The sequence below is a fragment of the Streptomyces sp. NPDC047081 genome (assembly GCF_040643775.1).
In the GTDB taxonomy this organism is placed as follows: Bacteria; Actinomycetota; Actinomycetes; order Streptomycetales; family Streptomycetaceae; genus Streptomyces.
The window spans coordinates 57,672-172,381 of the sequence record NZ_JBEYUY010000015.1; the positions used below are offsets into that span (position 1 = coordinate 57,672).

The 114,710-nt window shown below is 71.7% G+C and carries 96 protein-coding genes and 2 pseudogenes (2 of these 98 cut by a window edge); 58 read left to right on the forward strand and 40 right to left on the reverse strand.

Annotated features, from left to right (window positions below; genetic code table 11):
• Positions 1–248, reverse strand: the start of a protein-coding gene (locus ABZ848_RS27025; RefSeq protein WP_360835964.1) for a rhamnogalacturonan lyase B N-terminal domain-containing protein. 1,432 nt of this gene lie to the left of the window's left edge; the window shows 248 of its 1,680 coding nt (coding positions 1–248); its start codon is at positions 246–248; its stop codon lies off the left edge, out of view.
• A 189-nt stretch (positions 249–437) separates the two neighbouring features.
• On the opposite strand from ABZ848_RS27025, the gene ABZ848_RS27030 reads away from it, so the two are divergent.
• The 5 genes from ABZ848_RS27030 to ABZ848_RS27050 all read left to right on the forward strand — a co-directional run bounded on the left by ABZ848_RS27030 (position 438) and on the right by ABZ848_RS27050 (position 11,801).
• Positions 438–1,499, forward strand: coding sequence for a rhamnogalacturonan acetylesterase (locus ABZ848_RS27030; RefSeq protein ID WP_360835966.1), 1,062 nt, complete (start codon positions 438–440; stop codon positions 1,497–1,499).
• 85 nt (positions 1,500–1,584) lie between these two features.
• Positions 1,585–3,273: a DUF2264 domain-containing protein gene (locus tag ABZ848_RS27035; RefSeq protein WP_360835968.1), complete on the forward strand. Its 1,689-nt coding sequence runs from the start codon at positions 1,585–1,587 to the stop codon at positions 3,271–3,273.
• A gap of 98 nt (positions 3,274–3,371) precedes the next feature.
• A complete protein-coding gene (locus tag ABZ848_RS27040; protein ID WP_360835970.1) occupies positions 3,372–8,621 on the forward strand; it encodes a caspase family protein in 5,250 nt (1,749 codons plus the stop codon).
• On the forward strand, positions 8,618–9,481 hold the full coding sequence (locus tag ABZ848_RS27045) for a hypothetical protein (RefSeq protein WP_360835971.1): 864 nt from the start codon (positions 8,618–8,620) through the stop codon (positions 9,479–9,481). The genes ABZ848_RS27040 and ABZ848_RS27045 overlap by 4 nt, the downstream gene beginning before the upstream one ends.
• Before the next feature lie 85 nt (positions 9,482–9,566).
• Positions 9,567–11,801 carry a hypothetical protein gene (locus ABZ848_RS27050; RefSeq protein ID WP_360835973.1) on the forward strand — a complete coding sequence of 745 codons (2,235 nt, stop codon included), beginning with the start codon at positions 9,567–9,569 and terminating at the stop codon, positions 11,799–11,801.
• Between the two features lie 269 nt (positions 11,802–12,070).
• Here the strand turns inward: ABZ848_RS27050 and ABZ848_RS27055 are convergent, their stop codons facing one another.
• The gene (locus ABZ848_RS27055) at positions 12,071–13,459 is read right to left on the reverse strand and encodes a hypothetical protein (RefSeq protein WP_360835974.1); all 1,389 of its coding nucleotides are present in this window, start codon (positions 13,457–13,459) and stop codon (positions 12,071–12,073) included.
• Between the two features lie 174 nt (positions 13,460–13,633).
• Between ABZ848_RS27055 and ABZ848_RS27060 the strand changes: the two genes are divergently transcribed.
• Positions 13,634–14,053: an NUDIX hydrolase gene (locus ABZ848_RS27060; protein ID WP_360836239.1), complete on the forward strand. Its 420-nt coding sequence runs from the start codon at positions 13,634–13,636 to the stop codon at positions 14,051–14,053.
• Here the strand turns inward: ABZ848_RS27060 and ABZ848_RS27065 are convergent.
• From ABZ848_RS27065 to ABZ848_RS27080, 4 genes are all read right to left on the reverse strand, one after another.
• Complete coding sequence (locus ABZ848_RS27065) at positions 14,040–14,771, reverse strand: hypothetical protein (RefSeq protein WP_360835975.1); 732 nt, start codon at positions 14,769–14,771, stop codon at positions 14,040–14,042. The two genes, ABZ848_RS27060 and ABZ848_RS27065, sit on opposite strands and share 14 nt — an antisense overlap.
• Before the next feature lie 37 nt (positions 14,772–14,808).
• Positions 14,809–16,179: a hypothetical protein gene (locus ABZ848_RS27070; protein WP_360835976.1), complete on the reverse strand. Its 1,371-nt coding sequence runs from the start codon at positions 16,177–16,179 to the stop codon at positions 14,809–14,811.
• A gap of 80 nt (positions 16,180–16,259) precedes the next feature.
• Positions 16,260–17,081 (reverse strand): alpha/beta fold hydrolase, encoded by an 822-nt coding sequence (locus ABZ848_RS27075; protein ID WP_360835978.1) that lies wholly within the window; start codon positions 17,079–17,081, stop codon positions 16,260–16,262.
• Complete coding sequence (locus ABZ848_RS27080; protein ID WP_360835979.1) at positions 17,068–17,661, reverse strand: TetR-like C-terminal domain-containing protein; 594 nt, start codon at positions 17,659–17,661, stop codon at positions 17,068–17,070. Before ABZ848_RS27080 ends, ABZ848_RS27075 begins: the two co-directional genes overlap by 14 nt.
• A gap of 95 nt (positions 17,662–17,756) precedes the next feature.
• Between ABZ848_RS27080 and ABZ848_RS27085 the strand changes: the two genes are divergently transcribed.
• The gene (locus ABZ848_RS27085; protein WP_360835981.1) at positions 17,757–18,287 is read left to right on the forward strand and encodes an AAA family ATPase; all 531 of its coding nucleotides are present in this window, start codon (positions 17,757–17,759) and stop codon (positions 18,285–18,287) included.
• Between the two features lies 1 nt (position 18,288).
• Here ABZ848_RS27085 and ABZ848_RS27090 read toward each other — a convergent pair whose 3' ends face one another.
• Positions 18,289–18,735 carry a hypothetical protein gene (locus ABZ848_RS27090; RefSeq protein WP_360835983.1) on the reverse strand — a complete coding sequence of 149 codons (447 nt, stop codon included), beginning with the start codon at positions 18,733–18,735 and terminating at the stop codon, positions 18,289–18,291.
• A gap of 124 nt (positions 18,736–18,859) precedes the next feature.
• Here ABZ848_RS27090 and ABZ848_RS27095 point away from each other — a divergent pair, with 124 nt between their 5' ends.
• The 6 genes from ABZ848_RS27095 (at position 18,860) to ABZ848_RS27120 (ending at position 23,969) form a co-directional block, all read left to right on the forward strand.
• The gene (locus ABZ848_RS27095) at positions 18,860–19,504 is read left to right on the forward strand and encodes a helix-turn-helix domain-containing protein (protein WP_360835985.1); all 645 of its coding nucleotides are present in this window, start codon (positions 18,860–18,862) and stop codon (positions 19,502–19,504) included.
• On the forward strand, positions 19,501–20,775 hold the full coding sequence (locus ABZ848_RS27100) for an MFS transporter (protein WP_360835987.1): 1,275 nt from the start codon (positions 19,501–19,503) through the stop codon (positions 20,773–20,775). Before ABZ848_RS27095 ends, ABZ848_RS27100 begins: the two co-directional genes overlap by 4 nt.
• 190 nt (positions 20,776–20,965) lie before the next feature.
• On the forward strand, positions 20,966–21,163 hold the full coding sequence (locus ABZ848_RS27105) for a hypothetical protein (protein ID WP_360835989.1): 198 nt from the start codon (positions 20,966–20,968) through the stop codon (positions 21,161–21,163).
• A complete protein-coding gene (locus tag ABZ848_RS27110; RefSeq protein WP_360835991.1) occupies positions 21,160–21,885 on the forward strand; it encodes a sigma-70 family RNA polymerase sigma factor in 726 nt (241 codons plus the stop codon). Before ABZ848_RS27105 ends, ABZ848_RS27110 begins: the two co-directional genes overlap by 4 nt.
• 7 nt (positions 21,886–21,892) lie before the next feature.
• Entirely contained in the window at positions 21,893–22,606 is a 714-nt protein-coding gene (locus tag ABZ848_RS27115) for a hypothetical protein (protein ID WP_360835992.1), read from the forward strand.
• A 73-nt stretch (positions 22,607–22,679) separates the two neighbouring features.
• Positions 22,680–23,969 carry an MFS transporter gene (locus ABZ848_RS27120; protein ID WP_360835994.1) on the forward strand — a complete coding sequence of 430 codons (1,290 nt, stop codon included), beginning with the start codon at positions 22,680–22,682 and terminating at the stop codon, positions 23,967–23,969.
• 56 nt (positions 23,970–24,025) lie between these two features.
• On the opposite strand, the gene ABZ848_RS27125 is transcribed toward ABZ848_RS27120, so the two are convergent.
• From ABZ848_RS27125 to ABZ848_RS27180, 12 genes are all read right to left on the reverse strand, one after another.
• Complete coding sequence (locus ABZ848_RS27125; RefSeq protein ID WP_360835996.1) at positions 24,026–25,189, reverse strand: MFS transporter; 1,164 nt, start codon at positions 25,187–25,189, stop codon at positions 24,026–24,028.
• Entirely contained in the window at positions 25,186–25,986 is an 801-nt protein-coding gene (locus tag ABZ848_RS27130) for an ABC-2 family transporter protein (protein WP_360835998.1), read from the reverse strand. The genes ABZ848_RS27125 and ABZ848_RS27130 overlap by 4 nt, the downstream gene beginning before the upstream one ends.
• A 5-nt stretch (positions 25,987–25,991) precedes the next feature.
• Positions 25,992–26,795 carry an ABC-2 family transporter protein gene (locus ABZ848_RS27135; protein ID WP_360836000.1) on the reverse strand — a complete coding sequence of 268 codons (804 nt, stop codon included), beginning with the start codon at positions 26,793–26,795 and terminating at the stop codon, positions 25,992–25,994.
• A gap of 1 nt (position 26,796) precedes the next feature.
• Positions 26,797–27,807 (reverse strand): ATP-binding cassette domain-containing protein, encoded by a 1,011-nt coding sequence (locus ABZ848_RS27140; RefSeq protein ID WP_360836001.1) that lies wholly within the window; start codon positions 27,805–27,807, stop codon positions 26,797–26,799.
• Between the two features lie 5 nt (positions 27,808–27,812).
• Entirely contained in the window at positions 27,813–28,973 is a 1,161-nt protein-coding gene (locus ABZ848_RS27145) for an MFS transporter (protein ID WP_360836003.1), read from the reverse strand.
• The gene (locus ABZ848_RS27150) at positions 28,970–31,843 is read right to left on the reverse strand and encodes a glycoside hydrolase family 2 TIM barrel-domain containing protein (RefSeq protein WP_360836005.1); all 2,874 of its coding nucleotides are present in this window, start codon (positions 31,841–31,843) and stop codon (positions 28,970–28,972) included. The genes ABZ848_RS27145 and ABZ848_RS27150 overlap by 4 nt, the downstream gene beginning before the upstream one ends.
• Before the next feature lie 40 nt (positions 31,844–31,883).
• Complete coding sequence (locus ABZ848_RS27155; RefSeq protein ID WP_360836007.1) at positions 31,884–32,750, reverse strand: carbohydrate ABC transporter permease; 867 nt, start codon at positions 32,748–32,750, stop codon at positions 31,884–31,886.
• Positions 32,747–33,718, reverse strand: coding sequence for a sugar ABC transporter permease (locus tag ABZ848_RS27160; RefSeq protein ID WP_360836009.1), 972 nt, complete (start codon positions 33,716–33,718; stop codon positions 32,747–32,749). Before ABZ848_RS27160 ends, ABZ848_RS27155 begins: the two co-directional genes overlap by 4 nt.
• A 20-nt stretch (positions 33,719–33,738) precedes the next feature.
• Complete coding sequence (locus ABZ848_RS27165) at positions 33,739–35,004, reverse strand: sugar ABC transporter substrate-binding protein (RefSeq protein WP_360836011.1); 1,266 nt, start codon at positions 35,002–35,004, stop codon at positions 33,739–33,741.
• Positions 35,005–35,263: 259 nt separating this feature from the next.
• A complete protein-coding gene (locus ABZ848_RS27170) occupies positions 35,264–37,108 on the reverse strand; it encodes a glycoside hydrolase (protein WP_360836013.1) in 1,845 nt (614 codons plus the stop codon).
• Between the two features lie 37 nt (positions 37,109–37,145).
• On the reverse strand, positions 37,146–38,390 hold the full coding sequence (locus ABZ848_RS27175; RefSeq protein ID WP_360836014.1) for an ROK family transcriptional regulator: 1,245 nt from the start codon (positions 38,388–38,390) through the stop codon (positions 37,146–37,148).
• 109 nt (positions 38,391–38,499) lie between these two features.
• Positions 38,500–39,753, reverse strand: coding sequence for an FAD-binding protein (locus ABZ848_RS27180; RefSeq protein ID WP_360836016.1), 1,254 nt, complete (start codon positions 39,751–39,753; stop codon positions 38,500–38,502).
• Between the two features lie 71 nt (positions 39,754–39,824).
• Between ABZ848_RS27180 and ABZ848_RS27185 the strand changes: the two genes are divergently transcribed.
• The 7 genes from ABZ848_RS27185 to ABZ848_RS27215 all read left to right on the forward strand — a co-directional run bounded on the left by ABZ848_RS27185 (position 39,825) and on the right by ABZ848_RS27215 (position 48,641).
• A complete protein-coding gene (locus ABZ848_RS27185; protein WP_360836018.1) occupies positions 39,825–40,832 on the forward strand; it encodes a hydroxyacid dehydrogenase in 1,008 nt (335 codons plus the stop codon).
• 43 nt (positions 40,833–40,875) lie between these two features.
• Complete coding sequence (locus ABZ848_RS27190) at positions 40,876–41,550, forward strand: pyridoxamine 5'-phosphate oxidase family protein (RefSeq protein WP_360836020.1); 675 nt, start codon at positions 40,876–40,878, stop codon at positions 41,548–41,550.
• A gap of 59 nt (positions 41,551–41,609) precedes the next feature.
• Complete coding sequence (locus ABZ848_RS27195) at positions 41,610–42,947, forward strand: radical SAM protein (RefSeq protein ID WP_360836022.1); 1,338 nt, start codon at positions 41,610–41,612, stop codon at positions 42,945–42,947.
• Positions 42,948–43,883: 936 nt separating this feature from the next.
• A complete protein-coding gene (locus ABZ848_RS27200) occupies positions 43,884–45,362 on the forward strand; it encodes a cellulose-binding domain-containing protein (protein ID WP_360836024.1) in 1,479 nt (492 codons plus the stop codon).
• A 216-nt stretch (positions 45,363–45,578) separates the two neighbouring features.
• Complete coding sequence (rsgA, locus tag ABZ848_RS27205; RefSeq protein ID WP_360836026.1) at positions 45,579–46,682, forward strand: ribosome small subunit-dependent GTPase A; 1,104 nt, start codon at positions 45,579–45,581, stop codon at positions 46,680–46,682.
• Positions 46,683–46,745: 63 nt separating this feature from the next.
• Complete coding sequence (locus ABZ848_RS27210; protein ID WP_360836027.1) at positions 46,746–48,143, forward strand: AlkA N-terminal domain-containing protein; 1,398 nt, start codon at positions 46,746–46,748, stop codon at positions 48,141–48,143.
• 6 nt (positions 48,144–48,149) lie between these two features.
• Positions 48,150–48,641: a methylated-DNA--[protein]-cysteine S-methyltransferase gene (locus ABZ848_RS27215; RefSeq protein ID WP_360836029.1), complete on the forward strand. Its 492-nt coding sequence runs from the start codon at positions 48,150–48,152 to the stop codon at positions 48,639–48,641.
• Between the two features lies 1 nt (position 48,642).
• On the opposite strand, the gene ABZ848_RS27220 is transcribed toward ABZ848_RS27215, so the two are convergent.
• The 3 genes from ABZ848_RS27220 to ABZ848_RS27230 all read right to left on the reverse strand — a co-directional run bounded on the left by ABZ848_RS27220 (position 48,643) and on the right by ABZ848_RS27230 (position 50,597).
• Positions 48,643–49,014 carry a PPOX class F420-dependent oxidoreductase gene (locus tag ABZ848_RS27220; protein ID WP_360836030.1) on the reverse strand — a complete coding sequence of 124 codons (372 nt, stop codon included), beginning with the start codon at positions 49,012–49,014 and terminating at the stop codon, positions 48,643–48,645.
• Positions 49,015–49,081: 67 nt separating this feature from the next.
• Positions 49,082–49,564: a DUF456 domain-containing protein gene (locus ABZ848_RS27225; RefSeq protein WP_360836031.1), complete on the reverse strand. Its 483-nt coding sequence runs from the start codon at positions 49,562–49,564 to the stop codon at positions 49,082–49,084.
• Positions 49,565–49,607: 43 nt separating this feature from the next.
• Complete coding sequence (locus tag ABZ848_RS27230) at positions 49,608–50,597, reverse strand: helix-turn-helix domain-containing protein (RefSeq protein WP_360836033.1); 990 nt, start codon at positions 50,595–50,597, stop codon at positions 49,608–49,610.
• Positions 50,598–51,190: 593 nt separating this feature from the next.
• On the opposite strand from ABZ848_RS27230, the gene ABZ848_RS27235 reads away from it, so the two are divergent.
• Together ABZ848_RS27235 and ABZ848_RS27240 are read left to right on the forward strand one after the other, a co-directional pair.
• Positions 51,191–52,570: a protein phosphatase 2C domain-containing protein gene (locus tag ABZ848_RS27235; protein WP_360836035.1), complete on the forward strand. Its 1,380-nt coding sequence runs from the start codon at positions 51,191–51,193 to the stop codon at positions 52,568–52,570.
• Between the two features lie 64 nt (positions 52,571–52,634).
• A complete protein-coding gene (locus ABZ848_RS27240; RefSeq protein ID WP_360836037.1) occupies positions 52,635–54,377 on the forward strand; it encodes a pyruvate dehydrogenase in 1,743 nt (580 codons plus the stop codon).
• Here the strand turns inward: ABZ848_RS27240 and ABZ848_RS27245 are convergent.
• A complete protein-coding gene (locus tag ABZ848_RS27245; RefSeq protein WP_360836039.1) occupies positions 54,374–55,648 on the reverse strand; it encodes a helix-turn-helix transcriptional regulator in 1,275 nt (424 codons plus the stop codon). The two genes, ABZ848_RS27240 and ABZ848_RS27245, sit on opposite strands and share 4 nt — an antisense overlap.
• A gap of 236 nt (positions 55,649–55,884) precedes the next feature.
• Here ABZ848_RS27245 and ABZ848_RS27250 point away from each other — a divergent pair, with 236 nt between their 5' ends.
• Both ABZ848_RS27250 and ABZ848_RS27255 read left to right on the forward strand, forming a co-directional pair.
• On the forward strand, positions 55,885–56,496 hold the full coding sequence (locus tag ABZ848_RS27250) for a hypothetical protein (protein WP_360836040.1): 612 nt from the start codon (positions 55,885–55,887) through the stop codon (positions 56,494–56,496).
• A gap of 102 nt (positions 56,497–56,598) precedes the next feature.
• The gene (locus tag ABZ848_RS27255) at positions 56,599–57,060 is read left to right on the forward strand and encodes a hypothetical protein (RefSeq protein ID WP_360836041.1); all 462 of its coding nucleotides are present in this window, start codon (positions 56,599–56,601) and stop codon (positions 57,058–57,060) included.
• Here ABZ848_RS27255 and ABZ848_RS27260 read toward each other — a convergent pair whose 3' ends face one another.
• On the reverse strand, positions 57,061–60,069 hold the full coding sequence (locus tag ABZ848_RS27260; RefSeq protein WP_360836043.1) for a glycoside hydrolase family 38 C-terminal domain-containing protein: 3,009 nt from the start codon (positions 60,067–60,069) through the stop codon (positions 57,061–57,063).
• A gap of 187 nt (positions 60,070–60,256) precedes the next feature.
• Here ABZ848_RS27260 and ABZ848_RS27265 point away from each other — a divergent pair, with 187 nt between their 5' ends.
• Positions 60,257–60,739: an ATP-binding protein gene (locus tag ABZ848_RS27265; protein ID WP_360836045.1), complete on the forward strand. Its 483-nt coding sequence runs from the start codon at positions 60,257–60,259 to the stop codon at positions 60,737–60,739.
• Between the two features lie 89 nt (positions 60,740–60,828).
• Here the strand turns inward: ABZ848_RS27265 and ABZ848_RS27270 are convergent, their stop codons facing one another.
• Both ABZ848_RS27270 and ABZ848_RS27275 read right to left on the reverse strand, forming a co-directional pair.
• Positions 60,829–61,866, reverse strand: a complete 1,038-nt coding sequence (locus ABZ848_RS27270) for a DUF2637 domain-containing protein (protein ID WP_360836046.1) — start codon at positions 61,864–61,866, stop codon at positions 60,829–60,831.
• Between the two features lie 304 nt (positions 61,867–62,170).
• A complete protein-coding gene (locus tag ABZ848_RS27275; RefSeq protein ID WP_360836241.1) occupies positions 62,171–63,019 on the reverse strand; it encodes a (2Fe-2S)-binding protein in 849 nt (282 codons plus the stop codon).
• 179 nt (positions 63,020–63,198) lie between these two features.
• On the opposite strand from ABZ848_RS27275, the gene ABZ848_RS27280 reads away from it, so the two are divergent.
• Both ABZ848_RS27280 and ABZ848_RS27285 read left to right on the forward strand, forming a co-directional pair.
• Positions 63,199–64,002, forward strand: a complete 804-nt coding sequence (locus tag ABZ848_RS27280; RefSeq protein ID WP_360836047.1) for a GntR family transcriptional regulator — start codon at positions 63,199–63,201, stop codon at positions 64,000–64,002.
• Between the two features lie 162 nt (positions 64,003–64,164).
• Entirely contained in the window at positions 64,165–64,461 is a 297-nt protein-coding gene (locus tag ABZ848_RS27285; RefSeq protein WP_360836049.1) for a hypothetical protein, read from the forward strand.
• 19 nt (positions 64,462–64,480) lie between these two features.
• Here ABZ848_RS27285 and ABZ848_RS27290 read toward each other — a convergent pair whose 3' ends face one another.
• From ABZ848_RS27290 to ABZ848_RS27300, 3 genes are all read right to left on the reverse strand, one after another.
• Complete coding sequence (locus tag ABZ848_RS27290) at positions 64,481–64,981, reverse strand: DUF2231 domain-containing protein (protein ID WP_360836050.1); 501 nt, start codon at positions 64,979–64,981, stop codon at positions 64,481–64,483.
• A 91-nt stretch (positions 64,982–65,072) separates the two neighbouring features.
• Positions 65,073–65,855 carry a hypothetical protein gene (locus ABZ848_RS27295; RefSeq protein WP_360836051.1) on the reverse strand — a complete coding sequence of 261 codons (783 nt, stop codon included), beginning with the start codon at positions 65,853–65,855 and terminating at the stop codon, positions 65,073–65,075.
• Positions 65,856–66,007: 152 nt separating this feature from the next.
• Positions 66,008–67,681 (reverse strand): PucR family transcriptional regulator ligand-binding domain-containing protein, encoded by a 1,674-nt coding sequence (locus ABZ848_RS27300; RefSeq protein WP_360836053.1) that lies wholly within the window; start codon positions 67,679–67,681, stop codon positions 66,008–66,010.
• A 262-nt stretch (positions 67,682–67,943) separates the two neighbouring features.
• On the opposite strand from ABZ848_RS27300, the gene ABZ848_RS27305 reads away from it, so the two are divergent.
• The 5 genes from ABZ848_RS27305 to ABZ848_RS27325 all read left to right on the forward strand — a co-directional run bounded on the left by ABZ848_RS27305 (position 67,944) and on the right by ABZ848_RS27325 (position 74,651).
• Positions 67,944–68,837, forward strand: coding sequence for a xanthine dehydrogenase family protein subunit M (locus tag ABZ848_RS27305; protein ID WP_360836054.1), 894 nt, complete (start codon positions 67,944–67,946; stop codon positions 68,835–68,837).
• Complete coding sequence (locus ABZ848_RS27310) at positions 68,837–69,373, forward strand: (2Fe-2S)-binding protein (protein WP_360836055.1); 537 nt, start codon at positions 68,837–68,839, stop codon at positions 69,371–69,373. Before ABZ848_RS27305 ends, ABZ848_RS27310 begins: the two co-directional genes overlap by 1 nt.
• A gap of 47 nt (positions 69,374–69,420) precedes the next feature.
• A complete protein-coding gene (locus ABZ848_RS27315) occupies positions 69,421–71,808 on the forward strand; it encodes a molybdopterin cofactor-binding domain-containing protein (protein ID WP_360836243.1) in 2,388 nt (795 codons plus the stop codon).
• 172 nt (positions 71,809–71,980) lie between these two features.
• Positions 71,981–73,438, forward strand: a complete 1,458-nt coding sequence (locus tag ABZ848_RS27320; RefSeq protein WP_360836057.1) for an NCS2 family permease — start codon at positions 71,981–71,983, stop codon at positions 73,436–73,438.
• A gap of 49 nt (positions 73,439–73,487) precedes the next feature.
• Complete coding sequence (locus ABZ848_RS27325) at positions 73,488–74,651, forward strand: XdhC/CoxI family protein (RefSeq protein WP_360836059.1); 1,164 nt, start codon at positions 73,488–73,490, stop codon at positions 74,649–74,651.
• Between the two features lie 52 nt (positions 74,652–74,703).
• Here ABZ848_RS27325 and ABZ848_RS27330 read toward each other — a convergent pair whose 3' ends face one another.
• The gene (locus ABZ848_RS27330) at positions 74,704–75,774 is read right to left on the reverse strand and encodes a saccharopine dehydrogenase NADP-binding domain-containing protein (protein WP_360836060.1); all 1,071 of its coding nucleotides are present in this window, start codon (positions 75,772–75,774) and stop codon (positions 74,704–74,706) included.
• 90 nt (positions 75,775–75,864) lie between these two features.
• Between ABZ848_RS27330 and ABZ848_RS27335 the strand changes: the two genes are divergently transcribed.
• A complete protein-coding gene (locus tag ABZ848_RS27335; RefSeq protein WP_360836062.1) occupies positions 75,865–76,452 on the forward strand; it encodes a TetR/AcrR family transcriptional regulator in 588 nt (195 codons plus the stop codon).
• 58 nt (positions 76,453–76,510) lie between these two features.
• Here ABZ848_RS27335 and ABZ848_RS27340 read toward each other — a convergent pair whose 3' ends face one another.
• The gene (locus ABZ848_RS27340; protein WP_360836063.1) at positions 76,511–76,951 is read right to left on the reverse strand and encodes an SRPBCC family protein; all 441 of its coding nucleotides are present in this window, start codon (positions 76,949–76,951) and stop codon (positions 76,511–76,513) included.
• A 203-nt stretch (positions 76,952–77,154) separates the two neighbouring features.
• On the opposite strand from ABZ848_RS27340, the gene ABZ848_RS27345 reads away from it, so the two are divergent.
• Together ABZ848_RS27345 and ABZ848_RS27350 are read left to right on the forward strand one after the other, a co-directional pair.
• A complete protein-coding gene (locus ABZ848_RS27345; protein ID WP_360836244.1) occupies positions 77,155–78,168 on the forward strand; it encodes a DUF2278 family protein in 1,014 nt (337 codons plus the stop codon).
• 84 nt (positions 78,169–78,252) lie between these two features.
• Positions 78,253–79,473, forward strand: coding sequence for a cytochrome P450 (locus ABZ848_RS27350; protein ID WP_360836065.1), 1,221 nt, complete (start codon positions 78,253–78,255; stop codon positions 79,471–79,473).
• On the opposite strand, the gene ABZ848_RS27355 is transcribed toward ABZ848_RS27350, so the two are convergent.
• Entirely contained in the window at positions 79,415–82,141 is a 2,727-nt protein-coding gene (locus tag ABZ848_RS27355) for a SpoIIE family protein phosphatase (protein ID WP_360836066.1), read from the reverse strand. The two genes, ABZ848_RS27350 and ABZ848_RS27355, sit on opposite strands and share 59 nt — an antisense overlap.
• Positions 82,142–82,322: 181 nt before the next feature.
• Between ABZ848_RS27355 and ABZ848_RS27360 the strand changes: the two genes are divergently transcribed.
• Together ABZ848_RS27360 and ABZ848_RS27365 are read left to right on the forward strand one after the other, a co-directional pair.
• Entirely contained in the window at positions 82,323–82,454 is a 132-nt protein-coding gene (locus tag ABZ848_RS27360) for a hypothetical protein (RefSeq protein WP_360836068.1), read from the forward strand.
• A gap of 28 nt (positions 82,455–82,482) precedes the next feature.
• Positions 82,483–83,601 (forward strand): substrate-binding domain-containing protein, encoded by a 1,119-nt coding sequence (locus ABZ848_RS27365; protein WP_360836069.1) that lies wholly within the window; start codon positions 82,483–82,485, stop codon positions 83,599–83,601.
• Here the strand turns inward: ABZ848_RS27365 and ABZ848_RS27370 are convergent.
• The gene (locus ABZ848_RS27370) at positions 83,558–84,028 is read right to left on the reverse strand and encodes a MarR family transcriptional regulator (RefSeq protein WP_360836070.1); all 471 of its coding nucleotides are present in this window, start codon (positions 84,026–84,028) and stop codon (positions 83,558–83,560) included. The genes ABZ848_RS27365 and ABZ848_RS27370 overlap by 44 nt on opposite strands.
• Positions 84,029–84,279: 251 nt before the next feature.
• Between ABZ848_RS27370 and urtA the strand changes: the two genes are divergently transcribed.
• The 5 genes and pseudogenes from urtA (at position 84,280) to urtE (ending at position 89,032) form a co-directional block, all read left to right on the forward strand.
• Entirely contained in the window at positions 84,280–85,533 is a 1,254-nt protein-coding gene (urtA, locus tag ABZ848_RS27375) for an urea ABC transporter substrate-binding protein (protein WP_360836072.1), read from the forward strand.
• Positions 85,534–85,584: 51 nt separating this feature from the next.
• Positions 85,585–86,469: an urea ABC transporter permease subunit UrtB gene (gene urtB / locus ABZ848_RS27380; RefSeq protein ID WP_242764039.1), complete on the forward strand. Its 885-nt coding sequence runs from the start codon at positions 85,585–85,587 to the stop codon at positions 86,467–86,469.
• The gene (gene urtC / locus ABZ848_RS27385; RefSeq protein WP_360836074.1) at positions 86,466–87,563 is read left to right on the forward strand and encodes an urea ABC transporter permease subunit UrtC; all 1,098 of its coding nucleotides are present in this window, start codon (positions 86,466–86,468) and stop codon (positions 87,561–87,563) included. Before urtB ends, urtC begins: the two co-directional genes overlap by 4 nt.
• Positions 87,560–88,334: pseudogene (urtD, locus tag ABZ848_RS27390) on the forward strand (urea ABC transporter ATP-binding protein UrtD). The gene urtC and the pseudogene urtD overlap by 4 nt, the downstream one beginning before the upstream one ends.
• Positions 88,335–88,339: 5 nt before the next feature.
• A complete protein-coding gene (gene urtE / locus ABZ848_RS27395) occupies positions 88,340–89,032 on the forward strand; it encodes an urea ABC transporter ATP-binding subunit UrtE (RefSeq protein ID WP_360836075.1) in 693 nt (230 codons plus the stop codon).
• On the opposite strand, the gene ABZ848_RS27400 is transcribed toward urtE, so the two are convergent.
• Positions 89,022–89,495 (reverse strand): Lrp/AsnC family transcriptional regulator, encoded by a 474-nt coding sequence (locus ABZ848_RS27400; protein ID WP_360836076.1) that lies wholly within the window; start codon positions 89,493–89,495, stop codon positions 89,022–89,024. The genes urtE and ABZ848_RS27400 overlap by 11 nt on opposite strands.
• A gap of 78 nt (positions 89,496–89,573) precedes the next feature.
• Between ABZ848_RS27400 and ABZ848_RS27405 the strand changes: the two genes are divergently transcribed.
• Positions 89,574–90,626 carry a Glu/Leu/Phe/Val dehydrogenase dimerization domain-containing protein gene (locus tag ABZ848_RS27405; RefSeq protein WP_360836078.1) on the forward strand — a complete coding sequence of 351 codons (1,053 nt, stop codon included), beginning with the start codon at positions 89,574–89,576 and terminating at the stop codon, positions 90,624–90,626.
• 37 nt (positions 90,627–90,663) lie between these two features.
• On the forward strand, positions 90,664–91,518 hold the full coding sequence (locus tag ABZ848_RS27410; protein ID WP_360836080.1) for a DUF2071 domain-containing protein: 855 nt from the start codon (positions 90,664–90,666) through the stop codon (positions 91,516–91,518).
• On the opposite strand, the pseudogene ABZ848_RS27415 reads toward ABZ848_RS27410, so the two are convergent.
• A pseudogene (locus ABZ848_RS27415) lies at positions 91,418–92,011 on the reverse strand (nucleotidyltransferase family protein); the annotation flags it as partial. The gene ABZ848_RS27410 and the pseudogene ABZ848_RS27415 sit on opposite strands and share 101 nt — an antisense overlap.
• 279 nt (positions 92,012–92,290) lie before the next feature.
• On the opposite strand from ABZ848_RS27415, the gene ABZ848_RS27420 reads away from it, so the two are divergent.
• The 9 genes from ABZ848_RS27420 to ABZ848_RS27460 all read left to right on the forward strand — a co-directional run bounded on the left by ABZ848_RS27420 (position 92,291) and on the right by ABZ848_RS27460 (position 102,278).
• Positions 92,291–93,352, forward strand: a complete 1,062-nt coding sequence (locus tag ABZ848_RS27420) for an ABC transporter substrate-binding protein (RefSeq protein WP_360836082.1) — start codon at positions 92,291–92,293, stop codon at positions 93,350–93,352.
• 40 nt (positions 93,353–93,392) lie between these two features.
• On the forward strand, positions 93,393–94,976 hold the full coding sequence (locus tag ABZ848_RS27425) for a sugar ABC transporter ATP-binding protein (protein WP_360836083.1): 1,584 nt from the start codon (positions 93,393–93,395) through the stop codon (positions 94,974–94,976).
• A complete protein-coding gene (locus tag ABZ848_RS27430) occupies positions 94,969–95,922 on the forward strand; it encodes an ABC transporter permease (protein WP_360836085.1) in 954 nt (317 codons plus the stop codon). Before ABZ848_RS27425 ends, ABZ848_RS27430 begins: the two co-directional genes overlap by 8 nt.
• Positions 95,919–96,857 carry an ABC transporter permease gene (locus ABZ848_RS27435; RefSeq protein ID WP_360836087.1) on the forward strand — a complete coding sequence of 313 codons (939 nt, stop codon included), beginning with the start codon at positions 95,919–95,921 and terminating at the stop codon, positions 96,855–96,857. Before ABZ848_RS27430 ends, ABZ848_RS27435 begins: the two co-directional genes overlap by 4 nt.
• Positions 96,854–98,011 carry a M20 family metallopeptidase gene (locus ABZ848_RS27440; protein ID WP_360836089.1) on the forward strand — a complete coding sequence of 386 codons (1,158 nt, stop codon included), beginning with the start codon at positions 96,854–96,856 and terminating at the stop codon, positions 98,009–98,011. The genes ABZ848_RS27435 and ABZ848_RS27440 overlap by 4 nt, the downstream gene beginning before the upstream one ends.
• Positions 98,002–98,730, forward strand: a complete 729-nt coding sequence (locus ABZ848_RS27445) for an MBL fold metallo-hydrolase (protein ID WP_360836091.1) — start codon at positions 98,002–98,004, stop codon at positions 98,728–98,730. Before ABZ848_RS27440 ends, ABZ848_RS27445 begins: the two co-directional genes overlap by 10 nt.
• Positions 98,727–99,521: an IclR family transcriptional regulator gene (locus ABZ848_RS27450; protein WP_360836093.1), complete on the forward strand. Its 795-nt coding sequence runs from the start codon at positions 98,727–98,729 to the stop codon at positions 99,519–99,521. The genes ABZ848_RS27445 and ABZ848_RS27450 overlap by 4 nt, the downstream gene beginning before the upstream one ends.
• Before the next feature lie 40 nt (positions 99,522–99,561).
• Entirely contained in the window at positions 99,562–100,767 is a 1,206-nt protein-coding gene (locus tag ABZ848_RS27455; RefSeq protein ID WP_360836094.1) for a hypothetical protein, read from the forward strand.
• Between the two features lie 368 nt (positions 100,768–101,135).
• Positions 101,136–102,278, forward strand: a complete 1,143-nt coding sequence (locus tag ABZ848_RS27460) for a hypothetical protein (protein WP_360836096.1) — start codon at positions 101,136–101,138, stop codon at positions 102,276–102,278.
• 89 nt (positions 102,279–102,367) lie between these two features.
• Here the strand turns inward: ABZ848_RS27460 and ABZ848_RS27465 are convergent, their stop codons facing one another.
• Complete coding sequence (locus ABZ848_RS27465) at positions 102,368–103,528, reverse strand: magnesium and cobalt transport protein CorA (RefSeq protein WP_360836098.1); 1,161 nt, start codon at positions 103,526–103,528, stop codon at positions 102,368–102,370.
• Between the two features lie 144 nt (positions 103,529–103,672).
• On the opposite strand from ABZ848_RS27465, the gene ABZ848_RS27470 reads away from it, so the two are divergent.
• Positions 103,673–104,782, forward strand: a complete 1,110-nt coding sequence (locus tag ABZ848_RS27470; protein WP_360836100.1) for a winged helix DNA-binding domain-containing protein — start codon at positions 103,673–103,675, stop codon at positions 104,780–104,782.
• Between the two features lie 3 nt (positions 104,783–104,785).
• Here the strand turns inward: ABZ848_RS27470 and ABZ848_RS27475 are convergent, their stop codons facing one another.
• Positions 104,786–105,433, reverse strand: coding sequence for a LysE family translocator (locus tag ABZ848_RS27475; RefSeq protein ID WP_360836101.1), 648 nt, complete (start codon positions 105,431–105,433; stop codon positions 104,786–104,788).
• A 67-nt stretch (positions 105,434–105,500) separates the two neighbouring features.
• Between ABZ848_RS27475 and ABZ848_RS27480 the strand changes: the two genes are divergently transcribed.
• A complete protein-coding gene (locus tag ABZ848_RS27480; protein WP_360836103.1) occupies positions 105,501–106,367 on the forward strand; it encodes a LysR family transcriptional regulator in 867 nt (288 codons plus the stop codon).
• A 92-nt stretch (positions 106,368–106,459) separates the two neighbouring features.
• Positions 106,460–106,642 (forward strand): 4-oxalocrotonate tautomerase DmpI, encoded by a 183-nt coding sequence (dmpI, locus tag ABZ848_RS27485; RefSeq protein WP_351467188.1) that lies wholly within the window; start codon positions 106,460–106,462, stop codon positions 106,640–106,642.
• Positions 106,643–106,735: 93 nt separating this feature from the next.
• Here the strand turns inward: dmpI and ABZ848_RS27490 are convergent, their stop codons facing one another.
• The 3 genes from ABZ848_RS27490 to ABZ848_RS27500 all read right to left on the reverse strand — a co-directional run bounded on the left by ABZ848_RS27490 (position 106,736) and on the right by ABZ848_RS27500 (position 111,562).
• Positions 106,736–107,527 carry a serine protease gene (locus tag ABZ848_RS27490; RefSeq protein WP_360836106.1) on the reverse strand — a complete coding sequence of 264 codons (792 nt, stop codon included), beginning with the start codon at positions 107,525–107,527 and terminating at the stop codon, positions 106,736–106,738.
• Positions 107,528–107,731: 204 nt separating this feature from the next.
• Positions 107,732–110,554, reverse strand: coding sequence for an AAA family ATPase (locus ABZ848_RS27495; protein ID WP_360836108.1), 2,823 nt, complete (start codon positions 110,552–110,554; stop codon positions 107,732–107,734).
• A 156-nt stretch (positions 110,555–110,710) separates the two neighbouring features.
• The gene (locus ABZ848_RS27500) at positions 110,711–111,562 is read right to left on the reverse strand and encodes a helix-turn-helix transcriptional regulator (RefSeq protein ID WP_360836110.1); all 852 of its coding nucleotides are present in this window, start codon (positions 111,560–111,562) and stop codon (positions 110,711–110,713) included.
• A gap of 117 nt (positions 111,563–111,679) precedes the next feature.
• Here ABZ848_RS27500 and ABZ848_RS27505 point away from each other — a divergent pair, with 117 nt between their 5' ends.
• On the forward strand, positions 111,680–113,350 hold the full coding sequence (locus tag ABZ848_RS27505; RefSeq protein ID WP_360836112.1) for an AMP-binding protein: 1,671 nt from the start codon (positions 111,680–111,682) through the stop codon (positions 113,348–113,350).
• A protein-coding gene (locus ABZ848_RS27510) for an AMP-binding protein (protein ID WP_360836113.1) crosses the window boundary here: on the forward strand, positions 113,347–114,710 show its 5' portion. Its footprint extends 229 nt past the window's final position; only the first 1,364 of its 1,593 coding nucleotides appear in the window; it begins with the start codon at positions 113,347–113,349; its stop codon lies beyond the right edge, outside the window. Before ABZ848_RS27505 ends, ABZ848_RS27510 begins: the two co-directional genes overlap by 4 nt.

Sequence of the window (114,710 nt, forward strand, 5' to 3'; positions counted from 1 at the left end):
CCGCCGTAGCCCTGGTACTCCGTGCCTTTGTAGACGAGCGAGGTCAGGTCGCCGTTGGTCTTGCTGACCTTGAAGACGAGGCTCGCGCCGGTGTCGACGACGTAGTTGGAGCCGTCGTCGCTCCAGCCGAAGCCTGCCGCCGAGGCGGTGCCGGCCAGCGGACCGGCGAGGGCGGCGGTGCCGGCGGCGGCCGCGGTGCCGAGGACGAAGGTGCGGCGGCCGACCGGTCTGTTCGCGGATTCGGACATGGGGGTGCCTCCTTCTGAAGCCGTGGGGGTGCGAGTGGTTGTGAGAGTGACAGTTGAATCGATTTCGCGAAAGGCCTTTCGCCTTCATGGAGTTGGCATTCTTGTGAAACCGGTCAAGAGACTAGAAAGCGCTTGCCGATGGCTGTACGGTCCCCGCCAGGCCATGTCGCCACGACGGAGGAGTCCCGAGTGAGACGTTTCAACGCAGGTCCTGTCGCCGCACTGGCGGCGGTCGTCCTCGGCACGTGCCTGACCGCCGCCCCCGCCGCCCAGGCCCACGACCGGCAACCGCCGCTCGGCATCGAGAACTGCACGGCCACCGCCTGCCACTTCGACGTGCCGCCCGGCACGTACGACGTGCGGGTCGTGCTCGGCGGCGAGGCCGGCTCCAGCACGAGCATCACCGGCGAGACCAGACGCTCGCTGCTGCCCGAGACGTCCGTCGCGGCCGGTGAGCGGGCCGTCCGCGGCTTCACGGTGAACGTCCGCACGCCGGAGGGCGAACCGACCGGCCCGGACGGAACTCCCGGCCTGGACCTGGCACTTGGCGGCACGGCCCCCGCACTGGCGGACATCCGCGTCGCCCCGGCCGCCGCACGCCATGTCCGCCAGATCTTCCTGGTCGGCGACTCCACGGTCTGCGACCAGCCCGGCGACCCGTACTCCGGCTGGGGCCAGCAGCTGCCGCAGTACCTCCGCAAAGGTGTGTCGGTGGCCAACTACGCGGATTCCGGAGAGAGTACGGTGACGTATCTGCAGAATCCGCAGCTCTGGGCCACCGTTCAGCCGCTGATCCGCCCCGGTGATCTGGTGCTGATCCAGCTCGCCCACAATGACAAGACCACCGACGAGGCGACGTATCGCGGCAATTTGGAGACACTGGTGGCAGGTGTACGGGAGAAAGGCGGACGTCCGGTGCTGGTGACCCCCATCGTGCGGCGCTGGTTCAACTCCGACGGCACCCTGAACAACAACACCGCGCTGCTGGTCAACGGCCTCGGCGTGGACCACCCCGCGGTGATCCGCTCGGTCGCCGCGGCCGAGGACGTACCGCTGATCGACCTCACGGCGAGGACCAAGGCGTTGGTGGAGTCCCTGGGGGTCGAGGGCTCCAAGGCGATCTACCTCTACAACGAGAAGAAGGACAACACCCACACCTCCGTCCACGGAGCGACTGTGTACGCGGGTCTTGTCCGCGACGAACTTCTCGCCCAGCATCTGGTACCCAGGAGCCAGGTGCGGGCGGGATGAGCCCCTGGGGCGTCTCGACCGGAACCGGGGCGCCCCAGGTCCCGCCCTCTGTCTGTTCACCGCCGTACGTCCTGAAAGAGCAGCGATGCACCTGCCGCCCCCCGACCGCGCCCTCAGCCCGTACACCGGCTACACCCGAGCCCACTGGGAGGCGGCGGCCGACGCCCTGATCGCCGCGGTGGAGCCGTACGCGGCGGAGGGAGGCGCTCTCTACCACTTTCCGGGCGACCGCGAGAGCTGGTCCGGCCGCCTGTCGGACGGCCTGGAGGGCTACGCCCGTACGCTCCTCCTGGCGGCCTTCCGCCGCGACGAGACCGCCCTCCAGCGCTACGCCGACGGCCTCGCGGCCGGCGTCTCGGGCATCTGGCCGCGCATCGAGGACCGCGGCCAGCCCCTGGTCGAGGCGGCGTCCATCGCCCTCGCCCTGCGCGTAACCCGCCCCCTCCTCTGGGACCGGCTGGACGACGGCGTACGACAGCGCGCGGCGACCTGGCTCGGCGACGCGCTGACCGCCGAGGCCTGGCCCTGCAACTGGGAGCTGTTTCCGGTCACGGTCGGCGGATTCCTCGAAGAAATCGGTTACGAGACGGAGGCGTCCCGCAAGGCGATCGAGCGCGGCCTCGATCGCATCGAGGACTGGTACGTCGGCGAGGGCTGGTACACGGACGGCGACGGCCGGAAGTTCGACTACTACAACGGCTGGGCGATGCACCTGTACCCGGTGCTGCACGCGTGGCTGGCCGACGACGACCGCCTCCTGGACCTGTACGGCGGCCGCCTCTCGCGCCACCTGGAGGACTACGCCCGCCTGTTCGGCGCCGACGGCGCGCCGATGCACCAGGGCCGCTCCCTGACGTACCGCTTCGCTACGACGGCCCCCCTGTGGCTGGGCGCCCTCACCGACCGCACGCCGCTGCCGCCGGGGGAGACGCGACGGCTGGCGTCCGGCGCCCTGAAGTACTTCCTGGACCGAGGCGCGGTCAACGCCGAAGGCCTCCTCACCCTGGGTTGGCACGGCCCCAACTCGGCCGTGCTGCAAGGCTATTCGGGCCCGGCGTCCCCGTACTGGGCCAGCAAGGCATTCCTGGGCCTGCTCCTGCCACCGGACCACCCGGTGTGGACGTCGCCGGAGCAGCCGGGCCCGGCCGAGCGCGCGGACGCGGTGACGTCCCTCGCCCCACCCAACTGGCTCTTGCAGTCGACGAGTTCGGACGGTGTGGTGCGCCTCCACAACCACGGGAGCGAGGACGTCCGTTACGACCCGTACTACACGCGGCTGGCGTATTCGACGGTCACGGGGCCCTCGTCGTCGTACGACAACAGCGTGATCGTGGGCGAAGATCCGAGCCGGACGGGAATCGAACCGCTGGGGGTCGGGGACGGGTGGGTCGCTTCGCGGCATACGGCCGGCGGGGGTGCGCGGGTGACGAGTGTGGTGCTGGCGCGGGGGGCCGTGGAGGTGCGGGCGCATCTGGTGGTCGGGGCTGCGCCGGGGACGGTGGTGCGGGTGACGGGGTGGTCCGTGGCGGACGATGCCGTGGGGGCCGAGTTGGTGCCGGTGGTGGGGTTGTCGGACGCGCTCACGGGGGTGACCGGGGAGGGGGACACGCTGTTCGTTGCGGTGGCGCGGCTTACGGGGGAGGCGGATCCGGTGCCGTTGGCGGAAGCGGTGACCGTCGAGAGCGTCGGCTCCGAGGCACTGCTGGTCCGTTGGACGGACGGCCCCGTACGGCGGGTGCGGCTGGCCGCCGGAGGTGTTGCGGTCGACGGCTGAACAGGGCCGGGCGGCAAGGGCGTTGGGCATTTTCCAAGGGTGGTCCCGGAGCGTGACCGTCCCGCTACAGTGGACGGGAGTGCTGCGGGGGGCGAACGATGGCGCTGCGGATCGGTCGGCGATTTTTCCTCGCGCTGGGCGTGGGCCGCTACTGCCACCTCCCGGCGCACGAACAGCTGGGGCAGGTACCTGCCGACGTCCGTGCGGTGCGCGGGTTGTTCACCGGTCTCGGGTATCAGTCCGTCCTGCCCGGCCTGGGCGAGTACGACACCGCAGAGCAGATCCGTCAGAAGCTGCGGCACTGGTCCACCGACGCCGCCCTCACCGGCGACGACGTGGTCGTGCTCTACTTCGCCGGACACGGTCTGGTCCAGGACCGCGACCGGCACTACCTACTGTGCTGGGACTCCCCCGCCGACGAGGACGCCGCGACCACGGCCCTGGCCACCGAAGACCTCGTGCGCATCCTGTGCCGGGGAGAACTGCGCCATCTGCTGCTCGTACTGGACACCTGCGCCGGTGGGGCGGGCGGGGCCGAGGCCGCTGCGCTCGCCTTGCAGTCGATCGCCTACCGGCACGTGGGCGCCGGTTCGGCCACCGGGCTGTGGTTCCTGGCCTCAGCCCGCCGCAAGGACATCGCCGAGGACGGGCGGTTCGCCGCCGCGCTGCGCTCCGCCGTGAAGATCGCCACCGAGCGGACCGGGCAGCGGCAGCAGTACCTCGATCTGGCCGAACTCGTGAAGGCCGTCAACGAGCGGTTCGAGGCGGACGGCCTCGGACAGCGCGCGGAACTCGCCAGCGGGCTGGTGACGGGCCTGGCTCCGTTCCTGCCCAACTCCGGCTACCGGGAGGCGCTTCCGCCCATCGGCACAGATCTGGAGGTCCAGCGCCGGGTGGCCGGACAGGACCTCGCCGAGCACTTCGGGCCGCGCTCCCGAGGCGTGGAGTTCGAGTCGGAGCACGGCCTGTACTTCAGCGGTCGGGCTCGCGTCCTGACCGAACTCACCACGTGGCTGACCGGTACGGAGGGCGACGGCCGGGGCCGGGTCGTCACCGGTCCGCCGGGCTGCGGCAAGTCGGCCGTCCTGGGCCGGGTCGTCGCCCTGTCCGACCCCGGTTACCGTCTTCGCTTCGGCCTCGGCGCGCTCGACCCTGCCACGGTCGTCCCCGAAGGCTGCGTGACATCCGCGGTGCACGCCCGCCACAAACGGCTCGACGAGATCGTCGAACGCATCGCGGACAACCTGGGCGTCACTGTCGACGGTTCCGCCGCCCTGCTTCAGGAACTCACCCGGCGCGGTCGCAAGGGCCCGCCGGTCGTGATCGTCGTCGACGCGGTCGACGAGGCGGGCTCCGACACTGCCGCCGATGCCGGCGGCCACGGCGAACCCCGGCGGATCACCCGCGAGTTGCTACGTCCCATGTCGGAGATCCCGGGCGTACGGCTGCTGGTGGGCACCCGCCACGAACTGGTCACCCCACTCGGCCCCACCTTCCACTGCATCGACCTCGACCGCCCCGGCTACCGGGCGGAGCGGGACGACGTCGCCGGATACGTCACGAAGATGCTCCTCGCCACGGAGGAACCCGAGGTCCACAGCCCCTACCGTGACCGTCCCGAGCTCGCCGGCGCCGTTGCCGCAGGCGTCGCCGACCGGGCCGCCGGGGTGTACCTCTACGCCCGGACCACCGCCCGTACCCTGCGCTCGGACCGCGTCGCCGTCGACACCGACCGACCTGGCTGGGCGGACGAGCTGCCCAGCGAGATCGGCGAGGCCTTCGACGACTACCTCGCCCGTTTCGGCCCCGACGAGCCGCGGGTCCGCCGCATGCTGCTCGCCCTTGCATTCTCCGAGGGCACCGGCCTGCCCCGCGGACGCGTCTGGACCAGACTCAGCAGCGTCATCTCGGGCGTCGAGTGCACGGAGGCGGACGTCTCCTGGGCTCTCGATGTGGCCGAGGCGTATGTGGCAGAGGTGGTCGACGACGACCGGCGGTCGGTGTACCGGCTTTACCACAAGGCTCTGGCGGAGCACTTGCGCCGGACGGCGGGGCGGGCGACGGCCGAGATCCAGCGAGCCGTCGTCGAGGCCCTGGTGTCGGTCGTGCCCGCCGTCGAAGACGGTAGAAGGGACTGGCTGGCCGCGGCGCCCTATGTCCGCCAGCACCTGGCCACGCACGCAGCGGCGGCCGGTGGGCTCGCCGGGCTCATCGAGGATCCGGGCTTCCTGCTCGCCTGCGAACCGTTGGGTCTGCTGCGCGCGTTGGCGACGGTCGACGGCGACGCCTCGCGCCGCATCCGCACCGCCTACGAGCAGGTGGCGCATCGCCTTGCCCCTGAACGTGCGCTTGGCGCCCGCGCCGCGGACCTCCAACTGTCGGCGAGGCGATGCGAGGCCGACAGCCTGGCGGACCAGGTCGAGCACCTGGGTGTGGCCCTGCCTTGGACCGCGCGTTGGGCCTGGTGGTCGGCGAGCGGAGCCCATCGGCTGCTCAGCGGCCATACCAGGAGCGTCAGTTGTGTGTCGGTGGGCCACCTCGACGAGCGCCCCGTCACCGTGACCGGCAGCAGGGACGGCACGGTCCGGGTGTGGGACCTCACCACTCAGCGGCAGATCGGCGAACCGCTGGAGATGGGGGTCGCCGTAAGCGCGGTCGCCATCGGCGAACTCGGCGACTACACCGTGGCTCTGGCCGGCGGTGTCGACGGCGCGGTCCGGGTCTGGGACCTGTCGGCCGGCCAGCCCTACGGACCGCCGCTGACCGGACACACGAACATGATCCGGGCCATCCGCGTCTGCACCCTCGCCGGTCGGGCGGTGGTACTGACCGCCGGCGGGGACGGAACGGCGCGCCTCTGGGACCTTGCCGAGCGCAGGCAACTGGGAGCGCCGTTGTCCGGTCACCGGCGCACCGTGTGGGACGCGGTCCTGGCGAACGTGGGCGGACGCGCGCTGGCCGTCACCGGCGGGGACGACAAGGCCGTACGGATCTGGGACCTCGGTGATGTCCCGGACGGAGGCGACGCGCGGATCGACGGCACACCCCTGATCGGGCCCGCGGACGGGGTCAGGGCCTTGAGTACGGGGGAGGTGGACGGCCGGACGGTCCTGCTGGTCGGAGACGTGACCGGCATGCTCGGCCTGTGGGATCTCGCCGAACGCAGGCAGATCGGCGAACCGGTCGTCGCGCACCGTTATTTCGAGCGCAGCGGAGTCCTGTCCGCCGCCATGGGGCGGTTCGGCGGCCGAACCGTGGCGCTGACCTGCGGTCGAGAGGAGACGAGGCTGTGGGACCTGCCGAGCCTGCGTCAGCTCGTTCCCCCGCTGCGCGGCCACATGGACGACATCTGCGCGGCGGCCCTGACCAGTCGGGGGGACACATCCCTGGCGGTCACCGTCAGCTCGGACCGAACAGCGCGGGTCTGGGACCTGTCCGCCGACCAGCCGAACGAGGGTCACAGCGGACAGGTGGATGCCGTTGCCTTCCGAGAGGTTCAGGGACGCCCGCTGGCACTCACCGGCGGGGTCGACGGGACCGCCCGACTGTGGGATCTGCGGACTCGGGAACAGATCGGCCGCACGATGGAGGGACACCATGGACGCGTGCTTGCCGTGGCCCTGGGCACCGTGTGCGGCCGGCCGATCGCCGTCACGGGAGGTGAGGACACCCAGGTCAGGTGCTGGGATCCGTTCACCGGCCGGGTCTCGGGTCCTCCGCTGGCCGGCCACACCAACGTGGTGCGCTGTGTCGCGATCGGCGCACTGGACGGCTCGGACGTCCTGGTGAGCGGCAGCGAGGATGGCACGGTCAGGATCTGGGAGCAGGCCACCGGCCGCCTCGTGATGCCGCCTCTGGACACACACATCGGCGGTATCGAGTACCTCGCCGTCCGCAGTGTCGGCCGTGCGCTCCAGATCGCGGTCGCGACTGCTCTCGACCACGCCTACGTCTGGCACGTCCACCCACGCGGGACGCGAACCCTGGAGGCCCATCTCGACCTGGAGGAGCTCTCGCTGTACGCGCGCGCTCTGGGGGTGTCCTTCCTCGGGGACCGGCCCGTGGTGCTGTCCACGCGGGAGGGGAACGGCGTGTACGTACACGACATCGTGACGCGCGCGTCGGCGGGTGAGCCCCTGGTCGGACACACGAACGGCGTGCTGCGCGCCACCCTGGCCCGGATCGGCGGCCGCACTCTGGTCGCCTCCCTCTCCTACGACGACACCGTTCGCGTGTGGGATCTGAGCACGGCCTCGTCCCCGGAACCACACCTGGAAGGCCTGACGAGGGTGAGTGACGTGGTGCGCCCGTACCCGTCGCCTGTGCTGGGCACCGTCGACGGGGCACCCATCGTGGTGACCGCCTTCGCCCGCGAGGTACGGGTCTGGGACGTGGGCACGATGAGCCCGCTCGGGGAGCCGTTGTGCGGAGCGGACCGCAGCCTGTTGTCGGCGGACGTCGTCCCTGGACCCGACGGCGGATCGATGGTCGTGACCGGGAGCGTGTACGGAGGTGTCCGCTTCCACGACCTCGACAGCGGAGCGCAGGTCGCACCGCACATCACCTCCAGCAGCTACCAGCTCTTTCATGCCTCCAGCGCCCGCCTGAACGACGAAACGCTGGTGGTCACGAGCAGTTGGACGGAAGTGGACGCCTGGACCATGGTGCCGCGCCGACGTCTCGGCAAACGGTTCGGCACCTCCTGGCGGGCCTCTCTGCATGCCGTCGGCGGCAGGGCTTTCGTGGTGTCCGTCGCGGGCGACTTCACCCTGCACGCGTGGGACCCGCGTACCCAGGCTCCCGTCTGCCCGCCGATGCCCGGCCACACTGCCCAGGTCATGGACCTGCGCGCTGTCCGAGCCGGGGAGGACCACCTGTTGGCCAGTGCCTCACTGGACGGGACGGTACGGCTGTGGGATCTGCGTACCGGCGAACCCGTCTCCGAGCCGTTGACGGGGCATGAACGGGGCGCCTTCAGCGTGGATTTCGTGCGTCAGAGGAGCGACTTGCTTGTCGTGGGCTGTGGTGACGGTCGACTTGTCTTCCGTGACCTGGCCACCAGGGATGTCGTGGGGACCGAGCTGGAGCCGTTCCCGTCCCGCGCCAGGGCTCTCAGCGCAGCGGACATCCAAGGCGTACCCCTGCTGATCGCGGGTGACGACTTCGGCCTGGTTCGTGTATGGGACACCCGCCACTCCGGCTGGACCGCCGAACTGGAGGTGGGGGGCGGTATCAACGCCGTGGCCGCTGCGCCCTCCGGGCACGTCTGTCTGGCGACCGACATGGGGATGGTGGTGCTCGGCCTCAACGTAGGCGACGCTTCGGAGCCCTGGGGAGAAGCCCGGTGACCCGCCTGGTCCTCCTCCATGGCATCGGCCAGCAGGTGAAAGGTCCCCAGACCCTCCTCGCCGACTGGTATCCGGCACTCGCCGACGGTGTCACCCTCGCGGGCGGCACATTGGAGCGCCAGGAGGTCGCGATGGGCTTCTACGGCGACCTGTTCCGCCCCGTGAGGCACCGCGGCCTCGGCGAGCCGGACCTGGACGCCTCCGACATCGAGGACGGCCTCGAACGAGACCTGCTGCTGGCCTGGTGGGAGGCAGCGGCCCAGGAGGAGAGTCAGGTGCCCGGACCTGACGCCGCCGCGCGGATCCGCACGCCGTATCTGATCCAGCGAGCCCTCGACGCTCTCAGCCACTCCGCGTTCTTTGCCGGCCTGGGCGAGCGGCTGCTGATTTCCGACGCCGGTCAAGTGCGGCGCTACTTCACCGAACCGGACCTGCGCGCGGCGATCCGTACCCGCTTCCTGCACGCACTGACAGACCGGACCGAGGTGATCGTGGCTCACTCCCTCGGAACGGTCGTCGCATACGAGGCGCTGTGTGCCCACCCCGAGTTGCCGGATCTGACACTGATTACCCTGGGCTCGCCACTTGCCGTGCGTGGTCTCATCCTCGACCGCCTTGTCCCGGCGCCCCACGGCGGACTCGGTCGCTGGCCGGCCCCTGTGAAGCGGTGGACCAACCTCGCGGACCAGGGCGACGTCGTGGCTCTGGCCAAGGAACTGGCTCCTGTTTTCGGCGCCCGTGTCACTGATGTTCTGGTCCACAACGGAGCCAAGGCACACGATGTCCGTCCCTACCTAACCGCCCGGGAAACGGGACACGCGATAGCCGTGGCACTGGGCGGTACCGCAGGTCGGCACTGAGGAAGACTGGAACGTACGCCCGGGTGCAGGCGGATCCCAGGCACAGATCATCGTCCCGGACCCCCGTCCGGCAGGATGTCGCCTCATGGCGTGGGGGAGAGACAAGTACGCGGAGTTGTTGGGGCGGGCCGGGCTGGAGGTCGTGGGGGAGTGGCGGGTCGAGTACGTGTTGCCGCCCCGGTTGGCCTGGCGTGCGACGGAGGGCGAGGAGCCCGTGGTGACCGTGTCCGGTGGGGCCCTCGGTGAGGTGAACGCGGAGTGGCATCGGCTGGCCGGCCAGGCCGGGTTCTTCTTCGGTGACGGGGTGTTCCTCATTGATGTGCCCGGTGACTGGACCTGGCCGGGGCGGTTGTGGACGCGGGTGCGGCTGGGTGGCGAGTGGGATCTTGCCGGGGTGCTGGGGACGCGGTTCGTGACCTTGTCGGCCGATGGAGACGCGCTGGTCGGTGTTGCGGGCGGTGAGGACGGCACGGTGGGCGCGACGGACGCGGAGGGTGCCGTACGGCTGGTCACCGTCGACCCGATCTCGGAGCGGCGGGAGGAAGCCGTGCTGGCGGCGGTTAGGGAGACGGCCGAGGAGCGGGCCGAGGCGTGGGCGGCGCTGGTGCGGGGTGCGGAGCCTGGTGGGGATGGCGCTGAGGCGCTGTACCGTCCGCTGTCTGACCTGCCGGAGGCTGACTGTCCGCTGTCGGATCGGCCGAAGCTCAACCGTCTGCTGCCTGCCCGTCCGCCGTCCGACCGCCCGAAGCCCAACCGCCCGCTGCCTGACCCGCCAGAGGCTGCCCGTCCGCCGTCCGACCGGCCGAAGATCGACCGTCCGCTGCCTGGCCGTCCGCTGTCCAGCCAGCTGGAATTCGACCGGCCGAAGCCCGCCCGCCCTCTGCCCGACGCCGCGCTGCTCAAGGAGTGGGCGGATGGGCTGGTCGGTAATCCGCGTGCCCCGGAGGACGTGCGCTTCGGGCTCCTGGGCAAGTCGCGTCGGCTTCTTCAGAACCCCCTCCCGCCGGCCCTCCTGGAAGCGGCCATCGTTCACCCGGACTGGGAAGTCCGCGAGACCGTCGCCGAGTTCCAGCCCCTCACGCCCGAGCAGTGGGCCCGGCTGATCCTGGGCGGGCAGGGTGAGCGGCAGCGTTGGATCCTCACGATGGTGGCCTGTCACCGGCGTGACGAGGTCGCCGAGGACGCCTGCCGGGAACTCGCCGCCGACCCGTCCATCAGGATCCGCGCCGAGGCCGCTCGCCTGCGGGGGCTGCCCGCGGACGCGGCCGTCGAGCTCGCCGCCGATCCCGAGTCGACGGTCCGGACGGCCGCCTGCCCGGTGGCCTGGCCCCACCTGGACCCCGCCCGCCGCCAGGCGCTCCTCGCCGACGGCGAGCGCGAGGTACGGCTCGCGGCCCTGCGGGAGCACCACAAGGCGCACCCGCTACCCCTGGAGACCTTCACGGCCGAGGCTCTCGGCACCGGCCCGCTCGCCACGTACCCCCTGGAGCGCGAGCTCGCGGAGCACCTCGCCCGCAACGGGGACCGGCACGAGCGCGGAGCCCTCGGTGGCAACCCGCACCTGCCCCCGGACCTGGTCGCCCTCCTCGCCGAGGACCCCGAGCCGGGAGTGCGCTGGGCGGTGTCGGTCCGGGCCGACCTCACCGAGGAACAACGCGCCGCCGTTTCCGTCGAGTTCGACGAGAGCGTCCATCATCGCGAGCTCGACTGGGTCGTCGCCCTGCACGACGACCCCGAGGCCATGCGCCGACTGGCCGCCTCCTCGCACCCGGTTGTGCGGCGAAGCGTCGCCCGGGCCCCTCGGCTCCCTTCCGACGTCGTCGAGCGACTCGCCCGCGACGAGGACCGGATCGTCCACCTCTTCCTCGCCGAGTCATGCGACGACGCGCCCGCCGACATGCTGTTGAGCGTGTGGCAGTGGTGGACCGGCAGCTTCTCCTTCCCCGACCGTCCGCGCGGACACCCCGACTTCCCCCGCGAGGGCCTACTCCGGTACGCCGACGACCCGAACCCGCGCATGCGTCAACTCGCCCTGGACGACCCGGAGTCGACTCTCGAACTGGTGGAGCGGATGAGCCGGGATCCGGACGTCGACGTGCGGTACCGCGCCGCGCAGGATCCGCGCCTGACGGTCGTCGACGCCGTACGGCTGGTCGACGACCCCGTGGATCACATCCGGCACGCGGCCGCCCGGCACCCGGACCTGCCGGGCCGCGTCCTCGCCGGCCTGCTCTTCGACCCCGAACTGGCCCGAACGGCCGCCGGACATCCGGCACTTCCTGAAGACGTCGTGCGCTGGATGGCCGGGCAGGTGAGCTGAGTCCCGCATCGAGGCCACAGTGCCGCGGGGCCGGTGCGTGCTCGCGGAGGAGGGGGGCCGTGCCCCGTCGGCGCCGCTCCTCCGCGCTCGCTCTCGCTCGCGCGGCGGCCTCATCGCGGCGCCGCCGTGACAGCGGCCGACGGCAGCCTCCTCCGCCTCGTGGCGGCACGCACCGGACCCCGCTCGGCTCGGTCATGACGCGCCGCGCCTCATGACCGGCCTGATCGGGAGGGACGCCCCTAGGGGGCTGACCTCCTAGGGGGCTGACCTCACGGAGTCAGGCGTGCGATCCGCAGCGTCTTCGACGTCGGTGAAGCGCCGTTGAGCGCGGTCGCGTACGACGGTGTCACCGGGACGTACGCCCAGGTCAGCGTCCCGTTGGCGGACACCGCGATGTCGCCCGTGATGCGCGCCTGGACCACCTTGTCCGCACTCTGGAACTTGCCGTTCCAGTCGATGAGCCGCAGATGCGTGCCCGTGAAGGTGCCGGTGCAGGTGCCCGCCTTGCACTTGGCGTTCTTCAGGGACTCCCAGGACAGCAGCAGCCGGTTCTTCCCGTACGGGGCGAGGTGGACGTTGACGTGCTCCGTGCCCTTGGCGGAGGAGAGGTAGATCGCCTTGCCGGGGCCGGAGCTGCGGTTCTTCATGAAGGCGACCGCCACCTGGTGGGTGCTGGTCTTCGGGGTGACCGTCCAGCCGCGGCCGGAGGAGTCGTCGGGGTTCTTCTTGGCCGAGGCCGCGCCCCGGGAGGCGAACGCGGTCGCGTAGCGGCCGGTGGCGGACCTGATCAGGTCGCCGGTACGGCCGGGGAACGTGCCCCCGCAGTAGCCCGCCCAGCACTGCTCGCGCTGCACCACCGGCGCGTTGTCCGGCGCGGCTATGCCCGTCGACACGAACAGGCCCGAACGCCAGTCGTCGAAGCAGACGGAGGCGAAGGCGCCGGTCTTCTCGGCGTGCAGCGCGATGCCCTCGTTGTGGCTGCAGCCCCAGCTCCAACCGCCGCTCAGCTTCGCGCCCTTGGCGCTGATGTACGACAACTTGTCGCCGTAGTGCCCGTCGGCGAAGCCGCCCGCGCCGTGTACGACGAAGTACGCGCCGTACTTGCTGCCGTTCCAGGTGAGTTGGCCGTCCAGGACCGGGGAGGTGTCGTGGGTGGCGGTGCTCGTCAGCTTCGTGCGGAAGGTCTGCTTGCCGTTCGTGTAGCGGATGATCGCGGCCGCCGTGTCATGCCACTTGTTGGTGTCGGCGACCCGGGTCAGCAGCGCGAAGCCGTTGTTGTGCGCGACCAGACCGCCGACCTCCTTGGCGCCCTTGACGACGGTGTCCGCGCCCGAGCGCTTCCCGGCGGCGGTCAGCGGGGTGACGTGGATGCCGTCGGAGGCCGGCCAGGCCACGCGCAGGGAGCCGTTCGGGGCGACCGCGGTGGAGGTCCGGGTCCACTCGCGCTCGTTGTTGTAACCGGCGGACAGGTAAGGGAACTTGGCCGACAGGCTCACCGAGGTGGTCGTGACCGTGAGGGGCGCGGCGGTGCTCGTCGCGGCGCCCGCCGTGGCGTACCAGGCGCCGACGAGCGCGGCGGTCGCGGCGAGTCCGGCGATGACGGGCTTACGGGCGACCCGGACCCGGCGGTGAGTCGTCGTGCGTCTTGCTGATGTCATGCCCCCTGGTCGCCGCCGGTCGGGCGAAGGTTGCCGGGCGCTCGAAACCAATGGGGGCGACGCGGGTCACAGCGCGGTACGGCAGGTCCTTGGTAGGCTGGACCCTTTCGTGGGTATCAGACCCTTTGGACTCTTCTCCGGCGAGCGACCGAGGGACCGTACATGGACACCGACATGGACTTCCCCGGCGACCGGCGACTGGCCGCCGCCGTCGTGATGGACGGCGAGGGCCGGGTGCTGTTGGTCCGCCGCAGTGAGAGCGAGAAGTTCCTGCCCCGGGTCTGGGGCGTTCCCTGCGGCAAGCTCGAAGGCGACGAGAGCGGCCCGGACGGCGCGTTGCGCGAGCTGAAGGAAGAGACCGGACTGCTCGGTGAGATCGTCCGCAAGGTCGGCGAGTCGTCCTTCCTCAGCGAGTACCGCGGCCACGAGATCAAGAACTGGCAGGAGAACTTCCTGGTCAGGCCGCTCGGCGGCCGGATCGTCCTGCCCAGGCCCGACCAGGCCTACGCCTGGCTCGGGCGTTCCGAGCTGACCACGGTCGAGATCGACGAGTACAACCTCGACATCGTCGAGCAGGCCTTCACGAGCTTCTGAGCAGCTCCGCAAGGGAGTTGAGCGCGCCCAGGTACTCGTCCACCGTCAGCGCCACCTTCGCCACCGCCCCCGGATGCGGGCCCGCCGCCGTGAACACGTCGGTGTGCGGCCGCCGTTCGCTGCCCGTCTCCAGGAACAGCGTGACCGTCGGCTCGACCGTCTCGCACCAGGCGCGGTGCAGTGTGTGCGCCGGAAGCGCGTAGGCGCTGCCCGCCGCGTACTGGCCGACATGCGTCAGCCGCAGCCGGGCCGGACCGGCCGGTTCGAGCAGCCAGTCCGCCGAGCCCACCTCCAGGGACTCCTCGTAACGCGCCGCCGCGACGGTGCCGTCACCGCCGCCCGAGACGTCGTACAACTCCATCGCGAGCCGCCCGCGGACCACGTAAGAGGCGAGCGGGGAGCGGTGGTTGTGGATGTCCTCCTTGCCGATCGCCCCGGCGCCGGGGTGCCAGAGGTGGGCGCGGAGCATGTGTCGCGGTCCGCCGTCGATCAGCAGCAGCTTGTCGAAGCCGAGGACATGGCGGTACGACAGCCGGGCGCATCCTTCGGGGTCGCCCTCGCCGGAGGCGAGTTCGGCGATCAGCTCCAACAAGCGGTCGGGGGAACCCAGTTCGGCGACGACGGAGCGGGCCGCGGCGACCAGTTCATGCTCGGGCGGGGCGCCGTCCAGCCTCCCGGTCAGCAGCTGCCGTGCCGCGAGAACCTGCCGACCACCCATGCACTCATCCTCCAACGCCGCTTCCCGGCACCCGCGTTCACTGACCTGGCCGATACATCCATACGGCATGGGCGCGCAGCGCCGAAAGACCTTGATAGGTCATCCACATGGGATATCGCAGCTCACTGCTGTCGGCACTCCACCAGGACCACACGCCGTCCGTCTGCCCGGCCCACACCGCGGCCGCCGCCCCGTCCAGCCGCTCCCGCCACGCCTCGGCCGAACCGTCCTGCGCCACGACCGCCTGAGCGGTCGGCGACATCAGGGCGCGGACCACCCAGGAGGCGGTGAAGTGCCGTACGTTCAGCACCTCGTGGCGCGAGGAGTCGTCCGTGCGCGGGCGGCGCACCTCTTCGCGCAGGTTGCGCAGGTCCGGGCATCGGTGGTGGAGCGTGGCCGGACAGGCCAGCAGCCAGCGGACCCCGTCCTCCCGGGCGGTGCGCACCTCCTCGGGCTCCGGCTCGTCCAGCACCCGCGCGCACCGGTCGAGGGCCACCACGGCCTGCGCGGTGTGCAGCGCGGAGGGCAGGCCGTGCGGCGACTCGAGGCGGTAGCCCCAGCAGTGCAGACGGTCCCGCCCCCGGTCGTTGATCGCGCCCTCCACCAACGCCTCGCGCAGCAGCGGCAATACGTCGTGGTCGGGCGCGGCGCGCAGCAGGCCCCGCATCACCGTCGTCACGACGTGCGTCGACTCCCGACCGGCGAGGTCGAGTCGGGGCGTGAAGCCGGTCGCGCAGCGGTCCACGTCCTGCGCCAGCCGGTCCCGGGGCACCCCCGCGCGGGTCAGCGCGCCCAGCACCAGCGCCGTGACCTCGGGCCGTGCCTCCGAGCCCTGCGAACGGGCCGACCAGCCCCCGGTCGGCAGCCGCAGCCGCCACAGGGTGTCCACCAGGTCGCCGGTGCGCACACGGCCGTCGGGCATGCCGAAGTCGAGCATGATGTGCAGGCCGTAGGCGGTGCCGACGGAGGTGGGGCGGGTCGGAGCGCTCTCGCCGAGCGCGTGCGGCCAGCCGGTGAGCAGGCCTCGGTTGGGATCGTCGACCACCGTCAGCGCCGCGAGGAGGGTGTCGTACGCGTCCGACAGGACCCGGGGGAGCGGGCCGGGCGCGGGCTGCTCCACGACGACGGGCGTGGTCGTGCCGCTCGTGGGCGCCCCGGCCGTCGCCGCTGCCCGGGCGCGGACCAGCGCCGCCGCCAGCCAGGCCGCGACGCCCGTCCCGATCCCGCTCAGGCCCGAGATCAGATACCTGGCCGCCGAGCCGCCGAGGGAGTCGGGCAGCACCCCGAACAGGAACTGGAAGACGGCGTATCCGGCCGCCGCGCAGCCGAGGCTCCCCAGCCAGCCGACGAACCGCGCGGTCTCGCTCGGCCGGGCGGGCACGGGCGTGCCGCCGTCGCCGGTTCTCAAGGGACCGCGTCCCAGCTGCTGTTGAGACAAGACGCGCTCCCTCCCCCTGGGCGGCACGTGACCTACGCGAAGATTCCAGTCTAAGTGGTCGACGGGGCGGGTGGGCCGGTGACCGGAACCACCGTCTCCGCGAGCCGTTCGGCGAACGCCACGGGTTGTTCGAGAGCACCGATGTGCCCGCCGGGGAGCTCCGTGAAACTGCATCCGGTGCGTTCGGCGAGGAACTCGGCCGTGCGGCGGAGAAGTTGACCGCGGGAGTCGGCACCAGCGGCGAGGGTGAGCCGGGCGGAGGAACCGCTCAGCGCCTTCAGGTCCGGGACGTACGAGGTGAACGGACGCAGGACGTGGGCCAGGAAGATGGCCATGGGGTTGGTCAACTCCTCCTCACGGGCGAGGGGTTGGCCGTCCAGCGGACCCGTCGCCTCCCGCTCCGCGAGCCCGGCGGCCATGCGCGCGCCGGCCGCCTGGGGACCGGCGGCGCGATAAGTGTCGTACACGCCAAGGAACATGGCCCGCTGCCGCTCACCGTCCGGCAGCACCCCCACGCACGGCGGCTCGTGCACGACGACGTGCCGGAGCCGTTCCGGATGCCGGGCGAGCAGATCGAGTACGGCGATGCCGCTGGAGCTGGTGCCGAGGACGTACGCCGACTCCCCGTCGGGCAGCACCTCTTCGAGCACGCGCCGCATCCCGTCGCTCCACGCCTCGACCCGCTGGTCCTCCACCGGCTCGCCCAGCCGCCCGTGGGCGAGGCCGAGGGGGTCGTAGATCACGACGGTGAACCGGTCGGCCAGGGCGTCGGTCATCGGGTCCAGCCCCATGGGGTGCCCGGCACCGCCCGGCGTGATCAGGAGTACGGGCCCGCCGCCCCGTACGTCGTAATGGAGTTCAGTCGAGCTCATGGTCCTGCTGTCCTTCCCGTGGCCAGTTCCGGAGCGTGATGTGCAGGGCGTCGACCGCCTTGTCCCAGGACCGCCGCACATCGCGCGGGGCGCCGAAGCCGCCGCTCGCCTCCAGGGCGCAGTAGCCGTGGAAGGTACTGCGCAACAGCCGTACGGCGTCGGTGAGATCGGGTTCTTCGAGGCCGTAGGCGCGGAGCATGCCGTAGGTGATCTCGGCGGTGCGGCGCAGGGCGGGGGAGGCGGCGACGAGGGACTGGTCGACCCGGATCTGGGTGGCCGCGTACCGGCCCGGCCGCTCCAGCGCGAACTCCCGGTAGGCGCCCGCGAACGCGGCCAGCGCGTCCTTGCCGGCCCGGCCCGCGACCGCGGCCGCGATCCGGTCGATCATCTCGCCGCCGGCCAGGAACGCCATCCGGGTCCGCAGGTCCTGGAGATTCCTGATGTGCGAGTACAGACTCGCGTCCTTGACGCCGAAGTGGCGGGCCAGCGCGGAGAGCGTGACGTTCTCGAACCCGACCTCGTCGGCGAGATCGGCGGCGGCAGCGGTGAGCCGCTCGGCCGTGAGCCCGGCTCTGACCATGACGACGACCTCGGCTTTCTCCCGCTTCCTAGGATCCCTAGGAAAAAAGCTATCCCACCTAGGTTGTCGGAGGCGACCGATATTTTGGTGGGGTGATGGTGGGTACCGAAGAGACCAGGCTGATCGTTCTGCGCGGCAACAGCGCCTCGGGCAAGTCGTCGGTCGCGGCGGGTATACGGGAGCGGTTCGGCAGGGGGCTCGCGCTGGTCGGGCAGGACAATCTGCGCCGGGTCGTGCTGCGGGAACGCGACCGCCCGGGCGCGGCGAACATCGGTCTGATCGACACGGTCGCCCGATACGCGCTGGACGCCGGCTATCACGTGGTGATCGAGGGTCTCCTGTACGCCGATCGCTACGGCGAGATGCTCGCGCGCCTCCGTGCCGAGCACCGCGGACCGTCGTACCACTACTACCTGGACGTCCCCTTCGAGGAGACCCTCGCCCGCCATGCGACCAAGCCCATCGCGAAGGAGGTCGGGGAGGCCGAACTGCGGGACTGGTACCGGCCGTTGGATCTGCTGCCCGATGGGGTGGAGAGCGTGATCGGTGCGGAGAGCGCGCTGAGCGAGACCGTCGAGCGGATCATGCAGGGGACGGGGCTGGCGGAGTTGCCCGCCTTGGAGTGAGCTAGATTCCGTCGAGTTCGCCGACCGCCGCGCGCACGTGCTCGGCGTCCGGTGCCTTCCCTGCGCAGAGCCACGCCGGGCGGCCGTCATCCGTGCTGCTCAGGTGCATGCCGAGGTTGTGCAGCGTGCAGACCGGCCAGGCCTGCCACAGACGTTCACTGACGGTGTCCTGGGCCGCCTCGGCGACGGCGCCGAGGGGGTCGCGGCCCCAACTGCCGTCCTCGGCCTGCCAGATCGGGTTGCCCCACCATTCGCCGTTGGCCCGCGTGACGTACACGTGCTCCGGTTCGTCGTCCTCCCAGGGCGGCATGGCCATCAGCCGGAGCGGGCGCTCCTCGGGCAGGGTCGCGGCCACGTCACGGTTCACCAGGGCCAGCGCCTCGTCCAGGGCGGGGTACTCGCCGGGCTCCACCGAGCGCGGCCCGGGGCGGTCGAAGGGTGTGTGCATGCGGGCCATCCTGCATCAAGGAGACCCGCCTGACCTCGCTATTTTCCGCGTGCGGAGATCGCCATTTTCCCCGTGCGGATATGAGAGTTGACTCTCATACTTTGTGAGAGGACACTCTCACAACATGGATTCCGGCGACTCCACCCCTCGTAACCGCCATGACCGCGGAAACCGTCTCGGCGACGTCGAGATCACCGACCCGAAGGCCATGCGCGCCCTCGCCCACCCTGTGCGGCTCGCCATCCTGGAGCGCCTGCAGCGGTACGGCCCCGCCACCGCGACCCAGCTCTCCCCGCACGTCGGCGCCACCCCGTCCGTCGCCAGCTGGCATCTGCGGCACCTCGCGGGCTTCGGCCTGGTCCGGGACGCCGAGGGATCGGCCGACCGGCGGGAGCGGCGGTGGGAGGCGGTGGGGCGGGGGTTCCGGTTCGAGATGCCGGAGGACGAGGACGGGGTGTCGGCCGCGCGGGCGCTGTTCTGGGAGATGTTCGCCCAGGTCGCGGAGGTGCCCGAGCGGTGGGCGACCGAGGTCGAGCCGCGCCTCGAGCCGCGGTGGCGCCGGGTCGCCATGCTGGCCAACACCCGGATCGTGGTCTCGGCCGACGAACTCGCCCGGATCGAGGACGCCATGGAGGCCGTACTCGCGCCGTACGTCATGCGGGCGGCCGAGCAACGGCCGGATGGTGCGCGGGATGTACGGGTGCTGCGGTATCTGCTGCCCGAGGGTGCGGACGAGCCGGGCCCCGACGCGGCGGGTGCCGACGCGTGAAGCGGCCTGGAAGGTCGCCGGCGTCGCTGTGGCGCGATCCCCGTTTCGTCCGCTGCTGGGCCGGCAGCGCCATCTCGCAGTTCGGGGACCGGGTCTCCGAAGTGGCCGTGCCGTTGGTGGCCGTCGGGGTGCTGCACGCCTCGGCCGGGCAGGTGGCCTGGCTGACCGCGCTGGCCTGGGCGCCGAACCTGCTCGCGACCCTGCTGGGCGTCTGGGTCGACCAACGCCCCGGCAAGCGGCGGCTGTTGATCGCCACGGATGTCGTCCGCGCGGCCGTGCTACTGACCGTCCCCGTCGCGTACCTCTGCGGCACGCTCACACTCGGCCAGTTGTACGTCGTGACACTCGCTGTCGGGTTCGCGGGCGTGCTGGCCGGGTGTGCCTGGTCGCCCTTCTTCACGCGGCTGGTGCCGAGTTCGGCTTACGTCGAGGCCAACAGCAGGTTCGGGGCGGCCCGTTCGGCGTCGTTCGTGGCCGGTCCCGCGCTGGGCGGCGGGTTGGTGCAGGTCCTGACGGCGCCGGTCGCGGTCGTCGCGGATGCGGTGTCCTTCCTGGCCTCCGCGCTGTTGCTGCGCGGGGTCGGACTGGACGCACCGCCTCCTGTCGCCCAACACGCCCCTGGCAAAGGGTCGTTGCTGCGCGGCGCCCGCGAGGGCCTCGCCTTCGTCCTGCGTGAACCGGTGCTGCGCGCGGGCCTCGCCTGCGCGACGACCCTCAACTTCTTCACGCTCCTCACGGGCACCGGCCTGGTGGTGCTGTTCGCCGACCGGATCCTCCAACTTCCGCCCGGGATAATCGGTTTGACGCTCGGCGTGGGCGCCACCGGCTCCCTCGTCGGCGCACTCACCGCCCCCTGGCTCGCCCGGCGCATCGGCTCGGGGCACTGTGTCGTGATCGGCGCCGTGCTGTTCCCGGCGCCCTTCGCCGCCGCGGCCCTGGCCGACGGCCCGGTCTGGGCACGCGTCGGCGTCCTGGGCGGGGCCCAGTTCCTCATCGGGCTCGGTGTCATGCTCTTCGACGTCAACCTCAACTCCCTGCAGACCGCGGTCACTCCGGACGCCTTGCGCGCCCGCGTCACCGGCGCCTACAGCACGGTCAACTACGGCATCCGCCCGCTCGGCGCGGTGATCGGCGGGGTACTCGCGGAAACCGTCGGCCTCAGAACGACCTTCGTCATCGCGGGAGTCGGCGGCGCGCTCTCGGTGCTGTGGCTGCTGCCGTCCTCGATACCCCGCATACGGACGGCGGCCGAACTGCTCGTGGACGCGTGAATCCGACTCTGGCCAAAAGTAGGCGCAGAGCTACCCTCCGTAAAAAAAATCCTCCCGCGGGACTGCACGTTTCCTGGGTCCCGTCCGCTTACCTGAGTCCCAGAGCAACGCGGCTCTAGGTGTCTGGCCCGTCCAGTGCGGGGGACCGGGCGGTCACGGCGCCGTTTGGAAGAGAAGGATCAAAGCCACTGTGAACTACGACGTAGTCAGCCTCGTGCTGGCCTTCGCCGCCGTGGCGCGCTCCTACGCGCCCGACGTGTGGTTCCTGGTGCGGCGCCTGCTCGGCGCCGGTGTCCGCATTGGGGCCCTCGCCCTCAGCGAACAGCAGCCGCACGCCGCCTCGACGTCCCCCGCACCCGCCTCCCGCACCGAGGGAGGCCACCGATGACCAGCCCGCACCCCGACCCCGCAGGACCCACCACGCACAGCCTCGGCCCCGTGGCGCCGCCCGAGTTCTGGGACTTCCACGCTCGTTACGACCGGGCCTGCTTCGAGTACAGCCGTATCCACCTCGGCGGCGACGCCGTGGCGGCCCGGCGGCTCGTCAGCCGTACCTTCCTCCAACTGGCCTCCGTCTGGCCCAGGTTGGCTGCCATGGAGAACCCCGGCGCGTATGCCTGGGCGTTGTTCAAGAGCTGCGTCCACGGCGAACTCGCCGCCGAGGGCCGCAGTCCGGCCACGACCGAGACGCTGGCGTTCGAGCGGGCCATCCGTGCCGCCAGCGCGCCGCTGCTCGGTGCCTTCCGCAGCGCCTTCCAGGCCGAGTACTGCGACGAGATCGACGAACTGGAGGAAGGGCTGGGGCTGTTCGGGCAGATGGCCCGGCTGAGTGAGCGTCAGTTCGACGTGCTCCTGCTGCGCGATCTGCTGGAGTTCGACACCAAGGAGACGGCGCTGATCATGGGCATCCGTGAAGCCACCGTCCGCTCCACCCGCCGCACCGCGATACACCGGCTCGCGGCCGCGATGGGGTACGGGGTCGAGAGCGCCCCCGAGGCGGTCCCCGCCGACACCGACACCGCCGACGCCACTTCCGGCACCGCTTCCGAAACGGCCGTCGACACCGCTTCCCGCGCCGTTTCCGATACCGCCTCCGACGACAAGGAGTGACCCACCCGTGAACCGCACCCCGCGCAGCGTCGAGGAGGCATTGCGCCGTTCCCGCGTCTTCCGCGGCGAGTACACCCGCGCCGACCTGGAGGACGCCCGGCACGACCTCGCGCGCGAACTGCACGAGCTGCGCCGGGTGCGGTTCCCCCACACGGCAGCGCAGTGCGGCCATCTCGCGCCGGCCCACCCGGCCGCCCCGCACGAACGGGCCGCGTACGACCTGCTGTTGCTGTGCCGCGGCACCGTCCACCACGACAGCGCCGCCCGCCATGTCTCGGCCTTCGACACCGACCGCGACCCCGACGGCGCCCTGACCTTCGCCTGTCTGCTGTACCTGGCCGACGAGGAGGAGGGCGCCCAGTTCTGGTGGCGCTACACCGCCGGCGCCGGCAGCGTCACCGCCGGCCTGTGCCTGTACCTGCTCCACCTGCGCCGCGGCGACCTGCGCGACGCCCGGCACTGGGCGGGCCAGATCAGCCGCCTCGACTCCCTGGCCTGGAGCACCTACACACCCGTACCGCACCAAGCGCGGACGGACACCGACGCTTCCGGTTTCCCCGGCGTCCGCTACAGTCTCCCGGCGCCGGCGCCCGCCGTCTCCGAACGGGCGGTCAGGGACGCGGTCGACGACCTGGAGACCCCGTCGGCGGCAGGCCTGGGCCCCGTCCCGCAGCCCATCCCCGAACTCGCCGCGAGCTGGGAGGAGTTGACAACCGCGTGACCGAAGCCTCGTAACGAACCATCCAGGTGGAACAGCACCGGCAGCACCGGCAGCAGAGGAAACGGGGGAACAGGTGACGCGCGAGGCGCGGCAGCAGGGTGAGCCAGGAGGACACACCGGCGAGCCCGCGTCCGTACCCCCACCGCCGCCCCAACCCCTCTGGCGGCAAAGGCACTTCGGCGTCTTCTGGGCCGCCCAGACCCTCTCCGTCCTCGGTGACTCCTTCGCCCTGATCGCCCTGCCGCTGCTCGTCCTCCAGGCCATCGGCTCGCTCGCCCGCATGGGCCTGCTGACCGCGGTCGGCGGGGCGGCCTCCGTGCTGGCCGCGGTCTTCGCCGGCGCCGTCGTCGACCGGGTCGACCGCCGCCGCCTCCTCATCGTCTGCGACCTCGTCCGCATGGTGCTCTACGGCGTGATCCCGCTGGTGTGGCTGTTCGGGCCGCGGATCTGGCTGCTGTACGTCGTGCTGCCGCTCTGCGAGGCCGTCGGCATGCTCTTCGCGGTCGGCTATGTCACCGTCGTCCGCGGCCTGGTCGGCACCGAGCAGCTGACCGAGGCCAACGGGCGGCTGAACGCGACCGCAGCGGCGGCCGGTGTATTCGGCCCGGTGTGCGCCGGCTTGATGGCCGCGGCGGCGGGCCCGGCCACGGCCGTCGGCGTGGACGCGGCCAGCTTCGGCGTCTCCGCGGCCTGCCTGCTCCTCGTCCGCTTCCGCGCCCGCCCCGCCGCCGACGCGGACGGACCGGCCCGGCGCACGACCCTCCGGCAGGACCTCCGCACGGGCGTCTCCTTTCTCTGCGCCCACCCGGTCCTGCGCTCCCTCACCGCGCTCCTCTTCGTCTTCAGCTTCCTCACCCTCGGCCTGACCGACCTGGTCATCTACCACCTCAAGCACGACCTCGGCCACGACGACGGCACGGTCGGCACGGTCATGGCATGCGGCGCGCTGGGTACGATCGCCGGCTCGCTCCTGGTCGCCCGCATCCGCCGCCGCCTCGGCTTCGGCCGCACCTGGCCCGCGGCGGTCGCGCTGAGCGGACTGGCCTTCGCAGGCCTCGGCCGGACCCACGACGTCCCTGTCGTAGCCGTCCTGAGCGCGACCTTCCTGGCCTGCGTGGCCATCGCGGGCACCTGCTCCATGTCCCTGCGCCAGGAAGTAACCCCCGAGCCCCTCCTAGGCCGAGTCACCTCCGCCTTCTGGACCCTCCAGTACGCGGCGGCCCCCATCGGCGCGGCAACCCTGACCTGGGCAGCGGAACAGCAGGGCACGGCCCCGGTGGGACTGGTAGCGGGCGGCTGCTGCGTACTGATCGCGGTCGTCGCGCTCTTCACGCCGATACGGCGATCCGGCCGCACCCCCTGAGCGGGGTGCCGCCGGTCAGTGGCGCTGTAAATCCTGCCCAGTCGCCGCCACCCCGCTCAGCTGCCGCCCGGCACCACCACCCACCGAGCCAGCCCAGCACCCCCGACCCCCGCCACCACCAGCGCAGCGAGCGCCACCCGCAGGCTCGTAGCCCCCGCCAGCACCCCCACCGCCGGCCCCGCCAGCAGGAAGCCCGGCCACTGGCCGATCGTGATGACCGAGACGGCCTCGCCGGGTGGGATCGTCGGCTGGCGGCCGGCCAGGGCTATGGCTGCCGGGAGGACGCAGGCGATGCCCAGGCCCGTGATCACGAAACCGGCCAAGGCCGAGTAGAGGGTGGGGTGTACGACCGTCACGGTGACGCCCGTCGCGACGGTGAGCAGGGAGACGCGCAGGAAGCCCCGGCGGCCCAGGCGGGCCACGAAGCGGTCGCCCAGGAGGCGGCAGGCTAGGATCGCCACCGAGAAGCTCGTGTAGGTCGCCGCGCCGAGTGCCGCGCCCTCGTCCAGGTAGTCGGCGACGTACACCGAACTCCACTGGGACGCGGCCCCTTCGGCGAAGGCGCCCAGGAAGGCGATGCCGCCCAGCAGGACCAGCTGGGGTGTGAACCGGTGCCGTACCGGCCGCCGTTGCTCCTTGGCGGCCGGGGCCTCCTCCGGCAGCCCGGAGCCCAGGAACAGGAGCAGTGCTCCGAGGACACCGCTGCTCGCCGCCATCTGGATCCCCGGCCGTACGCCCGTCGCCGCCGCCAGCGTGCCCAGCGTGCCGCCCGCCAGGACGCCCACGCTGTAGCAGGCGTGGAAGCCGGACATCAGGGGGCGGCCCTGGGCGCGCTCCGCCGCCACCGCGAGCGCGTTGACGGGTGTGGCGAGGAAGGTCGCCCCGACTCCCCACATCGTCAGGCCCAGCACCAGCGTCGGGACGGAGCCGGCCCCGGCCAGGACCGGCGCGTTGAGAAGGACGACTGCGGAGCCCGCGAGGGCCAGCCGGCGGCTGCTGACCCGGCCGATGAGGACCGTGATCAGGACGATCGCCACGACGTCCCCGGCCGCCGAGGAACTGCTCAGCAGTCCCCAGCGGGCCGTGTCCACCCCGACCTGGTCCCGGATCGCCGGGATCCGGGCCATCCAGCCGCCCTGGGTGCCGCCGAGGACGACGAACACCAGACGGACCGCGAGGCGGGTGCGTAAGTCGGCGGATGCGGCCGTACGGGCCGTCATCCGTTCACCCCCGTGTAGTGGTCGAGGCTCCACCGCCACAGCAGCCTGGCCGCGACATAGCCGAGCAGCCCGATCAGCGGGGAGGCCGCCGCCAGCCAGTACGGGACGCCCGTGTCGTGGCCGTGGCCGGTGAGGACCGCCGCCGGGAAGTAGGCGACGAACGCGAGGGGGAGGCCGAAGGTGAGGAAGCCGCCCACCGCCTTGGGCAGGACGTTGAGCGGGTAGCTGCCGAAGGTGCCGAGCAGCTCCTCCAGCCAGCGGCCCCAGTAGTCGGCCGCCGGGAAGCGGAGCGAGGCGCAGGCGACGATCGTGAACAGGGCCGCCTCCAGCAGCATGCCGCCGAGGAGGCAGGCGATGAGGTACGTGATCCGCCCTGCGTTCCAGTCGAGTTGGCTGCGGCTCAGCGCACCCGCCATCAGTCCCGCGGCCACCGTGAGGTCACCGATCGCGTTGGTGGGGAAGTACTGCAGCTGCACCTGGCGGTGGACCGGCAGGGGCCGCACCAGATAGATGTCGATGACGCCTTCCTGGATGAACCGGCCCACCCCGTGCAGCCGGCCCAGGAACAGCACGAACAGCCCGTGCGCCAGCATGCGCGTCGCCGGGATCAGCAGCACGTCGGAGCTGTCCCAGCCGCCCATCCCGGTGAACCGGGCCAGCAGCACGGTCGCGAACACGATCACCGACACCTGCCAGATCGCGCCGATCGCGATGTTCAGCAGGAACTCGACCCGGTACTCCATCTGGGCACGGATGTTGAGACGCGTGATGCGCCAGGCGATCCGGACGGCGTTCACAGGCCTCAGCCTCCCTGGGAGACGACACGGCGGGCGGCCCGCCGCCACAGGAACCGGGTGAAGAGGAAGAGCACGACGACCCACCCCGCCTGGATCGCCAACTGCCCGCCCGCGTCGGCCAGTCGGATCCGGCCGATGTAGAGCGACAGCGGCACGCTGAGCGTCGCCTGGAAGGGCAGGAAGCCGCTCATCGCGCGGAACCAGTCGGGGAAGAACCACAGCGGCGCGTACACCCCGGACAGCAGGTTCTGCGCGAAGATCAGGATCAGCACGGCGGAGGTGTTGCGCAGCATCCAGAAACACCACTGGTCGATCAGCAGCATGACGAAGTAGAGGATCAGCTGGCCGAGCAGCAGGCTGACCACGAACACCCCTGCCACCGCAGCCGACTTGGGCGGTTCGACGACCCCGGCCGCGAGGCACACCACGTATCCGGCGAGTGCCCACGCGGCCCCGTACACCTGCTCGCCGAGCGCGCGCAGCGCGTGGTAGCGGGCGGGCGGCAGCGGGCGCAGGTACCAGTACACGATGGTGCCGAAGTGCATGTGCTGCAGCACGGTGTCCCGGCCCGCGTACTGGTCCAACTCCCGCAGCCGGGAGGCGAGTACGGCCAGCACCGCGTAGGTGATCGCCTGCTCGCGGCTCAGCCCGGCCGTCGGCCCGGAGTGCGCGTACAGACCGCTCCACAGGGACGCGACCAGCACCACCTGGACGACCAGCCGGATCAGGACGGCCGTCATCCGCGGCGGGGCGTGCAGCTCGCCGAGCGGGGTGACGCGGGCGGCGCGCCAGGCGTGCGGGACCGCCATCTCAGACCCCTTCGGCGACCGGACCGGCGTGGACGTAGGCGGCCCGCATCACGTCCTCCAGGTCGGCCTCGTCGATGGCGACGCCCGTCACCTCGTACCGCTCGATGACCGCCTTCAGCGCCTGGTGGACGGTAGGTGCCTCGGGCCCGTCCGGCCCGAACACGACCTGCGGTCCGTCCTGCCGCAGCAGCGCGATCCCCGGCGGTGGCGGTACGACGTCGGCGTGCGCGTCGGCGAGTGTCGCGCGCACCTGCCAGGTCGAGCCGTACGTGCGGCGGATCTCGTCGAGCGTGCCGTCGAGCACCAGCCGCCCGTGGTTGATGAGCACGACCCGCTCGGCGAGCCGCTCGACCTCGGTCATGTCGTGGGTGGTCAACAGGACGGTACGGCCCCGCTGTTCCACCTGGTGCCTCAGGAACTCCCGCACCTGTTCCTTGACCACGACATCCATGCCGATGGTCGGCTCGTCGAGGAAGACGACCGGCGGGTCGTGCAGCAGCGCGGCGGCCAGGTCGCAGCGCACCCGCTGGCCGAGCGAGAGATGGCGGACGCGGGTGTCCCAGAACGCGGACAGTTCGAGGATGCCGTCGAACTCCCGCAGCCTGGCCGCGTGTTCGGCCTTGGGCACCTCGTAGATGTCCCGCAGGATCGCGAACGACTCACGCACCGGCAGATCCCACCACAGCTGGGTGCGCTGCCCGAACACCGCGCCGATGTTACGTGCGTTGCGCTCCCGGTCCTCGTACGGCACCACGCCGGCGACCCGGGCCTCGCCCGAGGTCGGTGTGAGGATGCCGGTGAGCATCTTGATGGTGGTGGACTTGCCGGCGCCGTTCGGGCCGAGCAGGGCGAGGAGTTCACCCGAGGCCACGTCGAAGCTGATGTCGGAGACGGCGTGCTTGACCGTCCGCTCCGGGTTGACCAGGGAACGCAGCGCGCCGGTGAAACCGGGACGGCGGACCGTGGTGTGAAAGGTGCGCGACAGACCGCGGACCTCGATGCTGCCGATCAACCGTCCTACCTCCGGGTGAGTCGTATCAACCAGACGGTCGCCGCGAGCGAGGCGGCGGAGAGCGCGGTGAGCAGCCAGGGGACCGCGTGGATGCCCGAGGCCTCGATGCCCACCCCCAGCAGCGGGGGAGCCGCCACTCCGCCGACCATCGACGCGGCGATGACCCAGGCACCGGCGCGCCTCGCCTGGGGAAGCGCCCTGTTCAGCCAGGGCAGTCCGGTCGGGAAGACCGGCGCGATGAACAACCCAACACCGGCGTACGCCACCGGCGCCACTCCTTTTACACGTGCCAGCAGCAGGCAGACGGTCATGCCGGCCGCGCAGATGGTGAGGATGCGCTCGGGGGAGTACTTGAGGGTGATCGGTACGACGAGGAAACGCCCCGCCGTCATCATCAGCCAGTAAACGGAGGTCGCCGAGGCGGCCACGGTCGCGGTGTAGCCGACGGTCTCCAGATGGGTGGGCTCCCAGCCGCCGACACCGGCCTCGACGCCGACGTTCAGGATGTAGAGGACGAGGAAGCCGACGAGGATGCGGGGGAGACCCAACGAGCCTGCCGCCTTCTCCGCCGACTGCTCAACAGGCTTGGTCCGTACGCCGCTTGAGCCCAGGACCACCAGCACCGCCGCCAGCGCCGCACACGCCCCGAAGGCGTACGCGTACTCGTCCGGGCCGAGCCAGGCCACCACCGCCGGTCCGAGCACCGCACCGATGCCGAAGTGGGCGTTGAGGACGTTCAGCATGGCTGTGGAGCGGTCGCCGAAGCCCGCCGCGAACAGCTGGTTGAGGCCGTAGTCGATGCCGCCGAAGCCGAGCCCGGCGAGGAAGGCGGCCGCAAGGGCGAGGGGCCAGTTCGGGGCGAGTGCGAAGCCCGCGCCGCCGAGCGCCATCAGCGCGTAACTCGCCGCCAGCAGCGCCCTGTTGCTTATTCGGGAGTGGATGGCGTTGAAGGCGAGCACGCCCGCGACACCACCCGTGAAGTGCAGGCTCAGGCCGAGGCCCGCGCCCGACGGGGAGAGGCCGAACTCCGCGCGCAGGCCCGGCACCGCGGGGCCGTACAGCGCCTGGAGCATGCCGATGAGGACGAAGCCGACGCAGGACGCGACCGCGGCCGACCGGCTGAAGAGCCGGTCGGCCGCGGGGGTCCTCAGGACCGTGTCGTTCAACTGACGTCCGGGATTTCCGAGAACACGAAGGAGAACTCCACCGGTTCGGCGTGCAGTTGGTACTGCGGCAGTACACCTGGGCCGCAGGACCCGGTGCCGATGCCGTGCAGCGCGTGGTCGAGGTTCACCCACACCGTCTCGCCCGGCGTCAGGTCGGTGAGGTGGGTGGCCGCGTCCAGCTGCTCGGTCGTCCAGCGCCGGGCGGTCAGGAAGAACTCCGGGTCGCCCTCGACGCGCAGTCCGCCGAGCTCGGCCCAACGGACATCGGCGCGGGCGCCGTTCTCCTGCGGACGGAGGTACGGCGTCTGCAGCCCGTCCACCGTGGACTCCCAACGGCCCACCCTGGAGGCCGCCTTGGTGTCCGGGTAGCCCTCGCCGGGGCCGCCGCCGTACCACGTCACGGCATCGGCGCGGGTGAGCCCGAAGCGCACGCCGAGGCGCGGCAGCGCCACCGGCCACTCGCCCTCCGGACCCACCGAGACGGTCAGCTTGAGGCGGCTGCCGTCCGAGGTCCAGCGGTACACGGCGGCGAGGCCGAACTCCCAGGCGGCCGGGGCGACCCGAGAGCGCACGGTCAGCGCGTCGTCGTCGAGCTCCACCGCAGCCAGCCGGTGCCGCATGCGGTGCAGCCCGTACTTGCGCCACTGATCGGAGGTACGTACGCCGGTCAGCCACTCGGCGCCGTCGTCGTTGTCGGTCGTGGCCCGCCACACGTCCAGGCGCAGCCCGCTCACCTCGATGCCGCCGATCGTCCTGAGCGCACCGGTACGGGCGTCGAAGGAGGCGGGACCGAGCGTGATCACGCCGTCGCCGGCCACCGGTCCGTTGGTCGCGGCGACGGACGGCAGGGTCCGTGCGGTGACCGGGACTTGGCCCCACGCCACCTCGTGGCCCTTCGGCCCCCAGGCGGTGTCGGCGGCCAGCAGCGCCCGTACCGTCCACTGCGTCTCGCCGTCGCCGTGGTCGGCGGGCGGCTCGGGCAGCTTCACGTCCGCCGACTCGCCCGGAGCGAGCGCGGGCACCGGCAGAGAGCCCGACTCGACGCTCTCGCCGTCCACTTGGTAGGACCACTCGAAGGCGAATGCGGACAGATCGGCGAAGTCCTGCTTGTTGGTGACCCGCACGGCACCGTCGGTGCCCTCGATGGAGACCGGCTCGATGACCTTCTTGAACTCCAGGAGCCCGGGCGAGGGTTGACGGTCCGGGAAGATCAGGCCGTCGCAGACGAAGTTCCCGTCGTGCAGCTCCTCGCCGAAGTCACCGCCGTAGGCGAAGCCCAGCTCGGGGTGGGTGACACCGTGGTCGATCCACTCCCAGATGAAGCCGCCCTGCAGCCGCTCGTACTTCTCGAACAGCTCCTGGTAGTCGGCGATGCCACCCGGGCCGTTGCCCATGGCGTGCCCGTACTCGCAGAGGATGAAGGGGAGTTCGCGCCGCTTGTGCGTGCCCCCGTCCAGCTCCTGGCCGATCTGCTCGACCTCGGCGTGGTTCGCGTACATCCGCGAATAGACGTCCGTGTCACGGCAGTTCCAGTCGCCCTCGTAGTGCACGAGGCGCGAGGAGTCGCGGCCGTGGATCCACTCGGCCATCGCGGTCAGCCCGCGGCCGGTGCCGGCCTCGTTGCCCAGCGACCAGATGACCACCGACGGGTGGTTCTTGTCGCGCTCGACCATGCGCTCGGCGCGGTCGAGGAGGGCCGGGGTCCAGCGGTCGTCGTCGACGGGGTTGTCCCGCCAGGCCTGTTCGGTGAAGCCGTGGGTCTCCAGGTCGCACTCGTCGATCACCCACAGCCCGTACTCGTCGCACAGGTCGAGGAAGGCCGGGTGCGGCGGGTAGTGCGAGGTGCGCACGGCGTTGAGGTTGTGCCGCTTCATCAGCAGCACGTCCTCGCGCATGGTCTCCAGATCGAGGGCGCGGCCCTTCTCCGGATGCCATTCATGGCGGTTGACGCCCTTGAAGAGGATCGCCTTTCCATTGACTTTGATGAGCCCGTCGACGAGCTCCACGGTCCGGAAACCGATGCGCAACGGCACCCGCTCGCCCGCGGTGACCAGGACACCGTCGTACAGCTTCGGCGTCTCGGCGGTCCACGGCTCGACGCGTACCGTAACCGTTTCCCCGGTCTCGACATCGATGTCCAGGGCGGGCACGGACACCCGCCCGTCGACGTCGGAGTCGACGCGCAGGGTGCCCTCGCCCGTGACGTGGTCGTAGGAGGCGTGCACGAAGAAGTCGAGCGCGCTGCCGGCCGGGCGGTGCAGCAGGGTCACGTCCCGGAAGATGCCCGGGAGCCACCACTGGTCCTGGTCCTCCAGGTACGAGCCGGCCGACCACTGGTGCACCCGGACGGCGAGGACGTTGCCGCTGGGCTTGAGCAGATGCCCGACCGCGAACTCGTGCGGCAGCCGGGAGCCCTTGAACTCGCCGATGTCCGTGCCGTTGAGCCAGACGCGGGCGCAGGACTCGACGCCGTCGAAGCGGATGACGGCGCCGCCGTCCGAGGGCCAGTCCTCGGGCAGGTCGAAGACGCGGATGTGGTCGCCGGTCGGGTTCTCCGTCGGGACGTGCGGCGGGTCGACCGGGAAGGGGTAGAGGTGGTTGGTGTAGATGGGCAGGCCGAACGCGCCCTCGCCCTGGAGGACCCAGTGGCCGGGGACCGTGACCTCGGCCCAGCCGGTGGCGTCGTACCCCTCCGCGGCGAAGGAGTCGTCCTCGGCGTCGGCGGTCGGCGAGACACGGAGCCGCCAACTGCCGTTGAGTGAGAAGGACTTGGCGTCGGAGGCCGCGTACCAGGCGCGGGGCGGAAGGGCCCCGCTGCCGGGCGCGACGTCCTCGACGTAGTCGATGGCCGTGGCCGTGCGGAAAGACATCGGTCTCCAGGTCGTGAGTGCAGGCCTTCAGGGGAGGGCGTCAGCCCTTGATGCCAGTCTGCGCGATTCCCTGCACCAGCCAGCGCTGGAGGAACAGGAACACGAAGATCAGGGGCAGGATCGAGACGGCGGTGGCCATGAAGATCAGGTGGAAGTTGACGGTCTGGTTGGTCATGAAGGACGAGAGCGCGATCTGCACGGTCCAGGAGCTCGGGTCCTGGCCGATGACCAGCGGCCACAGGAAGGAGTTCCAGGCGCTGATGAACGTGATCACGGCGATCGCCGCGAAGAAGTTCAGCGAGTTGGGTACGACGATCCGCCAGTACGCGCCCCAGTAGCCGAGCCCGTCCACGCGTGCCGCCTCCTCCAGCTCCTTCGGGAATCCCAGGAAGTACTGCCGGAAAAGGAAGCAGGTGAAACCACTGAACAGGCCCGGGATGATCAGACCGCGGTAGGTGTCCACCCAGCCGAGGGAGGACACCAGCACGAAGCTGGGCACGAAGGTGACGGCCGTCGGGACCATCAGGGTCGCGAGTACGGCGTAGAAGACCTTGTTGGCGTGCTTGTACGGGATGCGGGCGAGGCCGTAGCCGGCCAGGGAGCAGACCAGGAGGGTGCCGAGAGTGGTCGACACGGCGACGACCAGCGAGTTCACCATGGAGCGGCCGAACTCGACCGTGGGGTCGTCGAACAGTTCGGAGATGTTGCTCCACTGGAAGGAGGGCAGCAGCTTCCAGTTCTCGCCCGTGATCTCCGGGTCCGTGGAGAGGGCGTTGCGGACGATCAGGTAGAACGGGACCAGGAAGAGCAGGGCCGCGACGCCGACGGAGACGTACAGTCCCGTGTTGCCGAGGATGCCCCGGGCCCTCTTGCGCTGCTTGCCCACGTGAGGTGCGGTGGTGGTCACTTGGACTCGTCCCCCCTTCCGAAGCCCATGAACTTGCCCTGGACCAGGGTGACGAGGCAGATGAGCAGCGACAGGATGACCGCGCCCGCGCTGCCGGCTCCGTAGTCCTGGTTGGTGCCGAGGGCCGCCTTGTAGAGCTCCATGAGCGGTGTCTGTGCCCAGGTCGCCTTGGTTCCGATGATGTTGAAGAACTCGTCGAACGCCTGGTACGCGGCGATGAGCAGCAGCAGGATCACCGCGGTCGAGGTGGCCCGCAGCTGCGGCAGCGTGATGTACCGGAAGGTCTGCCAGCCCTTCTTGGCGCCGTCGATCGCGGCGGCCTCGTACAGCTCGGCCGGGATGTTCTGCAGCGCCGCCAGGAACAGGATCATGTAGAACCCGGACTGGATCCACAGCCGCAGGGTCACGATGACCAGCCAGTACCAGGGCGGGGTCGGGTCGGCGAGATAGGCGATGTTGTCGACGCCGAACCAGCCGAGGACGGTGTTCATCAGACCGAAGCGGACGCCGCTGAAGATGGACATCTTCCAGATCAGCGCGGCGGCGACGTAGGACACGGCGGTCGGCAGGAAGAACACCGACCGGAAGAAGGCCCGCATGAACCGCAGCCGGTTCACCAGCAGCGCCAGCCCCAGGGACAGCGCCCAGGTGGTCGGCACGATGAACGCGGCGAACACGCTGAACGTCCACAGCGAATCGGGGAAGTTGCTGTTGGTCAGGATCTGCTTGTAGTTGTCGAAGCCGATGAAGTTGCTCGGCGTGACGGTGTACCGCGCGTCGAAGAAGCTGAGCCAGATGCTCCAGCCGATCGGCACGAAGACGAAGATCACCAGGCCGATCAGGAAGGGCCCGGTGAAGAGCCAGAAGTTGAAGGTCGGGTTGCCCCGCAGGCCCCGCCGCGGCCGGGCCTTGGAGGCCTTGGCCGGGGCGGGGGACTGGGCGACCCCGAGCTTGGTGGTGGTCGACATGTCGTGGTCTTCCCGGCGGCCTATCCGAACAGCTTCTTGAGCTCGACGTCGACCTTCTTGTCGCACGCGTCGAGCGCCTTCTCCGGGTCGCCGTTCTTGCGGACGGAGGACGCGATCACGTCGTTGAACGCGGTGATCATCACCTGGTCGAAGCCGATGTTGTCGAAGTGGCCGTAGTCGGTGAAGAGCTTGACGGCCTCGGCGGGCAGACCCGACTTGAGCTTGGTGGCGGACTGGGCTATCGAGGTGCGCGGCGGGATGTGGAAGCCGTAGGACAGCGCCCAGTCCTCCTGGTACATCTTCTGGTCGATCCACAGCCACTTGACGTATTCCTTGGCCGCGTCGACGTTCTTGCCCTTGGCGTTGACGTAGATCGACCAGCCGCCGTTGTAGACCGACAGCTTGCCGGCGCTGCCGATCTTCGGGAACGGGAAGATGCCGAGGTCGTCGCCGAGCGCCTTCTGCATGGCGGGCATGGACCACATGCCGCCCCACTGGATGGCGCACAGGCCCTGGTCGAGCGAGGACGGGTCCCAGAAGTCGGTCGGGGCGTCCAGCAGCACATGACCGCTGGTGAACAGGGTCCGCAGCTTCTTCAGGCCCTCGACGACGCCGTCGGTGTGGTAGCCGATCTTGTTGTTCGCGTCGAGGGTCTCGGCGCCGGCCGAGAAGATCAGGTTGTTCTGGATCGCGGTGAAGTCGTTGCCGAGGAAGACGCCCTTGACCTTGTCGGTGGTGAGCTTGGCGGCGGCCTCCAGCAGCTCGTCCAGCGTGGTCGGGACCTCGACCTTCGCCTTCTCCAGCATCGACTTGCGGTAGTAGAAGAACTGCGGGTCGTCGATCATCCGGATGCCGTAGATCTTGCCGTCGACCGTGTGCGACTTGATGTCGGCCGGATTGAAGTCGTCCTTGACCGGGTCGATGAGGTCGCTCAGGTCGGCCACCTGACCGCTCTTGACCAGCTGCAGCTGCGGGTGGAACTCGAAGACGTCCGGGGCCTGCTTGGTGAGCAGCGCCGAGAAGAGCTTGGCCTCGAAGTTGTTGCCCGTGATCCAGTTGGTGGTCACGTTGGCGTCCTTGTACGCGGCCGCGTAGCGCTTGATGGCCTGCTCGGTCCCGGCCTCGCCGTAGGCGTGGAAGTACTGGACGAGCTGCTTGCCCGAACCGGACCCGCCCCCGCGCCCGTTGTTGCTCCCGCACGCCGCCAGCGTGCCCGCGGCGGCCATGCCCGCGGCCGCCCGGAAGAGCGATCGGCGGGAGAAGTTGCTGTTGCTCAATGCCGACATGCTGACGTCCTTGTCTCGATATGCGGCTGCGGCTCCACGGCTTCAGCGCTACGTGGCTCGAATTGCTCTGCGGTGCGGGACGTTAACCTTCGGCTAAGGCTTCGGCAAGGGGTTGGACGAAGTCTGTTCGAAGCGTTAAATCCGGTTCGGAATGACGAACAGGGCGGTGGGGCAAGGGGGTTGAGGGCCGCCGGGTCAGGGGTGCCGGCGGCCCTCGGTCCGAGGGTTCCTCGGAGCTCTCTACGGTTCTCCTACGGGGTCACTGCCTGGCCCACGCCTCGTTGGCCCCGCCGTTGCAGCTGTACAGGATCACCTTGCTGCCGTCGGCGGTCGCCTGGCCGCTGACGTCCAGGCACTTGCCGAACGCCTCGCTGAGGATCTGCCCGTTGGCGTTCAGCAGCCACCGCTGGCTCGCGTCGCCGGTGAAGTCGGAGGATGTGGTCAGCCCCGAACTCCCGGCCGTCAGATAGCCGTTCACGCCCTTCAGGGCACCCTCGGCGTCGTACGACCACGACTGCTCGGCGCCGCCGGTGCAGGTGCTGATCGCGGCCCCGGAAGTGCTCGCGGTGAGGCACTTGCCGGACTGCTTCCCGGCCAGCGCGCCCGTGACCGCCGTACTCCCGTGGCCCTTCTGGTCGAGGACGTACGTCGTGACGGAGCGGGCGGCGAGGGTCGCCGTGGCCGTCCCGCCGCTCACCGACGGCTTCGCGACGCGCGCCCAGTCCTCGGTGGCCGAGGTCCGCACGGCCTGCGTGGCCCGTACCGGCGACTTGCTGTTGAAGTGCAGACTCAGCGGTGTGTCCGTGGAGTTGTGGTTGTTGACCACGACCACCCACTTGCCGTCCTTGTCGTACGAGGACACCTCGACGCCGTCCGGCGCGCCCGTCACGTTGTGCGCCACCGAGCCCGGCCTGACGAACTTGCTGTACTGGCCCAGCGCGTAGTACCGCTTCGTGAAGTACAGCGTCTGGTTGCCGTTCGTCGCGTAGTCCGGGTCGTAGTAGACCAGGCCGTCGTTCCAGCCGACCTCGTTCTTCGCGTACGGGTCGGTCCCGTAGCCGCTCGCGAGCGCCACCCACCACTGGAAGGCCGAGTCGTGGGCGCTCGCGAAGTCCTTGTAGATGATCCTCGACATCAGCAGGGCGTTGTCGATGGTCGGGTCGTACTCCTGGTTCCAGCCGGTCGAGCCCTTGCCGAAGCAGCAGATCTCGGTGGCCCAGGACTTCTGGCCGACGGTCCTCGACGTCTCGTAGACATTGGCGAGTTGGCCGTCGTTCGGATTGTTGTACGTGTGGTGCGCCAGGGCCGAGACGTACTGCTGGGTGTCCGGCTGCGAGATCCACTGCGGGAGTTCGGAGACGAACTGGGTGGTCTGGCTAGACTCGTCGGCGATGATCGACGTCTTCTGCTTCCGGGCCCGCTGCTCGGCGCCCAACGCCCTGACGATGTCGTCGCGTTGGTCGACCGTGACCTTCATGCCCTCCTGGCCGCACGAACCGAAGTCGTTGTCCGGCTCGTTGAAGGGGCTGATGTAGTCCAGCTGCACGCCCTGGCGGGCGAAGTGGTCGGTGACGTCGGCGACGTATTTGGCGTAGTCGCCCTCGTTCTCCGGCTTCAACTGGCCGCCGCAGGACTGCCCGTTGGTCGTCCACTGCGCGGGCGCGCTGTTGACGAAGCCGATCAGGTCCTTCACGCCGTAGCGGGCCGCGGCCTTGAGGAAGGTCTGCCCGCCCTCGTCCGCGCTCCAGTCGTACGAGCCGTCGGACTTCAGGAAGTCCTCGGCGGCGCGGGCGGGCGTGGTGACCGCGACGCCGCCACCGCCGATGTTGTAGCGGTAGGAGGACAGGTCCAGGCCCTGCTTCGAGAACAGCAACTTCGCGACCCGGGCCTGGACTTCGGGCTTGAAGTACCGCAGGTCGTCGACCCACCAGGCGCCGGACGCGCCGATGTCGTCGATGGTCTGCGCGGCGTGCGGGGAGACCTCGGCCGCCGTGGGGGTGGCGGCCGAGGCGGTCGGGGCGGATATGAGGGGACCCGTGACGGCCAGCGCGGCTGCGGCCGTCAGCAGGAGGGATCTACTGCGGTGGGGGTGAGGCACGTGCATCCCTTCCGTCGTCGTGAAGGTGGTGCGTTACGGCTCGTCATGAAGGTGGTGCGGTACGGCTCCTTGCGGGGGTCGTGCGCTTGGCGGTCCTCTGGCCCACCGACTGCAGCGCGCCCTCCAGCGCGAAGGTCGCCGCGCCCAGGCAGGCCGGGTCGGTGGGGATGGGGGAGAGGACGATCCGGGTGGCGGCCATCGGCCGCGGCAGCGCGTGCCGTCCGACGGCCTCGCGCACCTCGTGCAGCAGCGGTTCGCCGAGACTGCGGGCGACCCAGCTGCTGAGCACGACGATCTCCGGGTTGAGGACGTTCACCAGGTTCGCGATACCGGCGCCGACGTAACGGGCCGTCTCCCGTACGACCTTGACGGCCACGGGGTCGCCCGCGGCCACGCCACGGGCCAGCGCGTCGATGGTCGCGGTCTGGTCCTCGGGGTGGAGCAGGGGGCTCTGCGGGCTCAACTCCCGCAGATTCAGCATGATTCCGGGTGCGCCGACATAGGCCTCCACACAGCCGTGGTTGCCGCAGCGGCACAGCCGTCCGTCCAGGACGAGCGTCGTGTGACCCCACTCGCCGGCGCTGTTGCTCACGCCCCGGTACAGCCCGCCGCCGAGCGCGAGCCCGGCGCCGACGCCCGTACCGAGGTTGACCACGACCGCGTCCCCGCGCCCGCGCGCCGCCCCGAACCACATCTCGGCGACCGCGCCCGCGCGCAGCGGGTTGTCCAGGTAGAGGGGGTAGGCGATGACCTCGGAGAGCAGGTCGAGCAGGGGCACGTCGTGCCAGTCCCAGTTGGGCGCGTACTCCGAGATGCCGGTGTCGCGGTCCACCTGCCCCGGCACGCTCACCCCGACGCCCAGCACCCGCGCGCCCTCGATCCCGGCCTGCGCGACCACGGAGCCGACGGCGGCGGCCACATGGCTGACCACCTGCTCGGGCAGGGACTCGCCGGGGCGCATGTCCTCGTCGGCGCGGGCGAGCACGTTCAGCGCGAGGTCGAACAGCTCGACATGGACGTACGTCTCCGCGATGTCGACGCCGATCAACGCGCCCCCCGACGCGTTGACGGCCACGAGGCCCCGCGGACGGCCGCCCGCCGAGTCCTCGAACCCGACCTCCGTGATCATCCGCAGGTCGAGCAGCTCTCCGACGAGTGTGGCGACCGTCGCGAGGCTCAGCCCGGTGGCGGCCGCCAGCTCCTGCCGGGAGGTGGGAGACTCGGCGATGATCTGGCGCAGCACCTCGTAGCGGTTCGCGGTGCGGATGTCACGTGAGGTGCGCTTCACGCCCCGTCCCTTCAGCTCAGGCCGACCGGGCACGTCGGCACCGGCGCGGCGTAAGGCTATGGGCTCCCGGGGACTTTCGACAAGGGGTTAGGAAAGGGGCTTTATAAAGTCAGGCGCCCAGCACATCCCGTACGAAGGCGTTGGTGAACTTCCGCTGTGGATCAAGCGCCCGGGCCAGCGTACGGAAGTCGTCGAGCCGGGGGTAGCGCTCGCGGACCACCGACGCCGGCACGGTGTACACCTTGCCCCAGTGCGGCCGCGGCCCGAACGCGTCCAGCGCCTCCTCCACCCGCCGCACCACCGGCAGCACGGACGCGGTGTCCGCGATCCAGGTGAAGTGCAGCGCGACCGAGTCCCGGCCGTACGCCGGGCTGAGCCACTGCGGATCGGCGGCGACCGTGCGCACCTCGCAGGTCTGCAGCACCGGCGCGACCGTCCCCCGGATGCCGTCCAGCGCGGTCAGCGCGGCCACGGCGGCGGATCTCGGCAGCAGGTACTCCGACTGGAGCTCGTCCCCGCTGCTCGGCGTGAACTCCGCCCGGAAGTGCGGCAGCCGCTCGTGCCAGGGCCCGGGCACCCCGAACTGCTCGGTGCAGTTCTCGGCCGGCATCCCCGGCACCGGGTGCAGCTTCTCGGTCGCGGGCGCGGCCCACGGGAAGTCCGGCAACGGCTGGTCCGTGCGCCGCTTGAGCCACACCTGCCGGAACCCCGGCGCCCGCCAGTCCGTGAACAGACTCACGCTGTAGGCCGCCCCGGCGATCGTCTCGTACGCCGCCGAGTCCAGCCCTTCCAGCGGCAGTTCGGTGAACAGGTGCTGCTCGACCTCGAAGGCCGGCTCCAGATCCAGCGTCAGAGCCGTTACGACACCCAGGGCGCCCAGCGAGGTCACGGCGCCGTCGAACCGGTCGTCGCCGCGCCCGATCGTCACCGTCGACCCGTCGGCCGTGACGATCTCCACCTCGCGGACCGCCGACGCGAGCGGGCCGTTGGTGACACCCGAGCCGTGCGTGCCGGTCGCGACCGAGCCGGCCACCGAAATGTGCGGCAGGGACGCCATGTTGGGCAGCGCCAGCCCGTGCGCGTGCACCACACGCGCCAGTTCCGCGTACCGCACGCCGCCCGAGACCCGTACCGTACGGGCCGTCGTGTCGACGTCGATCACCGGCGGCAGACCGGCGATCGACAGCAGCACACCCTCCGGGCCCGGCTCGGCGATCTCGTTGAAGGAGTGCCCGCTGCCCAGGACCCGCACCGCCGCGCTGCCGGCCACCAGGCTCCTGAGCGCGTCGAGCGAGTGCGGGCGCTGGAGCTCCTTGGCGGTGTAGGTGATGTTGCCTGCCCAGTTGGTGACCGTGTCCGTCATCCCTGCCGTCCCTCCACGGAGTGTGTGCGCATACTGCTGTCCCCATACTGCTGACCGGGAAGGCCATTTCGTTGCCCGAGCGTCCCCAGGCGCTGTTCGCCCTGACCGCCGAGAACATTCCGCAGGTGTTCCCGCCGGAGGTGCTGGCGCGACTGCGGCAGTCCGTGGACATCGATCCCCGCCTGGTGGCCGAGGATTTCACGACCCCCGAGGTCAGGGAGATTCTCGCCCGCACCGAGATCCTCGTCACCGGCTGGGGGTGCCCCCGTGTGGACGCGGCCGCCCTCGACGCGGCGCCCAAGCTGCGCGCGGTCCTGCACTCGGCGGGCTCGGTCAAGGGCTTCGTCACGCCCGAGGTCTGGAGGCGCGGCATCGCGGTCTCCTCGGCGGCCGCCGCCAACGCGATCCCGGTCGCCGAGTACACCCTCGCGATGATCCTCCTGGCCGGGAAGGACGTCTTCGGCGCCCGCGAACGCCTGCGCGCCGGACGCCCCTTCCCCGGCTGGGAGTTCGTCCCCGGCATCGGCAACCACGGCCGCCGCGTCGGCGTCGTCGGCGCGTCCCGTATCGGCCGCCGCCTGCTCGACCTGCTGCGCCCCTTCGACCTGCGGCCGAGCCTGACCGACCCGTACGTCACCGAGGAGCAGGCCGCCGCGTTCGGCGTACCTCTGCTGCCGCTGGACGACCTCCTGCGCACCTCGGACATCGTGACGGTGCACGCCCCGGAGACCCCCGAGACACGGCACATGATCGGCCGGCGCGAGCTGGCGCTGATGCCCGACGGGGCGGTGCTGATCAACACGGCCCGGGGCGGTCTGATCGACCACGAGGCACTCATCACTGAACTCCGCACCGGGCGCCTGACGGCGATCCTCGACGTCACGGACCCGGAGCCGCTGCCGGTCGATTCACCGTTCCTCACCCTCCCGAACGCCTTCGTCACCCCGCACCTCGCGGGCTCCCAGGGGAACGAGGTGTCGCGTCTCGGGCGCGTGGTCGCCGAGGAGGCCGCGCGGTTCGTGGCCGGTGGGGAGCTGGCGCACAGGGTCGATCCGGCGGCGCTGGAGCGGGAGGCCTGAGCCGCGGAGTCAGTAGCCTGCGGGGTCTGTAGCCTGCGGGTTCATGACCCCTGAACCCCTGCCCGCAGCCCTCCCGGAGACCGACCGCACCCGCCACCGCCGCCTCCGCGAGCAGGGCAGCCTCGACCGGGCCGAGCTGAACGCGATCCTCGACGCCGGGTTCGTCTGTCATCTGGGGGTCGTGGTCGAGGGGCGGCCGATGGTCGTGCCGACGGTCTACGGGCGCGACGAGCGGCAGCTCTATCTGCACGGGTCCGTCGCCAGCCGCAGCCTCGCCGGCGGTACGCCGGTCTGCGTCACCGTCACCCACGTCGACGGGCTCGTCCTCGCCCGCTCCGTCTTCGAGCACGGCGTCAACTACCGCAGCGCGATGATCCACGGCGAGGCCCGCAAGGTCACCGACCCCGAGGAGAAGCTGGCCGGGCTGCGCCGGCTCACCGAGCACGCGACGCCGGGGCAGTGGACGTACGCCCGGCAGCCCAGCCGCAAGGAGCTCGCCGCCACCACCCTCCTCGCGCTCTCCCTCGAAGAGGCCTCGGTCAAGATCCGCACCGGCGCCCCCGACGACGGCGAAGGGCCCGACGCGGAACTGGGCCTCTGGGCCGGAAACCTGCCGCTGACCTCGGTCTGGAGCGCCCCGGTTCCGGACCCCCTGCTGCCCCCGGATGTCCCCGTACCAGGACACATCGCACGCCGGGAGGGGACCCGGCACGGCTGATGTCAGAGCGAGGGCATACCGTGAGGAGTCGTACGTCCGCACCGGGAGGAGACAACGGGATGGGCAGCCGTACCGCGCTGGTCGAGGATCTGATGGAGCGGTTTCCGCAGGTACCGCGGGAAGCCGTCTTCAAAGAGGACCTGCTGCGAGGTGGCGTGGCCTTCGACCCGTCCGCCCTCAGCGACAACGAGAGCGGCGAGGTGAAGCCGAAGTCGTACTTCATCTTCTCCTTCGACCACGGGACCCTGCCGGAGCTGGGTGAGGCCGCGCTGCGCCGCCCGCCGGAGGAGATCATCCTCACCGGCGGCCCGTACGACCTGCGGCGGACCGTCGTGTCGGTGCGGGTGAACCCGTCCTCGCCGTACCGCGTCGCCGCCGACGAGGAGGGCATGCTCGGCCTCTACCTCGACGGCAGGCGGATCGCGGATGTCGGCGTGCCGCCGATGCCGGAGTACTACCGGCACACGCTCAGCAACGGGAAGTCCGTCATGGAGGTCGCCCCGACCATCCAGTGGGGCTATCTGATCTACCTGACCGTCTTCCGGGTGTGCCAGTACTTCGGCGCCAAGGAGGAGTGCCAGTACTGCGACATCAACCACAACTGGCGCCAGCACAAGGCGGCCGGCCGGCCGTACACGGGTGTGAAGGACGTCGAGGAGGTCCTCGAAGCCCTGGAGATCATCGACCGGTACGACACCCAGAAGGCCTCCACCGCCTACACGCTCACCGGCGGCGCGATCACCAAGACCGTCTCCGGCCGCGACGAGGCCGACTTCTACGGCCATTACGCCAAGGCCATCGAGGAGCGCTTCCCGGGCCGCTGGATCGGCAAGGTCGTCGCCCAGGCGCTGCCGCGCGACGACGTGCAGCGGTTCAAGGACTACGGCGTGCAGATCTACCACCCCAACTACGAGGTGTGGGACGAGTACCTGTTCAAGATGTACTGCCCGGGCAAGGAGCGGTACGTCGGCCGCGACGAGTGGCACAAGCGCATCCTCGACTCGGCCGAGGTCTTCGGCGCGCGTAACGTCATCCCCAACTTCGTGGCGGGCGTGGAGATGGCCGAGCCCTTCGGCTTCAAGACCGTCGACGAGGCCATCGCGTCCACCACCGAGGGCCTGCGCTTCTTCATGTCGCACGGCATCACGCCCCGCTTCACCACGTGGTGCCCCGAGCCCACCACCCCGCTCGGCAAGGCCAACCCCCAGGGCGCCCCGCTGGAGTACCACATCCGCCTCCTCCAGGCCTATCGCCAGACCATGGAGGACTTCGGCCTCTCCTCGCCCCCCGGCTACGGCGAGCCCGGCCCCGGCCGCGCCGTCTTCTCCGTCAGCTCCTTCATGGACAGCCTCCCGGCACAGGACACTCCGGCCGAGGAGGCACCGAGCAGGGTGTGACTCCCGCCGGGAACTGGCCCGCCGGGAGGAGCCGGCCGGACCGCGGCTGACCGGAGCGAAGGGGCAACGGTCATGAGAGGGCGAGGCGACACGGCACAGACCGAGCAGTGGGTACGGCTGCTGCCGGGCCGGGCGGACCCGGTGGACGGCGAGGCCGCCCCGGACCGGCGGTGCTGGAGCGGATCCTGGCCGAGGACCCGCGGGCGCGCGGGGGACGCCCGCGTTCCCACCGGCCACCGGGGTCATCCCGGGCGACGTGGACCGGGGGCTCGACAGGGCGGGGCGCGGGGAGAGTTCGGAGGGGATGGCGCCGGACTCCGACAAGGCGGAGATGCTCTTCTCGGGGACCGCGCCGGACGGCATGGCCATCCAGTACTGGGAGGCACCCAACCCCTCGGGCGGCCTGTGCCACTACACGCGGGCGCTGGAGCCGGACGGGAAACCGACGGAGTCCGGCGGCTGGTCGGAGTGCGTCCGGGGCGGCGAGAGCTTCGACGGGACGTGCGCGCTGTGGTCCGCCGTGGACACGAACGCCCTGTCCGATTGGGGGTGGCCGTCTACGGCAGGGTGCCCCAGGGAGCCGTCGCGGCCCGGGTCGTCTGGGCGGGGGGCCGGACCGAGGGGCCGATGAAAGTCGGCCGGGATCGATACTTCGTGGCCTTCCTTCCGTATAACCCTCGGAGCAACGAGGAGTGGATGCAGGAGTACAGGACCGAGGCCCTCGACGCGCACGGGCGGGTCGTGGCGGTCGTGCACTCCGACCGGTAGGACGGCGGCCACCGGCGGTCGCCGTCGCGCGACCGCCGGTAACCGAATTTGAATAGGGCGCTTGTCAGTTGTGCGAAAACCGTGAAAGGCTCGGGCCCTGCCGCGAGGTTCCCCACAACTCCGTTGCCAATAAGGCGAGTTGACCTCGTATCTGGATGCAGGAGACTCATGCCCGACCTGCCGACCCCGAAGGACGCCGCCGAGGCCGCGCTGTTCTCAGAGTGCTGGGACGCGGTGCTTTCCTACGCCGACCTGTGCACCGCCGGCGCCTCGGCGGCCACCCAGCTGGCCACGGAGGCGTTCGCACTCGGCATACGCGAGGCCCGCGCCGCCGAGACCGGCACCGCCCGGAGCAGCGGCCGCCGCTCGCCCCGACTCCCCATGATCCCCCTGCTGCTGACCGCCGTACGCACCACGGCGGCGGCCTGGGAGACCGCGGGTCAGGGGCACGACCTCGACCCCGATCTGCGGCTGTGGCTCAACTCCGAGAAGGCCGCACGCTACACCGGACCCCCGCTGCAGCGCCCGCTCGCGCTGCGCGCCCTGCGCGATCTGCAGGAGGCGGACGCCTCGCTGCTGTGGCTCGCCGAGGTGGAGGCGCTGCCGCCGTCCGTCGTCGCCCGCAAGCTCGGGCTCGACCCGGCCGTCCTCGGCGAGGAACTCGCCCAGGTGCGCGGCCTGTTCCGGGACCGCAGCCACCGCGCCCACCTCGACACGCCGATGGCCGCGCAGTGCCGCAGCTACGCCCGCCTCCTCGACGCGGTCACCCGCCAGCCCGCCGCCGACATCCCCGGCGACCTCTCGCGCCACCTCGCCACCTGCGTGGACTGCGCCGAGGCCGCCGCCTGTCTGCGCGCGCACGGCGGCGGACTGCCCGCGGCCCTGGCCGGCGGCGTGATCGGCTGGGGCGGCCTCGCCTACCTGGAGCGCCGCCGCCGGGCCGCCGAGGTCCGCCTCGGCGTCGGACGCCCGGAACTCCCGGCGGGCGTGGGCGCTGACCCGAGGGCCGCCGGCGGCCGCGCCCGCGCCGTGCGCAACGGTCTCCTCGTCGCCGCCGTCCTGGTCTCGCTGCTCGCGCTGGCCGTGTCGATGATGCCGTTAGGCGGGGACAACGATGCCGCCGGCGGCGACAGCCCGACCGACAGCAGCCCCGTGGCGGCGCCCCGCCCGTCCGTCCCGGTCGCGCCGTCCACCGGCTCGTCCTCCGCGTCGGCGTCCCCGACCCCGTCCGCCACCGCCTCCCGGAGCGCGGACCGGAACCCCGACCCGGAACCCCAGGGCACCCACTCCTCCGCCACCCCCGCCACGTCCGGGCCCGCCGACGGCGACCCCGTCGTCTGCACGTTCTCGTACGACCTGGTCAACCAGTGGCCGGACGGCTTCCAGGCGACCGTCTCCGTCACCCCCACCGACGCCGTCGACGGCTGGCACGTGGCCTGGTCCTTCAAGGACGGCCAGCAGGTGACCCAGATGTGGGACGCGAGCTTCGCCCAGAACGGCTCCCGCGTCACCGCCACCGCCGCCGACTACAACAAGTCCGTCGCCGCGGGCAGCACCCTCTCCTTCGGCTTCCTCGCCTCCTGGAAGAGCAAGAACTCCCCGCCGTACGACATCACGCTGAACGGCCACAGCTGTGTGAAGTCCTGACGCGGAAAACCAGTTGACGCGATTCCGCCGCGACGGGCTACTGTTGCGGCGGTCGTCCGGCGAGTGGGTCGCCGGACCCGTGGAGAACCGAGGAGGTGTCGACCGATGGCTGTCTTTGCGATGAGTGACGTCCGCATCCAGATCATCACGTCCACCTCTGCGGCCACCGGCTGACCTCAACTCCCTTGCCGGGGCCGCCCTTTGAAGGGTCTCCCCTTGACTTCCAGCTCCGCTGCCCCATCCGTCTTCTCCGCGCTCGCCCCCTACGGCTGGGACGACGCATGGGCGGACGCGTTCGCCCCCCACGACACCGAAGGACTCCTGCCCGGGCGGGTGATCCGGGTCGACCGCGGTCAGTGCGACGTGGTCACCGCCGAAGGGATCGTGCGGGCCGACACCGCGTTCGTCACCCCGCACGACCCGCTGCGGGTCGTGTGCACCGGCGACTGGGTCGCCGTCGAACCCGGCGGCAACCCGCGCTACGTACGGACGTACCTGCCACGCCGTACCGCCTTCGTCCGCTCCACCTCCTCCAAGCGGTCCGAGGGGCAGATCCTCGCCGCCAACGTCGACCACGCGATCGTCGCCGTCTCCCTCGCCGTCGAGCTCGAACTCGGCCGCATCGAGCGCTTCCTGGCCCTGGCCTGGGAGTCCGGCGCCCAGCCGCTGGTCGTGCTGACCAAGGCGGACCTCGTGCCGGACGAGGTCACCCGGGCGCACCTCGTCCAGGACGTCGAGCTGTCGGCACCCGGCGTCACCGTGCTGACGGTCAGCGCCGTCGACGGCCACGGCCTCGACGTCCTGGTCGCCCTCGTCTCCGGCGGTACGTCCGTCCTGCTCGGCCAGTCCGGTGCGGGCAAGTCGACCCTCGCGAACGCCCTCCTCGGCGAGGACGTCATGGAGGTGCAGGCCGCGCGGGATGTCGACGGCAAGGGCCGCCACACGACGACCACCCGCAACCTCCTCGCGCTCCCGGGCGGCGGCGTCCTCATCGACACCCCCGGCCTGCGGGGCGTCGGCCTGTGGGACGCCGGGACGGGCGTGGGCCAGGTCTTCTCCGAGATCGAGGAACTCGCCGAGCGGTGCCGCTTCCACGACTGCGCGCACACCGCCGAGCCGGGGTGCGCGGTGCTCGCCGCGGTCGACGCCGGCGACCTGCCGGTCCGCCGGCTGGAGAGCTACCGCAAGCTCGTGCGGGAGAACCAGTGGATCGTGGCCAAGACCGACGCGAGGCTCCGCGCCGAGCTTCGCCGGGACTGGAAGCGGAAGGGCGCCGAGGGCAAGGCGGCGATGGAGGCGAAGCGGGGGCGCCGGCGGTAGCCGAGTGCCGCGTCCGTTTTCCGCCAGCCCGGTGCTCCGTACCGTTGGACACTGGAGGGCGTGATGGACGAAGACACCCGGTACGAAGCAGTGCGCAGCCGTGATGCCCGGTTCGACGGCGAGTTCTTCTTCGCCGTCCGGACCACCGGCATCTACTGCCGGCCCAGCTGCCCGGCGGTCACGCCCCGGCGGCACAACGTCCGTTTCTTCCAGACGGCCGCCGCCGCCCAGGGCTCCGGCTTCCGGGCCTGCCGCCGCTGCCGCCCCGACGCGGCCCCCGGCTCCGCGGACTGGAACGTCCGCGCCGACGTCGTGGGCCGCGCCATGCGGCTCATCGGCGACGGGGTCGTCGACCGCGAGGGCGTCGCCGGTCTCGCCACCCGGCTCGGGTACAGCGCCCGCCAGGTCCAGCGCCAGCTCACCGCCGAGCTCGGCGCCGGACCCGTCGCCCTCGCCCGGGCCCAGCGGGCGCACACCGCGCGGGTGCTGGTGCAGACGACCGACCTGCCGATCACGGAGATCGCGTTCGCGTCCGGCTTCGCCAGCGTCCGCCAGTTCAACGACACCGTGCGGGAGGTGTACGCCTCCACGCCGACCGAGCTGCGGGCCGCCGCCCCGGACGGCGGCCGGGCCGGGCGGCGGGTGGCCGCCCCGAGCGCGGGGATCCCGCTGCGGCTCGCCCACCGGGGCCCGTACCGGTCCGGCGCCGTCTTCGACCAGCTCGCCGAGCAGGCCGTGACCGGCGTCGAGGAGGTGAGCGGGGAGCGCCGGCGGCGCACGTACCGACGTACCCTCCGCCTCCCGCACGGCACCGGGATCGTCGCCGTCGACGAGCGGCCCGGCACGGCGAGGTCCGCGTCCGGCGCCCACCCCGGCGGCTGGCTGGACGCCCGCCTCCACCTCACCGACCCGCGCGACCTGACCACCGCCGTCGGCCGGCTGCGGCGTCTGTTCGACCTCGACGCCGACCCCTACGCCGTCGACGAGCGGCTCGGCGCCGACGAACGGCTCGCCCCGCTGGTCGCCGAACGCCCCGGGCTGCGCTCGCCCGGAGCCGCCGACGCCGAGGAACTCGCCGTACGGGCGCTGGTGGGGAAGACGGAGGCCGAGCGGCTGGTGCGGCGGTACGGCAAGGCGCTCGACGCGCCCTCCGGCAGCCTCACCCACCTCTTCCCCGAGCCCGCCGTCCTCGCCGAAGCCGAGCCCCACGGCACCCTGGGCGCGCTCACCGCCGCGCTCGCCGACGGCACCGTACGGCTCGACCCGGGCGCCGACCGCGACGACGCCGAGGCCGCGCTGCTGGCGCTGCCCGGCATGGACCCCGGCACGGTCGCCGTCGTCCGCACCCGCGCCCTCGGCGACCCCGACGTCGCCCCGCCCGGCCTGGACGTTCCCGACAGCTGGCGCCCCTGGCGCTCCTACGCCCTGCAACACCTGCGTGCCGCAGGAGAGTTGGACTGACCCGCCATGACCACCACCCTGTGGACCCGCGTCGACAGCCCCGTCGGCGCCCTCCTCCTCACCGCCGACGCCACCGGCGCGCTGACCTCCCTCTCCGTGCCCGGACAGAAGAACGGGCGGACGGTGCAGGCGGGTTGGCGGCAGGACAGCGGACCGTTCCGGGACGCCGAGGAGCAGCTCGCCGCCTACTTCGCCGGTGAACTCAAGGACTTCCGGCTGGAGTTCAGCACCGCGGGCAGCGAGTTCCGGGAGAAGGTGTGGGCCGCTCTGGACTCCGTCCCGTACGGGGCGACCGTGACCTACGGCGAGATCGCCGCGCGGATCGGCGCCTCCCGGGCCGCCGTACGTGCCGTGGGCGGCGCGATCGGCGCCAACCCGCTGCTCGTCGTCCGCCCCTGCCACCGGGTGATCGGCGCGAACGGCTCGATGACCGGTTACGCGGGAGGTCTGGAGCGGAAGGTGCGGCTGCTGACCCTGGAGGGCTTCCTCCAGGCCTGAGTCACTCCTCCTCCAGACCCCAGCTGTGGATCCGGCGCGGGTGTACGCGGATCACCTCCTCGCTGAAGTGCGGGCCCAACTCGTGCGGCCCGGTGAGGAGTTCGGCCTCCCCGCGGATGTCGATGCCGCGCACCTTCCACGGGCGCAGGCTGACGACGTCGTCCACGACCAGGGCCACCTTCGGGTTCTTCTGGAGGTTGCGCCACTTCTTGGTACGGCCCATCGCCAGACCGCCGATCAGGATCGTGCCGTCGTCCTGCGGGAAGAAGCCGACCGGGTTCGCCTGCGGCTGCCCATGCGGATCGACGGTGGCCAGCCGCCCCAGCCGCTGCGACCTCAGATACGCGCGCTCGGCCTCGCTGAATTCGGTCATACCCCCAGCCAACCACCGCCGCCCCGGCCCACGCATCGGATCCTCGCCCTAGGCCCAGGGCCCTACGTCAGCCCCAGATCACCGCGCCCAGCCACGCCCCCGCGATGAGCAGGCAGGTGAACAGCTCCGCCAGCACGCTGGAGCCGCCCGAGCGCATCGCCGTCCGCAGCGCCGCCCGTGCCTCCGCGTGCCGGCCCAGGCGCAGGCGTTCGCAGAGGTAGATGCCGCCCATGAAGCCGGGGATCGCGCCCAGGACGGGGACGAGGAAGAAGCCGAGAAGGGCGCCGAGACCGGCGTACACCCCCATGCGAGGCGTCGCGCCGCTCGCGCGCAGCCGGCGCGGCGGCAGCGCCCAGCGCACCACCTGGGACAGGAACAGCGCGACGGTGGCGCCGACCAGGACCCACCAGGCGACCGGCCGCGGGTCCTTCAGCGCCCACCACAGGACCGCGGCCCACACCAGCCACGATCCCGGCACTCCGGGCACCAGTACTCCGCACAGGCCGAGCAGGAGGACCAGGCCGACCAGCAGGAGGTCCCACACTCCCATGTGCCAAGAGTGCCGGAGGCGGGCAGGAGACGCAGGTCAGTGGTCAGCTGCCGGTGTCGCGGGTCACCCAGCCCCGTTCGTACGCGTGCCAGCCCAGCTGGAGGCGGGTGGTCACGCCGGTCAGCTCCATCAGGTGCTTAACGCGCCGCTGCACGGTCCGCAGGCCCAGGTCCAGCTGTTTCGCCACGCTCGCGTCGGTCAGCCCGGCCAGCAGCAGCGACAGCACCTCCAGGTCCGTGCCGTCGGGCCCGTCCGGCTCGTCCTCCGTGACGCCGTCGGCCCCCAGCCGCAGCGGCAGCGCGTCCCGCCACACCGACTCGAACAGCCCGGACAGCAGCTCCAGGAGGCCGCTCGCGTGCACCACCAGCGCGGCGGGCTCCGCGGTCCGCGAGGTCAGCGGCACCAGGGCGAGGGAACGGTCGGCCACCACCAGCTTGGTCGGCACCTGCTCCACGACCCGCACCTGCTCGTCCCGGCCGAGCGCGGCGGACAGCTCGGTCATCCCGTGCGGCAGGTCGAGCACCGAGCGCTCCACCACCACCCGGTAGCGGACCCCGCGGTCGGCGGCCTGCTCCTCGGCGTCGTTCTCCATGCCGGTGACGACCGTGGGCCGGCCCGTGACCAGCGCGCACACCTCCTCGCTCGCGCCCAGCTGGAGCTGCAGGAAACGCTGGGACACCGCGGCGGCGCCGGTCACCACCTCGACCAGGTCGTGCACGGCGGGTTCGGCGGCGGCCGCCCGGTACTCCTCCGCCAGCAGCGCCGCCGCCAGTTCGGCCTTCTCCAGCTCGTGCCGCTGCTGGGTGAGCAGCGCGCCCAGCGCCACGCCGGGCGGCGCCGCGACCCAGCGCCCCGGGCGGGCCGGCGACTGGGCCGCGAGGCCGTGCCGCTCCAGCCGGCGCAGCGTGCGCTCCGTGTCGTGCTCGCCGAGCATCAGCCGACGGGCCAGATCGGGCACGTCGGCGGCGCCCACGGACACCAGCGCCCGGTACGCCGACTCGTGCCTCTCGTCCAGCCCCAGCACTCCCAGCATCAGGCCCCGCCCCTCCCCGAACCCGCCCTCACGGCCCCGACCAGCGGCGGGACCGTGGCGGAAAACAGCCACGGCGCAAACCCGCCGCGGAACATCATCGCCGTACCACCGGTCACTCTGCCAAGGTGGCGCCACCGCAGTGTCAACCGCCTCCCGCCTGGGGAGGGAGCGCGGGGCCGGGAATCACAGCTGATCGCTAAGAAGACCGGTCACACTCGGGCCTGGCCGGACTTCGCCGACGTATTCCGTCCCGATCCGGCTACTCCAGAACGTGATCCGGGCCCGTGGCGTGCCGTCGGCGCACCGCCGGCACAAGGGGATCCGGGCCCGGGTCACTCCGGCGTCGCCGGGCGGTTCTCCCGTGGGGGGTGGAACCCCCCGGCGACTCACCGTGATCCGTGGCGGCGGCCTCCCGCGCACCTCGGTGGCGACTTCTCGCGCACCGCGGCGCCGACTTCCTGCGTACCGCCGTGGCGACTTCCTGCGCACCGCCGTTCGACGGATCACCCGACACGCCGTTCGACGGGGAGTGCCGTGCCGGTTTTTCCCGATGCCCCGTTTTCATCCGGCCCCTGCGGTGGACAATTAGGGGCATGAGCCAGCAGGGGGGAAAGCCCACCGGTCATTCGGACGACTGGTGGGGACAGCTGTACGACGACTCCACCGAGGACACGGGCCCCGCACCCGCACCCGACACCCTGGACGACCGCTTCGCCTCGGCGGCGGGCACGGTGGGCAACGGAGCCGACCCGGAGGCGGCGCCGCCGACCGAGGCCGCGTCCGGCACGACGGTCCCGCCGCAACGCCCCGGCGGCCCCGAGCAGCCGGCACCGGTCCGCATGTCCACGGAGTCTCCGGTGGCCACGGTGCCTGCCGCCGCGACGCAGGTCACCGACGCCGCCCCACCGCCCCCGGTTCCGGCCACCCCCACGACACAGGTCACCGAGGACAGCCCCCCGCCCGCTGTCCGCACCGCCACCCACCTGGACCTCCCCACCCTCCCCCCACCCCCCGTCGACTACGTCGGCTCCGGCCCCCCGACCTACGACGCCGAACCCACCGCCCTCCCGCCCGCCGACCCGGACGACCTCGACGACCTGGTCGCCGACACCGTGCTGGACGGCGCCAAGTACGGCTCCTGCACCCTCCGTGCCGTCTCCGTGCGCGGGGACTCCGCCCGCTACCGGGGCGAACCCCGACGCGACTCCCTCCTCACCGCCCGCTTCGGCACCGCCGAGCACACCCTGATCCTCGTCGCGATGGCCACCGGCGCCCGCGCCACCCCCGGCGCCCACCGCGCCGCCGCCGAGGCCTGCCACTGGATCGGCCGTGCCGTCGGCCGCAGCCACGCCCGGCTCGCCGAGGACATCAGGGCGGGGCGGCGCGGCGACCTCAAGTCCGGCCTGCACCGCCTCACCGACCGCAGCCTCGGCAAGCTCCGCGCCAGCGCCGCCGAACAGGGCATCGACCCCGAGGAGTACTCGGCCACCCTGCGCTGTCTGCTGCTGCCCGCCGACCCGGAGTGCCGTACCCGCGTCTTCTTCGGCGTCGGCGCGGGCGGCTTGTTCCGGCTTCGGGAGGGCGCCTGGCAGGACATCGAGCCGCGCGTCACCGACGTCACCGGCGACCCCGTCGTCGGCTTCGGCTCGCTGCCCGCCGAGACGCCCGAGGGCGACCGCCTCACCATGGACCTCGGCATCCCGACACCCCCGAGCCCGTACGAGCCCGCCCCCGAGCCGCCCCGCGAACCCTTCCGGTTCCGCGCCTCGGTGGCCCACCCGGGTGACACCCTCCTGATGTGCACCGGCGGCCTCGCGGACCCCCTGCGCGGCGAACCCGACCTGTGCCGCCACCTGACCGGCCGGTGGTCGAACTCCGCCCCGCCCGGTCTCGCCGCGTTCCTCGCCGACACCCAGGTCCGGGTCAAGGGATACGCCGACGACCGTACGGCCGCCGCCGTTTGGGAGGCGTGACGGCCCCGCGTGTGAATTCATGGACCCACAGGGATCCGCGGAGACCGAAGGGCATGAGCGCACCATGGCCAAGCAGAACGTCGCCGAGCAGTTCGTCGACATCCTCGTCCGCGCCGGAGTGAAACGCCTCTACGGCGTCGTCGGCGACAGCCTCAACCCGGTCGTCGACGCCGTCCGCAGAAACGCCGCCATCGACTGGGTGCACGTCCGCCACGAGGAGACCGCCGCGTTCGCCGCGGGGGCCGAGGCCCAGATCACGGGCAAGCTGACGGCCTGCGCCGGCTCCTGCGGGCCCGGCAACCTGCACCTCATCAACGGCCTGTACGACGCCCACCGCTCCATGGCCCCCGTCCTCGCCCTCGCCTCGCACATCCCCTCCAGCGAGATCGGTCTCGGCTACTTCCAGGAGACCCACCCCGACCAGCTGTTCCGCGAGTGCAGCCACTACAGCGAGCTGATCTCCAACCCGAAGCAGATGCCCCGGCTCCTCCAGACCGCCATCCAGCACGCCGTCGGGCAGAGCGGGGTGAGTGTCGTGTCGCTGCCCGGCGACATCGCCGACCAGCCCGCCCCGGACAGGGCCGCCGAGACCGCCCTGGTCACCTCACGCCCCACCGTCCGCCCCGGCGACGCCGAGATCGACAGGCTCGTGCAGATGATCGACGAAGCCGAGAAGATCACCCTCTTCTGCGGCAGCGGCACGGCGGGCGCGCACGCCGAGGTCATGGAGTTCGCGGAGAAGGTCAAGTCCCCTGTGGGGCACGCCCTTCGGGGCAAGGAGTGGATCCAGTACGACAACCCGTACGACGTCGGCATGAGCGGTCTGCTCGGCTACGGCGCCGCCTACGAGGCCACCCACGAGTGCGATCTGCTGATCCTGCTCGGCACCGACTTCCCGTACAACGCCTTCCTCCCCGACGACGTCAAGATCGCTCAGATCGACGTCAGGCCCGAGCACTTGGGCCGCCGCTCCAAGCTGGACCTCGCCGTCTGGGGCGATGTGAAGGAGACCCTGCGGTGTCTGACGCCCCGGGTGCGGCCCAAGCAGAACAGGCGCTTCCTCGACCGGATGCTCAAGAAGCACGCGGACGCGCTGGAGGGGGTGGTGAAGGCGTACACGCGGAAGGTCGAGAAGCACGTCCCGATCCATCCCGAGTACGTGGCCTCCGTGCTCGACGAACTCGCCGACGAGGACGCGGTGTTCACGGTCGACACCGGGATGTGCAATGTGTGGGCCGCGCGGTACATCACCCCCAACGGCCGCCGCCGGGTGATCGGTTCGTTCTCGCACGGCTCGATGGCGAACGCGCTGCCCATGGCGATCGGCGCCCAGTTCACCGACCGCGGGCGGCAGGTCGTGTCGATGTCCGGGGACGGCGGATTCTCCATGCTGATGGGCGACTTCCTGACGCTGGTGCAGTACGACCTGCCGGTCAAGATCGTCCTGTTCAACAACTCCTCGCTGGGCATGGTGGAGTTGGAGATGCTGGTCGCCGGGCTGCCGTCGTACGGCACGACCAACAAGAACCCGGACTTCGCGGCCGTCGCCCGTGCCTGCGGGGCGTACGGCGTGCGGGTCGAGAAGCCCAAGGACCTCGCGGGCGCCCTGAAGTCGGCCTTGAAGCACAAGGGCCCGGCCCTCGTCGACGTCGTCACAGACCCCAACGCGCTGTCCATCCCACCGAAGATCAGCGCCGAGATGGTCACCGGCTTCGCCCTGTCCGCCTCGAAGATCGTGCTGGACGGCGGGGTCGGCCGGATGCTCCAAATGGCCCGCTCCAACCTCCGGAACGTGCCCCGTCCTTAGGAGTCCGCGGGCACCCACTGGCGTACGCCGTGGCCGTTCGTGCCGTACCAGTAACGGGGCAGGCCCTTGATCGAGCTGGTGCGGAACGGATGGCCGTGGTCGTCGATGCGGACCGTGCCGGTGCGGCCCTGGGAGGACCAGTCGAGCTCCAGGTACCAGCCGCAGTCGTACATCTCGGTCGTCGCCGTGACGAGCAGCACCTCGGGGTTCTGGGCGGAGACGCGGTAGGGGAACTGCACGGCGGGGGCGCGGTTTCCGTTGGCGTCGGCGCCCGGGACCGCACGTGCGATGGGGCGGTTCATGTCGAGGTTCACGTCGAAGTAGCGCGGGCCCAGGCCGCCGCCGCAGCCCTGGGCCATGTCGTACGTGGTGCCCTTGACCGGCGTGCCCTTGCTGGCCACGCGGACCCGGAGGGCCTCCAGGACCACCGCGGTGGACGACTTCCCCTGCACCGAGATCTGCACCATCGTCTGCCGCCCGTGCACCGCCCCTTGCGTCGCCGCCCACGCCGCGGCGTCCTGCGGCACCGGCGGCGGGGGCACCTGGTCCGGCGCCTTGTCGATGACGTAGTCGTGCATGCAGCCCCCGTCCCAGATCTGCGAGTCGGCGGTCCACGCGAGCGGCACCCCGGTGGCCACGGGCGCGTCGCTCTTCCCGGCGGCCGGTGCGCTGCCCTTCGGCCGGGGGCTCGCCGAGTCCCGCGCACCCGATGAGGACGGGGAGGCCGAGGAGGGCCTGGGGGAGGGGCCGGTCGCCGAGGCGGAGGGATCGTGCGTGGCGCCGGTGGTGGTACGGGGGTGTCCGGACGCCTGTGCCGAGTCGTCCGGTGAGCGGTCCGCCGACAGCGCGGACAGGCTGCCCAGCGTGACCAGCAGCACGGTCGCGACGGCGGCGCCGAGGAACGTACGCCGGCGGCGGTACCAGGGCGCCCGCGCCGGGGCCGGGCTCGGAGCCGGTGCCTCTTCGGCTTCCGCCTCGGGTTCCGCCGGCTCGACGGCCCCCTGCCCCGCCCGCACCCGCTGCCGTGCCGCCACCGCCAGCAGCCACAGCCGGTGCAGTTCGAGGCGTTCCTCCGGGGTCGCCTCGCAGAAGGCCGCGAGGCGTTCCACGGGGGCGAAGTCCTGCGGTACCGCCTCACCCGCGCAGTACCGGTGCAGCGTGGAGGTGTTCATGTTGACGCGCCGGGCCAGCGAGCCGTAGCTCCGGTCCGTGCGGTCCTTCAGCCGGCGCAGCAGCGCCGCGAACTCCTCGACCTCGTCCCCAGCCGACACCGTTCCCCCGTCGTCCGCCGCATCCCGTATCCCAGGCACTCATATACCTGCACGTCAGATGGGATGGGATGGTTCCACGGTCGCCAAACGGGCGCCAGTCGTTGCGCCGGACTCCGGTGACGGCCGATGCTCTTGGTGTCGCACCGACCAGGGCCGGACCGACCAACCGGCGTCGGACGACATCCACACCCATGCACGTTTTCACGACCCATGCACTCATTCACGGGGGGACACCCATGCCCAAGCGCACCAGAGCGGGCGCGCTCATCGCAGTCACCGTCACCGGCCTGGCCATGGCGCTCGCCGGACCGGCCGCCGCCGCACCGAAGGCACCCGGCTTCCTCGCGGCCAAGGACCTCCCGCCGCACCCCTCCTCGTCGTGGACGGCCGGCAAGGTCACCGGCGGCATCCCCGACGACGTCGACCGGGACACCTGCCTGCGGGCGCTGCCCGGCCACGAGTCCGCCTGGCACCGCGACTTCCGCACCGACCTGGACACGAACGCCCGGCAGATCACCGTCGTCCTGCCCGACACCCGCTCGGCGAAGCAGCTGACGTCCTGGCTGAACAAGGACATCAAGTCCTGCCCGGCCCAGATCGAGCAGAAGGACCCGGACGTCGAGGCCGTGGGCAAGGACTTCGGGAAGCTGACCGTCGAGGAGGGCGCCCACGTCTACGGCGTCCACACCGAGACCTCCTTCGGCGCGAGCGACGTCCGCCTCCTGTCCGTCGGCCGCGACGGCCGCACCGTCACCGTCGTGAACTGGGCCCAGCTGGGCGACCTCGAACACGCCCCGGCGAAGGCCTTCAAGAAGACGACCGTCAAGGCCGTGAACAAGCTCCACTGACCGCACGACCGGGGCCGCCCTCCGCCGCGGGGGTGGGGAGGGCGGCCCCACCGACCACCAGCACGCCCGACCATCACGTACACCGGAAAACGGGGAACTCACATGACCAGCAAGACCCGCACCGTCCTGTCCGCCGGCCTCCTCGCCGTCGCCCTCGGCCTCGGCGCCACCGCCACGGCCTCCGCCGGCACCCCGCACAGCGTCAGCGGCAAGCCGTCCGACAACGTCAGCCGGATCGCCGACTTCTACGGCGCCTACATCGACGCGGTGACCGACGAGGACAGCGGCAACCTCGGCACCGCACTGCGCGCCCACTACCTGACGCCCGCCTACCAGAAGGCGCTGGCCGCCTGGGAGGACAGGGAGCACGCCGACGGCGTCCTGCGCGCCCAGAACGTCCCGCTCGCCTGGAAGGTCACCGACAACGGCAGCACCGCGAAGCGCACCGAGGCCGTCGTCACCCTCACCTGGAGCAAGAACAGCAGCACCAAGCTGTACGTCGACATGAAGCGCGACAGCCGCCAGATCTACCGCATCGCGGACAAGAGCATCGGCGCCAAGTAGTCACGCGGGTCGCAGCCGCAGGGTGAGGATCTGGAACGGCCGCAGCTCGAAGCCCAAGTCGGTTTCCCGCTGCGGCCGTTCCAGCAGGTCCGTCACCTCGGCCCGGGCCACCGGGAACCCCGGCGTCAGCCGGGCCCGCGCCCGTCCGCCCCGGGACTCGTACAGCCGTACCACCACATCGCCGCTGCGGTCCTCCGCCAGCTTCACCGACTCCACGGTCACCGCCGGATGGTCCACCCGCACCAGCGGCTCCACCACCGGCGCCCCGGCCACCCGCAGCGGCAGGTTGAGCGCGAGCCCCTCGGCGACCGCGTGCACGACATCGCCCCCGGGCATCAGCGCGTAGGTGAAGCGGTGCGTGCCGAGGTCCGTCTCCGGGTCCGGGCTGTGCGGGGCGCGCAGCAGGGTCAGGCGTACGGTCGTGCCGAGGCCGTCCTCGTGCGGGGTGCGGGTCACGTCATGGCCGTACGTCGAGTCGTTGAGGACCGCGACGCCGTATCCCTCCTCCGCGACCCGCAGCCAGCGGTGCGCGCAGATCTCGAAACGGGCCGCGTCCCAGCTGGTGTTGGCGTGGGTGGGACGGTGTACGTGCCCGAACTGGATCTCCGCTGTGGAGCGTTCGGCGTGCACGTCGACGGGGAAGGCGGCCTTGAGCACCTTCTCGGACTCCTGCCAGTCGACGTCGGTGACGATGTCGACGCGCCGGCTCCCGGCCGCGAGCCGGATCTCCTGAGTGATCCGGGACTTGCCGAACGTCCGTGTCACCCGCACCGCCGCCCGAAGCGGCCCGTCCGCCACCAGCTCCACCGACTCCACGTCCGTGAGGTCGGTGTGCCGCCGCCGGTAGTGCCGGTCGATGTCCCAGGCGTCCCAGGCGTTGGGATGGTCGGGGTGGAGCTGGAGGAGGTTGCCGGGCGCGCACAGGACCTCGCGGTCGGCGCGGAGGTCGCGGACGGAGGAGAGCAGGCCGTTCGCGTCGACGGTCACGCGCAGGCGCGAGTTCTCCAACAGGACGGAGTCGCCGTCCTGTTGGGCCCGGACCGTCTCCGACGCGTCGCCCGTGAGCGCCGTCGAGCCCAGCCCGGGGACAGTGACCAGGGCGTCCCCGACGACCTCCGTCCGCTGGTACGGCGACGCGTTGAAAACCGTCGGCCCGCCGGACCCCAGCGCCGCCACCGCCCCCGCCGTCAGCTCCTCCACCTCCGCCAGCACCCGCGCGTACGTCTCCCGTGCCTCCCGGTGCACCCAGGCGATCGACGAGCCGGGCAGGATGTCGTGGAACTGGTGCAGCAGCACCGTCTTCCACAGCCGGTCCAGCTCCTCGTACGGGTAGGCGTACGACGGATCGCGCACCGCCGCCGTCGCGTTCCACAACTCGGCCTCGCGCAGGGCGTGTTCCGAGCGCCGGTTGCCCTGCTTGGTCTTGGCCTGGGTGGTGTACGTGGCCCGGTGCAGCTCCAGGTACAGCTCGCCCGACCACACCGGCGCCTGGCCGCCGTACTCCTCCTCGGCGGTCGTGAAGAACACGGACGGCTTGACGACCTCGACCGTCGGTGAACCCTCCAGGGAGCGCAGGCGGCGGGCCTTCTCCAGCATCTCGCGGGTCGGGCCGCCGCCCCCGTCGCCCCAGCCGAAGGGGACCAGCGAGCCCGTCGCCCGGCCCTTGTCGGCGAAGTTGCGCTCCGCGTGGGCGAGTTCGCGGCCGTGCAGCTGGGAGTTGTAGGTGTCGACGGGCGGGAAGTGGGTGAAGACGCGGGTGCCGTCGATGCCCTCCCACCAGAAGGTGTGGTGAGGCATCTTGTTCGACTGGTTCCAGCTCAGTTTCTGGGTCAGGAACCAGCGGATTCCGGCCAGTTTCGCGAGCTGCGGGAAGGCGGCCGTGTAGCCGAAGGAGTCGGGCAGCCACACCTCCTCGGTCTCCACGCCGAGCTCCTCGGCGAAGAACCGCTTCCCGTGCACCAGCTGCCGGGCCAGCGCCTCGCCGCCCGGCATGTTGGCGTCGGACTCGACCCACATCGACCCGACGGGCGCCCAGTTGCCGTCCCGTACCGCCTTCTTGATCCGCTCCCAGATGTGCGGCTGGTGCTCCTTCACCCACGCGTACTGCTGCGCCTGCGAGCAGGAGAACACCAGCTCGGGGTAGTCGGCGGCGAGCGCGGTGACGTTGGCGAAGGTGCGGGAGGCCTTGCGGACCGTCTCCCGCAGCGGCCACAGCCAGGCCGAGTCGATGTGGGCGTGTCCGGTTGCGAACACCCTGTGCGCGCTCGCCGAGGCCGGACGGGAGAGGACCTCGGCCAGCGCGGCCCGGGCCCGCTGTGCCGTCGCGGGTACGTCGTGCAGGTCCAGCGCGTCGAGCATGTCCTCCAGCGCCCGCAGCACCTCGTGCCGCCGCGGCCGGTCCATCGGCAGCTCGTGCATCAGCTCCGACAACACCTCCACGTCCAGCACCAATTGCCACACGGCTTCGTCGAGTACGGCGAGTTCGGCAGAGCGGAATCGGTAACCGGGGCGATCCCCTGCGGTCAGCACGTCGCCCAGACGCGTAGGCGCGAAACCGTGCAGCACGGCCGGATTGGCCGCCGCCTCCAGGAGCAGATGGACCGGTTCCCCTCCGCTCGCCGGCGCCCCCACGGTCAGGTGGCGGTTGCGCGGGTGAACGCCTTTGAGGGGAACGCCCGCGGCGTCGTACAGGAGGCCCTCGGCCTGGAAGCCCGGCCCGTCTCCGGTGAAGCCGGGGTCGATCACCGCCTCCACCCTGCGGCCGGCCCACTCCTCGGGGACCCGACCCTCCAACCGGAACCAACTCGTCGACCAGGGCTTTCCCCAGGAGGTGCCGGTCGTGAACGGCTCGTACGCGGCCTGCAGCGCCTGGTCCACCGGCACCGGCTCACCCGGCACATGCCACACGGACAGGACCAGCGGCACACGCGACCCGTACTGCGCGGGACGGACGAACTGGCTCATGGCCCGTTCCAGTCGCGCTTCCACCAGCAGTCGGTCGTCGTGCACGGCGGCTCCCTCGGCGCTCGGACGGCACGGTCCAGGGTGTCATCTACCCGGCCCCGGGGCCCGCATCCGTGGCCGAACACCTGGCCGCCCGCGATTCGACATGACTGGCCGGTGAGCCACGGGGCATGGATCCCCGTGAACGTGTTCGACAAGGAGGGGAACCGACATCGGCACGCGGGCGGGGGTCATGAAGAGGCAGGCGCGAGGAGGCGGTCCCGTTGCGATCGGGGCCTCCTCGGCGAAAACAGTGGAGGAAACGGCCGACGGCGGCACCGAGGCGCGGCAGCCGTCCCAACTACGGCAGAGACTCGGGCGGGCGGACCTGAAGGCGGTGCCCGAGGCACGCCGGGCGCTGCGTGAGCTGCTCCGGCACTGGGGCAGGCCCGGGCGATCGGAGATAGCCGAGCTGCTGACCAGCGAGCTCGTCACCAACGCACTCGTCCACACCGACCACGACGCGGTCCTCATCGCGACCATAGGACCCCGTGGACTCAGGGTGGAGGTACGGGACTTCGTGGCCCGGAGGCCCAGACTGCGCGTACCGAACGCCGACGACGGTACGCACGGCAGAGGCCTGGTCCTGGTGCAGTCCCTCGCGGACGCGTGGGGCGTACGGGCACACGGGGTGGGGAAGGCGGTGTGGTTCGAGCTGGACGCCGGGGCCGCCTGAGGACGGACGCACGGGAAAGGGCGTGACCCGCGGGTCACGCCCTTTCCCGTGCGCGGCCGGTCGACTTCACGGCCGGTCGTCGGTCGTGCCTAGCCGAACTGCTGCTCGAGGTCCTTGAGCTTGCGCTCCAGGGAGTCGAGACGCGGGAGGGCCATTGTGTCGTCCTCCGCGGTCAGGTCGACCGTCATCGAGTCGGAACTCCCTTTGCGGACGGGCTGCAGCGAAGGGCGCTGGCGCACGGGCAGCGGCTCCGCCGCGGATATGGCAGGCTCCGCGGTCGCCGGGGCGGACGCCCGCTCCAGGGCCTGCGGTTCCGGCCGGCCGCCACGGCCGATGAAGCCGCGGTGGCCCCGGCTGATCGCCTTGAGCTGAGCCCGCTCCAGGCGGTCCGCCTCGCGCCGGCGCAGTCGGTCGATCTCCTTCTGCCGCTTGTCCTCGCGCACCTCGTCGACCGCCTCGTCCAGGCTGCGCACGTTCTCCAGCAGCATGAGCGACCAGGCCTTGTAGGTCTCACGGGGAGCCCGCAGCCAGCGGACGATACGGATCTGCGGCAGCGGACGCGGCACCAGACCCTGCTCACGCAGGGCGGCCCGGCGGGTCTGCTTCAGCGCGCGGTCGAACAGCACGGCCGCCGAGAGCGACATGCCGGAGAAGAACTGCGGAGCGCCCGCGTGGTCGATGCCCCTGGGCGCGTGCACCCAGTTGAACCAGGCCGCGGCGCCCGCGAACGTCCACACGAGTATCCGGGAGCCGAGGGCCGCGTCACCGTGGCTGGCCTCGCGAACGGCGAGCACGGAGCAGAACATGGCCGCGCCGTCCAGGCCGAACGGCACCAGGTACTCCCAGCCGTCGGTCAGGCCGAGGTTCTGTTCGCCGAAGCCGACCAGCCCGTGGAAGGAGAGTGCGGCGGCGACCGCCGCACAGCAGAACAGCAGGACATAGGAGGCGGTGCCGTATATGGCCTCCTTGCGCCTACGGCGCTCCTCGCTGCGCTCCCACGAGTCGTCCTTCGCGTGCTCCCCGCCGGACCGCTTGCTGCGCGCGAGCACCGCCACCGCCGCCAGCATGCCCAGGAGCAGTACGGCGCCCGGAAGCAGCCAGTTCAGCGATATGTCGGTCAGTCTCATCTAGGGGTCCCTTGCATTGGGATAGGGCGTAACGCCCGCCATAGTGGCCCAATCCCAACGGCCCTCAGGCGTTTTCGGGGCAAGAGGCCGCCAAGGAAGTGCAAGGGGATGCCCAGGGCGGCGTTCTGCTCGAACTGCCGCTTGAGGGGCGGGAGTTGAGTTCGAATAAGACTACCCGTACGGGTGGTTCCACGGAAAGTTCCTGCGACAAGTGAGGAAGTTGTGAATCACCTGTAACCAAGCGGGCGGTCCCTTCGCGGCCGATCTTACGGGACGCCCGGGCGTGGTCATGCCTGAGGGTGCCTCAACTGGCGGCGGCGGCCAGCAGCTTGGTCACCCGGTCCGCGTCGCAGGTGCGCGGGCAGGTGGCGCAGGTGTCCTCGGGGCGCAGGGTGTAGAACATGCAGCAGCTCGCCCGGTCCCGGGTGGGCAGCGACTCGCCGTCCGGCCCGGTCAGCTCGCGGAAGGCCGCCGAGCCCACGTAGGGCCGGGTCGCGCCGGGCAGCAGCAGCTCCAACTCCCGCATCGCCCGCTCCTGTTCACCGAGGAGATGGGCGACGTACCACAGGCCTTCGACCACCTCGTCGGTCGCCATGCCCCACAGAGCCCGCCCGCGCCGCCGCATCCGCGGCCCGAACCCGGCGAGCACCGGCTCCAGATGCTCGGCGACCGCGGCCCGCACCTCGGCGCGCAGCGCCTCCTCGCCGTCGACCACCCGGGCGCCGGGCAGCGCGGCGGCCGGATCGCCGGGCAGACAGGCGAAGCCCGCCGGGCGCACCGCCAGCCGGCCGATGGAGAGACCCGGCACGGTCCGGTCGTACGAGACGTGGCTCGCGGGGAAGCGCGGCACCCGGCGCTCCAGGAACCACGGCACGGTGATCAGCAGACAGGCGGGCCAGGCGTACCGGTGCAGTCCGAAGCTCGCGACGACGTCCGGGCGGGCCCGCTGCCCGTAGTCCCGCAGCACCTGTGCGTCGTCCCAGTCGAGGAACGCGTCGAGGCCGGCCCCGCCCTGTGCGAGCGCGTCGGCGGCGACCCAGCCGCCGTCCCGGGGCGCCGGTTCCCCGGCCCCGAGCTCCGTGATCTCCAGCCCCGGAAAGACCTCGGTCAGGCGGCCGTAGGACGCCGTGAGGGCCGAGCGGGGCGCGGGTATGTGCACGGACATACGGGGACCGCCGATCCGGGTTGATGGAGAGGCTGATTGAAGGTAAGCCTTACCTTACCCAAGATCGTGCGCCTTTGAACTGACGGCTTGTGCGCTTATGGTGCTTGACGGGCGAGTAACAACCCGCCTCAATGGCCCCAAGTACCGACACGTCCGGAGGAGGACCCGTGAGGCAGAGCGCGCAGGGCTCGGCGGAGACGGGGATCCCTCAGAGACGGCCGGCCGGAGTGCCGCGGGTGCCGCCGCAGCCGGTGGCCGCGGACGTGGACCGGGAGCGCGGGGTCGCCGCCGGTGCCACCCGCGGCGAGCACACCCACAGCGAGCAGCCGATCCCACGGCCCCGGCTGGTCCAGCGGGCCTCCGTGCGCGGCCAGATACTCGACGCGCTGCGCACCGCGCTGGTCGCGGGCGAGCTGACGCCCGGCGAGGTGTACTCGGCGCCGGCGCTGGGGGAGCGGTTCGGGGTCTCCGCGACGCCCGTCCGGGAGGCGATGCAGCAGCTGGCCCTCGAAGGCGCCGTCGAGGTCGTCCCCAACCGGGGCTTCCGGGTCGTCGAGCGCGGCACCCGTGAACTGGCCGAACTGGCCGAGGTGCGCGCGCTGATCGAGGTCCCCGTGGTGCTCCGGCTGGCCCGCACGGTGCCCGTGGAGCGCTGGGCGGAACTGCGCCCGCTCGCCGAGGCCACGGTCCGCGCCGCCGCGTCCGGCTGCCGGGCGACCTACGCCGAGTCCGACCGCACCTTCCACCGCGCGGTCCTCTCCCTCTCCGGCAACGAACAGCTGGCGCAGATCGCCGACGACCTCCACCGCCGCGCCCAGTGGCCCCTGGTCGGCGGCGCCCCGACCGCCCGCGGCCGGGCCGAGCTCATGGCGGACGCGGCCCAGCACACCGCCCTGCTGGACGCGTTGATCGCCCGCGACCTGGACGTCGTACGGGCGCTGGTGGGCGAGCACTTCGGCGGCGCGTCCTGAGCTCATGACCGCCGTCTTCGGCGGCGCATCCTGAGCTCGTGACCGGCGTCACAGAATCGTCGGTTCCCTGTGACGGTTCGCGATGCGGGGAACTCGCGGCCCGCCGGCCGGCGTGGCTCCCGGCACACGGCACGGAAGGTGCCGCCGCCGGAGGTGAGAGCGATGCCCGACCCGTCCTTCTACGCCCAGCAGGCCGCGCAGCAGGCCCAGCAGCAGTCGCAGCAGGCTCATCAGCAGGCCATGCGGGCCCACCAGCAGGCCGTCGACCACGCCATCCGCAACGGCCACCGACCCCCGCCCGCACCGAGCCCGGGGGCGTACCGGGGCGGCCGCGGCGGCGGCCTGGTCTCGTTCCTGGTCCTGGTCGCCGTGGTCGTCGTCCTCGCCAAGGACACCGCGCTGCGCGACTCGATACTGGGCTCGATCCAGCACCTGCTGGCGCGCATCCAGAACGGCTGAGCCAGAGCCTCGTGACGGGTCAGTCCCCGTCGCCCGAACGCGTCGCCGCCTTGGAGTAGTTGCCCTTCCAGGCCGCCTTCGCCCCGGAGTCGCCGATGCGGTAGACGTCGACGACGGCGCCCGTCGCGACCGCGACGGACAGCACCGCGGCCGCGATCCGCACGACGGCCGCCGTGCGGTTGCCGGTCTCCGGCGCGGGCGTCCGGCGCACGGTCCACCACACGGCCGCCGCCAGCACGAACAGGCCCAGCGCCCACGGCAGCAGTCCGTCCCCGAGCTCGGCGTGCCGCTCCACCAGGGAGTTCTCGGGAACGTGCTCCTCCAGCCACTCACCGGCGCTCGTGGTCAGCGGCACGCTCGCCAGCGTCACCAGGGCCAGCGCGGGCAGCACGACGCCCATCCGCCGCGCGGCCCGCGGCCACACGGCCGCCACCACCAGCGCCAACGAGGTCAGCGGCACCAGTACGACGACGAAGTGGACCAACAGGACATGCGCAGGCAAGCCGTTGACGAGGCTCATCGGTAACTCCTCCAAGGGGGTGGGGCGCGCCAGCCTCGCACAGGAACCTCTCAGGTTTCTCTGAGCCGGGCGCCGCCCTCCTGGAGTCTTCTCACGCCGTCGCCGCCCCCGGCGCAGGCGGGGCCAACTGCCGTGCCAGCCACGTCGGTACGCCGCCCAGCAGGCGGAACAGGCGCCGGGCCTCCTCGCGCAGGCGGGACGCCTCCGGTTCCGTCTCCGCGTCGGCGAGGGAGGCCAGGGCGGGCGCCGTACCGACCAGGTAGCCCAACTCCTCGCGGATCCGCAGCGATTCGGCGAAGCCGTGCCGGGCCTCCGCCAACTCCCCGTCCCGCAGGGCGAGTCCGGCCAGATGGCGCCAGGTGAAGGACAGCAGGAGCGGGTCCGAGTGCGCGGTGGCACCGGCGTGCGCCCGCCGGTACGCGGCCCGCGCGGCCTGCGGGGAGCGGGCCAGGTTCTCCGCCAGCAGCCCGCGCCGGAAGTCCAGTACGGCCCGGCCCGGTGCCCCCGGCGGGATCAGCGCCGCCGCCCGGCCCAGCGCGGCCCGCGCCTCGTCGGCCCGGTCGCGCACGGAGTGCAGGGTCGCCGCGTAAGCAAGCTGCCCGCGTTCACAAGCGGCCGCCCCGCGCTCGTCGTCGCTGTGGGCGAGGGCCTCCGCGGTCCGCAGCGCGTCCTCGGCCTCCTCCCAGCCCCGCTCGGTGTACAGGCACTTCTCCACCAGCAGCGAGGCCCGTTGCAGCGCGGACGCGGCGTCGGCCGGCTCCAGCAGCGCCGCCGCGTCGGTCCAGCAGGCGCGCGAGCGCAGCCGCCATACCGCGGTCTGGAGGGGATCGTCACTTTCGGTCGTTCCGGAACCAGACATGGCGGAATGCGCCACGTTGCCCTCCCCGAGCGCGCCGTCGAGCTTTGAGTGGTGGCCGCATCTCAGCACGAATGTCAGCGCCGGGCCAAGGGGGTGGGTGAAGGATTTCACAAAGTCGTGGGACCTGGACGGCACTTGGTGCCACCCGGCCCGACGGCCCCGCGGGCTCAGCTCATCCGCAGTGCCAAGAAGAAATCGAGCTTGTCCTCCAGTCGGGAAAGGTCACGACTCGTCAACTGCTCGATCCGCCCCACGCGGTAACGCAGTGTGTTGACGTGCAGGTGCAGCCGGGTCGCACAGCGCGTCCAGGAGCCGTCGCAGTCGAGGAAGGCCTCCAGCGTCGGGATCAGCTCGGCGCGGTGCCGCCGGTCGTAGTCCCGCAGCGGATCCAGCAGCCGCGCGGTGAAGGCGCGCCGCACGTCGTCCGGCACGAACGGCAGCAGCAGGACGTGCGAGGCCAGCTCCTGGTGGCCCGCCGCGCACACCCGCCCGGGCCGTGCCGCCGCGACCCGGCGCGCGTGCCGCGCCTCCTCCAGCGCCCCGCGCAGCCCCTCGGCCGAGTGCACGGCCGCGCTGACGCCCAGCGTGACCTGCCCGTCGTCGTCGAGCCCGGCCGACAGCGGATCCCGTACGGACTCAAGCAGCGCGTCGGCGAGGATCCCCGCCTCGGAGCCGTCGTGCTCCGCGGAGACCGCCGGCAGCGGTACGAGGGCGATCGCCTCGTCGCCGGTGTGCGCCACCGCGATCCGGTCCGAGGGCTCGGGGCCGGTGGCCAGCGGGTCGACCAGGATCTCCTCCAGGAGCGACTGCGCGACCGGCCCGGCCTCGATGTCCCCGCCCGCCCAGTCCACCCGGGCCACCACGACCTGCCAGTGCGGGGCGGCCCCAAGGCCGGGCAGCAGCACCGGGGCGGCCACCCGCAGCCGGGCCGCGATCTCGGCGGGCGCCGCGCCCGTCTGGACCAGCTCCAGGACCTCCTGGGCGAGCCGCCGCCGGACCGTCCGCGAGGCGTCCCGGCGGTCCCGCTCGACGGAGATCAGCTGGGTGACGCCCTGCAGCAGGTCCAGCCGCTCGGCCGGCCAGTCGCCCGCGTCCGCCTCGACGGCCAGCAGCCAGTCCGACAGCACCGTCTCGCGCACGTCCCGGGAGGCCTGCGTGGAGCGCCCGCTGCTGCGGATCGGGAAGAGGCTGTACGTCGGCGGCCCGACCGTCACCCGGTGCGGTCCGCGCCGCCCCGTGCGGGCGGCGGCGAGATGCTCGGCGGCGAGCTTGGCGCAGACGTCGGTCGGCAGCCCCGGCCCCGAGACCTTCGTGCCCGCGATGAGCCGACCGGTGGGTGAGAGCACCCAGGCCCGCAGGTCCAGGTCGGAGCCGAGCAGGTCCAGGACGACGTCCGGGCCGCCGCCCGCCGGGCCCGAGGTCATCATCCGCCGGTGCCGGTCGACGACCGCCGCGAGGTCCCCGGCCCGCTCGCCGCTGACCTGCCGTACGACATGCTCGGTGATCGTCGCGAACGCCACCGACTCGTGCACCGCGAACAGCGGCAGCCGGTGCCGGGCGCAGGCGAGGACCAGGTCGTCCGGGATGTCCCCGAGCTCGGCCTCGCCGCCGGCCAGCGCGGCCACCCCGGCCTGCACCAGGATCCGTACGAACGGCTCCGAGTCGGCGGCGTCCCGGCGCCAGGCGAGGCCCGTGAGCACCAGCTCGCCGCCCGAGAGGTAGCGGCTGGGGTCGCGCAGGTCGGTGGTCATCACACCGCGCACGGTGCGGTCCAGCTCGTCCTCGCCGCCGAGCAGCCTGAGGCCCAGCGCATCGGTGTCCAGCAGTGCGCGCAGCCGCATCTCGTCGCCGCCGATCTTTGTCTCGAAATCTACGATGAGGGTTGGAGGGTGGATGTGGCTGTTTCCTGCGTTTCTACAGGAAGACAGGGAGGTTACTGATGACCTCCGTTCATACGAATCTACAAGATGCCCGCCCTGGCCAGCCAACTCCTTCATGGTTTCCGTGACTGACCGAGGCGGAGTACGGCGCTGTGTACTGACCCCACTCCGCGTAAACAGCACGTGAACGAGCCACCCACGAGACGAAGATAGAGAGCCGGTCATGGACTTCCTTCGCCCCGCCAGCTGGGAGGAGGCGCTCGCCGCCAAGGCCGAGCACCCCACCGCTGTGCCCATTGCGGGCGGCACCGATGTGATGGTCGAGATCAACTTCGACCACCGCCGGCCCGAGTACCTCCTCGACCTGAACCGGATCGGCGACCTCACCGAGTGGGAGACCGGCGAGACCTCGGTCCGGCTGGGTGCCTCCGTCCCGTACACCGCGATCATGGAGCACCTCCGTGCCGAGCTGCCGGGCCTCGCGCTCGCCTCGCACACGGTCGCCTCCCCGCAGATCCGCAACCGCGGCGGCGTCGGCGGCAACCTCGGCACCGCCTCGCCCGCCGGTGACGCCCACCCGGCCCTTCTCGCGGCGGGTGCCGACGTCGAGGTGGAGTCCGCGGCCCGCGGCACCCGGCTGATCCCGATCGACGAGTTCTACACCGGCGTCAAGCGCAACGCGCTCCAGCCCGACGAGCTGATCCGCGCCGTCCACATCAAGAAGGCCGACGGCCCGCAGCAGTACTCGAAGGTCGGCACCCGCAACGCTATGGTCATCGCCGTGTGCGCCTTCGGCCTCGCGCTGCACCCCGGGACCCGCACGGTCCGCACCGGCATCGGCTCGGCCGCGCCGACCCCGGTCCGGGCGAAGGCCGCCGAGGAGTTCCTGAACGCGGCGCTCGAAGAGGGCGGCTTCTGGGACAACGGAAAGATCATCACCCCGTCGGTCGCCAAGCAGTTCGCGGACCTGTGCTCCGCCGCCTGCAACCCGATCGACGACGTCCGGGGCACCGCGAGCTACCGCCGCCACGCGGTCGGCATCATGGCCCGCCGCACGCTGACCTGGACCTGGGAGTCGTACCGCGGCACCGCCGCCCACACGGAGGGAGTCGCCTGATGCGCGTCAACTTCACTGTCAACGGACGTCCGCAGGAAGCCGACGACGTGTGGGAGGGCGAGTCCCTGCTGTACGTGCTGCGCGAGCGGCTCGGGCTTCCGGGGTCGAAGAACGCCTGTGAGCAGGGGGAGTGCGGCTCGTGCACGGTCCGGCTCGACGGGGTTCCCGTGTGCTCGTGTCTGGTGGCGGCGGGGCAGGTGGAAGGCCGTGAGGTCGTGACCGTCGAGGGGCTGGCCGACTACGCCAAGCAGCGCTCGTGCGGGCACCGGGCTCCCGAGGGCCAGGACTCGCAGACCGGCGAGGGCACCGAACTCGCCCCGATCCAGCAGGCGTTCATCGACGCCGGCGCCGTCCAGTGCGGCTTCTGCACCCCGGGCCTGCTGGTCGCCGCCGACGAGATGCTGGAGCGCAACCCCAACCCCAGCGACGCGGACATCCGCGAGGCGCTGTCGGGCAACCTGTGCCGCTGCACGGGCTACGAGAAGATCATGGACGCGGTCCGCCTGGCGGCCGCCCGGCAGGGAGAGGCGGTCTGACCGTGCCCTCCCCCACTTTCGACTTCGCTCAAGCGGGCGGTGCCCCCATCGGCGCTCCCATCGGCACTCCCACCAAGGTCACCCAGGGTTCCCAGACCAAGGGCGGCATCGGCGAGTCCACGCTCCGCCCGGACGGCACCCTCAAGGTCACCGGCGAGTTCGCGTACTCGTCCGACATGTGGCACGAGGACATGCTCTGGGGCCAGATCCTCCGCTCCACCGTCGCGCACGCCGAGATCGTCTCGATCGACACCGGCGAGGCGCTGAAGACCCCGGGCGTCTACGCCGTCATGACGTACGACGACCTGCCGGCCGCGATGAAGAACTACGGCCTGGAGATCCAGGACACCCCGGTCCTCGCGCACGGCAAGGTACGCCACCACGGCGAGCCCGTCGCGATCGTCGCCGCCGACCACCCGGAGACCGCCCGCCGCGCCGCCGCCAAGATCAAGGTCGAGTACCGCGAGCTGCCCGTCATCACCGACGAGGCCTCCGCGACCGCGCCGGACGCGATCCTGGTCCACGAGGGCCGCGACGACCACCACATCGGGCACGTCCCGCACCCGAACATCGTGCACCGCCAGCCGATCATCCGCGGCGACGTGACGGAGGCCCGCAAGCGGGCCGACGTGATCGTCGAGGGCGAGTACACCTTCGGCATGCAGGACCAGGCCTTCCTCGGCCCCGAGTCCGGCCTCGCGGTGCCCGAGGAGGACGGCGGCGTCCACCTCTACATCGCCACCCAGTGGCTCCACTCCGACCTGCGCCAGATCGCGCCCGTCCTCGGCCTGCCCGAGGAGAAGGTGCGGATGACGCTGGCCGGCGTCGGCGGCGCGTTCGGCGGCCGCGAGGACCTGTCGATGCAGATCCACGCCTGCCTGCTCGCGATGCGCACGGGCAAGCCCGTCAAGATCGTCTACAACCGCTTCGAGTCCTTCTTCGGGCACGTCCACCGCCACCCCGCCAAGCTCTACTACGAGCACGGGGCCACGAAGGACGGCAAGCTCACGCACATGAAGTGCCGGATCGTCCTGGACGGCGGCGCGTACGCCTCCGCCTCCCCGGCCGTCGTCGGCAACGCCTCCTCCCTGTCCGTCGGCCCGTACGTCATCGACGACGTGGACATCGAGGCCATCGCCCTCTACACCAACAACCCGCCCTGCGGCGCGATGCGCGGCTTCGGCGCGGTCCAGGCGTGCTTCGCCTACGAGGCGCAGATGGACAAGCTGGCCAAGAAGCTGGGCATGGACCCGGTGGAGTTCCGGCAGCTGAACGCCATGGAGCAGGGCACGATCATGCCCACCGGGCAGCCGGTCGACTCGCCGGCCCCGGTCGCCGAACTCCTGCGCCGCGTCAAGTCGATGCCGCTCCCGCCGGAGCGCCAGTGGGAGTCCAGCGAGGGCGCGGACGTACGGCAGCTGCCCGGCGGTCTGTCCAACACCACCCACGGCGAAGGCGTCGTACGCGGCATCGGCTACGCGGTCGGCATCAAGAACGTCGGCTTCTCCGAGGGCTTCGACGACTACTCGACCGCCAAGGTGCGCATGGAGGTCGTCGGCGGCGAGGCCGTCGCGACCGTGCACACCGCGATGGCGGAGGTCGGCCAGGGCGGTGTCACCGTCCACGCGCAGATCGCCCGCACCGAGCTGGGCGTCTCGCAGGTCACCATCCACCCCGCCGACACCCAGGTGGGCAGCGCCGGTTCGACGTCCGCCTCGCGTCAGACGTACGTCACCGGTGGCGCCGTGAAGAACGCCTGCGAGCTCGTCCGCGAGCAGGTGCTGGAGATCGGCCGGCGCAAGTTCGGCACGTACCACCCCGCCTGGGCCACCGCCGAGCTGCTCCTGGAGGGCGGCAAGGTCGTCACCGACGGCGGCGAGGTCCTCGCCGACCTGGCGGACGTGCTGGAGGGCGAGGTCGTCGAGCTGGAGCGGGAGTGGAGGCACCGCCCGACCGAGGCCTTCGACCTGCGCACCGGGCAGGGCAACGGCCATGTCCAGTACTCCTTCGCCGCGCACCGCGCCGTCGTCGAGGTCGACACCGAGCTAGGCCTGGTCAAGGTGATCGAGCTGGCCTGCGCCCAGGACGTCGGCAAGGCGCTCAACCCGCTCTCCGTCCTAGGCCAGATCCAGGGCGGCACCCTCCAGGGGATGGGCATCGCGGTGATGGAGGAGATCATCGTCGACCCCAAGACCGCCAAGGTCAGGAACCCGTCCTTCACGGACTACCTGCTCCCGACCATCCTCGACACGCCGATCATCCCGGTCGACGTCCTCGAACTCGCCGACGAGCACGCCCCGTACGGGCTGCGCGGCATCGGCGAGGCACCCACCCTGTCCTCAACTCCCGCCGTCCTCGCGGCGATCCGCGAAGCGACGGGTCTTGAGCTGAACAGGACGCCGGTCCGCCCGGAGCACCTCACGGGCAAGGCGTAACCAAGTCCCTCCGGGCGGCACGGGGAACGTCACACTTCGACGTGCCGTCCGGAGCAGCCAGTTCGTTCGTCTCGGGCCGTCCCCCGGGTCGTGCGGCCGAAGCACCTTCCCAAATCCCGCACCGCTCGACGCAGTTCGCGGGTGCCCCTTTGAACCTTGGGAGTAGGCCCACATGACCCAGCAGTCACTGGAGCCGCAGACCGTCTCGGAGGAAGCGGGTACGGGCAGCCGTATCCCCGCCGGACGTTCGTGGCTCGACCGGTACTTCCACATATCCCGGCGAGGATCCACGGTCGCGCGCGAGGTGCGCGGCGGCGTCACCACCTTCATGGCGATGGCGTACATCCTCCTGCTCAACCCCCTGATCCTGTCCGGCAAGGACGCGGCCGGGGACACGCTCGGACAGAAGGCCCTCATCACCGCGACCGCGTTCGCCGCGGCCTTCACCACGCTGCTCATGGGCTTCTTCGGCAAGGTGCCCCTCGCGCTCGCCGCCGGCCTCTCCGTCTCCGGCGTGCTTTCCTCGCAGGTCGCCCCGCAGATGACCTGGCCGCAGGCCATGGGCATGTGCGTGATGTACGGCGTGGTCATCATGCTGCTGGTCGTCACCGGCCTGCGTGAGATGATCATGAACGCGATCCCGCTCGCCCTCAAGCACGGCATCACCATGGGCATCGGCCTGTTCATCGCCCTCATCGGCTTCTACAAGTCCGGCTTCGTGCACCAGGGCAAGGCCACCCCGGTCACCCTCGGTCCGGCGGGCGAACTCGCCGGCTGGCCGGTCCTGTTGTTCGCCGGCACCCTGCTGCTGATCTTCATGCTGCAGGCCCGCAACTTCCCCGGCGCCATCCTCATCGGCATCGTCAGCGGCACGGTCGTCGCCGCGATCCTGAACGCCGCCGGTGCCATCGACCCCAGGCAGTGGGCGAGCGGCGCCCCCGAGCTGCACGGCAGCGCGGTCTCCATGCCCGACTTCTCGCTCATGGGCGACGTCGAGTTCGGCGGCTGGGGCAAGGTCGGCGCGATGACGGTCGGCATGATCGTCTTCACCCTGGTGCTCGCCGGGTTCTTCGACGCGATGGCCACCATCATCGGCGTCGGCACCGAAGCCAAGCTGGCCGACGACAAGGGACGGATGCCGGGCCTGTCCAAGGCCCTGTTCATCGACGGCGCGGGCGGCGCGATCGGCGGTGTGGCCGGCGGCTCCGGCCAGACCGTCTTCATCGAGTCCGCGACCGGCGTCGGCGAGGGCGCCCGTACCGGACTCGCCTCGGTGGTCACCGGCCTGTTCTTCGCGGCCTGCCTCTTCTTCACCCCGCTCACCGCGATCGTCCCGCAGGAGGTCGCCTCCGCCGCCCTGGTGGTCATCGGCTCGATGATGCTGATGAACGCCCGGCACGTGGACTGGGCCGACCGCGCCACCGCGGTCCCGGTCTTCCTGACCGTGGTCCTGATGCCCTTCACCTACAGCATCACCGCCGGTGTCGCCGCGGGCGTCATCTCCTGCACCGCCATCAAGACCGCCCAGGGCAAGGCCCGGGAGATCGGCGCCTTCATGTGGGGCCTGACAGTGATCTTCCTGGTCTATTTCGCCCTCAACCCCATTGAGAGCTGGCTGGGCGTGCACTAGGCGCACGCTCAAGTACCCTCCCCGCAACCGCTGTTAAGGAGACCGAGAGATGCTGGACATCGCCGAGGAGCTGAACCGGTGGGTCGAGCAGGGACGCGACTTCGCCGTCGCCACCGTGGTGGCCGTCGGCGGCAGCGCCCCGCGCCAGCCGGGCGCCGCCCTCGCGGTGGACGCCGACGGCACCGCGATCGGCTCGGTCTCCGGCGGCTGCGTGGAGGGCGCCGTGTACGAGCTGTGCCGGCAGGCCCTCGCGGACGGCGAAACCGTCCTGGAGCGCTTCGGCTACAGCGACGAGGACGCCTTCGCCGTCGGTCTGACCTGCGGCGGCATCATCGACATCCTCGTCACCCCGGTACGGGCCGCGGACCCGGCCCGCCCGGTGCTCGCGTCCGCGCTGTCCGCCGCCGCGCGTGGGGAGGCGGCGGCGGTGGCGCGGATCGTCTCGGGACCGGCCGAACTCCTCGGCCGCGCCCTGCTGGTGAGCCCCGAGGGTTCGTACGACGGCTCGTACGAGGGCGGCTTCGGCGCGCATCCGGAGCTGGACCGCACGGTCGCCGCCGAGGCGTCCGCCTTCCTGGACGCGGGCCGCACCGGCACCCTGGAGATCGGAGAGCAGGGCTCTCGTTGCGGAGCACCGCTCACTGTTCTGGTCGAGTCCTCCGTCCCGCCGCCCCGGATGATCGTCTTCGGCGCGATCGACTTCGCCTCGGCGCTGGTCCGGATCGGCAAGTTCCTCGGCTACCACGTGACGGTGTGCGACGCCCGCCCGGTGTTCGCCACGCGGACCCGCTTCCCGGAGGCCGACGAGATCGTCGTCGAGTGGCCCCACCAGTACCTGGAGCGCACGCAGGTCGACGGCCGGACCGTCCTGTGCGTCCTCACCCACGACGCCAAGTTCGACGTGCCCCTGCTTCAGCTGGCGCTGCGCCTGCCGGTCGCGTACGTCGGCGCGATGGGCTCCCGCCGCACCCACCTGGAGCGCAACGAACGCCTGCGCGAAGTCGGCGTCACCGAACTGGAGTTGGCCCGCCTGCGCTCCCCGATCGGCCTCGACCTCGGCGCCCGTACGCCCGAGGAGACGGCCCTGTCGATCGCCTCGGAGATCGTCGCGGGCCGGCGCGGCGGCAGCGGCGTCTCGCTCACCGGCGCACACACCCCGATCCACCACGACCCGACGTCACTGCCGGCCCGGCGGATCGGATCGGTGGCCTGACGCCGCCTCGGCGCGGCGGCCCGGGCTCCTTCACCGGCCGTCGGCCGTGCTGTCAGGGCGCCTCCGGCGGTAACGTGGCCGCGAACGTGCCCAGTTCCGCGAGCCGTTCGAGGAAGGGCCGGGCCGGGAACGCCTCGGCCGCGCTCAACACCCCCGACTTTCCCGGTCCTTCGCCGCGCGCCAGCCGTACCGCCGCCTCCACCGAGGCCACCGCGCCCGCCCTCCAGATGTCCCGCCCGCGCACGTGCGCGTTGCGCCCGCCCCCGCCGGCCGCCGTCACCTGGACCGCGACCGTGAACTCGGTGCGGGCCCGCTCCTCGGGGCTCGCGTCGACGCTCGTGAAGATCTGCTCCTCCTCGAAGGTCGAGGCGGTGAGCTGGACCTCGACCGTGCGGGCGGGGACGTGCCGGGGGATGGTGACGACCTCGCCCGAGGGGAACGGGACGATCGTCGTGCGCGGGCCCACCGGGGGCGGGAAGGGGAACACCGCGTTGCGGATCTCCACCGGCCCGACGACCTGGGCGCCGTCGCGGAAGCCGATCCGGTCGATCTCCCCGATCAGCAGGTTCGCGGTGTTCACCGCGCCCTGGGTCATCCGCCAGCCGGTGACCGCGTAGCCGACGGTGACCTTGTCCACGTCGGGCAGGCCGGAGGCGGCGACGGCCGCGAGAAGGTCGCCGAGGCCGCCGTAGAAGCTCATCTGGGGGATCAGGACGGCGCCGGTGCGCTCCGCGGTGGCCTGGAGGTCGTCGAGGAGGTGTTTGACCGGGTGGGGCTCGATCGCGTGGTCGACGTAGGCCGTGCCGGTCTCGGCCGCGGCGGTGGCCACCGGCTCGGCGGTGTGCGTGAACGGGCCCGCGCAGTGGATGATCACGTCCGCGCTCTCGGCGAGCGCGCGCAGCGCGGGGCGGTCGTCGACCGGCGCGGGGTGGACGCGGAGGCGCTCGCCGACCAGCTCGTCCGCGAGGGCGCGCAGCGCCTGCTCGTTGCGGCCCGCGAGGATCAACTCCTCGCCGCGGGAGAGGAGTTCGGTCGCGACCAGGCGCCCGGTGTGTCCGCCTGCGCCGTAGACCGCGAAGAGAGGTGTGTTCCGGGACTCGTGGTGCGATGCCTGTGCCGTCATGGCTCGGCTCACTTCCATACCGAGGGTATGTAACCGGATCGGCTAAGTTACGTACCCCCGGTATGCCTGTCAAGGGAGTTGAAGAGCCACATGGTCCGGCGCACCCAGGCCGAGCGCTCCGGCGCCACCACCGCCCAACTGGTGGAGGCGGCGGGGGAGTTGTTCGGGCGGAACGGCTACGCGAGCGCGTCCCTGGACGCGGTCGCGGCGGCGGCCGGAGTCACCAAGGGCGCCGCGTACCACCACTTCCCGGCCGGCAAGACGGCCCTGTTCAGGGCGGTCTTCGTACGTCACCAGGAACGCCTCGCCGATGCCCTGACGGAGGCCGGCGCCGCCGCACCCGACCCGCGCGCCGCGCTGCTGGCCGGCGCCCGCACCTTCCTGGAGCACTGCCTCGACCCCGCCTTCCGGCGGATCGTCCTGCTGGACGGGCCGTCCGTCCTCGGCTGGGAGGAGGTCCGCGAGATCGAGTACGGCCATGCGCTGCGCGTCCTGCGCGCCGCGATGGAGGACGCGGTACGCGCCGAGGGCGGCACCCCGGACACCGCCCTCACCGCCCGCTGCCAGCTGGTCTTCGGCGCCCTGTGCGAGGCCGGCATGCTGCTGGCCCGAGCGGAGGACCCGGAGGCGGTGCTGCCGGTGGTGGTGAGGGAGGCGGGGCGATTGCTGGGGGCTTGAGACCCCGGGGTCGAGGGGTGGGCTCCCCGGTGCCGGGGGCCTGAACTGCCCTGTGTGCTCAGGGCATGCGGAGCAGTCGGTTCGCCGCTCTGCCGAACACGTACACCGCCGCGCTCCGCAGCAGCGGGTCGAAGAGCCTCGGCAGCCACCGCACCGCCAGCTCCTCGCGCCAGACCACCCGGCTGCGGCCGCCGGGGCCGGGCCGCACCTCGATCTCGGCCCAGCCCGTCACCACCCGCCCGCGCTTCTCCAGCCGGCACAGCCCGGGCTCGTCCTCCGTCGGCGGCCGCCACACCGTGACCTCCATCGGGTCCTCGAAGGAGAGCGGGCCGAGCCCCGAGCGGGTCACGACGAGCGTGCCCACGCCGGCCGGCGGGGGAGTGGCGACCGTGACGCGGGTGAGCGGGACCACCTCGCCGTGCCGGGGCCACTCCGTGAGGCGGCGCCAGGCCTCGGGGAGGGGGAGCGGCACCGTGCGTTCGAGGAGGAAGTTGACCACGTAACGAATCGTAGGGAATTCCGGCTGTTCAGCGGGCTGTTCACCGACGTGTCACGCACTTGGCCCAGCGCTGTCATCGGCGGAAGGCGTAGACAGGACGGTGCGGGTGGAATGGCGCAAGGCCGGGGTGACATAAGTGCCATCCCGTTACGATTCCTGCCATGGGTGGGCAATCCGCCTGCCCCCGGGGGAAGTTGGACGTCATGCCGCTCAAGGCCTACGGCGTGCTCATCACGCGCGCGGTCGACACCCGGCGCGAGGGCGCCAAGGACACACCGCACTACCAGATCCACCTCACGGACGACTCAGGCACCCACTACCGGGCCGCCGTCAACGTCCTCTCCCAGGAGCGGCCCTCCGAGCTGCTCTACCTGGTCGACGAGGACTTCGGGCACCCCCTGACGGCCCGCCTCGAAGGCCTGCCGAGCGGCTGGAACACGCTGCCGCCCGGGCCCGGCGGACCCAACCTCGACTTCGTCCGCGGCAACCTCTTCGACCCGGCGAAGCTGCGCACCCTGCCGCCGGACCGCTCCGGGCCGGACAACGACCTGGCCGACGTCCTCGACCACTACGTACGGCGTGCGGTCGCGGACCAGGAGGCGCGGCTGTACGTCTTCGGCGAGCGGTTCGGGCCCGAACCCACCGTCAAGGACAAGGTGTTCGGCTTCCTGCCCGGCAACGGCGTGCACGACATCCACATGAACCAGGGCAACAGCCCGAAGTTCCACGGCGACGACGGAGTGTGGCAGGACGGCGGGATCCTGCTGCACTTCCCCGCCGACGGCCGCTGGGTCGGCATCTTCCTCGCCTTCCAGAGCCAGTCCTGGCACACCGACGACGCCACCGGGCACGCCCTCGGCAACGTCGAGCCCGGCAAGCCCGAACCGGGCACCCAGCCGGTCCGGATCGTCGCGGCGCTCGTGAACGCGCCCGGCCCGGCGCCCGAGGCGGAGACGGTCACCCTGATCAACGCCTCGCCGACCGCCGTCGACCTCACCGGCTGGCGGATCGTGGACCGCATCGGCCAGTCCTCCGCCGTGACCCCGGCGGGCCCGCTCGCCCCGGGTGCCTGCCTGACCGTGCCACTCGCGGGCGGCGCCCAACTCGGCAACCGCGGCGGCGAGATCACCCTCCTCGACAAGTCGGGCCTGAAGGTGCACGGCGTCTCGTACACCGCGGAGCAGGCTGCCCGGGAGGGATGGTCGGTGGTGTTCTGACGGAGTCGGCGGGACACCTACCGCACCCGCACACCCGTACGGCACCATGAGCGCGACCGCACCACCGTCGGCGGAGGGTGTCCCGTGGACCGTCAACTGCTGGGCAGGCGCGACGAGTTGCAGCGCGATCCGTATCCGCACTACGAGCGCGCCCGGCAGGCCGAGGGGCTCACGTTCGTCGAGGAGCTCGACGCCTGGCTGGTCGCCCGGGACGCCGACGTACGCGAAGTCCTGCGCCGGCCGCAGGAGTTCTCCTCGGCGAACGCCCTGATCCCCGACGTCATGCCCGCGCCCGCCGCCCTCGCCGTCCTCGGCGGCGGGTTCGGCGGGCGGCCGGTCGTCGTCACCGCCGACGGCTCCCAGCACCAGCGGTTACGGGCGCCGATCGTCCGCGGACTGTCGCCGGCGCGCGTCGCGGCCGTGCTGCCGTACGCCGCCGAGCGGGTCGCCGCCCTGGTCGACGGCTTCGTCAAGGACGGCCGGGTCGAGTTGATGTCGGCGTACGCCGGGAAGCTCCCCGGCGAGGTCATCGGCCGCATCGTCGGCCTCGACCCGGCCGACGTACCCGCCGTCGTGCACGGCGGCAACCGCGCCGAGGAGCTGCTGTTCCGGCCGCTGCCGGAGGAGGAGCAGGTCGCCGCGGCCGAGGACGCGGTCGCGATGCAGGTCATCCTGGAGCGGTACGTGCGCGAGCGGTACGCCGATCCGCGCGACGACCTGTGCACCGAGCTGGTCAGGTCGGTGGTCGGAGAGGAAGACGGTGAACTGACCCTGGAGCACCGGCACGAACTCGTCGCGCACCTCCAGAACCTGCTGCTCGCCGGGCACCTGACCACCACCGCGCTGATCGGTACGACCGTGCTGCACCTGCTCCGGCACCCCCGCCAGTGGGAGCTGCTGTGCGCCGAGCCGGAGCGGATCCCGGCGGCCGTCGAGGAGGCCGCCCGCTACGACAGCGCCCTGCAGGGTTTCCGCCGGGTCACCACGGGCCCGGTCACCCTGGCCGGCACCGAACTCCCGCCCGGCGCAAGCCTGTTCCTCGCCTTCGGCGGCGCCAACCGCGACGGCTCACGGCACCCGCGCCCCGACGAGTTCGACATCACCCGCACCCCCGAACGCCACCTCGCCTTCGGCCTCGGTGCGCACGGCTGCCCCGGCTCCCAGCTGGCCCGCGAACAACTCCGCCTCACCCTGGAGGAGTTGACCCGCCGACTCCCGGGCCTGCGGCTCGCGGACGACCACCCGGTCACCATGCGCCCGACGCTGATCCACCGCTCCCCGGAGACCTTGAATCTGACCTGGTGACCTCCGCTCCCCGGCCCAGCGGCTGCTCCGTCCAGATGACCTTGCCGTCGGTCGTGTAGCGGGTGCCCCAGCGTTCGGCGAACTGGGCGACCAGGAACAGGCCCCGGCCGCCCTCGTCCGTGCCGGCCGCGCGGCGCAGATGCGGGGCGGTGCTGCTGCCGTCGGAGACCTCGCAGATCAGGGCGCGGTCGCGGATCAGCCGGACCCGGACCGGGCCGTTCGCGTGCCGGATGGCGTTGGTGACCAGCTCGCTGAGGATCAGCTCGGTGGTGAAGGCCTCGTCCGTGAGCCCCCATGCGGCCAGCGTGCGGACGGCCGCCGCGCGCACCCGGCCGACCTCGGCCGCATCGGTCGGCACGTCCCAGGTGGCGCTGCGGTCCGCACCGAGCCGGAGCGTGCGGGCCACGACCAGCGCGATGTCGTCGCGGGGCCGCTCGGGCACCAGGGCCGCGAGCACCGCCCGGCAGGTCGCCTCCGGGCTGCGGCCCCTGTGCGCGAGCGCGCCGCGCAGCAGTTCGAGACCCTCGTCGATGTCCCGGCCGTCTTCCTCGACCAGCCCGTCGGTGTACAGCACCAGTCCGCTGCCCTCGGCCAGCCGCAGCTCGGTCGCCTCGAAGGGCAGGCTGCCGCCCAGGCCCAGTGGGGGCCCGCCGGGAATCGCCGGGAACTGCACACTGCCGTCGGGGTGGACCAGGGCGGGTTCGAGGTGGCCGGCGCGGGAGAGGGTGCACCGGCCGGTGCCGGGGTCGTAGACGGCGTACAGGCAGGTGGCTCCGGTGACCGGCGCGGCCGTCTCGTCGTCGCTCTCGTCCTGGTCGATGCGGGCGACCAACTCGTCGAGCCGCCACAGGAGTTCGTCGGGCGGCAGGTCCAGGGAGGAGAAGTTGTGCACGGCGGTGCGCAGCCGGCCCATGGTCGCCGCCGCGTGCAGCCCGTGCGCGACGACGTCCCCGACCACCAGCGCCACCCGTGCACCGGGCAGCGGGATCACGTCGAACCAGTCGCCGCCGACCCCGCCCTGCGCCGCCTGCGCGGGCAGATACCGGTAGGCCACGTCCAGGGCGCTCTGCTCGGGCAGCGCTCGCGGCAGCAGGCTGCGCTGCAGCGTGGTGGCCATGGTGTGCTCGCGGGTGTAGCGGCGGGCGTTGTCGATGCTGACGGCTGCGCGCGCGACCAGTTCCTCGGCGAGGGAGACGTCCTCGCGCTGGAAGGGCGTGGGCTCGTCGGCGCGCCAGAAGGTGGCCACGCCCATGACGACCCCGCGGGCCGGCAGCGGCACCGCGATCATCGAGTGGATCCCGAACTGGACGAGTTTGCGCGCCCGTTCGGGGTCCTGTGTCTGCCAGCCGGAGTAGGCGCCCATGTCCGCCTCCAGCACGCTCTCGCCGGCCGTGTAGCCGGAGGCCTGCGGGGTGGCCGGCACGAAGTGGATCAGCCGGCCGGCCGGGTAGAACGGGCTGCCCTCCCGCACCCCCCGGAACGCCACCCGCCGCATGTCCGTGGCGTCCTCCCGCGGCTCCTCGCCCCGCAGCACCGGATCCGCCAGGTCCACGGTGACGAAGTCGGCGAACCGCGGCACGGCGAAGTCGGCCAGCTCCTGGCAGGTCAGCCGCACGTCGAGCCGGGTGCCGATCTCCAGACCGGCGTCGTACAGCAGCTTCAGCCGCTCCTGCGCCATGTCCGCCCGGCCGGTGAGGGCCTCCAGCTCGGTGGTGTCCCGCAGGGTGGCGACGCTGCCGGACGGGCCGCCGTCCACGTCGGTCGCCCGCTGGCTGACGGCGAGCAGCCGGCCGCGCGCCAGGTGCACCTCGTCGGTGGCGTTGCGCCCCGAGGCGAACAGCCGCGCCAGGTCCGGGGTGATGCCCAGGTCGAGGACGGGCCGCCCCTCCGCGTCCGGGCCCAGGCCCAGCAGCCGGCGTGCCTCGTCGTTGGCCAGCGCGAGGCGGCCCTCGCCGTCGAGGATCAGCACGCCCTCCCGCACGGCGTGCAGGACGGCGTCGTGATGGTCGTACATCCGTGTCATCTCGGCGGGCTCCAGTCCGCGTGTCTGGTTCCGCAGCCGCCTGCTGACCAGGGCCGTTCCGGCGGTGGCGACGGCCAGGGCGGCGAGTGCCGAGAAGGCGAGCACGGGCAGCTGGTGCTCGATCGCGCCGCGCACGCTCGCGAGGGTCACCCCGGCCGCGACGAGCCCGACGATCTGGCCGTCCGACCCGGTCACCGGGACCACGGCCCGCACCGACGGGCCCAGCGTGCCCTGGAAGGTCTCCCGTACGACCCCGCCCGCCGCGGCCGCGTCGATGGTGCCGACGTAGTGCTTGCCGATCTGTGCCGGGTTCGGGTGGGTGTAGTGGACACCGTCCTTGGTCATCACGACCACGAAGTCCACGCCGGACGCCTTGCGGACCGCCTCCGCGCGGGCCTGCAGCTCCGTGGAGGGATCGGGGCGCGCCAGGGCCTCGGAGATGCCCGGCGCGTTCGCGAAGGTCTGGGCGACCGCGAGGGACCGGTCGCGGGCTTCACGCTCGCTGTCGGCACCCACCTGCAGCAGCACGGCGACCACCGCGGCGACGACCAGGAGCACCACGATCGCCGCCTGGAGCACGAAGACCTGTCGGGCCAGCGTGCGTGCGCTCAGCGCGGAGCGCAGGCGGCCGCGGAATCCGGCCATGTCTCATTTTCACACCGTTCAGCGGGGCAGGCACCGCAAACGGGGCTTCCGCCCCCGCCCCGGCGACGTGCGGGGCGCGCGACCAGGCCGGATCATGGATTTCCAGCCCCGGGCGCGGGCCCGGCCCTGGCGCGTGAGCACCGGCTGCTGCGGCAGATCGTGGAGGGCGGCGCGGCCTGTCTTGCCGTGCTCGACACCCGTCACCCGCCCCGGCCTCCCCGGCGGCACCCTCGACGAGATCCTGGCCCACGTCACCACTGGACCGACCCACGACGGCATCGCCGTCCTGGCCGCCCGGCCACGCATCCTCTGACCGCGCCGCCCCCTGCCATCATGTGCCCATGCACCGGCCGCCGCCCCGCCTGCCCGCCCCCGAGTGGTTCACGGCCGACGACTCGGCGCTGAACGTCGCGCTCGTGTACCCGATGCGGGGGCCCGCCGGAATCTTCGGCCCCACCTGCGAGTCCTGCGCCCGGCTCGCCGCCGAGGAGGTCAACAAGGCGGGCGGGGTGCTCGGGCGCGAGCTCCGGCTGGTCGAGGTCGACGGCGGCGCGGCGCCCGCCGAAGTCGCCGGGCAGGTCGCGGCGCTGGTGGAGACGGGAGTGGTGCAGGGCGTCACCGGCTGGCACATCTCGTCCGTACGGCAGGCGCTCGCACCGCGGATCGCGCACCGGGTGCCGTACGTCTACACGGCCCTGTACGAGGGCGGCGAGAACACCGAGGGCGTCTACCTGACCAGCGAGACCCCGGCCTGGCAGCTCCTGCCCGCCATGCGGCTGCTGGCCGAGGCCCGGGGCGTGCGGCGCTGGTTCGTCGTCGGCAACGACTACGTGTGGCCCAGGCGCACCGCCCGCGCGGCCCGCCGTTACGTCCGCGAGTGCCGGGGCCGGGTCTGCGGCGAGGCCTATCTCCCGCTGGGCACCGAGGAGTTCGGCGAGGTGATGCGCCGCATCGAGCGCGCGGACGCCGACGCCGTGCTCATGCTGCTGGTCGGCAGCGACGCCGTCCGCTTCAACCGCGCCTTCGCCGCCGCGGGCCTCGACCAGCGCTGCCTCAGGCTCAGCACCCTCATGGACGAGAACATGCTGCTGGCCAGCGGCCCCGAGGCCACCGCCGACCTGTTCAGCACGGCCGGCTTCTTCACCTCGCTCGCCGACCGCAACAGCATGGACTTCCACGGCAGTTACGCCGACCGGTACGGCCCCGACGCGCCCGTACCCGGCAGCCTCGGCGAGTCCTGCTACGAGGGTGTGCTGCTGCTCGCCGCGCTCATCGAACGGGCCCGCACACTCGACGTGTCCGCGATCGACGCGGCCGCCGCGAACGTCTCCTACGAAGGCCCGCGCGGACTGATCGGCCTCGACGGCCGGCACGCCCGCCAGCGGATCTACCTCGCCCAGGCCGACGGCCTCGACTTCACCGTCCTCGCCCAACTCCGTTCCCCGTACGACCTGTTGTGAGCGTGCCCGCGCCGCCGTCCAGCGTCTCGGCGAGCCGCTCCAGCAGCATCCGCAGCTGCTCGCCGTCCTCCGGGCCGAGCAGCGGCGCCAGCTCCGCGCGCACCCGGCGGTCGATCCGCTGCCAGAACTCCTGGCCGCGCGGCGTGAGTTGGGCGAGCACGCGGCGACGGTCGACCGGATCGGTGCGCCGGTAGACCCAGTTCTGGTCGACCAGGCGGTCCATCAGCTTGGTCAGACTCGGCGGCGGCAGGAAGGCGCAGTCGGCGATCGCCGTCATGTTGTGCCCCTGGCCGTCCGAGAGCAGCGCCAGCACCCGCCACTCCTCCACCGAGCAGCCGAACTCCGCCAGCACCTGCTCCACCCGGCGGGCGGACAGGCGCTCGGCCCGGGTGAGCAGCAGGAGCAGTTCCTGGAGCCGGTTCGCCATCGCACTCCTCGCAACAACGGGTCCACGGTGGGGTGTTCGACAGCGTACCCGCGATCACGCCGAGCCGTAATAAATGCTTCCTGGAGAAAGTATCGCAACGGTTCATCAATGGCCGTGAAACGCGGGGGAAACAGGCCCGGCGCAGTCTGTGGTCCGCGCTTCCGCAGCTCAACGGCCGCCTGTGCGGCCGGATTTGCCCTTCCGAATTCACGATCCCTTTTCATTCTGCCTTCGGGCAAGGAGGTATTCGCATGTCCGGGCTCAGTATCAGCCGACGCGGTCTTCTGTACGGTGCCTCCGCCTTCGGCGCGTCCGCGGCGCTCACCGCGTGCGGCGCCAAGACCGGCACCGACAGCTCGTCCGACGCCGGCGCCAAGGCGGACACCTCCGGCAGCACCGTGAAGGTGGGTCTGCTGAACTCGCTCTCGGGGACCATGGCGATCAGCGAAGTCACCGTCCACAACTCGCTGTTGCTCGCCGTGAAGGAGATCAACGCGTCCGGCGGCGTGCTGGGCAAGAAGCTCAAGCCCATCAGCCAGGACGGCGCCTCCGACTGGCCGACCTTCGCCGAGAAGGCCGAGGGCCTGATCAAGGACGACAAGGTCGTCGCCACCTTCGGCTGCTGGACCTCCGCCAGCCGCAAGGCCGTCAAGCCGGTCTTCGAGCGCTACAAGTCGCTGCTGTTCTACCCGGTGCAGTACGAGGGCCTGGAGGAGTCGCCGTACATCTTCTACATCGGCGCCACCACCAACCAGCAGATCGTGCCCGCCCTCGACTACCTCAAGAAGCAGGGCCTGACCCGCCTCTACCTGGTCGGCAGCGACTACGTCTTCCCGCGCACCGCCAACAAGATCATCAAGGCGTACGCGGAGGCCAAGGGCATGAAGGTGGTCGGCGAGGACTACGCGCCGCTCGGCTCCACGGAGTTCAGCACGATCGTCAACAAGGTGAAGGGCGCGGGCGCCGACGCCGTGTTCAACACCCTCAACGGCGACAGCAACGTGGCCTTCTTCAAGGAGTACAAGTCCGCGGGCCTCACGGCCAAGAGCCTGCCGGTGCTCTCCGTCTCCATCGCGGAGGAGGAGGTCAAGAGCATCGGAACGCAGTACCTGGAAGGCCAGTTGACCGCCTGGAACTACTACGAGACCACCCCGGGCGCGGCCAACAAGAAGTTCGTCGCCGCCTACCAGGCCGCCTACGGCAAGGACAAGCCGACCTCCGACCCGATGGAGGCCGCCTACATCTCCCTCTACCTCTGGAAGGAGATGGTCGAGAAGGCCGGCTCCTTCGACGTCGCCAAGGTGAAGGCGGCGAGCGACGGCATCACCTTCGACGCCCCCGAGGGCACGGTCACCGTCGACGGCGCCTCCCAGCACGTCTACAAGACCGCCCGGATCGGCAAGGTCGGCTCCGACGGCCTCATCGAGGAGGTCTGGAACTCGGGCAAGCCGATCAAGCCGGACCCGTACCTGAAGGGCTACTCCTGGGCCTCCGGCCTGTCCTGACCCCCCGTCACCCCACCGTCCCCTCCACCCGGAGCTTCTCGGAGCCGCTTCATGACGGTCGTCCTCAACCAGTCCTTCACCGGCATCAGCATCGGTGCCGTCCTGCTGCTCATCGCCCTCGGCCTGACCCTCACCTTCGGGCAGATGGGCGTGATCAACATGGCGCACGGTGAGTTCATCATGGCCGGTGCCTACACGACGTACGTCCTGCAGAAGTCCATCAGCAGCGCCGGCCTCTCCCTGCTCGTCGCCCTGCCGCTGGCCTTCCTGGTCGCGGGCGCCATGGGTGCGCTGCTCGAATGGCTGCTCATCCGCCGCCTGTACACCCGCCCGCTGGACACGCTGCTGGTCACCTGGGGCGTCTCGCTGATGCTCCAGCAGCTGGCCCGGGACGTCTTCGGCGCGCCGAACGTGCAGACCGCCGCGCCCGATCTGCTGACGGGCAACATCTCGGCCGGCGGTGTCACCTTCGCCAACAACCGTCTGTTCATCCTGGGGTTGGCCCTGCTCTGCGTCCTCGGGCTCACCCTCGTCCTGCGGTTCACCCCGCTCGGCCGCCGGATCCGGGCCGTCGTGCAGAACCGCGACCTCGCCGAGGTCTCCGGCATCGCGACCGGCCGCGTCGACCGGGTCACCTTCTTCATCGGCTCGGGCCTCGCGGGCGTGGCCGGTGTCGCGCTCACCCTGGTCGGCCCGATCGGCCCGACGATGGGCACCAACTACATCGTCGACGCCTTCCTGGTCGTGGTCGTCGGCGGCATCGGACAGCTCAGGGGCGCCGTCATCACGGCGTTCGCGCTCGGCGTCCTGCAGTCGGTCCTGGAGTACTCCACGACGGTCAGCGTCGCGAAGGTCGGCGTGCTCGTGGCGATCGTGGCCTTCCTCCAGTGGCGGCCCCAGGGCCTGTACACCCTGCGCACCCGGAGCCTGGCATGACGACGATCACCCAACGCTTCCGAGTCCCCGCGGCCTTCCTCCTCGGCGCGGTCCTGCTCCTCGGCCTCGCCCCCGTCGCGCTCTCCGACTTCCGCCTCTCCCTCCTCGCCAAGTACCTCTGCTACGCCATCGTCGCGGTCGGCGTCAGCCTCGCCTGGGGCCGCGGCGGCCTCATGGTCCTCGGCCAGGGCGTCTTCTTCGGCCTCGGCGGCTACGCGATGGCCATGCACCTCAAGCTCGCCGACGCGGCCGACACCGGCGAGAAACTCCCCGACTTCATGCAGCTGTACGGCACTTCGGACGCCCTGCCCTGGTGGTGGAAGCCGTTCGCCAACCCGGCCTTCGCGCTCGCCATGACCGTGCTGCTGCCGATGGCGGTCGCCGCGCTGCTCGGCTTCTTCGTCTTCCGCCGCCGGGTGAAGGGCGCCTACTTCGCGATCCTCAGCCAGGCCCTCGCGGCCGCCCTCTCCATCTGGCTGATCGGCCAGCAGGCCACCACCGGCGGCACGAACGGACTCACCGACATCCAGGGCTTCTTCGGCTACTCGCTGGACGACCCCGTCAACCAGCGGATGGTGTACTTCGTCATCGCCGCCGTACTGCTCCTGCTGATGGCCCTGGCCCGCCAGCTGTTCGTCAGCCGCTACGGCGAACTCCTGGTCGCCGTACGGGACTCGGAGGAGCGCGTGCGCTTCCTCGGGTACGACCCGGCGAACGTGAAGCTCGTCGCGTACGTAGTCGCCGCGGGCATGGCCGGACTGGCGGGCGCGCTGTTCGTGCCGGCCGTGGGGATCATCTCCCCGGCGCTGATCGGGATCGTGCCGTCCATCGGCTTCGTGATCGGCGCCGCGGTCGGCGGGCGGGCCTCGCTGGTCGGCGCGGTGCTCGGGGCGATCGCCGTGGCCTGGGCGCAGAGCACGCTGTCCGACGAGTTCCCGGCCGCGTGGACGTACCTCCAGGGCCTGCTGTTCGTGCTGGCGGTCGGCTTCCTGCCGGGCGGGCTGGCATCGCTGTGGACGGTCCTGCGCAGGCGTCGTGACCCGGCGACTCCCAAGGAGGAAGCGGTGGTTGTGATGGCGGGGGAGGCGGCATGAGCGGCGAGGGGCTCACCATCCGCGATCTGAAGGTCACCTTCGACGGGTTCACCGCGGTCGACGGCGTGGACCTCGACATCAGCCCCGGCGACCTGCGGTTCCTGATCGGGCCGAACGGCGCCGGGAAGACCACGCTGGTCGACGCCGTCACCGGTCTCGTCAGGGCGAGCGGGTCGGTGCGGTTCGGCGGGCAGGAACTGCTCGGCAGGCCGGTGCACCGGATCGCCCCGGCTCGGGATCGGGCGCACCTTCCAAACGGCCACGGTCTTCGAGGAGTTGACGGTCCTTCAGAACCTGGACATCGCGGCCGGTGCCGGACGCGGACCGCTCACCATGCTGCGGCGCCGCAAGTCCGTGCCGGAGCCGGTGACCAGGGCCCTGGAGACCACCGGCCTGACCGAGCTGCGCGACCGGCCTGCCGGGGTCCTCGCGCACGGGCAGAAGCAGTGGCTGGAGATCGGCATGCTGCTCGTGCAGGACGTACGACTGCTGCTGCTCGACGAGCCGGTGGCCGGCATGAGCCACGAGGAGCGCGAGGCCACCGGCGAACTGCTGCAACGCGTCGCCGAGGACCGCACGGTCGTCGTCATCGAGCACGACATGGACTTCATGCGCTCCTACGCCCGCAGCGTCAGCGTCCTGCACGCCGGCAAGGTCCTCAGCGAGGGCACCGTCGCCGAGGTGCAGGCCGACGCCAAGGTGCAGGAGGTCTACCTCGGCCGGGCCGCCGAGCCCGAACCCGCAGCCGTCCCCGTCCCCGAGGAGGCGTGAGCCCGATGCTGGAACTGACCGAGCTGCGGGCGGGATACGACCGTACGCCCGTCCTGCACGGCGTCACCGTGTCCGTGCCGAAGGACGGCGTCGCCGCCGTCCTCGGCCACAACGGCGCCGGGAAGAGCACCCTGCTGCGCACCGCCATGGGCCTGATCAAGCCCAAGGGCGGCACGATCCTGCTGGACGGCGAGGACATCACCCGGCTCGCCCCGCACCAGCGGGTCGCCCGCGGCATGGCCTACGTACCGCAGGGCCAGCAGTCCTTCCCGCACCTGACCACCGCCGAGAACCTCCAACTCGTCGCCGACGGACGAGCGGACGGCAAGGAGGCGATCGCCGAGGCGCTCGATCTCTTCCCCGTCCTGCGCGAACTCTCCGGCCGCCGGGCCGGGTTGCTCAGCGGCGGCCAGCGGCAGCAACTCGCCATCGCCCGCGCCCTGGTGACCCGGCCGCGGCTGCTGCTGCTCGACGAACCGACCGAGGGCATCCAGCCGTCGGTGGTCGCCGAGATCGAGGAGACCGTCCTCGCGCTGGCCCGGCGCGGCGGCCTGTCGGTCCTCCTCGTCGAGCAGCATGTCGGCTTCGCGATGCGCGCGGCCGACCGCTACTACGTCCTGGAGGCCGGCCGGGTCACCTCCTCCGGCGAGGGCGGGACCGGTTCCGAGCAGACGGTCCGGGCGGCGCTCAGCGTGTGACGCCGGCCGGCGGCAGCGGCTCCAGCACCGGATTGGTCAGGTGCTGATAGATGATCATCGAGCGGAAGCTGAAGATCTCGCGCCGGTTGGTGAACCGGTCGAGCAGGAAGGCGTGCAGATGCTCGATGTCCTGGACCGCGACATGGACCAGGAAGTCGTCGGTGCCCGCCATCGTGTACACGGACAGGACCTCGGGCAGCCGGGAGACCGACTGCTCGAAGTCCGCCACCACCTGCCTGCTCGGCGGCCGGACCGTGGCGGCCACCATGGCCTGCACGCCCCGGTTCAGCGCGGGCAGCGCGATCTCGGCGCGGTAGCCGCGGATCACCCCGCGCCGGCGCAGCAGCCGGATGCGCTCCAGGCAGGTGGAGGGCGCGATGCCGACCTTCTCCGCGATGGCCCGGTTCGATTGCCGTGCATCCTCCTGCAGATGGCGCAGGATCGCCGTATCAAGTTCGTCCACGATCACCTCTCGCGCTCGGTCCCGAATTTCGTTCGGGACCCCGGTTCCACTCCTGAACATCCGCCTAACCTCCCGGCCATGACGCAAACACTCGAACACGAAGAGGTGACCGTCCACCGTGGCTCCCGCTCCGGGCTGCCCCTGATCATCGCGATCCACTCCCGCGCCCTGGGCCCGGCGGTCGGCGGCATCCGCCTTCGCCGGTACGGGAGTTGGCGCGAGGGCCTCGCGGACGCGTTGCGGCTGTCCGAGGCGATGACCTACAAGTGCGCCGCGTCCGGGCTGGACTTCGGCGGCGGCAAGACGGTGGTGGCCCTCGACCAACACGCCGAGCTCACACCGGAGTTGCGTGCGGCGGCCCTGGCCGACCTGGGCGAACTCATCGCCGCCCACGAGGGCACCTACTACGCCGGACCCGACATCGGCACGACCCCGGACGACATGGCGGTGCTGCGCCGCTCGGCCCCGTACGTCTTCTGCCTGCCCGAGGAGCACGGCGGCACGGGCGACTCGGGCACCCCGACGGCCACCGGCGTCCTCGCAGCCCTCCGCGCCGGCGCCGACCACGTCTTCGGCACGGCCTCCCTCAGCGGCCGTACCGTGATCGTCAGCGGCTACGGCTCCGTCGGCAGCCGCGTCGCCGCGGGGCTGGCGGGGGACGGCGCGCGGGTGCTGGTGTCCGACGTGGACGAGTCGAAGCGGGCCGCGGTCGAGCGATCGGGCTTCACCTGGCTCGCCCCCGCCCGGATCCCCGGCACCCCGGCGGACGTCCTCGTGCCGGCCGCAGTCGGGGGAGTGCTGAGCCCGGAGACGGCCGCGGAACTCGACGTACGCCTGGTCGTCGGCCCGGCCAACAACCAGCTCACGGACGACTCGGTGGCCGAACTGCTGGCTGCGCGGGACATCGTGTGGGTCCCGGACTTCGTCGCGAGCGCGGGCGGGGTCGTGTACACCCTGGGCCGCGAGGTCGACGGGCTCACCCGAGAGGAGGCGGTACGGCGGGTCCTGGGCATCGGCGACACGGTGGGCCTGCTCCTCGACCGATCCCGCGAGGGCGGTACGACTCCGCTGGCCGAGGCGAAGAGTCTGGCGACGGCGAGACTTGCGCGGCTCGCGGGGGTGGGGCGCTGACGCGGAGGCTCCACCGCCACTGGCTACTGTCCAGCCCATGTCGCCGAACAGCACATCGTCGTCCCCCGAGCCGATAACCGCCGACGCGCCCACGGCCATCCCGCGCCCCCTGCTCACCCAGTCCTGGCTCGACCTCGCCTTCCTGCACTGGGCCGCGGACCCGGCCGACGTGGCCGGGCTGCTGCCGCCCGGCACGGTGCCGGACACCCTGGACGGCGTCACCTACGTCGGCCTGGTCGCCTTCCGGATGCACCGTGTCGGGTGGTTGCGGCTGCCGGGCGTGCCGTACCTCGGCACCTTCCCGGAGACGAACGTCCGCCTGTACTCCGTGGACGAGCAGGGACGGCGTGGTGTGGTCTTCCGCTCGCTGGACGCCTCGCGGCTGATCCCGGTGGCCGTGGGCCGGCTCGGCTTCGGGATGCCGTATCTCTGGTCCCGCATGAGCGTGCGCACCGACGGCGACACGGTCACGTACAGGAGCTCGCGGCGCTGGCCGGGCCCACGGGGCGCGCACAGCCGTATCGCCGTGAAGGTCGGTGAACGCGTCGCGCGGCCGACGGAGTTGGAGCACTTCCTCACTGCCCGCTGGGGCATGCACGGCACGTTCTTCGGCCGCCGCCTGTACCTGCCCAACGCCCACCCGCGCTGGTCCCTGCACCGGGCCGAACTCCTCCAATGCGACGAGAACTTGGTAACAGCAGCCGGCCTCCCCACCCCCACCGGCGCCCCGGTCAGCGTCCTGTACTCCCCAGGAGTCAGGGCCCGCTTCGGCCGCCCTGCGCGCAGCCGCTCGACGGCCACTCCAGCACGGTCAACTCGGGCCACTCCCGCAGCCATCGAGCCACCTTCGCCTCGTACACCGACCGAGGGGCGAGCACGGGATTGGGCCTGACGACGAGATTGAACACGTCCGACAGCCCGTGCGGGGCGTACACCCGCCAGCCGCCGTCGCGCTCCAGACGTACGCCCAGACAGCAGGTCGTCGCGGCGAAACTGTCGATCGCCGCCTCGGTCGATTCGTACGGCGGACACGGCACGCCGAACTTCTCCTCGTACCAGAGGTGAACCCGCGCTTCGTTGCGGACCTCCACCTCGGCCGGCAGCCCCGCGAAGACGTCTCGCCCGGCTCTGATCACCGCGTCCTCCGCCTCCCAGGAGAGGTCGCCGGCGTCGAAGTAGAAGACGTCGTAGTCCTTGATGCCGCGGGCCGGCGGCCTGTCCGTGACCACGTTCCACACCGTCTGGAACAGACATCCCGCCGTCACATACCAACCGGGCAGGTCCAGCGTGGCGGTTCGGGTCAGTACCTCCATCAGCACGTCGTTACGGCTCAACACCGCGCGGAAGGAGTCGAGTTGCTGGTCGAGAGGGAGTTGGCCGATCATCCTCCCTGCCTACCACTCGTCCTCCCCGCCCGCCATGGCCCGGCAACCGTCGTGATCGGCCGTGTTGTGCAATGCGAAATTCTGTAGTGCAGATGTGGTGCCCCGCCCGGGCGCAGTCATAAGTTCCCCTCTCAACAGACCGGTCCTCACCGGGCGCACCGCTCCCACCTGCCGGAACGCGGATGTTCCGGCGTGCGCGCGCCCTTCCCCCACCGCACCCCCGTCCCCCCCGGGCCCTCCCCTGCCCGGACCCCTTCTGAGGGAACCGAGGAGCTTTTGATGAACGCACGCTCTGTACGCGGCGCAGTGGCAGTGGCGGCCTCCCTGTGCGCCCTGGCCGCACTGCCGGCCTGCGACGTCCAGAACAGCAAGGCCTCGGCCGGCAGCAGCGCCTCCGCCGCCACGGCCAAGAACCTCAAGGTCGGCTGGTCGACCATCTACCTGACCCCGTCGTGGATGCAGCAGACGCTGAAGATGCTGAACAGCGATGTCAGCAAGCTGAAGTCGGCCGGCACGGTCTCCGAGTTCAAGACCTTCAACGCCAACGGCGACACCTCGCAGCAGATCGCGCAGATCCGCGCCATGATCCAGCAGAAGTACGACGTGATCCTCGTCGACGCCGGCTCCTCGACCGCCCTGAACCCGGCCCTGGAACAGGCCGTGTCCGCCGGCATCACGGTCGTCGCCTTCGACTCCCTGCCCAGCACCGACAAGGTGATCAGAGTCGGCACGGACCAGAAGGCCTGGGGCTCGATGATGGCCACCTGGCTGGCGAAGAAGCTCGGCGGCAAGGGCGACATCATCGCCATGAACGGCCCCGCGGGCGTCGCCGTCAGCGAGGACCGCTGGTCCGGTGCCGAGGCGGTCTTCAAGAAGTACCCGGGCATCAAGATCGTGAGCAGTGTGCACAGCGAGTACAACCTCGCCCCGGCCGCCCAGGCCTTCGCCTCCGCGTACTCCGCGCACCCCGCCATCCAGGGCGTCTTCTCCCAGGGCGGCGCGCTCTCGGCCGCCGCGCTGCAGACGCTGGTCAAGCAGGACAAGAAGCTCGTCCCGATCACCGGCGAGAACTACAACGGCTTCCTGAAGATGTGGCAGGCGCAGGAGAAGAATGGATTCTCCTCTTACGCCACGGCCCAGCCCAACTACCTCGCCGTGATCGCCGTGGAGGCCGCCGTCGCCAAGAAGGAGGGCGTCTCCGTCCCCCAGGACATCACCGTCCCGCTGCCCGAGATCACCGACGAGAACCTCTCCCAGTACGTCAAGACCGACCAGCCGGACGACTCGTACCCGATCAATGACATCTCGCAGTCCGAGATCGACAAGCTCATCGGAAAGTGAAGCCGAACGTGAGGCCGAAGGTGAGGCCGGGGGAGTGTCCGTGGCGTCCTTGCTGAGCGTCGAGCAGGTCTCGAAGTCCTTCGCGGGCAACCAGGTGCTGCGCGAGGTGAGCCTCACGGTCGAACCCGGTGAGGTCCTCGCGCTCGTCGGGGAGAACGGGGCCGGCAAGTCCACCGTGCTCTCCCTCGTCACCGGCCTGCTCGCCCCGGACTCCGGCCGGGTCGTTCACAACGGCACTCCCGTGCCCCGGGCGTGGTCGCCGCACCGCGCCCGGGCCGCCGGGATCGGCTCCGTCCACCAGGAGCTGAGCCTCAACCCGCACCAGAGCGTCGCGGAGAACGTCTTCCTCGGCGCCTGGCCCAGCCGGCACGGTCTGGTGCGGGGCCGTGAACTCGCCGCGCGGGCCCGGCCGTTCCTCGACCGGGTCGGCCTGGACGTCGACCCGCACCTGCGGGCCGGCCGGCTCCCGCTCGGCAGCCTCCAACTGGTCGAACTGGCCAAGGCGTTGGCGGGCGAACCCCGTCTGCTGATCCTGGACGAGGTCACCTCCGCCCTCGACGAGGACCAGGTCGCCGCCGTCTTCCGGGTCGTGCGCGAACTCCGCGACAGCGGCGGCTCGGTGATCTTCGTCAGCCACCGCATGGCCGAACTCTTCGCCATCAGCGACCGGTTGACGGTCCTGAAGGACGGGGTGGTGACGGCGACCCGGGAGCGGGAGCAGACCGACCACGACGACATCGTGCGGCTCATGATCGGCCGGGAGCTGTCGGACCTGTTTCCGTCCAAGGCCTCCGGCGCTCCCTCCGAACCCCTGCTCCGGGCAAGCGAGTTGACCGTCCCCGGCGGCTGCACCGGCGTCGACCTGGACCTCGTACCCGGCCGCGTCCTCGGCCTCGGCGGGCTCCAGGGGCAGGGCCAACGCGAGGTCCTGCGTGCCCTGTTCGGGCTCACCCGGCACACCGGGCGGATCACCGTGGACGGACGGCCCGCGCGGATCGCCTCCCCGCGCGAGGCGATCCGGCACCGCATCGCCTACGTGCCCGAGGACCGCAAGACCGAGGGCGTCCACACCGCCCGCAGCGTCCGTGACAACCTCGCCCTGCCCAGCCTGCGCGAACTCGCCCCGGCCCGCCGCCTCACCACCGTCTCGCGCACCGCCGAGGCCCGCCTGGTCGCCGAACTCACCGAGCGGCTGCGCATCAAGGCCGCCTCCCCGGCGCAGGAGGCGCGCCGGCTGTCCGGCGGCAACCAGCAGAAGGTCGCCTTGGCCAAGTGGCTGCCGGCCTCGCCCAGGGTCCTGCTCCTGGCCGAACCGACCCGGGGCATCGACATCGGCACCAAACGCGAGATCTACCACCTCCTGCGCCGCCTGGCCGACGAGGGCATGGCGGTCCTGGTCACCTCGGGAGACACGATGGAACTGGTCGGCCTCTGCGACGAGGTGGCCGTGCTGTACGAGGGGAAGGTCGTCGACCGGCTCTCGGGCGACGGCCTCACGGAGGAACGGCTCGTACGGGCGTCGGTGACGGGCGCGGCCGTATCCGCGAACGCGACCGCTGCGGAAACCCACGGGCCGGCCCCGGAGCCCGGCACCTCCGCCCCCGGGAGCGTGACCCATGCGTGAGCGGCTGGCCTCCGTCGCCCGGGGCAACACCGAGACCCTCTGGCAGCTCGGCCTCATCCTTGTCCTGCTCGTCGCCTACCAGCACTACGACTCCGGACTGCTGACCCCCGCCTCGATCACCATCCTGTCGGCCCAGTTCCTCCCGCTGATCCTGGCCGCGGCCGGACAGACCTCGGTGATGCTGCTCGGTGGCATCGACCTGTCGCTCGGGGCGGTGCTCGGGCTCGCCATGGCCGTGTTCGCGACGTACGACGCGCACAGCACCGGCGGGGTCGTGGCCGCGGCGCTCGTCGCCCTCGCCGTGGCCGTCGGCGCGGGCGCGGTCAACGGCACGCTGGTGGCGTACGCGGGGCTCCCGCCCATCGTGGTGACCCTCGCCGCCTCCTTCCTGTGGAGCGGCGTCACCCTGGTGGTCCTGCCGCAGCCCGGCGGCCATGTCCCGGGCGGACTGGTGGACGCGTACAACAACGGCTGGAACGGCGTCGCGGTGCCCGCCCTGGCCCTCGCCGTCGTCCTCGCCGTCTGGAAACTGCTGCGCACCACCCGGCACGGGCTCGCCCTGTACGCCGTCGGCGGCAACGAACACGGCGCCTACGCCAGCGGGTTGGCCACCCGCGCGGTGAAGATCGGCGGCTACGCGCTGGCCGGCGCGTTCACCGGGCTCGCCGGGATCGGGCTCGCCGTGCAGACCGGTTCGGCGGACCCGACCATCGGCACGCCCTACACCCTCAACTCCATCGCCGCCTGTGTGCTCGGCGGCATCAGCTTCTTCGGCGGGGTCGGCCGGATGCGCGGCACGGTCCTGGGCGCGCTGGTGATCGGCCTGCTCACCAACCTGCTGCTGTTCACCGGGATCTCGCCCTTCTATCAACTCGTCGTGCAGGGCGTGATCCTCGTGGCCGCGCTCGCGCTGAAGACGTACGTCACGAAGGAGGCGACCGCATGAGCACCCTGGCTGTGGTCCGGAGCAACCGCGCCACCTGGGCGTTCGGCGTGCTCGCCGTCACCTGGATCGCGGCGGTCCTGTTCGCGGACGGCTTCGACAGCGTCTCCAACTTCCGCTACCTCGTGCAGACCGCGTCCTTCCTGGGCATCGTCGCCGTCGGCCAGACCCTGGTCGTCATCATGAGCGGCATCGACCTGTCGGTGTCGGGAGTCGTGGCCCTGTCGGCGGTCGTCTGCGCCAAGGTCGCCTCCGGTACGGGCGGTTCCACGGCCGGGATCCTGGTCGCCCTCGCGCTCAGCGCCCTTGTGGGCGCGGCGAACGCGGCCGGCGTGGTCTGGCTGCGGGTCCCCCCGATGGTGATGACGCTCGCCAGTGGCACGATCCTGTCCGGCGCCCTCCTCGTCTACACCGACGGCTCGCCCAGCTCGGCCCGCCTGCCCCTGCTCGACTCGCTCGCCAACGGCCGACTCCTAGGCGTCCCCTGGGCGTTCGTGCTGTGGCTCGGCATCGCCGCCGTCGCCGGTTGGCTGCTGCACGCCTCCCGCACCGGCCGGTACGCCTTCGCCCTCGGCTCCGGCGAGAGTGCCGCCCGCGCCTCCGGAGTGCCGCTCGGCGCCACCGCGTTCACCGCGTACGTCGGCTGCGCCCTGCTCGCCGGGGTGGCCGGCCTGGTGCTGCTCGGCTTCACCGGCACCAGCTCGCTGACCATGGGCAACCCCTACCAACTGCTGTCCATCGCCTCGGTCGTGCTCGGCGGCACCTCCATCCTCGGCGGCCGCGGCCACCTCCTCGGCACCGTCGCGGGCGCCCTGCTGCTGACCCTGCTCACCGCCCTGCTGACCTCCTGGAACCTCTCGGAGGGCGTTCGGCAGGTCGTCCTCGGGGTGCTGATCATCGGCCTGTTGCTGGTCTACGCGAGGGAGCGGCGCACATGAGCGAACTCACCCCGCTGCTACAGGATCTCGTCCGGCTGCCCAGCGTGAACCCGCGCGGCGGGCCGGGCGACGGGGGCGAGACGGCCGTCGCCGGGTACGTCCGCGACTGGCTCCAACGGCACGGCGTACAGGCCGAGTTGCACGAGGTGCTGCCGGGCCGGTGCAATGTGGTGGCCGTAGTGCCCGGGCGGCGCGAGGAGGCCGTACTGCTGGAGTCGCATCTCGACACGGTCGAGGTCGACGGGATGACCGTGCCGCCGTACGACGGTGTGGTGCGCGGCGGAAGGCTGTACGGGCGTGGAGCCTGCGACGCCAAGGGGCCCCTCGCGGCGTTCATGCTCGCCGCCGCCGAACTCGCCCTCGGAGAAACGCCGTTGCACACCGTCGTCTTGGCCGGGGTGTGCGACGAGGAGCACGACTACCGAGGGGTCGTGCACCTGCTGGAGCGGCTGCGGGACCGGCGTTTCGTCGGTGCGGTCGTCGGGGAGCCGACCGGGCTGGTGCTGGCCGTCGCCCACAAGGGCGTCGTGCGCTACACCGTGCGGACCACAGGCCGGGCGGGGCACAGCTCGCGCCCGGAGGAGGCGGTGAACGCGATCTCGCTGATGGCGCCGGTCCTCGCCCACCTCACCGCCACGCCCCCGGCCATCGCCCCGCACCCGCTGCTCGGCCCGGCCACCCGCTCGGTCACCCGCATCCGCGGCGGCACCGGCCCGAACGTCATCCCCGGCACCTGCGAGGCGGACGTGGACCGGCGCACGCTCCCCGGAGAGGAGCCGGACGCCGTCTGGGAACAGGACCGCGCCGAACTCGCCGCGCTGGGCGCCGAGTTGGACCCGCCCTTCATCGTCGACTTCGCCCTCGACACTCCCGCGGACTCGGCCGTGGTGAGCGCCCTGTGCACCGCCCTCGCCGCCGACGGCCGTCCCACCGACATCGCGGGCATGCCCTTCGCGACGGACGCCAGCAAGATCGCCCGGGCGGGCGTGCCGACGGTGGTCTTCGGACCCGGCTCGATCCTGGACGCCCACTCGGCCGACGAGTCGGTGGACCTGGCGGAGGTGGAGGCCGCCGCGCGGATCGTGGTGGCGGCGGTGCGCGGCATGGACGTGACGGACGTACCGGAGACACCGCAGGAGCCGCCGTGCGGCTGACCGAGCACGTCACCCTCGTCGCCAGCGGAGGCGCCGGGTTCGACCTCACCGATCCGCTGGACTGCCATGTCTACCTCGTGCGGGGCACCCGGCGCAGCGCCCTGATCGACGCCGGTGCCGGACGCTCCGTCCCCGACATCCTGCGCGCCGCGGGCACCCGGCCCGACCTCCTCCTGCTCACCCACGGCCACGCCGACCACGCCGGCGGGGCCGCCGCCCTCGCCGAGGAGGTGCCCGGGCTGAGGGTGCTGGCCGGGGCGGAGGCGGTCCGCTGGATCGCCGACGGCGACGAGACGGGCCTCAGCGTGGACAAGGGGAAGGCCGCAGGGGTCTACCCCGCCGACTACACCGTCCGGCCCTGCCCGGCCGTCGAACCGGTCGCCGACGGCACGGAGTTCGACCTCGGCGGCGGGGTCGTCGTACGCGCCCTGGCCACCCCCGGCCACGCGGACGGGCACCTGTGCTACCACCTCACCACCCCCCACCACCGGGCCCTCTTCTCCGGCGACTGCGTCTTCACCGGCGGCCGCGTCTCCCTGCAGAACCTGCACGACTGCCGGGTGCCGGAGTACGCCGCCAGCCTGACCCTGCTGGGCGGGCTGGAGGTGGACGCGCTGTTCCCCGGTCACCACGAGATCTCGCTCGCCCGCGCCGGACGCCATCTGGCCGCCGCCCGTGACATCGTGACCCGTGGCCTGCTGCCCAGGAGTACGACATGACGACGACACCCCCGGCCCGACGCAACCAGTCCTCGTCGCTGCGCCGCGCCCTCACGGTCCTGGAGTACGTCCGTGACCACGCCGGCACCGGTCGGGGCGTGTCCCTGAGCCGGATCGCGGAGGACCTCGGCGTCAACAAGAGCACCGTACTGCGCCTGGCCGCACCGCTCATCGAGACCGACCTGCTGGTGCGCGACCGGGAGACCGGCTGGTTCCGGCTCGGGCACGGCACCCTGCGGCTCGGGCAGGCCTACCTGTCCTCGCTCGATCTGCGCACCGCCGCCGCGGAACCGCTCCGGCTGCTCCAGCACGCGATCGGCGAGACCTGCCACCTGGTCGTGTACGAACCCCCGGACGTCGTCTACATCGACAAGGTGGAGAACGAGACCAGCGTCCGCATGGCCTCGCGGATCGGCAGCCGCGTGCCGGCCTACCGCACCGCCGTCGGCAAGGCCATCCTCGCCTGGCTGGGCGAGGAGGCGTTCCACACCGTGGTGGCCGCGGGGATGCCCTCGGTCACCCAGTACACGGTCACCGAGCCCGAGCGGCTGCGGATCGAGCTGGCACGGGTGCGGCAGCGCGGGTACGCCATCGACGACCGGGAGAACGAACCCGAGGTGCGGTGCGTCGCCGCGCCCGTCTTCGACCACACCGACGCGGTGGCCGGAGCGCTCAGCGTCTCCGGCCTGACCACCCGGATGACCCCGGCCCGGGTCCGCGAGGTCGGCCCCATGGTCGTCCGCACCGGCCTGGAGATCTCCCACGTCCTGGGCTCCGGCCGGGGACGCTGAACCACCTCCGAGACGCTGAACCACCTCTGAAGGGAACCCTGTGGGAGCCGCCCTCTACACCTTCGTCGAGGACCTGCGCGCCGAGGGCACCGGCCCGGTCCTGGACCGTGTCCTCGACACGTACGGCTGCGACACCCTCACCGTCGCCGCCGCCTACCACCGCGCCCGCGACGTCACCCCGCACGGCCCCGCCCGCGTCACCCTGCGGCAGGACGGCGTGCACTTCACGCCCCCGGCCGACCTGTTCGACGGGGCCCGCCTGACCCCGCCCGTGCAGCCCGGCGCCGACCGCGAACCCCTGCGCGAGCTGCGCCGGGCCACCGACGAACGCGGCGCGGCCCTGCACGGCTGGACCGTCTTCCTGCACAACACCACCCTCGGCCTCGGCCACCCCGACGTCACCCAGGAGAACTGCTTCGGCGACCGCGCCGCCCCCGCCGACCTGTGCCCCGCCCACCCGGACGTCCGTTCCTACGCCGTCGCCCTGGCCCGCTCGGTCGCCCGCCTCGGCGTGGACGCGGTGGTGGCCGAGTCGCTGCACTACGGCACCTTCGGCCACGGCTACCACCACGAGCGCAGCTTCGTGCCCCTCGGCCCGCTGGAGGAGTTCCTGCTGGGCCTGTGCTTCTGCCCGCACTGCACGCGGCACGCCGGCGAACAGGGCGTGGACGCCGCCAAGGCGCGTGCGCTGGCGGTGGAGTCGGCCGCCCGTGTCCTCGACGGTGCCGCCCCGGCGCCGGTCACCCTCACGAGCCTCGACGACCTGCCCGGTCCGGTCGCCGCCTACGCCCGCGCCCGCCGCTCCACCGTCACCTCGCTCGCCGCGTCCGTCGCCGAAGCCGTGGCGCACGAGGGCTCCGAACTGGCCTTCCTCGATCTGACCGGCGCCGTCAAGGGCTACGTCGACGGACTGCCGACGGGGGCGCCGGCCGCCGAGGACGGCTGGCTGACCGGGGTCGACCCGGCGGCCGTGGGCGCGGAGGTCCCCGGTTACGCCGTACTCGCCTACGCCCGCGACCCCGCCCGCGTCGCGGCCGACACCGTCGCCTACCGGACCGCCCTCCCGGGCACCTGCGCCCTGCGGACCGTGCTGCGCCCGGGCGCCCCGGACACCGACTCCGCCGACACCCTGGCCGAGAAGACGAAGGCGGCCCGGGCGGCGGGCGCGCAAGCGGTCGACTTCTACCACTACGGCCTGGTGCCGTACCCCGTCCTCGAACGGATCCCCGCCGCCCTCGGGCGGTGAGCGCTCGGCTGCAGATGGCCGCCATCAGCAGCACGGCGAAGGGGAGCCGAGCAGCCACCCGCTCTGTCCGGACGGCATCGCCGCGGAACAAGTCGCGACCGGGCGCCTCACCCCCGCGGGCAGAGACCCTGTGCCCGGGAAGCACACTGCGCCTCTGCGGCCGATCGCGATGGACGTCGGTACAACTGTTCGGCGTCGGCGTGTGTCTGATGTACGGAACTTGCCTTCTCCGGCTCATCGCCGATCTTCGTCACTTCAGCCGGAGGTATTACATGCTCCGCTCCGATCATGGCTTCCGTACACTTCGCAGGGCCGTCGGAACCATCGGCGCCGGCGCACTGATCACGTTGAGCACGGCTCCCTGCGCCGTGGCGGATGATTCCGGGGCCGGGCTGGTGCTGGGGAGCATCGCGCCGATCAGTGGAGTGCAGCCGGGGAGGAACTTCGAGGCGCCGGTCACCTTCAGCAACACGGGCACCCAGGCGCTGGAGAAGGTCTGGCTGCGGTACACCGTCACCAAGGGGCTGGATTACGTCGACGTGCCCTCGAACTGCGTGCGGTGGGACATCGGCTCGTACGACGAGTTGCCGGCCAGAACCCAGATGACCTGCGAGTTCGACCAGGCCGTGGAGCCGGGTGTCCTCTACGCGCCCGAGAAGCTGACCCTCAAGGCTCTCGACCGGGCGCTGTACGACGATCTCGACGTCGCCGTCGGGGACTACGACTTCGGCCCCGACGAAGGCGCCAGCAGGCCCGTGCGCGGCACCGCTCCCGCGGCGAAGCTGGTCGAGCGGCCCGGCTCCGTCCCCACCGGTAGCAGCTCGGTGAGCCCCGGCTATGCCGAGGTCCGGGCGCGGGTGAACGCGGTGAACACGGCCGACTTCCAGGTGTCGGGAGCGCGGCTGGAGGGCCGGGTCGGAGACACGGTCGACCTGCAGGTGAAGTTCACCAACGCGGGCCCCGCCTGGGTGCTGGTGGTACCGGGCCCTCCGGTGCCGACCCGCGTCCTGATCAAGATTCCCTCGGGTACGACCGCGGTCAAGGCGCCACCCTGCGAGAAGCCGGCAGCCGGGACCTACGACTGCTACATCGCGCAGGGCTGGGTGGACGAGGACCAGGTGAACACCTACTCGTTCAAGCTGAAGATCGACAAGGCGGTGGCGGGGGCCCAGGGCTCGGTGGCCCTCACTGCCGATTCCCGCCCGTACGACGTGAACAAGGCGAACGACAAGGCCGACATCCTGCTCGACGTCGAGGGCAGTGGTTCGACGGGCGGGAGCGGGTCGGCGGGCGGTTCGGGTTCGACTGGCGGAGGCGGGGCGACGGGGGGATCCGGGACCACCGCCGGCTCCTCGGCCACCGGATCTTCGGGGAGCGCCTCCAGCACCGGCGGTGACCTTGCCGCCACCGGTTCCGGCCCTGCGCTGCCCCTCGCGGGCGCCGCGGCCGCGGTCGTAGCCGCCGGTGCGGGTACGGTCCTGCTCGTACGTCGCCGCGGGGTCCGGCGGTAACCCGTTCCGCGCGCAGATCTTAGGGCGGCTCGTTCAGCAGGCAAGTGCCACTCAGAACATGAACGGTGTGGACGGGGGCGGCTGGTCGGTCAGAGCCAGTCCCGGCGCTTGAAGATGACGTACAGACCGGTACAGATGATACCCATCAGGATGATCGCGAATGGGTATCCGAACGCCCAGTGCAACTCCGGCATGTGCGCGAAGTTCATGCCGTAGATCGTGCCGACCAGTGTCGGGGCGAAGAGGATGGCCGCCCAGGACGAGATGCGCTTGATCTCCTCGTTCTGTTCGAACCCCGCCTCCGCCAACGCCCGCATCTCCGCGTTCTGTTGCTGGGTGACCAGGGTCGCGTTCACGGTGAGGATGTCGGTCAGGGCCTGGCGGAAGCCGTCGACGCGCTCGCTGGTGTGGGTGACGTGGTCGGCGACGTCCCGCAGGTAGCGCTGGAGCTCGTCGTCCGTGCCGTACTTGGAGAAGCCGGCGATCAGGCCGTGCAGCATGCCGACCAGGGGGCGGGTCGCGCGCTGGAACTCGACCATTTCCCGGGAGAGTTCGTAGATACGGCGGGAGACCTCCGGGTCGCCGCGGAAGACCTCCGTCTCGATCTCGTCGATGTCGTTCTGGACCCCGGCCACGACCGGCGCGTAACCGTCGACCACCGCGTCGAGGATGGCGTACAGCACCGCCTCCGGGCCCAGTTTCAGCAGCTCCGGCGTCTCCTCCATGCGGCGGCGGACCGCGGAGAGGTCAGGGGCCGCGCCGTGCCGGACCGTGATCACGAAGTCGGGGCCGACGAACACGTGCAGCTCGCCGAAGTCGACCTCCTCCGGGGCGTCCAGGTAGCGGGCGGCGCGCAGGACGACGAAGAGCGTGTCGCCGTACCGCTCCAGCTTCGGACGCTGGTGGGCCTCCATCGCGTCCTCGACCGACAGCGGGTGGAGGTCGAACTCGGCGGCCAGGGAGAGGAGTTCGCTCTCCGTGGGACGCGCGAGGCCGATCCAGGCCATGCCGGACGGCGTGTCGCGCAGCTCGCGGAAGGTCTCGGTGAGCGTCGCGGGGGAGGAGACGCGGACGCCGTCGCTGTAGAGGGCGGCCTGTACGACGCTGGCCACCTCGGCGGGCTCGGCGGGCGCCGGCTCGGCCTGCTTCGGGGTGGAGTCGGGCGTGGGCGGCTGCGGGGGAGTGAGGGCTCGGCGCCAGACCGATCTCATGGCGCTCTTCGCGGCCGGACGGGCGCGTCGCTCGGACATGCGGCTGCCTCCCGGGTCGAACCTGCGGCTGCGTGATCCCGGGCAGGATATACGGGGCAAACGACACCGGGGTGGCCCGGGGAGCCGGGAATCGGTGAGAGTTGCGGACAGAAGGTGTCCGCAAGTGCCGTTAGCGTGCGGAGCATGACGAAGACGACCGCAGCCACGGCCCCCGTTCTCGGCACCCGCGCCCTCAACCGGGCGACCCTTGCCCGGCAGCTGCTCCTGGAGCGGTCGCCGCTCACCGCCGAGGCCGCGGTCGAGCACCTCCTCGGCCTCCAGGCGCAGAACGTGAAGCCGCCGTACTACGCGCTCGCCGCCCGCCTCGACGGGTTCGCGCCGGAGCGGCTGTCGCGGCTGATGGCCGACCGCGAGGTCGTCCGCATCGTCACCATGCGCTCGACCATCCACACCCACACCGCGGCCGACTGCCTCACCCTGCGCCCGCTGGTCCAGCCCGCGCGCGACCGCGAACTCATCAACTTCCGCAAGGGACTTGAGGGCGTGGACCTCGACCGCCTGGCCGCCCTCGCCCGCGAGCTGGTCGAGACCGAGCCGCGCACGATGAAGCAGCTCCGCGAGGCCCTCCTCACCGAGTGGCCGCACGCCGACCCCCAGTCCCTCGCGATCGCCGCCCGCTGCAAACTCCCCCTCGTCCAGGTCACCCCGCGGGGCCTTTGGGGGCAGAGCGGCCAGGTCACCCTCACGACGGCGGAACACTGGCTGGGCCGCTCCGCCGACTCCACCCCGCCGTCCCCCGACCCCACCGTCCTCCGCTACCTCGCCGCCTTCGGCCCCGCCTCCGTCAAGGACATGCAGACCTGGGCCGGGCTGACCCGGTTGCGGGACGCCTTCGAGCGGCTGCGGCCGCAGTTGGTCAGCTTCCGGGACGAGAACGGTGTCGAGCTCTTCGACCTGCCCGACGCGCCGCGCCCCGACGCCGACACCCCGGCCCCGCCCCGCTTCCTCCCCGAGTTCGACAACCTGCTGCTCTCCCACGCCGACCGCGCCCGTGTCGTACCGCCCGAGTACTGGGGCCGCAGCTGGGTCGGCAACATCGCCTACCCCACGTTCCTCGTCGACGGCTTCCTGGCCGGCGTGTGGAAGCTGACCGAGGACGCCCTGGTCATCCAGCCCTTCGGCGAACTCACCAAGGCACAGCGGACGGACCTCGTGACGGAGGGCGCGCGGATGCTCGACACCATGCACCCGGGGACGCCGTACGACATCCGCTTCGGGACCGTGATCTCGTAACCCTCAATCCGCCCGGCCGGTGACGGCCACCGTCAGACCCAGCCCGATCATCGTGAAGCCGCCCGCCCCGCCGATCATCGACAGGCGGCGGTCGGAGCGGGCGAACCAGGTGCGGGCCGCCGACGCGGTCAGGCCCCAGAGGGTGTCCGTGACCAGGCCGATCGAGATCGGGATCAGGCCCAGCACCAGCATCTGCGCGGGGACATGGCCGGCCGAGTGGTTCACGAACTGGGGGAGTACGGCCGCGAAGAACACGACGCCCTTGGGGTTGGTGACCCCCACCAGCGCCCCGTCCAGCACGGTTCGGAGGTCGCCCCGGGCCGGTTCCGCGGGCCGCGTGCCGATCGCCGCGGCCTTCAGCTCCTTGCGGTGGCGGAAGGCCTGCACGCCCAGGTGGACCAGGTAGGCCGCGCCCGCCAGCTTCACCGCGAGATAGACGGTCACCGAACGCTCCACCAGCGAGCCGATGCCGACCGCGACCGCCACGACCAGCAGATACGAGCCGAAGACGTTGCCGATCGCGGTCGCCACGGCGGTACGGCGGCCGTGCGCCAGCGCCCGGCCGATCACGAACAGCACGCTCGGCCCCGGAATCACGATCACCAGCAGCGACATCGCGGCGAAGGCGAGGAAACGGTCGGTGGACACCATGTCTCATCAACTCCCATCGGGCGCTCATTGAAACAGCCGCCCGCCGCCTCCCTCTAGAGTCGGTCCCATGGAACTGCGGCAGCTCACCTATTTCGTGACGGTGGCCGAGGAGCTGCACTTCGGACGGGCGGCCGAGCGGCTGCACATCGTGCAGTCCGCGGTGAGCATGCAGATACAGCGGCTGGAGCGGGAGCTGGGCGCCGAGCTGTTCGACCGGACCCCGCGCCGGGTGCGGATGACGGCCGCGGGGGAGCGGCTGCTGCCCGAGGCGCGGGCCGTGCTGGCCGCGGCGGACCGGGCGCGGGCGGCCGTCGCACCGCCGCCCGGGCTGCGGATCGGGACGAGCACCGGGCTCGGCGCCCACCTCGACCGGGTCCTCACCGCGTTCGCCCGCCGCGCGCCGGACGTGCCGGTGGAGCTGTTCTCGCTGCCGGCCGCCGAACGCCTCGCCCGGGTCGCGGGCGGGGAGCTGGACGCCGCGTTCGTACGATCCGTCGAGCCGGTGCCCGGCGTACGGGTGCTGCCGCTGTGGCCCGACCCCCTGGTGGCCGCGCTCCCGGCCACCCACCCACTGGCCGCGCGCCCGGAGATCGGCGTCGAGGAACTGGCCGGGCTGCCCCTCTCCCTCACCGAGCGCCGCAACAACCCCGCCCTGGTCGACCTCGTGGTCGGCGCCTGTCAGGAGGCGGGCTTCGAACCACCGCCCGGACCGGCGAGCGGCTCCCTCCAGGACACCCTCGCCACCATCGGCACCCGCCCCCTGTGGACGGTCGTGTACGCCTCCCACGCGCGCGTCCTGCACAGCCCGCGGGTGGCCTTCGTACCGTTCCGCGCGCCGGGCCTGGCCCTCTCCACCGGCCTCGCCGTCTCCGCGGCCACCCCGCCCCCGCACCTGGACACCCTGCTCCTGGCCTGCGACGATCACGAGAACTGATCGCTGCGGTCGCGGTCTGCCTCTTGGTCACGAAGGCTGGACGCGATGGACTGGACACACCGAACAGCACCGCGGATCAAGGGAGTTCAGTCATGCCGATCGTCACCGTCCAGCAGGGTCCCCGGGACACCGAGCTCAAGCGGGACCTCGTCAAGCGCATCACCGACGCGTTCGTCGACGCGTACCGGATCCCGGCGGAGACCGTGCAGGTCTGGATCCACGAGGTCCCGGCGGACAGCTGGGGCGCCGCGGGCAAGCTCACCGCGGACAAGTAGCGGACATGGATAGGGGGCGTTGCGGGCTGCTCGTGGTAGCCCGCAACGCCCCCTGGTCTTTCACCTGAGGGGTGCTCAGGAGACCTTCTGGGACTACGAGTTGACCTGCGCGGTCACCAGGCTGGAGAAGGTGGTCAGCCGGGTGTAGACACCCGGGTAACCGGCCTCCGCGCAGCCCTCGCCCCAAGAAGTGATCCCTGCCAGGACGCCCCCGATGAGCAGGGGACCGCCGCTGTCGCCCTGGCAGGTGTCTACGCCGCCGGACGTGTATCCGGCGCAAACCATGTCGGTCTGGACGAAGTCCGAACCGTAGGAGCTCTTGCAGCTGGAGTCGGACACGATCGGGACGGTCGCGGTCCGCAGCTGGTTGGAGGAGCTGCCGTTCTCCGAGGTGGTGCCCCAGCCGAGGATGCGAGCCGTGGTGCCGGCCGCGTACACGCTCGTCTGGGAGGAGCTGACGTACGACGCCGTCGTGTACGGCATCGACGTCGAGAGGGTGAGGACGGCCACGTCGTCGCCGTTGGTGGCGTCCGTGTAGGACGGGTTGATCCAGATCTTGCTGACCTTGCTGACCGTGCCGTTGGTGCCGTTCAGGTAGGTGCGCCCGCCGACGACTCTGACGCTGCTGGTGGTCTCGCCGACCATACAGTGGGCGGCCGTCACCACCTTGGTCGCCGAGACGAGGGTGCCGCCGCAGAACTGGTTCTGCGAGGCGTCCGTGATCTGCATCATGAACGGGTACGCGGTCGTCGTGGTCGTCGAACCGCCGACGATGGGCTGGGGAGCGGCGACAGCGGTGGGGGCGCTGAGCAGGGCCGTGGCTGCGGCGGCAGCGGTCGCCGCTACGACGGCGGCGGTCTTCTTGGCGCGGTTGAGCCCGAACATGAGTCTCCTCAGTGGGGGGTTGCCGGTGGGGGTCGCGCGGGTGTGGGGGTGGTGCACGGGGGTCGCGGGACCGACCCCCGTATGCCCGGGCGAGCGGCACGCCCTTACGCTAGAACCCGGTGCACCCTCACCCCAATGAGGGAACCCCCTAGGGGAGTTGGGCAGGGAAAACCCTCGGTCGCCGCACAGTAAACCGGACAGACCTCACTTCGTACGACGCCCCGCCGCCAGTCGGACGATATCCACCCGAGAGCGGATGCCGAGCTTGCGGTAGACCCGTGTCAGGGTCGCCTCGACCGTCTTCACGCTGATGAACAGCCGTGCCGCGATCTCCCGGTTGGTCGCGCCCTCCATGACGAGCGCGGCGACCTGACGCTCCATCGAGGCGAGTCCCTCCAGCCCCGCCAGACCGTCCGAGCCCTCTGACGTGTCGGAGGGTGTGTTCGGTTCCACCGGGTGCTCGGCGGCGGCCGTCTCCACCTGCCGCAGCCACGGCAGCGCACGGCAGCGCCGGAAGAGCCGGGCCGCTTCGTCGTACGACGTCGGCCCCGGGCGCCCGCCGCGCAGCGCGGCCAGCGCGAACGCGGCCCGCGCCTCCTCCAGGCCGTACCCCAGCTTGGCCAGCCGGTCCTGAACGGACGTCAGCTGGGCGAGCGCGGCCTCCTGCTCCCCGCGCGCGGCCCGCACCAGCGCCTCGGCCCGGTCGAGCACCGCCAGCACGCTCTCCCGGCCGAGCCGCAGCGCGTGCGCCCGGGCCCCGGCGACGAGTTCCTGCGCCTCGTCGACCTCGCCGGTCCGCACCAGGGCCTCGGCGAGGTCGCCGTGCCAGCGGCCGCGCGCCGGGTCGTTGATGCCGAGCGCGTGCTCCAACTCCCGTACCCGGCGCAGTGAGTGCACCGCGCCCTCGGCGTCCCGCGCGACCAGCTGGGCGTGCCCGAGCGCGGTCAGCCCGCGCGAGATGTACATCTGGTCCCCGGCCTGCTCGGCCAGCTCCACCGCCTCCCGGCCGAGCGCCAGCGCCCGGTCCACGTCCCCGCCCGCGGCCTCGGCGAGCGAGGCGAGCACGGCGGAGGGCACCTCGCCGATCCCGGAGTCGCGGGCCAGCCGCATGGACTCCCGGGCCAGGTCGAGGGCGCGCCCGCAGTGCCCGGAGCGCAGCTCGGTCTCGGCGAGCAGGCGTACGAAGTGCACCTCGCTCTCGACCATGCCGCGCCGCCGCACCTCGCGCAGCAGCGCGCTGACCGTGGAGCGGGCCTCGGGCAGCTGGTCGCTCATGATCAGCCAGCGGAAGCGGGCCGCGCCGGCGCCGTTGTGATGGCACGCCACCTCGGGGAGCTGAGGCTCCTTCAGGGCGCGCTTGATGGTCGCGGGCCCGTCCGGATGGCCCATCAGGATCTCGGTCTGCGCCTGGAACGAGAGCGCGAGCAGCTCGGTGCGCCGCTCGCCGGCCCGGGCCGCCAGCTCCGCCGCGTGCGCCGCCTCCTGGCGGCCCTCGGCGAAGTCGCCCTCCACGACCAGGGCCCGCCAGGCCAGCTGGTAGTGGACCAGGGCGAGCAGCCGCGGGTCGTCGCCGGCGTCGGCGAGCACCTGCGGGTAGACGGTGTCGACCTCGCCGAGCGCCTGCCCGGCCGCCTCGATCACCACCATCCAGGCCCGCACCCGGTCGGCCGGCGCGGTGGCCCGGGTCAGCACCTCGCGGGCGATGTCCCGCGCCAGGTCCACCTCGCCCGCGGTGATCGCGTCCTCGGCGGCCTGCAGCCGGCGCTCGTCGGCGCCCGGGTCGTGGTCGGCCGGGGTGTGCCGGGCGGCGAGCAGACCGAGCGACGCGGCGACCGAGGGGGCCCCGCGGTCCCGGGCCAGCGCGGCGGCCTCGGCGAGCCGGGCCGCGGCCTCCGGGTCGGTGCCCGTGGTCGCCAGGGCAAGATGCCGGGCCCGCTCGATGGGGTCGGAGGCCGCCGTGGACAGCGCGGCGTGCACGGCACGGCGCTCCTGCGCGGGCGCCTCCGCGTACAGCGCGGCCGAGATCATGGGATGCGCGAAGCGTACGGCGGGGCCCTCGGGCTCGGTGGCAAGCAGCCCCAGTTCGGCCGCCTGGGCGGTCTCGGCCTCGGCGTTCTCCCGCCCTGCCGCGTGCAGCAGGGCCACGGTGGGGCGGGCGCCCGCGCTGGCCACCAGGAGGGTGCGGCGGGCCTCGGCGGAGAGCATCTCCAGGCGGTTGAGGACGAGGGTGCGCAGCGAGGTCGGCACCGGCAGCGGCTCGCCGGGGCGCGGCGGGGTCGGGTTCTCGGCGAGGGCGCGGCCGAGCTCCAGGGCGAAGAGCGGGTTGCCGGCGCTGGTGTGGTGGATGTCGCGGACCGTGGAGCGGGGCAGACCGGTGTAGCCGCGGTGGTCGAGCAGGGCGGAGACCTGGGCACGGGAGAACGCGCCGAGCCGGACGGCGAGGGTGTCCGGGGGTGACGCGCGTAGGTGGCGGTCGTACTCCTGGCCCTCGGTGCGCACCGCGCACAGCAGCTGCACCGGGGTGTCGCCGAGGCGGCGGGCGGCGAAGCCGAGGAGTTCGGCGCTGGCCGAGTCGAGCCACTGGAGGTCGTCGGCGACGACGAGGACTGGGCCCTCCGCTGCGAGCGCGCGCAGCGCGGACAGCACGGCCAGGCGCAGGGCGAGGGCGTCGCGCTGGAGGGTGGACTCGCGTCCGGTGAGCGCCGACTCCAGCGCCGTGCGCTGGGCCGCGGGCAGCTTCTCGGAGACCTCGTCGAGGACCAGGCCGAGCAGGTCCGCGAGGGCCAGGAACGGGAGATGCGATTCGGACTCGGTCGCCGAGCAGCGCAACACGGTGCGGGCGGGTGTCCCATATTCGGATGCCAATGCCCGCAGGACGGTCGACTTTCCTATTCCGGCGGGACCGTGGAGCAGCACACTGCCGCCGCGCGCGAGCTGCTCACGCGCGGCCCCGATCAGCTCCTCCCGGCCGATGACCAGGTCGGGGCGGCATCTGGCAGGCTCCTTGAAGTCCCCTCGCACGGTCACCGCTCCCCTCCGTGTGTCGTGTCCGGACCAAATTCTATGCAATGTCTCTTTGAAATTCGGACGGACGGGGTGGTGAGGGATATAACAATGGTGCAGCACACGGAAATTCAAAGCCCCGGCGCATGAATAGCGGGCCGCCCAACCGGTTGCCGGCAGCTACGGAAGCAGCCCCGCCCGGCGCGCCGCGGCGACCGCCTCGCCCCTGGTGTGGGTGCCCAGTTTGCGCATCGCCGAGCGGAGATAGCTCTTGACCGTCTCCGGGCGCAGCCCCAGCCGCTCCGAGGCGCCCGCGTTCGTCGCACCGGCCGCCAGACAGGCCAGTACGTCCAGCTCACGAGGGGTCAGCCGGACCCCGGCCGGGCGCGGGACGAGGGGTACGGCCGTCGGCGTCAGCAGCTCGCAGGCGTCCAGCAGCTCGGCCCGCAGCGCCGGGTCGGCGATCCGCGGGGCCAGTGCGCGCAGCGCCGCGTGGGCCTCGCGCACCTGCTCCCAGGCGGCGCCCGCGGCAGGGTCCCGGGACGAGTCGGTACGGGGCGTCTGCGCGAGCAGCCCGCGCACCTGGTCCTGCACGGCCAGCGTCTGCTCCACGTCCCGGGCGGCCTCCATCGCCGCGTCCAGCGTGCGGTCGCCCAGCGGCTGGGCCGTGCGCAGGGCGCCGTACAGGACACCGCGCACCCGGCGTCGTACCACCACCGGCACCGCGAGGATCGAGCGCAGCCCCTCGGTGGCGACCGGGACGTCGTACTCGTGGCTGATCTGCCGCGACGAGGAGTAGTCCGTCACCGCGCACGGGCGGGCGAGGGCGACCGCGCGGCCGCCGAGGCCGTTGCCGGAGGTCACCGGGAGGCCGCTCAGGGCGAGGGTCGTGTTCCCGTTGAGCTCGCTGATGCGCACATGCTGCCGGCCCGGCTCCACCAGGCCGCCGAAGGCCACCGGGAGCCCCGTAGTGCGCCGCAGGCGCACCAGTGCACTGCGTATCTCGACCGCCCCGGCCGCGTCTGCTGTCACCTGCTCGCCCTTTCCCTGCAGCGCACACCCCCGTTCGGGGGTAGTGAGACCTGCATCACGGATTACACGATGGCAGAGAGCCGCCCGGCAATGGTCCGGTACCGAGGAGGACGCACGATGACGACCGCGACGGAGGCCTTCCGAGACGCGCGGGACTTCCTGCTGGAGCACCGCGAGGACTACACGAAGGCGTACGAGGGCTTCGACTGGCCCCGGCCCGAGCGCTTCAACTGGGCGCTCGACTGGTTCGACGTCATCGCCGACGGCAACGACCGGACCGCCCTGCACATCGTCGAGGAGGACGGAAGCGAGGTCCGCGTCTCCTTCGCGGAGATGGCCGAGCGCTCAAACCGCGTGGCCAACTGGCTGCGCGGACGCGGTGTGCGGGCCGAGGACCGCATCCTCGTCATGCTCGGCAACCAGGTCGAGCTGTGGGAGACCGCCCTCGCCGCGATGAAGCTGCGGGCCGTCGTCATCCCGGCCACCCCGCTGCTGGGCCCCGCCGACCTGCGCGACCGGGTCGACCGGGGGCGCGTGAGGCACGTGCTGGTACGGGCCGAGGACACCGGCAAGTTCGACGAGGTGCCCGGCCGCTACACCCGTGTCGCGGTCGGCGGCGCGGAGGGGGACTGGCAGGCGTACGAGGACGCGTACGCGGCCCCCGCCGGCTTCGCTCCGGACGGGGAGACCCTGCCCGACGAGCCCCTGATGCTGTACTTCACCTCGGGCACCACCGCCCGCCCCAAGCTGGTCGAGCACACCCACACCTCGTACCCGATCGGCCATCTCGCGACGATGTACTGGGTCGGCCTCAAGCCCGGTGACGTGCACCTGAACATCTCCTCGCCCGGCTGGGCCAAGCACGCCTGGTCCAATCTCTTCGCGCCGTGGAACGCGGAGGCGACCGTCTTCATCCACAACTACACGCGCTTCGACGCGGGCCGCCTGATGGCCGAGATGGACCGTGCGGGGGTCACGACGTTCTGCGCGCCGCCGACCGTGTGGCGGATGCTCATCCAGGCCGACCTCACCCAGCTGCGCGCCAGGCCGCGCGAGGCGGTGGCGGCCGGGGAGCCGCTGAACCCCGAGGTCATCGAGCAGGTGCGGCGGGCCTGGGGCGTCACCATCCGGGACGGCTTCGGGCAGACGGAGACGGCCGTGCAGGTCGCCAACAGCCCGGGCCAGCCGCTGAAGACCGGCTCGATGGGGCGGCCCAGCCCCGGGTACAAGGTCGAGCTCCTCGATCCGGTGACGGGCGCGGCCGGCGCCGCCGAGGGCGAGATCGCCCTCGACCTGTCCGCCCGTCCCGTCGGCCTGATGACCGGCTACCACGGCGACCCGGACCGCACGGCGGAGGCGATGGCCGGCGGCTACTACCGCACCGGCGACATCGGCTCGCGCGACGAGGACGGCTACATCACGTACGTCGGGCGGGCCGACGACGTGTTCAAGGCCAGCGACTACAAGATCTCCCCGTTCGAGCTGGAGAGCGCCCTGCTGGAGCACGAGGCGGTGGCCGAGGCGGCCGTCGTGCCCGCGCCGGACGAGCTGCGGCTCGCCGTGCCCAAGGCGTACGTCGTGCTCGCCGAGGGCTGGCAGCCCGGCCCCGACACCGCGAAGGTGCTGTTCGAGCATTCCCGCGAGGTCCTGGCGCCGTACAAGCGCATCCGCCGTCTGGAGTTCGGCGCGCTGCCCAAGACCGTCTCCGGCAAGATCCGCCGGATCGAGCTGCGCGAGGCCACGGCCGCGGGTTCGGCCGACGAGTACCGCGAGGAGGACTTCCGGTGACCGTACTGTCGTACACCCATGGGACGAGCGGGACCGTCCTGCTCGGGGACACCATCGGAGCCAACCTCGACCGGGCCGTCGCGACCTGGCCGGAGCGCGAGGCGCTCGTCGACGTGCCGTCGGGGCGGCGCTGGACCTATGCCCAATTCGGGGCGGACGTCGACGAGTTGGCGCGGGCGCTGGTCGCGAGCGGGGTCGCGAAGGGGGACCGGGTCGGCATCTGGGCGGTCAACTGCCCCGAGTGGGTGCTGGTCCAGTACGCCACCGCGCGCATCGGCGCGATCATGGTGAACATCAACCCGGCCTACCGCACCCACGAGGTCGAGTACGTCCTGGGCCAGGCCGGCGTCTCCCTCCTCTTCGCCTCGCTGAGCCACAAGAGCAGCGACTACCGCGCGATGGTCGAGGAAGTGCGGGGCAGGTGCCCGGAGTTGAGGGAGACCGTCTACATCGGCGACCCGAGCTGGACGGCGCTGCTCGGCCGCGCGGCGCCCGAGGCGACGTACGAGCCGCTCTCCTGCGACGACCCCATCAACATCCAGTACACCTCGGGCACGACGGGCTTCCCGAAGGGGGCCACGCTCTCCCACCACAACATCCTCAACAACGGTTATTTCGTAGGGGAGTTGATCGCCTACACCGAGCAGGACCGGATCTGCATCCCCGTGCCCTTCTACCACTGCTTCGGCATGGTGATGGGGAACCTGGCCGCCACCTCGCACGGCGCCTGCATGGTCGTCCCGGCGCCGTCCTTCGACCCGAAGGCCACGCTGGAGGCGGTGCAGCAGGAGCGGTGCACGTCCCTGTACGGCGTCCCGACCATGTTCATCGCGGAGTTGAACCTGCCCGACTTCGCGACGTACGACCTCACGTCCCTGCGCACGGGGATCATGGCGGGCTCGCCCTGTCCGGTCGAGGTGATGAAGCGGGTGGTCGCCGAGATGCACATGGAGCAGGTGTCCATCTGCTACGGCATGACGGAGACGTCCCCGGTCTCGCTGCAGACGCGGATGGAGGACGACCTGGAGCACCGCACCGGGACGGTCGGCCGGGTCCTGCCGCACATCGAGGTCAAGGTCGTCGACCCGGCGACGGGAGTGACCCAACCCCGGGGCGAGGCAGGCGAGTTGTGCACCCGCGGCTACAGCGTGATGCTCGGCTACTGGAACGAGCCCGAGAAGACCGCCGAGGCCGTCGACCCCGGCCGCTGGATGCACACCGGGGACCTCGCGATGATGCGCGAGGACGGCTACGTCGAGATCGTCGGCCGCATCAAGGACATGATCATCCGCGGTGGCGAGAACATCTACCCGCGCGAGATCGAGGAGTTCCTCTACGGCCACCCGAAGATCGCGGACGT

Bases quoted from the DNA above. Each gene is read 5' to 3' on its own strand.
- ABZ848_RS27150 (WP_360836005.1), bottom strand. From the start codon at position 31,843: ATGTCTTTCCGCACGGCCACGGCCATCGACTACGTCGAGGACGTCGCG.
- ABZ848_RS27195 (WP_360836022.1), top strand. From the start codon at position 41,610: ATGGGCAGCCGTACCGCGCTGGTCGAGGATCTGATGGAGCGGTTTCCG.
- ABZ848_RS27085 (WP_360835981.1), top strand. From the start codon at position 17,757: ATGGTGGGTACCGAAGAGACCAGGCTGATCGTTCTGCGCGGCAACAGC.
- ABZ848_RS27215 (WP_360836029.1), top strand. From the start codon at position 48,150: ATGACCACCACCCTGTGGACCCGCGTCGACAGCCCCGTCGGCGCCCTC.
- ABZ848_RS27075 (WP_360835978.1), bottom strand. From the start codon at position 17,081: ATGAGCTCGACTGAACTCCATTACGACGTACGGGGCGGCGGGCCCGTA.
- ABZ848_RS27050 (WP_360835973.1), top strand. From the start codon at position 9,567: ATGGCGTGGGGGAGAGACAAGTACGCGGAGTTGTTGGGGCGGGCCGGG.
- ABZ848_RS27435 (WP_360836087.1), top strand. From the start codon at position 95,919: ATGAGCACCCTGGCTGTGGTCCGGAGCAACCGCGCCACCTGGGCGTTC.
- ABZ848_RS27250 (WP_360836040.1), top strand. From the start codon at position 55,885: ATGCCCAAGCGCACCAGAGCGGGCGCGCTCATCGCAGTCACCGTCACC.
- ABZ848_RS27200 (WP_360836024.1), top strand. From the start codon at position 43,884: ATGCCCGACCTGCCGACCCCGAAGGACGCCGCCGAGGCCGCGCTGTTC.
- ABZ848_RS27285 (WP_360836049.1), top strand. From the start codon at position 64,165: ATGCCCGACCCGTCCTTCTACGCCCAGCAGGCCGCGCAGCAGGCCCAG.
- urtA (WP_360836072.1), top strand. From the start codon at position 84,280: ATGTCCGGGCTCAGTATCAGCCGACGCGGTCTTCTGTACGGTGCCTCC.
- ABZ848_RS27080 (WP_360835979.1), bottom strand. From the start codon at position 17,661: ATGGTCAGAGCCGGGCTCACGGCCGAGCGGCTCACCGCTGCCGCCGCC.
- ABZ848_RS27165 (WP_360836011.1), bottom strand. From the start codon at position 35,004: ATGTCGGCATTGAGCAACAGCAACTTCTCCCGCCGATCGCTCTTCCGG.
- ABZ848_RS27060 (WP_360836239.1), top strand. From the start codon at position 13,634: ATGGACTTCCCCGGCGACCGGCGACTGGCCGCCGCCGTCGTGATGGAC.
- ABZ848_RS27405 (WP_360836078.1), top strand. From the start codon at position 89,574: ATGACGCAAACACTCGAACACGAAGAGGTGACCGTCCACCGTGGCTCC.
- ABZ848_RS27135 (WP_360836000.1), bottom strand. From the start codon at position 26,795: ATGGCGGTCCCGCACGCCTGGCGCGCCGCCCGCGTCACCCCGCTCGGC.
- urtC (WP_360836074.1), top strand. From the start codon at position 86,466: ATGACGACGATCACCCAACGCTTCCGAGTCCCCGCGGCCTTCCTCCTC.
- ABZ848_RS27465 (WP_360836098.1), bottom strand. From the start codon at position 103,528: ATGTCCGAGCGACGCGCCCGTCCGGCCGCGAAGAGCGCCATGAGATCG.
- ABZ848_RS27475 (WP_360836101.1), bottom strand. From the start codon at position 105,433: ATGGTGTCCACCGACCGTTTCCTCGCCTTCGCCGCGATGTCGCTGCTG.
- ABZ848_RS27325 (WP_360836059.1), top strand. From the start codon at position 73,488: ATGCTGGACATCGCCGAGGAGCTGAACCGGTGGGTCGAGCAGGGACGC.
- urtE (WP_360836075.1), top strand. From the start codon at position 88,340: ATGCTGGAACTGACCGAGCTGCGGGCGGGATACGACCGTACGCCCGTC.
- ABZ848_RS27490 (WP_360836106.1), bottom strand. From the start codon at position 107,527: ATGTTCGGGCTCAACCGCGCCAAGAAGACCGCCGCCGTCGTAGCGGCG.
- ABZ848_RS27430 (WP_360836085.1), top strand. From the start codon at position 94,969: ATGCGTGAGCGGCTGGCCTCCGTCGCCCGGGGCAACACCGAGACCCTC.
- ABZ848_RS27335 (WP_360836062.1), top strand. From the start codon at position 75,865: ATGGTCCGGCGCACCCAGGCCGAGCGCTCCGGCGCCACCACCGCCCAA.
- ABZ848_RS27330 (WP_360836060.1), bottom strand. From the start codon at position 75,774: ATGACGGCACAGGCATCGCACCACGAGTCCCGGAACACACCTCTCTTC.
- ABZ848_RS27210 (WP_360836027.1), top strand. From the start codon at position 46,746: ATGGACGAAGACACCCGGTACGAAGCAGTGCGCAGCCGTGATGCCCGG.
- ABZ848_RS27420 (WP_360836082.1), top strand. From the start codon at position 92,291: ATGAACGCACGCTCTGTACGCGGCGCAGTGGCAGTGGCGGCCTCCCTG.
- ABZ848_RS27355 (WP_360836066.1), bottom strand. From the start codon at position 82,141: ATGGCCGGATTCCGCGGCCGCCTGCGCTCCGCGCTGAGCGCACGCACG.
- ABZ848_RS27440 (WP_360836089.1), top strand. From the start codon at position 96,854: ATGAGCGAACTCACCCCGCTGCTACAGGATCTCGTCCGGCTGCCCAGC.
- ABZ848_RS27055 (WP_360835974.1), bottom strand. From the start codon at position 13,459: ATGACATCAGCAAGACGCACGACGACTCACCGCCGGGTCCGGGTCGCC.
- ABZ848_RS27170 (WP_360836013.1), bottom strand. From the start codon at position 37,108: ATGCACGTGCCTCACCCCCACCGCAGTAGATCCCTCCTGCTGACGGCC.
- ABZ848_RS27035 (WP_360835968.1), top strand. From the start codon at position 1,585: ATGCACCTGCCGCCCCCCGACCGCGCCCTCAGCCCGTACACCGGCTAC.
- ABZ848_RS27065 (WP_360835975.1), bottom strand. From the start codon at position 14,771: ATGGGTGGTCGGCAGGTTCTCGCGGCACGGCAGCTGCTGACCGGGAGG.
- ABZ848_RS27410 (WP_360836080.1), top strand. From the start codon at position 90,664: ATGTCGCCGAACAGCACATCGTCGTCCCCCGAGCCGATAACCGCCGAC.
- urtB (WP_242764039.1), top strand. From the start codon at position 85,585: ATGACGGTCGTCCTCAACCAGTCCTTCACCGGCATCAGCATCGGTGCC.
- ABZ848_RS27305 (WP_360836054.1), top strand. From the start codon at position 67,944: ATGGACTTCCTTCGCCCCGCCAGCTGGGAGGAGGCGCTCGCCGCCAAG.
- ABZ848_RS27270 (WP_360836046.1), bottom strand. From the start codon at position 61,866: ATGAGACTGACCGACATATCGCTGAACTGGCTGCTTCCGGGCGCCGTA.
- ABZ848_RS27110 (WP_360835991.1), top strand. From the start codon at position 21,160: ATGACCAGCCCGCACCCCGACCCCGCAGGACCCACCACGCACAGCCTC.
- ABZ848_RS27220 (WP_360836030.1), bottom strand. From the start codon at position 49,014: ATGACCGAATTCAGCGAGGCCGAGCGCGCGTATCTGAGGTCGCAGCGG.
- ABZ848_RS27225 (WP_360836031.1), bottom strand. From the start codon at position 49,564: ATGGGAGTGTGGGACCTCCTGCTGGTCGGCCTGGTCCTCCTGCTCGGC.
- ABZ848_RS27265 (WP_360836045.1), top strand. From the start codon at position 60,257: ATGAAGAGGCAGGCGCGAGGAGGCGGTCCCGTTGCGATCGGGGCCTCC.
- ABZ848_RS27310 (WP_360836055.1), top strand. From the start codon at position 68,837: ATGCGCGTCAACTTCACTGTCAACGGACGTCCGCAGGAAGCCGACGAC.
- dmpI (WP_351467188.1), top strand. From the start codon at position 106,460: ATGCCGATCGTCACCGTCCAGCAGGGTCCCCGGGACACCGAGCTCAAG.
- ABZ848_RS27345 (WP_360836244.1), top strand. From the start codon at position 77,155: ATGCCGCTCAAGGCCTACGGCGTGCTCATCACGCGCGCGGTCGACACC.
- ABZ848_RS27255 (WP_360836041.1), top strand. From the start codon at position 56,599: ATGACCAGCAAGACCCGCACCGTCCTGTCCGCCGGCCTCCTCGCCGTC.
- ABZ848_RS27290 (WP_360836050.1), bottom strand. From the start codon at position 64,981: ATGAGCCTCGTCAACGGCTTGCCTGCGCATGTCCTGTTGGTCCACTTC.
- ABZ848_RS27450 (WP_360836093.1), top strand. From the start codon at position 98,727: ATGACGACGACACCCCCGGCCCGACGCAACCAGTCCTCGTCGCTGCGC.
- ABZ848_RS27190 (WP_360836020.1), top strand. From the start codon at position 40,876: ATGACCCCTGAACCCCTGCCCGCAGCCCTCCCGGAGACCGACCGCACC.
- ABZ848_RS27320 (WP_360836057.1), top strand. From the start codon at position 71,981: ATGACCCAGCAGTCACTGGAGCCGCAGACCGTCTCGGAGGAAGCGGGT.
- ABZ848_RS27125 (WP_360835996.1), bottom strand. From the start codon at position 25,189: ATGACGGCCCGTACGGCCGCATCCGCCGACTTACGCACCCGCCTCGCG.
- ABZ848_RS27240 (WP_360836037.1), top strand. From the start codon at position 52,635: ATGGCCAAGCAGAACGTCGCCGAGCAGTTCGTCGACATCCTCGTCCGC.
- ABZ848_RS27095 (WP_360835985.1), top strand. From the start codon at position 18,860: ATGGATTCCGGCGACTCCACCCCTCGTAACCGCCATGACCGCGGAAAC.
- ABZ848_RS27180 (WP_360836016.1), bottom strand. From the start codon at position 39,753: ATGACGGACACGGTCACCAACTGGGCAGGCAACATCACCTACACCGCC.
- ABZ848_RS27230 (WP_360836033.1), bottom strand. From the start codon at position 50,597: ATGCTGGGAGTGCTGGGGCTGGACGAGAGGCACGAGTCGGCGTACCGG.
- ABZ848_RS27470 (WP_360836100.1), top strand. From the start codon at position 103,673: ATGACGAAGACGACCGCAGCCACGGCCCCCGTTCTCGGCACCCGCGCC.
- ABZ848_RS27040 (WP_360835970.1), top strand. From the start codon at position 3,372: ATGGCGCTGCGGATCGGTCGGCGATTTTTCCTCGCGCTGGGCGTGGGC.
- ABZ848_RS27160 (WP_360836009.1), bottom strand. From the start codon at position 33,718: ATGTCGACCACCACCAAGCTCGGGGTCGCCCAGTCCCCCGCCCCGGCC.
- ABZ848_RS27370 (WP_360836070.1), bottom strand. From the start codon at position 84,028: ATGGCGAACCGGCTCCAGGAACTGCTCCTGCTGCTCACCCGGGCCGAG.
- ABZ848_RS27365 (WP_360836069.1), top strand. From the start codon at position 82,483: ATGCACCGGCCGCCGCCCCGCCTGCCCGCCCCCGAGTGGTTCACGGCC.
- ABZ848_RS27235 (WP_360836035.1), top strand. From the start codon at position 51,191: ATGAGCCAGCAGGGGGGAAAGCCCACCGGTCATTCGGACGACTGGTGG.
- ABZ848_RS27300 (WP_360836053.1), bottom strand. From the start codon at position 67,681: ATGCGGCTGCGCGCACTGCTGGACACCGATGCGCTGGGCCTCAGGCTG.
- ABZ848_RS27505 (WP_360836112.1), top strand. From the start codon at position 111,680: ATGACGACCGCGACGGAGGCCTTCCGAGACGCGCGGGACTTCCTGCTG.
- ABZ848_RS27090 (WP_360835983.1), bottom strand. From the start codon at position 18,735: ATGCACACACCCTTCGACCGCCCCGGGCCGCGCTCGGTGGAGCCCGGC.
- ABZ848_RS27480 (WP_360836103.1), top strand. From the start codon at position 105,501: ATGGAACTGCGGCAGCTCACCTATTTCGTGACGGTGGCCGAGGAGCTG.